Origin of the sequence: Paenibacillus turpanensis (assembly GCF_011421635.1) — a bacterium.
Lineage (GTDB): Bacteria > Bacillota > Bacilli > Paenibacillales > YIM-B00363 > Paenibacillus_AK > Paenibacillus_AK turpanensis.
This window is the reverse complement of record NZ_WTLI01000005.1, coordinates 1-115343: the sequence shown is the minus strand read 5'-3', so window position 1 is coordinate 115343 and position 115343 is coordinate 1. Positions and strand designations below refer to the sequence as shown.

96 protein-coding genes, 1 pseudogene and 1 riboswitch (1 of these 98 running past the window's edge) are annotated in these 115343 nt (G+C 47.2%); of the genes and pseudogenes, 44 read left to right on the top strand and 53 right to left on the bottom strand.

The annotated features are described in order from the left end of the window. Window positions 1-187 carry the 3' portion of an MATE family efflux transporter gene (locus tag GQS10_RS06270; protein ID WP_207952165.1) on the top strand. The gene continues 1214 nt to the left of window position 1, outside the view, so only the last 187 of its 1401 coding nucleotides appear in the window; its start codon lies beyond the left edge, outside the window; the stop codon is at window positions 185-187. Between the two features lie 64 nt (window positions 188-251). Here the strand turns inward: GQS10_RS06270 and GQS10_RS06265 are convergent, their stop codons facing one another. Together GQS10_RS06265 and GQS10_RS06260 are read right to left on the bottom strand one after the other, a co-directional pair. Continuing rightward, window positions 252-539 (bottom strand): hypothetical protein, encoded by a 288-nt coding sequence (locus GQS10_RS06265; RefSeq protein ID WP_166240176.1) that lies wholly within the window; start codon window positions 537-539, stop codon window positions 252-254. A 48-nt stretch (window positions 540-587) separates the two neighbouring features. After that, window positions 588-673, bottom strand: a riboswitch (cyclic di-GMP riboswitch). A 140-nt stretch (window positions 674-813) separates the two neighbouring features. Next, on the bottom strand, window positions 814-1515 hold the full coding sequence (locus GQS10_RS06260) for a hypothetical protein (RefSeq protein WP_166240174.1): 702 nt from the start codon (window positions 1513-1515) through the stop codon (window positions 814-816). Window positions 1516-1722: 207 nt separating this feature from the next. On the opposite strand from GQS10_RS06260, the gene GQS10_RS06255 reads away from it, so the two are divergent. From GQS10_RS06255 to cysI, 5 genes are all read left to right on the top strand, one after another. Further along, complete coding sequence (locus GQS10_RS06255; protein ID WP_166240172.1) at window positions 1723-2304, top strand: TetR/AcrR family transcriptional regulator; 582 nt, start codon at window positions 1723-1725, stop codon at window positions 2302-2304. Window positions 2305-2317: 13 nt separating this feature from the next. Then, window positions 2318-2662: a DMT family transporter gene (locus GQS10_RS06250; protein WP_166240170.1), complete on the top strand. Its 345-nt coding sequence runs from the start codon at window positions 2318-2320 to the stop codon at window positions 2660-2662. Next, window positions 2662-2976 (top strand): DMT family transporter, encoded by a 315-nt coding sequence (locus GQS10_RS06245; RefSeq protein ID WP_166240168.1) that lies wholly within the window; start codon window positions 2662-2664, stop codon window positions 2974-2976. The genes GQS10_RS06250 and GQS10_RS06245 overlap by 1 nt, the downstream gene beginning before the upstream one ends. Before the next feature lie 277 nt (window positions 2977-3253). Beyond that, entirely contained in the window at window positions 3254-5071 is a 1818-nt protein-coding gene (locus GQS10_RS06240; protein ID WP_166240166.1) for an assimilatory sulfite reductase (NADPH) flavoprotein subunit, read from the top strand. Between the two features lie 28 nt (window positions 5072-5099). Then, entirely contained in the window at window positions 5100-6818 is a 1719-nt protein-coding gene (cysI, locus tag GQS10_RS06235) for an assimilatory sulfite reductase (NADPH) hemoprotein subunit (RefSeq protein WP_166240164.1), read from the top strand. Between the two features lie 128 nt (window positions 6819-6946). On the opposite strand, the gene GQS10_RS06230 is transcribed toward cysI, so the two are convergent. Beyond that, complete coding sequence (locus GQS10_RS06230) at window positions 6947-7705, bottom strand: ZIP family metal transporter (RefSeq protein WP_166240158.1); 759 nt, start codon at window positions 7703-7705, stop codon at window positions 6947-6949. A 187-nt stretch (window positions 7706-7892) separates the two neighbouring features. On the opposite strand from GQS10_RS06230, the gene GQS10_RS06225 reads away from it, so the two are divergent. The 10 genes from GQS10_RS06225 to GQS10_RS06180 all read left to right on the top strand — a co-directional run bounded on the left by GQS10_RS06225 (window position 7893) and on the right by GQS10_RS06180 (window position 18906). Further along, window positions 7893-9041: a TraB/GumN family protein gene (locus GQS10_RS06225; RefSeq protein WP_243734995.1), complete on the top strand. Its 1149-nt coding sequence runs from the start codon at window positions 7893-7895 to the stop codon at window positions 9039-9041. A gap of 186 nt (window positions 9042-9227) precedes the next feature. Continuing rightward, window positions 9228-9797 carry a cupin domain-containing protein gene (locus GQS10_RS06220; protein ID WP_166240154.1) on the top strand — a complete coding sequence of 190 codons (570 nt, stop codon included), beginning with the start codon at window positions 9228-9230 and terminating at the stop codon, window positions 9795-9797. A gap of 186 nt (window positions 9798-9983) precedes the next feature. Further along, complete coding sequence (nikA, locus tag GQS10_RS06215) at window positions 9984-11618, top strand: nickel ABC transporter substrate-binding protein (protein WP_166240152.1); 1635 nt, start codon at window positions 9984-9986, stop codon at window positions 11616-11618. A gap of 21 nt (window positions 11619-11639) precedes the next feature. After that, window positions 11640-12584 (top strand): nickel ABC transporter permease subunit NikB, encoded by a 945-nt coding sequence (nikB, locus tag GQS10_RS06210; protein ID WP_166240150.1) that lies wholly within the window; start codon window positions 11640-11642, stop codon window positions 12582-12584. Next, window positions 12581-13414, top strand: coding sequence for a nickel ABC transporter permease subunit NikC (nikC, locus tag GQS10_RS06205; protein WP_166240148.1), 834 nt, complete (start codon window positions 12581-12583; stop codon window positions 13412-13414). Before nikB ends, nikC begins: the two co-directional genes overlap by 4 nt. A 16-nt stretch (window positions 13415-13430) precedes the next feature. Continuing rightward, window positions 13431-14264 carry a nickel import ATP-binding protein NikD gene (gene nikD / locus GQS10_RS06200; RefSeq protein WP_166240146.1) on the top strand — a complete coding sequence of 278 codons (834 nt, stop codon included), beginning with the start codon at window positions 13431-13433 and terminating at the stop codon, window positions 14262-14264. Window positions 14265-14286: 22 nt separating this feature from the next. Further along, the gene (gene nikE, locus GQS10_RS06195; RefSeq protein ID WP_166240144.1) at window positions 14287-15108 is read left to right on the top strand and encodes a nickel import ATP-binding protein NikE; all 822 of its coding nucleotides are present in this window, start codon (window positions 14287-14289) and stop codon (window positions 15106-15108) included. A 213-nt stretch (window positions 15109-15321) separates the two neighbouring features. Beyond that, on the top strand, window positions 15322-17025 hold the full coding sequence (locus tag GQS10_RS06190) for a methyl-accepting chemotaxis protein (protein WP_166240369.1): 1704 nt from the start codon (window positions 15322-15324) through the stop codon (window positions 17023-17025). 200 nt (window positions 17026-17225) lie between these two features. Next, window positions 17226-17591: a YidH family protein gene (locus tag GQS10_RS06185; protein ID WP_166240142.1), complete on the top strand. Its 366-nt coding sequence runs from the start codon at window positions 17226-17228 to the stop codon at window positions 17589-17591. A 109-nt stretch (window positions 17592-17700) separates the two neighbouring features. Continuing rightward, window positions 17701-18906, top strand: a complete 1206-nt coding sequence (locus tag GQS10_RS06180; protein ID WP_166240140.1) for a cell wall-binding repeat-containing protein — start codon at window positions 17701-17703, stop codon at window positions 18904-18906. A gap of 109 nt (window positions 18907-19015) precedes the next feature. On the opposite strand, the gene GQS10_RS06175 is transcribed toward GQS10_RS06180, so the two are convergent. Then, complete coding sequence (locus GQS10_RS06175) at window positions 19016-19699, bottom strand: NPP1 family protein (protein WP_424991769.1); 684 nt, start codon at window positions 19697-19699, stop codon at window positions 19016-19018. A 452-nt stretch (window positions 19700-20151) separates the two neighbouring features. On the opposite strand from GQS10_RS06175, the gene GQS10_RS06170 reads away from it, so the two are divergent. From GQS10_RS06170 to GQS10_RS06095, 16 genes are all read left to right on the top strand, one after another. Next, window positions 20152-20898 carry a cytochrome c biogenesis CcdA family protein gene (locus GQS10_RS06170; protein WP_166240139.1) on the top strand — a complete coding sequence of 249 codons (747 nt, stop codon included), beginning with the start codon at window positions 20152-20154 and terminating at the stop codon, window positions 20896-20898. A gap of 18 nt (window positions 20899-20916) precedes the next feature. Further along, window positions 20917-22779: a copper resistance protein CopC gene (locus GQS10_RS06165; RefSeq protein ID WP_166240137.1), complete on the top strand. Its 1863-nt coding sequence runs from the start codon at window positions 20917-20919 to the stop codon at window positions 22777-22779. A gap of 15 nt (window positions 22780-22794) precedes the next feature. After that, a complete protein-coding gene (locus tag GQS10_RS06160; RefSeq protein WP_166240135.1) occupies window positions 22795-23496 on the top strand; it encodes a response regulator transcription factor in 702 nt (233 codons plus the stop codon). Window positions 23497-23583: 87 nt separating this feature from the next. Continuing rightward, on the top strand, window positions 23584-24909 hold the full coding sequence (locus GQS10_RS06155) for a sensor histidine kinase (RefSeq protein ID WP_207952163.1): 1326 nt from the start codon (window positions 23584-23586) through the stop codon (window positions 24907-24909). Next, window positions 24906-25109, top strand: coding sequence for a hypothetical protein (locus GQS10_RS06150; RefSeq protein WP_166240132.1), 204 nt, complete (start codon window positions 24906-24908; stop codon window positions 25107-25109). Before GQS10_RS06155 ends, GQS10_RS06150 begins: the two co-directional genes overlap by 4 nt. Then, window positions 25106-26299, top strand: a complete 1194-nt coding sequence (locus tag GQS10_RS06145) for a F510_1955 family glycosylhydrolase (RefSeq protein WP_166240130.1) — start codon at window positions 25106-25108, stop codon at window positions 26297-26299. Before GQS10_RS06150 ends, GQS10_RS06145 begins: the two co-directional genes overlap by 4 nt. 90 nt (window positions 26300-26389) lie before the next feature. Next, complete coding sequence (locus GQS10_RS06140; protein WP_166240128.1) at window positions 26390-26641, top strand: hypothetical protein; 252 nt, start codon at window positions 26390-26392, stop codon at window positions 26639-26641. Between the two features lie 32 nt (window positions 26642-26673). Next, window positions 26674-26928 (top strand): DUF2933 domain-containing protein, encoded by a 255-nt coding sequence (locus GQS10_RS06135; RefSeq protein WP_166240126.1) that lies wholly within the window; start codon window positions 26674-26676, stop codon window positions 26926-26928. 157 nt (window positions 26929-27085) lie between these two features. Next, complete coding sequence (locus GQS10_RS06130; RefSeq protein ID WP_166240124.1) at window positions 27086-27955, top strand: cupredoxin domain-containing protein; 870 nt, start codon at window positions 27086-27088, stop codon at window positions 27953-27955. Window positions 27956-27974: 19 nt separating this feature from the next. Beyond that, on the top strand, window positions 27975-30377 hold the full coding sequence (locus GQS10_RS06125; protein WP_166240122.1) for a heavy metal translocating P-type ATPase: 2403 nt from the start codon (window positions 27975-27977) through the stop codon (window positions 30375-30377). Between the two features lie 311 nt (window positions 30378-30688). Next, complete coding sequence (dcuS, locus tag GQS10_RS06120) at window positions 30689-32275, top strand: DcuS/MalK family sensor histidine kinase (protein ID WP_207952162.1); 1587 nt, start codon at window positions 30689-30691, stop codon at window positions 32273-32275. After that, window positions 32272-32985: a response regulator gene (locus GQS10_RS06115; protein ID WP_166240118.1), complete on the top strand. Its 714-nt coding sequence runs from the start codon at window positions 32272-32274 to the stop codon at window positions 32983-32985. Before dcuS ends, GQS10_RS06115 begins: the two co-directional genes overlap by 4 nt. 138 nt (window positions 32986-33123) lie before the next feature. Then, window positions 33124-33588: a tripartite tricarboxylate transporter TctB family protein gene (locus tag GQS10_RS06110; RefSeq protein WP_166240116.1), complete on the top strand. Its 465-nt coding sequence runs from the start codon at window positions 33124-33126 to the stop codon at window positions 33586-33588. Window positions 33589-33603: 15 nt separating this feature from the next. After that, window positions 33604-35118, top strand: a complete 1515-nt coding sequence (locus GQS10_RS06105) for a tripartite tricarboxylate transporter permease (protein WP_166240114.1) — start codon at window positions 33604-33606, stop codon at window positions 35116-35118. Window positions 35119-35193: 75 nt separating this feature from the next. Beyond that, window positions 35194-36246: a tripartite tricarboxylate transporter substrate binding protein gene (locus tag GQS10_RS06100; RefSeq protein WP_166240112.1), complete on the top strand. Its 1053-nt coding sequence runs from the start codon at window positions 35194-35196 to the stop codon at window positions 36244-36246. Window positions 36247-36329: 83 nt separating this feature from the next. Next, window positions 36330-37397 (top strand): tartrate dehydrogenase, encoded by a 1068-nt coding sequence (locus tag GQS10_RS06095; protein ID WP_166240110.1) that lies wholly within the window; start codon window positions 36330-36332, stop codon window positions 37395-37397. 326 nt (window positions 37398-37723) lie between these two features. Here GQS10_RS06095 and GQS10_RS06090 read toward each other — a convergent pair whose 3' ends face one another. After that, complete coding sequence (locus GQS10_RS06090; RefSeq protein WP_166240108.1) at window positions 37724-38044, bottom strand: hypothetical protein; 321 nt, start codon at window positions 38042-38044, stop codon at window positions 37724-37726. A gap of 147 nt (window positions 38045-38191) precedes the next feature. On the opposite strand from GQS10_RS06090, the pseudogene GQS10_RS23055 reads away from it, so the two are divergent. Then, window positions 38192-38290, top strand: a pseudogene (locus GQS10_RS23055) (iron chaperone); the annotation flags it as partial. Window positions 38291-38313: 23 nt separating this feature from the next. After that, window positions 38314-38664 (top strand): DUF2200 domain-containing protein, encoded by a 351-nt coding sequence (locus GQS10_RS06085; RefSeq protein ID WP_166240365.1) that lies wholly within the window; start codon window positions 38314-38316, stop codon window positions 38662-38664. 121 nt (window positions 38665-38785) lie between these two features. Here the strand turns inward: GQS10_RS06085 and GQS10_RS06080 are convergent, their stop codons facing one another. Then, complete coding sequence (locus tag GQS10_RS06080) at window positions 38786-38977, bottom strand: hypothetical protein (protein WP_166240106.1); 192 nt, start codon at window positions 38975-38977, stop codon at window positions 38786-38788. Window positions 38978-39270: 293 nt separating this feature from the next. On the opposite strand from GQS10_RS06080, the gene GQS10_RS06075 reads away from it, so the two are divergent. The 5 genes from GQS10_RS06075 (at window position 39271) to GQS10_RS06055 (ending at window position 42979) form a co-directional block, all read left to right on the top strand. Next, window positions 39271-40755, top strand: coding sequence for a potassium/proton antiporter (locus GQS10_RS06075; protein ID WP_166240104.1), 1485 nt, complete (start codon window positions 39271-39273; stop codon window positions 40753-40755). A 252-nt stretch (window positions 40756-41007) separates the two neighbouring features. Further along, complete coding sequence (locus GQS10_RS06070) at window positions 41008-41244, top strand: DUF2249 domain-containing protein (protein WP_166240102.1); 237 nt, start codon at window positions 41008-41010, stop codon at window positions 41242-41244. A gap of 13 nt (window positions 41245-41257) precedes the next feature. Then, window positions 41258-41581 (top strand): hypothetical protein, encoded by a 324-nt coding sequence (locus GQS10_RS06065; RefSeq protein WP_166240101.1) that lies wholly within the window; start codon window positions 41258-41260, stop codon window positions 41579-41581. 93 nt (window positions 41582-41674) lie between these two features. Then, window positions 41675-42016: a cupin domain-containing protein gene (locus GQS10_RS06060; protein WP_166240099.1), complete on the top strand. Its 342-nt coding sequence runs from the start codon at window positions 41675-41677 to the stop codon at window positions 42014-42016. A gap of 519 nt (window positions 42017-42535) precedes the next feature. Further along, window positions 42536-42979, top strand: a complete 444-nt coding sequence (locus GQS10_RS06055; RefSeq protein WP_166240097.1) for a GreA/GreB family elongation factor — start codon at window positions 42536-42538, stop codon at window positions 42977-42979. A 325-nt stretch (window positions 42980-43304) separates the two neighbouring features. Here GQS10_RS06055 and GQS10_RS06050 read toward each other — a convergent pair whose 3' ends face one another. Next, entirely contained in the window at window positions 43305-44603 is a 1299-nt protein-coding gene (locus tag GQS10_RS06050; RefSeq protein WP_166240095.1) for a copper amine oxidase N-terminal domain-containing protein, read from the bottom strand. A gap of 589 nt (window positions 44604-45192) precedes the next feature. Between GQS10_RS06050 and GQS10_RS06045 the strand changes: the two genes are divergently transcribed. Continuing rightward, complete coding sequence (locus tag GQS10_RS06045; protein WP_166240093.1) at window positions 45193-46692, top strand: alpha/beta hydrolase; 1500 nt, start codon at window positions 45193-45195, stop codon at window positions 46690-46692. A gap of 307 nt (window positions 46693-46999) precedes the next feature. After that, complete coding sequence (locus GQS10_RS06040) at window positions 47000-47446, top strand: GNAT family N-acetyltransferase (protein ID WP_166240091.1); 447 nt, start codon at window positions 47000-47002, stop codon at window positions 47444-47446. Window positions 47447-47838: 392 nt separating this feature from the next. Here GQS10_RS06040 and GQS10_RS06035 read toward each other — a convergent pair whose 3' ends face one another. Then, window positions 47839-48429, bottom strand: coding sequence for a TetR/AcrR family transcriptional regulator (locus GQS10_RS06035; protein ID WP_166240089.1), 591 nt, complete (start codon window positions 48427-48429; stop codon window positions 47839-47841). Between the two features lie 168 nt (window positions 48430-48597). Between GQS10_RS06035 and GQS10_RS06030 the strand changes: the two genes are divergently transcribed. Continuing rightward, window positions 48598-50079 carry a DHA2 family efflux MFS transporter permease subunit gene (locus GQS10_RS06030; RefSeq protein WP_166240087.1) on the top strand — a complete coding sequence of 494 codons (1482 nt, stop codon included), beginning with the start codon at window positions 48598-48600 and terminating at the stop codon, window positions 50077-50079. A gap of 291 nt (window positions 50080-50370) precedes the next feature. Here the strand turns inward: GQS10_RS06030 and GQS10_RS06025 are convergent, their stop codons facing one another. The 16 genes from GQS10_RS06025 to GQS10_RS23625 all read right to left on the bottom strand — a co-directional run bounded on the left by GQS10_RS06025 (window position 50371) and on the right by GQS10_RS23625 (window position 71252). Further along, window positions 50371-51762, bottom strand: a complete 1392-nt coding sequence (locus GQS10_RS06025) for an MFS transporter (protein ID WP_341805013.1) — start codon at window positions 51760-51762, stop codon at window positions 50371-50373. A gap of 60 nt (window positions 51763-51822) precedes the next feature. Continuing rightward, the gene (locus GQS10_RS06020) at window positions 51823-52437 is read right to left on the bottom strand and encodes a TetR/AcrR family transcriptional regulator (RefSeq protein ID WP_341805012.1); all 615 of its coding nucleotides are present in this window, start codon (window positions 52435-52437) and stop codon (window positions 51823-51825) included. Window positions 52438-52502: 65 nt separating this feature from the next. Further along, on the bottom strand, window positions 52503-53216 hold the full coding sequence (locus GQS10_RS06015; RefSeq protein WP_166240085.1) for an ATP-binding cassette domain-containing protein: 714 nt from the start codon (window positions 53214-53216) through the stop codon (window positions 52503-52505). Then, window positions 53209-54027: an ABC transporter permease gene (locus GQS10_RS06010; RefSeq protein ID WP_166240083.1), complete on the bottom strand. Its 819-nt coding sequence runs from the start codon at window positions 54025-54027 to the stop codon at window positions 53209-53211. Before GQS10_RS06010 ends, GQS10_RS06015 begins: the two co-directional genes overlap by 8 nt. Further along, complete coding sequence (locus tag GQS10_RS06005) at window positions 54027-54602, bottom strand: nitrous oxide reductase accessory protein NosL (protein WP_243734994.1); 576 nt, start codon at window positions 54600-54602, stop codon at window positions 54027-54029. The genes GQS10_RS06010 and GQS10_RS06005 overlap by 1 nt, the downstream gene beginning before the upstream one ends. Next, on the bottom strand, window positions 54599-55885 hold the full coding sequence (locus GQS10_RS06000; RefSeq protein ID WP_166240081.1) for a right-handed parallel beta-helix repeat-containing protein: 1287 nt from the start codon (window positions 55883-55885) through the stop codon (window positions 54599-54601). Before GQS10_RS06000 ends, GQS10_RS06005 begins: the two co-directional genes overlap by 4 nt. A gap of 59 nt (window positions 55886-55944) precedes the next feature. Next, complete coding sequence (locus GQS10_RS05995) at window positions 55945-56328, bottom strand: hypothetical protein (RefSeq protein ID WP_166240079.1); 384 nt, start codon at window positions 56326-56328, stop codon at window positions 55945-55947. A 219-nt stretch (window positions 56329-56547) separates the two neighbouring features. Further along, the gene (locus tag GQS10_RS05990; RefSeq protein WP_166240077.1) at window positions 56548-58248 is read right to left on the bottom strand and encodes a hypothetical protein; all 1701 of its coding nucleotides are present in this window, start codon (window positions 58246-58248) and stop codon (window positions 56548-56550) included. Between the two features lie 51 nt (window positions 58249-58299). Further along, window positions 58300-59508: an efflux RND transporter periplasmic adaptor subunit gene (locus GQS10_RS05985; protein WP_243734993.1), complete on the bottom strand. Its 1209-nt coding sequence runs from the start codon at window positions 59506-59508 to the stop codon at window positions 58300-58302. Window positions 59509-59617: 109 nt separating this feature from the next. After that, window positions 59618-62719, bottom strand: a complete 3102-nt coding sequence (locus GQS10_RS05980; protein ID WP_166240073.1) for an efflux RND transporter permease subunit — start codon at window positions 62717-62719, stop codon at window positions 59618-59620. Between the two features lie 125 nt (window positions 62720-62844). Beyond that, window positions 62845-63507, bottom strand: coding sequence for a response regulator (locus GQS10_RS05975; RefSeq protein ID WP_166240071.1), 663 nt, complete (start codon window positions 63505-63507; stop codon window positions 62845-62847). Next, window positions 63504-64712: a sensor histidine kinase gene (locus GQS10_RS05970; protein ID WP_166240070.1), complete on the bottom strand. Its 1209-nt coding sequence runs from the start codon at window positions 64710-64712 to the stop codon at window positions 63504-63506. The genes GQS10_RS05975 and GQS10_RS05970 overlap by 4 nt, the downstream gene beginning before the upstream one ends. A 135-nt stretch (window positions 64713-64847) precedes the next feature. After that, complete coding sequence (locus tag GQS10_RS05965; protein ID WP_166240068.1) at window positions 64848-66617, bottom strand: hypothetical protein; 1770 nt, start codon at window positions 66615-66617, stop codon at window positions 64848-64850. Window positions 66618-66751: 134 nt separating this feature from the next. Continuing rightward, window positions 66752-67492 carry a GTP pyrophosphokinase gene (locus GQS10_RS05960; protein WP_166240066.1) on the bottom strand — a complete coding sequence of 247 codons (741 nt, stop codon included), beginning with the start codon at window positions 67490-67492 and terminating at the stop codon, window positions 66752-66754. A gap of 245 nt (window positions 67493-67737) precedes the next feature. After that, entirely contained in the window at window positions 67738-68469 is a 732-nt protein-coding gene (locus tag GQS10_RS05955) for an eCIS core domain-containing protein (protein WP_166240064.1), read from the bottom strand. A gap of 32 nt (window positions 68470-68501) precedes the next feature. Further along, entirely contained in the window at window positions 68502-71252 is a 2751-nt protein-coding gene (locus GQS10_RS23625; protein WP_166240062.1) for an adenylate/guanylate cyclase domain-containing protein, read from the bottom strand. Between the two features lie 254 nt (window positions 71253-71506). Between GQS10_RS23625 and GQS10_RS05945 the strand changes: the two genes are divergently transcribed. Both GQS10_RS05945 and GQS10_RS05940 read left to right on the top strand, forming a co-directional pair. Beyond that, a complete protein-coding gene (locus tag GQS10_RS05945) occupies window positions 71507-71893 on the top strand; it encodes a DUF4280 domain-containing protein (protein WP_166240060.1) in 387 nt (128 codons plus the stop codon). A 29-nt stretch (window positions 71894-71922) separates the two neighbouring features. Further along, window positions 71923-73647: an MORN repeat-containing protein gene (locus tag GQS10_RS05940; protein ID WP_166240058.1), complete on the top strand. Its 1725-nt coding sequence runs from the start codon at window positions 71923-71925 to the stop codon at window positions 73645-73647. A gap of 40 nt (window positions 73648-73687) precedes the next feature. Here the strand turns inward: GQS10_RS05940 and GQS10_RS05935 are convergent, their stop codons facing one another. From GQS10_RS05935 to GQS10_RS05795, 29 genes are all read right to left on the bottom strand, one after another. Further along, window positions 73688-75352 carry a hypothetical protein gene (locus GQS10_RS05935; RefSeq protein WP_166240055.1) on the bottom strand — a complete coding sequence of 555 codons (1665 nt, stop codon included), beginning with the start codon at window positions 75350-75352 and terminating at the stop codon, window positions 73688-73690. Window positions 75353-75382: 30 nt separating this feature from the next. Next, entirely contained in the window at window positions 75383-77491 is a 2109-nt protein-coding gene (locus tag GQS10_RS05930; RefSeq protein ID WP_166240053.1) for a phage tail protein, read from the bottom strand. 32 nt (window positions 77492-77523) lie between these two features. Beyond that, window positions 77524-79770, bottom strand: coding sequence for a putative baseplate assembly protein (locus GQS10_RS23620; RefSeq protein ID WP_166240051.1), 2247 nt, complete (start codon window positions 79768-79770; stop codon window positions 77524-77526). A gap of 15 nt (window positions 79771-79785) precedes the next feature. Further along, complete coding sequence (locus tag GQS10_RS05920) at window positions 79786-82875, bottom strand: baseplate J/gp47 family protein (protein ID WP_166240049.1); 3090 nt, start codon at window positions 82873-82875, stop codon at window positions 79786-79788. A 59-nt stretch (window positions 82876-82934) separates the two neighbouring features. Then, entirely contained in the window at window positions 82935-83333 is a 399-nt protein-coding gene (locus tag GQS10_RS05915) for a GPW/gp25 family protein (protein ID WP_166240047.1), read from the bottom strand. 36 nt (window positions 83334-83369) lie between these two features. Then, complete coding sequence (locus GQS10_RS05910) at window positions 83370-84092, bottom strand: phage baseplate assembly protein V (RefSeq protein WP_166240045.1); 723 nt, start codon at window positions 84090-84092, stop codon at window positions 83370-83372. After that, window positions 84089-85183, bottom strand: coding sequence for a phage late control D family protein (locus tag GQS10_RS05905; RefSeq protein WP_166240043.1), 1095 nt, complete (start codon window positions 85181-85183; stop codon window positions 84089-84091). Before GQS10_RS05905 ends, GQS10_RS05910 begins: the two co-directional genes overlap by 4 nt. Window positions 85184-85185: 2 nt before the next feature. Further along, window positions 85186-85824 carry a CIS tube protein gene (locus GQS10_RS05900; RefSeq protein ID WP_166240041.1) on the bottom strand — a complete coding sequence of 213 codons (639 nt, stop codon included), beginning with the start codon at window positions 85822-85824 and terminating at the stop codon, window positions 85186-85188. Window positions 85825-85887: 63 nt separating this feature from the next. Further along, complete coding sequence (locus tag GQS10_RS05895; RefSeq protein WP_166240039.1) at window positions 85888-89283, bottom strand: hypothetical protein; 3396 nt, start codon at window positions 89281-89283, stop codon at window positions 85888-85890. Window positions 89284-89308: 25 nt separating this feature from the next. Continuing rightward, window positions 89309-89752 carry a phage tail protein gene (locus GQS10_RS05890; protein ID WP_166240037.1) on the bottom strand — a complete coding sequence of 148 codons (444 nt, stop codon included), beginning with the start codon at window positions 89750-89752 and terminating at the stop codon, window positions 89309-89311. A 5-nt stretch (window positions 89753-89757) separates the two neighbouring features. After that, on the bottom strand, window positions 89758-89937 hold the full coding sequence (locus GQS10_RS23445; RefSeq protein ID WP_341805016.1) for a DUF6760 family protein: 180 nt from the start codon (window positions 89935-89937) through the stop codon (window positions 89758-89760). A 20-nt stretch (window positions 89938-89957) separates the two neighbouring features. Beyond that, entirely contained in the window at window positions 89958-90335 is a 378-nt protein-coding gene (locus GQS10_RS05880; protein WP_166240035.1) for a phage tail assembly protein, read from the bottom strand. Between the two features lie 87 nt (window positions 90336-90422). Then, entirely contained in the window at window positions 90423-90857 is a 435-nt protein-coding gene (locus GQS10_RS05875; protein WP_166240033.1) for a phage tail protein, read from the bottom strand. A gap of 76 nt (window positions 90858-90933) precedes the next feature. Continuing rightward, window positions 90934-92670: a phage tail sheath family protein gene (locus GQS10_RS05870; protein WP_166240031.1), complete on the bottom strand. Its 1737-nt coding sequence runs from the start codon at window positions 92668-92670 to the stop codon at window positions 90934-90936. A 175-nt stretch (window positions 92671-92845) separates the two neighbouring features. After that, entirely contained in the window at window positions 92846-93664 is an 819-nt protein-coding gene (locus GQS10_RS05865; protein WP_166240029.1) for a beta-sandwich domain-containing protein, read from the bottom strand. 11 nt (window positions 93665-93675) lie between these two features. Then, window positions 93676-94245: a Pvc16 family protein gene (locus GQS10_RS05860; RefSeq protein WP_166240027.1), complete on the bottom strand. Its 570-nt coding sequence runs from the start codon at window positions 94243-94245 to the stop codon at window positions 93676-93678. A gap of 178 nt (window positions 94246-94423) precedes the next feature. Further along, on the bottom strand, window positions 94424-96712 hold the full coding sequence (locus GQS10_RS05855; RefSeq protein ID WP_166240025.1) for an AAA family ATPase: 2289 nt from the start codon (window positions 96710-96712) through the stop codon (window positions 94424-94426). 16 nt (window positions 96713-96728) lie between these two features. Further along, window positions 96729-99353: a DNA/RNA non-specific endonuclease gene (locus GQS10_RS05850; RefSeq protein WP_166240023.1), complete on the bottom strand. Its 2625-nt coding sequence runs from the start codon at window positions 99351-99353 to the stop codon at window positions 96729-96731. 107 nt (window positions 99354-99460) lie between these two features. Next, window positions 99461-100255: a 4'-phosphopantetheinyl transferase family protein gene (locus tag GQS10_RS05845; RefSeq protein WP_166240021.1), complete on the bottom strand. Its 795-nt coding sequence runs from the start codon at window positions 100253-100255 to the stop codon at window positions 99461-99463. A gap of 50 nt (window positions 100256-100305) precedes the next feature. Continuing rightward, window positions 100306-101031: a thioesterase II family protein gene (locus tag GQS10_RS05840; RefSeq protein ID WP_166240019.1), complete on the bottom strand. Its 726-nt coding sequence runs from the start codon at window positions 101029-101031 to the stop codon at window positions 100306-100308. 10 nt (window positions 101032-101041) lie between these two features. Next, window positions 101042-102652 (bottom strand): serine hydrolase domain-containing protein, encoded by a 1611-nt coding sequence (locus GQS10_RS05835; protein ID WP_166240017.1) that lies wholly within the window; start codon window positions 102650-102652, stop codon window positions 101042-101044. Continuing rightward, on the bottom strand, window positions 102595-103524 hold the full coding sequence (locus tag GQS10_RS05830; RefSeq protein ID WP_166240015.1) for an S-layer homology domain-containing protein: 930 nt from the start codon (window positions 103522-103524) through the stop codon (window positions 102595-102597). The genes GQS10_RS05835 and GQS10_RS05830 overlap by 58 nt, the downstream gene beginning before the upstream one ends. A gap of 16 nt (window positions 103525-103540) precedes the next feature. Continuing rightward, window positions 103541-104527: a coiled-coil domain-containing protein gene (locus tag GQS10_RS05825; protein ID WP_166240013.1), complete on the bottom strand. Its 987-nt coding sequence runs from the start codon at window positions 104525-104527 to the stop codon at window positions 103541-103543. Then, window positions 104520-105392, bottom strand: a complete 873-nt coding sequence (locus tag GQS10_RS05820) for a cell division protein FtsX (RefSeq protein ID WP_166240011.1) — start codon at window positions 105390-105392, stop codon at window positions 104520-104522. The genes GQS10_RS05825 and GQS10_RS05820 overlap by 8 nt, the downstream gene beginning before the upstream one ends. Next, entirely contained in the window at window positions 105379-106017 is a 639-nt protein-coding gene (locus GQS10_RS05815; protein ID WP_207952160.1) for an ATP-binding cassette domain-containing protein, read from the bottom strand. Before GQS10_RS05815 ends, GQS10_RS05820 begins: the two co-directional genes overlap by 14 nt. 14 nt (window positions 106018-106031) lie before the next feature. Further along, window positions 106032-106430 carry a hypothetical protein gene (locus GQS10_RS05810; RefSeq protein ID WP_166240007.1) on the bottom strand — a complete coding sequence of 133 codons (399 nt, stop codon included), beginning with the start codon at window positions 106428-106430 and terminating at the stop codon, window positions 106032-106034. Window positions 106431-106464: 34 nt separating this feature from the next. Continuing rightward, the gene (cysE, locus tag GQS10_RS05805; RefSeq protein WP_279537923.1) at window positions 106465-107142 is read right to left on the bottom strand and encodes a serine O-acetyltransferase; all 678 of its coding nucleotides are present in this window, start codon (window positions 107140-107142) and stop codon (window positions 106465-106467) included. A gap of 22 nt (window positions 107143-107164) precedes the next feature. Further along, window positions 107165-108430 (bottom strand): MFS transporter, encoded by a 1266-nt coding sequence (locus GQS10_RS05800; protein WP_166240005.1) that lies wholly within the window; start codon window positions 108428-108430, stop codon window positions 107165-107167. A 54-nt stretch (window positions 108431-108484) separates the two neighbouring features. After that, window positions 108485-115330, bottom strand: a complete 6846-nt coding sequence (locus GQS10_RS05795; RefSeq protein WP_243734992.1) for a non-ribosomal peptide synthetase — start codon at window positions 115328-115330, stop codon at window positions 108485-108487. Window positions 115331-115343 lie beyond the last annotated feature (13 nt).

Here is a 115343-nt window from a genome sequence, read left to right as displayed (position 1 = left end):
GCTTGTGCTCTATGTACCGGTTATGCTCATTGTGCCAGCAATAACGGGGGTATCGGGTATTTATTACGGCTCACTCGCCATAGATGCGTTGATGGGGCTATGGACATTGATTATGGTTAGAAAAGCATTCGCTGAGCTTCGATCCGGAATGAAGCCTCCAGCCAACCACGCGGCAGGCGTCATTTAAAAGGACTCTGGTTGTACAACAACAAAGATCCCCGCAGGTCATTCACCCGCGGGGATCGTCATTTTTAAGTATAAATACTGCTTTTTCGAATTTGCCGCATCGCGTGACTGGTGTCCTTTAACGCTCGAATCACTCTTAAAGAGATAAGCTCCGGCTTATCATTTGGTGAAACGGGTTTGAAGATCATGCTTCCAAAATCTTTAATATCGACCTTGTATCCTGCATCTCCTAATACCCTCACGTAGTCTCCGATGCTAGGACTCTTCCCATAATCCGTGTACAGCTCAAATTCCTTCATGAGTTTACGGTACTTCTCCTGAACTTCAACGGTAATAAAAAATTTGTCTTGCATGTCAGCCCCTCCTTTTTTTAAGAGGAGTAAAAAACATGTTTTTACCCCTTCGGTAGCACAGCCGCCATAGTGAAAAACACTTTAGGCCTGTAACTTTGCGTCCTTCTCTTTCGGGAAGTTTGCCTTTGTCTAAGAGATATATTCTTAAGATTAATTTTATCTAGAAAAACGCAGCGTGTATACAGGTGCTTCATTCCAAAAATGCTAAATCCAATACTCCTTTTTATATCAAATGTAAAATGCCAAATATAAGGGGCAGAGCGGTAATGTAAGCTTAAAGCGACTCATTGTCATTTTTCTCAACCATGGTATAACGCCACATGCTAGCAGCCATCCATATACACCCAATGGTAATCAAAAGTCCGTGCGCAATCCGTACGGGCTGTGCTGCGGCATACTGGGGAAGGTACAACAGAAATCCTAAAGCAATAGGAATCCCGCTCCATTTGGATAGAATTCGAGAATTCCAAACTGCCATGGCGGCAATAATGGTACCGATCGCTAGCAATACAAGCCCTCCAACAATCATGCTGAATCCGGGTCCAAAACGGATATCATGTGCCAAGCGGACCAGGCTAGGATTTTGCTCGCCGATTGCTTCTAATCCGATGGCGTACAAGCCGAAAACCTCCGCACCGTAGTAAGGCAATAGCAGTCCAGTGCCGATCCAGGATAGCAAAAGCCCGCGAAAGGAAAGTCGTTCAGCTCTAGTTCCTTGAAGAGAGATGTTGAGACCCATTAATCCGATGGTCATAAAAACGAAGGCAAATATCGCCATCACGTGAGATACGACCCACTCTGGGGAAGCAAACGCCTGAGCCCCTTGTAAGGATGCCTCATCCGAGAAAGGGCGAAATGCAGGGTAGAGCAGGAACAGAACACCTGCGACAGCTAAAGCCACAGCTCCAAGCTTAACGCGAACCGGTACGAACAACAGATGCTCAGTGGAAAACTTAATTTTCTTTTCAACGATCATGGTTTCGCTCCCTTCAACATTCCCAAATATGAACATCAACCTCATCAAAACTAACGTCATTAGTTTAACTGATGGCGTTAGTTTTTGCAAATATTTTTTTATGCATGGTCGGATAAAAATGAAGTTCGCCCGCCAGTATCCACCTTGCATTGAAATGCACCTTGTGATAAACTGACGATCGTTCGTAAGTTTTGGTGGGGGGATTGGATGACAGCTGAACACATTAGAGAACATGCCCTAAGACATTTCGCGCAAAAGGGTTACGAGGGTGCGTCCCTTGCTGATATATCTGCAGAAGTAGGGATTAAAAAGCAGTCGATTTATAATTACTTTAAAGGAAAAGATGAATTGTTCCTTGCCGTATTTCAAGACGCAGCCGCGAGGGAGATGCTTTTTGTTCAGGACTATCTAAAGCGCAGCAGCATGCTGTCGCTGGAACATATCCTGTACGGCTTTATAGACGAATACCGTAAGCGATATGAGGGAGAGCATGATACCAAGTTTTTTCTGCGAGTGGCCTTTTTTCCGCCCGGGCATTTAGAGAAGGATATTATGGATTATTGCAATCATCACCTTGATCGTATGGGAGAGCTGCTCGTGCCCGTCTTTGAGTCCGCCGTAAGGAAGGGGGAGCTGCATTCCGCTGTTTCCGTTGAGCAGGCCTCAATCGCCTTTACTGCAGTGTTGGATAGCATATTTGTTGAGCTGCTGTACGGCGGTTTAGAGCGTTCCCTAAAGAGGCTCGACGCAGCTTGGTACGTTTATTGGCGGGGCGTAAGGAACAACTAGAGGAGGCACTCGGATGAACCGCAGTTGGTTATTTATATTTATTGGTGCGTTGTTTGAAGTGGTTTGGGTAATCGGGTTTAAACATGCGCATGATTGGGTTACGTGGTCGGCAACGATTGCTTCGCTTGTGATCTCGTTTTATCTCATAATTACAGCGTCATCCCATTTACCTGTGGGTACGGTTTATGCCGTATTTACCGGCCTTGGCACAGCTGGAACAGTGGCGGCCGAAATGGTTTTGTTTGATGAACCTGTGAAGCTGATCAAGCTTTTGTTAATCGCAGTACTTTTAATCGGTGTGCTAGGTTTAAAATTATTAGGCGGCAGCACCTCGGATTCAAAGGCGGTGGAGCACTAATGGCATGGCTAACGTTATTGATTGCCGGTGTGTTTGAGGTCGTTGGAGTGCTCGGAATGAACCGGATCAAGCGGGATCATGACCGGAAGGCTTATCTTCTTTTTTTCACCGGTATTATTGTAAGCTTCGGATGTTTGAGTCTTGCGATGAGAACTCTGCCTATGGGGACAGCCTATGCCATATGGACCGGAATCGGCACGGTTGGCGGAGCGGTGGTGGGCATGCTGTTCTTCGGTGAATCGAGGGAGTGGCGCCGCATCCTGTTCATAGGCATGGTGCTGGCAGCTGCCATTGGCTTAAAGCTTACCTCCTGATTAACAGGGCGAATCGTTATCAGTTAGAGCTGCAACGCTCCGACGGATCATGGAATGAGTCGAATATTGCGATGAAGCCGCTCAGGCATGGGGCGGCTTTTGTTTTATTTTGTTGGAATCATAAGGATCATCCATAGGACTTATCAGAAATCGTTATTTCTATGAAACCGAAGATATATGTTATAGTTTTCTTTAGGGCAATTAATCTTATAAGAATGATCTGATTTCGACAATCAACAATTTTTTTGTAAATCGAACCATAGTGGGGTGTAGAGAATTGCAATTACAAGTGAATAACAGTCCGTTTAATCAGGAGCAGGTTGACCTTCTCAATCAACTTCTTCCGAAATTGGACGGTACGCAAAAGATTTGGTTAAGCGGATATCTCGCATCAGCATCGATTCAGGCAGCTTCGGGAACTCTCGGAGCCGCACAGACGGCGCCAAGCGCAGTACCGGCGGCAACGAAAGAAGTGACCGTCTTGTATGGCTCGCAGTCCGGCAATGCGGCAGGACTCGCAAAGAAAACGGCGAAAGCTTTGGAGTCGAACGGGTTTCAAGTAAACCTTTCGTCGATGAGCGATTTTAAAACGAATCAGCTCAAAAAGGTGCAGCAGCTGCTCATCGTTGTCAGTACACATGGAGAAGGCGAACCGCCGGATAATGCGATTGCATTCCATGAATTTTTGTACAGCAAGCGGGCACCGCAGCTGAATGGCCTAAGCTTCTCGGTGTTATCAATTGGCGACAGCTCGTACGAGTTATTTTGCAAGACAGGAAAAGATTTCGATTCCCGTCTCGAAGAGCTCGGTGCAGCCCGCTTGTATCCGCGAGTCGATTGCGACGTTGACTTTGAAGAGCCGGCAGCGGAATGGCTGCAGAGCGTTATTAACCGCTTAAAAGAAGGTCAGGCGGGAGCGGCAGCACCCACCGTATCGGAAGGGACAGCTGTAGCTGCAGTAGAATCGTCCTATTCCAGAAAAAATCCTTTTCAGGCGGAAGTGTTGGCAAATCTCAATTTGAACGGCCGCGGGTCCAATAAAGAAACGCGTCATCTCGAGCTGTCGCTTGATGGTTCGGGTCTCACATATCAACCCGGAGACAGCCTCGGCATGTTCCCGCAAAACGATCCGGCGCTTGTGGATCTTCTGCTGGAGCAGACGAAATGGAATCCGGATGAGCAGGTGACGATCAATAAAGAAGGAGATCGCCTGCCGCTGCGCCAAGCACTGATCGAGTATTTTGAATTTACGGTTTTAAGCAAACCGCTTTTCGAAAAATTAGCCGCTTTGGCAGCAAACAAGGAAGCGTTGGAGCTGCTGGAAGCAGGCAATAGAGAGCAGTTCAAGGCCTACATTCACGGACGCGATCTTGTCGACTTCATCCGTGACTATGGTCCATTAGAGGCAAGCGCCCAAGATGTGGTGTCCCTGCTTCGGAAGATGCCTGCACGCTTGTATTCGATTGCCAGCTCTCAGGCTGCGAATCCTGAGGAAGTGCATCTAACGATCGGTGCGGTTCGTTACGACGCGCATGGACGTCAGCGTAAGGGCGTATGCTCCATCTTCTGCGCAGAACGTCTTCAGCCTGGAGATACCGTTTCTGTATTCATCCAGCCGAATTCGAACTTTAAGCTTCCGGAAGACCCGAGTACGCCGGTTATCTTAGTAGGGCCGGGCACAGGCATTGCTCCATTCCGGGCATTCATGCAGGAGCGCGAAGAAATTGGCGCTTCCGGTCCAGCTTGGCTGTTCTTTGGCGATCAGCATTTCGTTACGGACTTCCTGTACCAAACGGAATGGCAGCGGTGGATCAAGGATGGCGTGCTTACCCGTATGGATGTGGCATTTTCGCGTGATACAGAAGAAAAGGTCTATGTGCAGCACCGTATGCTGCAGCAAAGCAAAGAGTTGTTTGCATGGCTGGAGCAAGGCGCAGCTTTCTATATTTGTGGTGACGGCAAGGTCATGGCTAAGGATGTTCATCAAACATTGGTGGATATCATTGAGAAAGAAGGCGGCATGAGCCGAGAGAAAGCGGAAGAATACCTCGCTGAAATGCAGAAGAACAAGCGGTACCAGAGGGACGTATACTGATTTTGTTTTGAGAGGAGATCTACTGAGAATGGCAAACACGAAATTAAGCAGGCCCGAGGGCGCTCCAAGCGATGTAGAACGAATTAAACACGAAAGTAATTACTTGCGCGGCAGCCTTAAGGCATCAATGCTGGAGCCACTTAGCGCCGGAATCCCGGACGACGATAACCGATTAATGAAGTTCCATGGCAGCTACCTGCAGGACGACCGCGATCTGCGCAACGAGCGGCAGAAGCAAAAGCTTGAGCCTGCTTATCAGTTCATGCTGCGCGTGCGTATGCCTGCCGGCGTAGCTCAGCCAGGGCAATGGCTCGTCATGGATGAGTTGGCTCAAAAATACGGAAATGGCACCTTGAAGCTGACGACACGGCAGACGTTCCAGATGCACGGGATTTTGAAGTGGAACATGAAGAAAACGATTCAAACCATCCATCAATCGCTGCTTGATACGATTGCTGCGTGCGGAGACGTAAACCGTAACGTAATGTGTAACCCGAATCCGTACCAATCGGAGATTCATGCCGAGGTGTATGAATGGGCAAAGCGGTTAAGCGACGATTTGCTGCCAAGAACGAGAGCTTATCATGAGCTTTGGTTAGACGAGGAGCTCGTGGCTTCAACTCCGGAGCAGGATGAAGTTGAGCCGATGTACGGACCGCTTTATTTGCCGCGTAAATTTAAAATCGGCATTGCGGTGCCGCCTTCCAACGATATCGACGTCTATTCACAGGATTTAGGCTTTATTGCGATTATCGAGGATGATCGCCTTGTAGGCTTTAACGTTGCCATCGGCGGTGGAATGGGGATGTCGCATGGCGACAAGGAAACCTACCCGCAGCTTGCTAAGGTTATCGGCTTCTGTAAGCCGGAGCAGATTTACGACGTAGCCGAGAAAATCATTATGATTCAGCGCGACTACGGCAATCGCTCCCAGCGCAAGAACGCCCGCTTCAAATATACCGTCGATCGCCTCGGACTTGAGAACGTGAAAGCGGAACTGGAGCAGCGCCTGGGCTGGACCTTAAGCGAAGCCAAGCCATATCATTTTAACGATAATGGCGACCGGTACGGCTGGGTTCAAGGCGTCGGTGACAAATGGCACTTCACGATGTTCGTCCAAGGCGGACGCATCACGGATTACGAGGGCTACCCGCTGATGACGGGCTTGCGTGAAATCGCAAAGGTGCATACCGGTGATTTCCGTTTAACGGCGAACCAAAACTTGATTATCGCGAATGTTACTTCGCAAAAGAAGGCAGAGATAAGCGAGCTGATCGAACGTTATGGTCTGAACGACGGCAAGCAGTATTCCGGTCTTCGCCGCAGCTCTATGGCATGCGTAGCGCTCCCAACGTGCGGACTGGCTATGGCCGAAGCCGAACGTTATCTGCCTGTACTCATCGACAAAATTGATGGAATTTTGGATGAGAATGGATTGCGGGACGAAGAAATTACGATTCGTATGACTGGCTGCCCGAACGGCTGTGCACGCCATGCACTCGGTGAAATCGGGTTTATCGGAAAAGCGCCGGGCAAATACAATATGTATTTAGGCGCTGCATTTGACGGCAGCCGCTTAAGTAAGATGTATCGTGAAAATATCGGCGAGGAAGAAATCCTCCGCGAGCTTGGAGTATTACTACCTCGCTATGCGAAGGAAAGAGAGAGCGGGGAGCACTTCGGCGACTTTGTGGTTCGCGCCGGTGTGATCGCTGCGACAACGGACGGTACTAACTTCCACGAGTAATAATCATCCTTAGTAAACCCGTAGATGGGCACAGGTTACGTGTCCTTTTACGGGTTTTTCACATGTACGGTAAGCACATGTAGTTGATCACTACGATGTGGGAAGGGTCCTGTTGTCCATTTTTCACTCTAGTGGAGAAAGTGGATTCCGAAATAACTTAGAAGGCCCCCAAGCCCAAAGAATAACAATCCTTTACGAATACCTAGACTTTTAAGGGCCGGGCGTGTGATTTCGTAACAAACGAGATGCATAATGACTCCAATGGCTATACTCAACATAAATGAATACACATGACTGTATTTTAACAGCAGAGCAGCACCGGAAAGGACACCCAGACCTGTAGCGGATCCGATAAACAAGAATGGAAACAGAAGAGCGGTCCCATATTTTCGGGACGCAATTAAGGGTACGGCGACTAATAATCCCTCTGGAATCGAGTGAAGGATCATCACACTAATTATGGGGATTGCTTCATGAACAGATTGATTCAATGCGAGACCTATGGCTGCGCCCGCCGGAATATTGTGAAGCGCAATAGCAATACATAATAATAGTGAAGTTTGAAATGCACGATCAGCTAATAACGGTGGGGAAATGATAACGACGTTGTCGTATAGGTTATGGACAAGCAGGGCAAGGGTAAGTCCCGAAGCGATGCCAATCATCGCTAGAATAGGGTTTCCGTTTTCCAAAGCATGTGGAATCAACTCTAGAGCAATGAGGACTGAAAGTAATCCCGAGCACATCATGAACATTTTGGCTTGAAAATGATTTTGGAGCCTCTTTGTCAGCAAGGCAATCACGCAACCGATTTGGATTCCGATTCCACCAATTATACTTCCGATGAAAGCAATCGTTAATAATCTCATACTTTCACTGCTTATCATTGTTCCACCCTCTCTAGGGATTACGATATGAGTGCCCTGTACTATATATAGATATCAGTCTAAAAACAATGTATGCCCAAGCATGGTGGAAAGAACCGGAAAAATATTTCTTATTATGGTATAATTAATAGGTTACTAGATTCTTGAGAGGAGCTTTTGAATTTTGAAGAACCATTTGTTTCGAAAAATGAGCGTAACGCTCTTATCTGCGACGATGCTTGCAGCAGCAGTCCCGGCCTATGCGGCTGCAGATCAGGTCGAGGTGCTGGTTAACGGCAAGATCGTTGATTATGGAGCGGTTGCTCCGTTTATTGAGGAAGGAACAACGCTGGTGCCCATGGAACCGACATTGAAGGCGTTGAACATTTCGGCGGATACGGTCAAGCTGCCGACGGCGCCGAGGGAAATCAACGGCGAATCGTACGTTCCGCTTCGCGCAATTGGAGAAGCGGCCGGTTTTGAGGTAAAATGGGACGCGGCTTCATACTCTGTTCTGCTTGTATCCACGATTCCGACCGAAGATGGTGCACGCGGATTTTTATGGGAAGTAGTAAGCCATGACGGTGATAAGGTATATTTGGTAGGCTCCATGCATATCGCCGACGACAGCTTCTACCCATTGCACGAATCTTTCGAGCAGGCGTTCGCGGAATCAGAGTATCTCGGCGTGGAGATCGATGTAAGCAAGGCGGCGGACCCGGAAGTTCAAAAGCTAGTAAGCAGCTTGGGGATGTATCAAAACGGAACAACGTTAAAAGATCATATCTCCGAAGAAACATATACGGCACTCGGTGAAATTTTGAAGAAGAACGGAATGGCGACGAACGCACTCGATAGCTTCAAGCCATGGGTTGCCGAAACGACGATCGCCACGCTGCAGTCCATGCAAGCAGGATATGAAGCGCAAATCGGCATCGATCTGTATTTTACCCAAAAGGCGGCGGAACGTGACATTCCTTTAATCGAATTGGAATCGTACGAGTCTCAGCTCAATATGTTTAACGGATTTTCAAAGGAGCTTCAGGAATTTACGCTGAAGTCCACCATAGAAAACTACGATTCGCTTGGAGAAACGGTAGATCAAATGGCTAAGGTATGGAAAAAGGGTGACGAGGCCGGGCTGCTGGAGCTTATCGGCGAGATGGCCGAGAATGAAGAGTATAACCAAGCCATGCTGGTGGATCGGAATATTCAGATGGCGGACAAAATCGAAGGCTTTCTCAACGATCCGGAAGAAGCGGACTACTTCGTCGTCGTCGGCGCTGCCCATTTCCCAGGGGAAGACGGTATCGTGAAGCTGCTTGAGGAGAAAGGCTACGACGTCGTTAGGAAATAATTGCATGTATTTTCAGAAGCCCAAGCTCTTGCGTACGTCTTCGTCAAGAGCTTGGGCTTTATTGTCTTACATGGATTCCTTTGTTTCAAGTCCAGCTGGAATATACGACGGGAAACCCTCTAGGAACACATCCGAAAAATGGGCATATGTTGGAGTAATTTCGACTGGAGGGAATGAAAAATTCTGATGTATGTTTATCCTCAAGGCCCTGTAGCCCCAACGTATCCATACTCTTGGCAACCGTATCCGTCGTACCCTTATTACACATACCCCCAATATGTAATGAGTTACCCCCCTGTGTATCCGACTCCGTATAACCGAGAATACTTTCGTGAGCAGTCTAGGAAGGAAATTAAAGACTATGGAAAACAGTCGTTTGTAGTTAACATCGAACAAATTACCAAACAAAACACTACGTACCGTACTGCGATATGGACGGGAGAGCATTTCCAAGTAACCGTGATGAGCATTCCGGTTGGCGGGGATATCGGTTTAGAGGTACATCCTACGACGGATCAATTTATTCGTATCGAAGAAGGCCAGGGCCTTGTTGAGATGGGAGATTCGAAGGATCGTTTAGATTTTACAATGAACGCTTATGACGATTTCGCAATTATGGTTCCTGCTGGAAAATGGCACAATTTAACGAATACCGGAGATAAGCCTTTAAAGGTGTATGTCATTTACGCGCCTCCGGAGCATCCGTTTGGTACCGTTCATCCAACGAAAGCGGATGCGATGGCATCCCATACTTAATCTCATCGACAGCACGTTTAGAACGTAGTGCTATGAACCAATGAGCCGCCCGGACTCATTGGTTTTTTCGATATCAATATTACCAATGGAAGATTAATACATTGACATTTCGGTACAAGCTAACGTATGATGTCCTAGACATTGATAATCATTATCAATGAGAGAGAGAAAGGGGTCATTTATTATATGTTAGCAACAAAGAGAAAAAACCTGCTTCTCAGCATGTCTTTAGTTGTGGCTTTATCCGCCTCAATCATCGGCTGCTCTACACAAAACCCGGAAGCCACACCTAGCGAAGCAGCAGAAAATGCAAAAGCGGGTAGTCAGGAAAAAACGATTACGATGTCCTGGCCAAGGGATGTTGGGCCGATGAATCCTCACCTATATAATCCTTCTCAGTTATTTGCGCAATCTATGATCTACGAACCGCTTGTTACATATAAGGATGGAAAAATTGAGCCTCATTTGGCAGAGGACTGGACGATCTCGCCTGATGGTAAGGAATATACGTTCAAGATCCGCAGCAATGTCAAATTTTCCGATGGATCTGCTTTTACTGCAGCGTCTGCGAAAAAGAACCTAGATGCGGTTATGAAAAATATGAAGCTGCATACGTGGCTGGGTGTTATTAATGTGCTTGAAAAAACGGAGGTAGTCGACGACTCCACGTTTAAAATGACGCTGAAAGAGCCGTATTATTCCACTTTGTACGATCTTGCCGTTGTTCGTCCTGTACGTTTTCTTGCGGAAGCGGGCTTTCCTGACGACGGGGACACTTCCAAGGGCGTGAAATCTCCAATTGGCACCGGTCCGTGGGTATTAAGCGAGTATAAGAAGGATGAGTATGCAGCATTTACTCCAAATCCGAATTATTGGGGAGACAAGCCTAAAATCGACAAAGTCATCGTAAAAGTTGTTCCGGATGCGGAAACCCGAGTGCTTGCTTTTGAAAAAGGGGATCTGGACCTAATCTTTGGTGAAGGTGTAATCAGCTTTGATGCATACAAGCAGCTTGAGCAATCAGGCAAATATGTAACTAAGCTGTCCGAGCCAGTCGGAACAAGAAACCTGGTGCTTAATACGATGAATGAAAGGCTGACTGATCTTCGAGTGCGTCAGGCTCTTCACCTAAGCTTTAATAAGAAAGCAATGGTCGAAGGGGTAACGATGGGGCTGGAGGAAAAGGCCGACAACATTTTACCGAAAAACCTGCCTTACTCCAATATTGACGTAAATTCAGTTGAGTACAATGTCGAAAAGGCAAAAGCATTACTGGAAGAAGCGGGCTGGAAGCTGCCAGCGGGAAAAACGGTTCGTGAGAAGGATGGAAAAACGCTAGAGCTAGAATTGATTTACGACAAGGCGGATTTGACTCAGAAGGCAATGGCCGAAACGCTGCAAGCCGAATGGTCCGCAATTGGAGTTCAATTGAAAATTACGGGCGTTGAATTAACGGTATACATCCAGCGCAGAAAAGCCAATGAATTCGATATGAATTTCTACTCCAATTTCGGTGCGCCGTACGACCCGCATTCCTTTATGACGGCGGTTGTACAGAAGGGGTATGGGGTTTCAGATACGCTAGTAGCTCTTCCTATGAAGGCTGAGATTGACCAGAAAGTCAATGAGGGAATGAAAACGACGGATGAGAAAAAGCGTACAGAGTTATTTAAGTCCGTTCTGACTACGCTTCAAGAACAATCCTCCATCATCCCGATCTCGTACATTAAGAAGATTGCCGTATATCAAAAGGACGTAAGTACCTTCCATTTCCCGTCCAACCGTGATGAGCATCCGTTTTACGGGATCGAAACGAAGTAGTAAAAACGCAGGAGGCAATACATGGGCATTTATATCGGGAAACGAATTCTTTCCATAATACCAATTGTGCTGTTTGCCTCGTTTCTCATGTTTGTAATGATCAAAATGGGACCTGTGGACCCGGCCGAAGCTTATTTGGCCGCGGCCCACATTCATCCCGACGATGAAGTGTTAGCGGCCAAGCGGCATGAGTTCGGCTTAGACAAGCCCTTAGTTGTACAATATATTGATTCTGTGATAAAGATGTGCCGACTCGACTTCGGCATGTCTTATATTACGAATGAGCCCGTTTGGAAAGAAGTTGCAATGAAATTGCCTGCAACGTTACAGCTCGCCTTCAGCAGTATTATTCTTGCATTCCTCGTCAGTGTGCCTCTCGGCTTCTTATCAGCGATCTATAAGAATAGTATGATCGATTATGTAGGCAGGGCGCTTGCCTATGTGGGAGCCTGTATTCCGATATTTTGGCTGGGGTACTTATTAGTTTATTTCTTTTCCGTTAAACTGGATTGGCTTCCCGTCGAAGGCAGAGGGAGCTGGCAGCATCTTGTGCTGCCGTCCGTAACCTTGGCACTGTGGTTAATCGCCATCTACACGCGCTTGCTTCGAACAACGGTGTTAGAGGAACTACAGGAATCGTATGTTCGCTACGCCAGAACCCGAGGGATTCAAGAGAGAGTGATTATGTTTAAGTATGTGTTGAAGGTTGCCATTCAACCGATGATTACCGGGCTGGGTATGCATATGGGGAAACTGATAACCGGAGCAGTCATCGTAGAGCAAGTCTTCTCATGGCCGGGTTTTGGGCGATATTTTCTTCAATCCATTGTGAACCGCGATATACCGGTTATCCAATGCTATGTGCTGCTTACTGTTTGTATCGTTGTTGGATGTAACCTCCTTGTCGATCTGCTTCAATTGTACATGGATCCCCGAATTTCTCGGAAAGGAAGGGCGGACCAGTGATTGAAGGATTGCGAAAAGGGTTGAAAAGCAGAAAGATGATCGTCATATGTACGATCATTATCGTTTTTTTCTTTCTCATTAGTGTACTGGCTCCTTGGATCTCACCTCATGATCCAATCAAGGTAAACTTGGCGATTAAACTGCAAGCCCCTACATTGGAGTATCCGCTTGGGACGGACCACTTAGGCCGCTGTAATCTATCCAGACTTCTCTACGGTGCGCGCGTTTCCCTAGGTTATGCTACTCTCATTTTCATCTCCTCTCTGGGGATCGGGTTATTTGTCGGAACCATTTCCGGTTACCGAGGCGGATGGCTCGATGCAATGCTGATGCGGTTTTGCGAGGGGGTCATGGCGTTCCCAAGTCTAATCCTGGTACTTGGTCTAGTCGGTATTTTCGGTCCGGGCATGCTTCAATTAATATTTGCTTTAATGATGGTACAATGGGTGTATTTTGCGCGTATGTTTCGGAATTTGGTTGTCAGCTTGAAGGAACGAAACTTTATAACGGCGGCGCGGATAAGCGGCTCAAGTCAATGGCAAATCATTCGAAGGCACATGATTCCAAACATTTTGCCTCCGGTCCTTGTCGTCGGTACGCTCGAAATGGGTTGGGCAATCATGGACATTTCAGCAATGTCATTTTTGGGATTGGGCATTCAGCCGCCTACACCAGAGTGGGGCGCTATGATCAATGAAGGGAAATCCTATATTCGAAATCATCCGCAGCTGATGATCTATCCGGGAATCCTGATCGTCGTCGTTGTAGCTACTTTTAACCTATTGGGTGAAGCTTTGTCAGAACGTTTTGGTGTCAAACGAGGTTTCTAGAGAAGGAATGAGGGCAATGGTCGAACAAACAAGCCATGTATTGCAGGTGAAAGGCCTGAAGGTATCCGTCAAATCGGAACAGGGAAATGTGCCGCTTATCCATGCTGTTGATTTTGAACTGAATTCGGGTCGCGTACTTGGTCTTGTGGGGGAAAGCGGAAGCGGCAAGACGGTCACCTCGTTATCCATAATGCAGATGCTGGATCGAAAAACGACCTCCATTGAAGGCAGTATTCGTTTGAATTCACGAGAACTAAATGGGATGAAAGACGATGAAATGCGCCGGGTCAGAGGGAAAGAGATTGCTTTTATTATGCAAAATCCGATGAATGCGTTCTCCCCTGTGAATACCATAGGTTCACAATTTATCGATACGATACGAACACATACGAACGCAAGCAAAAAGCAAGCAGCGGAATTGGCCATCAGCGCGATGCTGGATGTAAATTTACCTCATCCTTCGGAGTTATTGCGACTGTACCCCTTTGAATTGAGCGGAGGCATGCTCCAGAGAGTCATGATCGCTTTATGCGTGTGCTTGAAACCGTCCGTTATTATTGCAGATGAGCCTACGACTGCACTGGATGTGACGAATCAGCTGCAGGTGCTGCGGCAATTAGACCGAGTTCGCCAAGAACACGGCACGTCGATCCTTTTAATTTCGCATGATCTAGGCGTGATCGCTGAACTGGCTGATGATGTTGCCGTGATGCAGCATGGCCGAATTGTGGAGCAAGCGGATGTTTTTGAGCTGTTCGACAGCCCGAAGCATACATACACGAAAACTTTGCTCGCTGCAAGACCTATGCTTCAATTAACCCCACAGATGGCCAACTGTATATGGACATGACCCTAGGAAAGAGGTGAGTAAAATGACATTGCTTCAAGTGAACGAGGTAACGCATGCTTACTCCTCTTCGAACCTTTTTAGACGCCGCAAAGGTACTGCAAATGTACTGCAGAACGTATCGCTCCGTATTGAGGAAGGAACTTGTTTGGGACTTCTGGGAGCGAGCGGGGCGGGTAAAAGCACCTTGGGGAAAGTTGTTCTAGGCTTGGAACGACCAAAGCAGGGGCAAGTCCTATTTCAAGGACACGACCTCTATGAGATGGATCTGAAAACCCGCAGGAAGCTGCGAAGAAACCTCCAAGTTGTCTTCCAAGATTGTTATTCTGCAGTCAATCCAAGGATGACAGCCGAAAAAATCATTGGGGAGCCCTTGAGCAATTACGAGAAATTATCAGTTCAAGAGCAGAAGAGTGTTGTTGGAGAGCTGATGGAGCGAGTCGGATTAAGCTCAGCAGATATGGGGAAATATCCCCATCAATTCAGCGGCGGCCAACTACAGCGGATCAACATCGCACGAGCGATTGCTTTAAAACCGAAGCTGATCGTACTGGACGAAGCGGTAAGCAGCCTTGATATGGTAAATCAAACCAAAATATTGCATTTACTGAATGAGTTGAGGTCAACGTTTGGCTTGTCCTATTTGTTTATTACCCATGATATCAAAGCGGCGTACACGATTTCTGATTCCTTAGCTGTCATGGAGAAGGGACAAGTGGCCGAGTACTGTGAGAACAAAGAGCAGTTTCTGCTGTCGTCTCACCCTGCGGTGAAAGGGTTACTGGGGTCCGTGCTCTCAGAACACCCGCGTTACCGCTCGAAAGAACGATTATATACAAGTAAATGATACTTTTATGCTACGAACCCATAAAACATAGAGGAATATCGTAACCAAACCCGCGTAAACCGCGGGTCTTTTTGTTTTGGGACTTTGCGGAGAATTTTCCAGTGAAATGAAAGCGCTTTTCTACCGATAAATGAAGTAAAATGTCAAAATAGAGAAGGGTTGGTTGGTTTGAAAAAGAAGAGCTCTTTATTCCACAGTATTTTTGCACAATTGATGATTTTCATCACCGTTATCGTTGTTATTACGGGTGCAGTAATCGGGACGACCAGTTACGTGATTGCCAAGCAGCAGCTTGTCGAAGCAGGGAAGCTTGATCTTGAACACATTGTAGAGGGTGCCTTATCGACGCTGGAGGTTCTTGAGGCTCAAGTAAAAGCAGGTAACCTGACGTTGGAGGAAGCAAAAGAGCAGGCACGGATTCAGCTTAGTGGTCCAAAGCTCACCGATGGAAACGGTTACAATTTTAAAGAGTCCAAGTTCCTCTATAAAAAAGGCGGATATATACTAGCTTATGATTCAAAATATTCTTCTCAGGTCCATCCTTCCAATAAAATTGGCAGTGTACCGGAAAACACGACAAATCGAAAAAAAATGGTCGATGGTGCAAAGCAGCCCGACCATGCAAATAAATATGTCACCTATGAGGATAAAAACGATAAGACCGGAGAGATTCGAAACAAGATTGCCTATATGAATACGTTTGAGCCATGGGGCTGGTATGTTGGGATTGCTGTTTATGAAGATGAGTTTTACGCAGGAATGGCAAAAGTTAAAACTATGATCGTCGTCAGTATGCTTGGAATTATTATTTTTAGCTTGTTGTTATTCTATCTCGGAATCAAGAAGAAAATAAAGCTGTTGAAACAGGTAACGTCTACTTCGCTTGAGATTGCCAACGGGACTATTATTCAAACCGAGCTGCCGGAATCAAAAGACGAAATAGGCCAGTTGTCCAGCGCATTTAATCAAATGACGAAGCAATTGCGAGAGCTACTGCAAAAGGTACAAAATACGAGCAATCATTTGTTGGATTCCTCAACCGAGCTCTCTGCCGTTTCTGAGCAGACCTCGGCGAGCGGAGAAGAAGTAGGCAGAGCAATTGCTGAAATTGCATCCGGAACACAGGACCAAGCTTTGGACTTGGAAGGTATCAACGTTCAAGTGGAACAGCTCACGAATTCGCTTCAGTCTATGAATAACCAAAATTTAATTATGAAGGACATCACCACAAAAACGGAGGTTACTTCAGCGGAAGGGCTCTCCATCGTAAAGCAATTAAAAGCATCGAATGAAGGCTCGCTAAAGGCTTCTGAGAGCATTTCATCCGGGGTTAAGGATTTGTACGCAAAGTCACAGCAAATTTACAGCATTATGGACACGATCAGCAATATTTCTGCGGAAACCAATTTGTTGGCATTGAATGCAAGTATTGAGGCTGCTAGAGCAGGTGAACACGGTAGAGGATTCGCGGTCGTCGCCCAAGAAATACGGAAGCTCGCCGAGGAGTCCAAAGTAGCTGCTGAACAGGTTCAACAAGTGGTTAGAACGATTGGAGAAGAAACTGAAAAAACGGTAGTAACGGTTGAAGAAACGATGAAATCTGCAAAAATGGTGAACTCCGACGTACTCGAAACGGAAGAAAAGTTCAACCAATTGTTTATGTCAGTAAAGGAAACGGTGGAGGCCCTTGCGGTATTCAGTACAGATATTGCAAAGATTACTGCCTATACTTCGAAAATCAATGGCGGTATTCAAAGTTCATCCAGCGTTTCGCAGCAAATCGCAGCATCCGTAGAAGAAATCAACGCCTCCGTCAACGAGCAAATCGAAGCCATTTCCAATGTGGCTCGTTCTGCGGAACAGCTCAGCATGCTGAATGGCGAACTCAACAACTTATTGAAGGAATATAAGCTGTAGCTTAAAGTAGGAGCAGAAAATGTGCGGGAGAAGAGCTGGTCGCGAGACCAGCTTTTTTTCTTATATACATAAGGGAGTACATGAAAAAGTCCCCCCCCTCATTCCAACCGCTGAAAGACAATATAAAGATCCGAAATCGGCAATACTTCAAATGTTTCCTCAAAAGAGGATGGACTGATACCTTTGGAGGTTAATACATAATGGAAAACGGAAAAAGCGTTGATTCGCAGTTTATCCAGCAGCATCTAGCGAACGAAAGGACATTTTTGGCCTGGGCCAGGACGGCCGTCGCGGTTGTTGGATTAGGTTTTTTAGCTGCTGGGGTCGTATTCCGCTCTAGTGAATATGCGTCGATAGGGCATTCACTCGCAGTAATTATAGGGGTTAGCTCAGTGATCCTTGGAGGGCTGATCATTTCCTGTGCCACAAGGGATTACTTTGTGAAGCGGAAGACAATCAATGACAGCACGTTTCATGCACCAGGCCTATCCATATGGATTACCTTCGCCAGCTTAGGCGTAATTGATGTGTTTTTATTGCTTTTGGTCATTTTACTGTTGATGTAAATTGACTTCGTTTACATGAATAAACTCTGCCTATTCACCATACTTTCCACATAATTCTTGGATACACTAATGAATATAAAGTGAAAACATGTTACATAGGAGGGAAAATATGAACAATCTTTTCAGGGTAACAGCCGTTTCGTTTCTTGCCATCGCTGTGTTGGCGGGATGTACTACAGGGAAACGGGATGAGCAACAGCCTGCCGTATCCAATGATGAAAGCAACGGCTCGCAAACGGCAGTAAGCATGCCATGGGTAGCTACGAAAAACACGACTCGCATTACGACATCGGATCCTGCCGATGCAGCTGTTTTGGTTTCGCGCACCCTCTGGACCGCTGTAACAGAGCAAAATAGACCTGCAAGTATCATTCTCACGGATGTAGAGAACTGGCAGATCGCAGCGGCAAGTACTGATCTTATTCATCATCCAAGTAATGGTCCTTTACTGTACGTGACCAAAGATGGAATCCCGAATTCGACATTGGATGAAATCAAGCGTTTAAAACCAATGGGGGCCAAGGAAAACAATGGGGTACAGGTTGTTTTGGTCGGTTCGATTGCACCCAGTATTGTCGACCAGTTGAAAGAACTTAATTTCAAGATAGACCATATTGAAGGAGACGTGCCTGCGGCGATCGCTCAAGTGATTGACGATTATTATGCGAAGGTCGCTGGCAAGATGCCGATGTCCATCGTGGTGGGATCTATGGAACAGCCGGAGTTCACGCTGCCGGCCGTCAACTGGATTGCTCACATGTCAGAACCATTACTGTACGTGACGAAAGATGGGATCCCCGAACCAACAGCAAAGGCACTACAAAAACGAGGCGGTAAAGCGAACATTTACCTACTTGGCCCCGATTCGGTCATTTCCAGCAAGGTCGAGGAGGAGCTTAAGGCTTACGGAACCGTGACCCGAATTGCGGGGAAAGATGCCTTTGAAAATGCAGTCGCGTTTGCGAAGTTCAAAGATGCTGCAACCCAATTCGGTTGGGGGATTACAACCCCGGGACATAACCTATCTTTGGTCTCCAAAGAATCAACGATGCTCGCGATTGCTGCCGCACCTTTCGCTCATTTGGGAAAACACGCGCCACTCATCATTACGGAAAGAGACCGTATACCTGATTCTGTGATGAAGTACGTAATGGGTCTGCAGCCTAAATTTCAACAATCACCTGCAGAAGGACCTTATAATCATGCATGGCTGACCGGCGATTTGAATACGTTGAGCGAAAAAATACAAAGCCAAATTGACGATATGCTTGAAATTTCTCCAGCGTCTGGCAGCAATCCACATGCTGGGCATTAATATTCATGTAAAGTGACAATATGGAGATGCACGGCGTCTCTTACGTGCTGATATTTCGGACAAGGAAAGCGGCCTGCTTAATAGATAAGCAAGCCGCTTGTCGAAATGTTTATTGGTACCAAGCTTTCGCTAGGTTATTTTGGAAATTCGCATCATTAAACGGAACGTTTGCATCTTCAAAATCCGTGGTGTTTAATGCATTTCTTGCAGCAGAAGTTAAGTCCTCCCAACCGATCAATGGTTGAGTGCCGCCTGCTGTACTTGTATGATAGAGGGCATTGTTAAGCGGAAAAATACTCTTATATTCAATCTTAGGATGAGTGCCATTCGTATTGGATGTAGTTGGTGCTTTGTTCACAAATTTGCCGTGCTGAGAAGCTGCAATAGATAAAATCTTTGGATTTGCAGCTGCTGGATTATCAATCCAGACGACAACCGCTTCCCAATCATGCCGGTGTCCTGCTTGCGTAATTGGACCGTCTTTAGGGAAATACCAAGAATACATAATTGCCCATACCCCGTTGTACCATGTTGAACGTGCATATACTTGTCCGGTGCTGGAGCTGCATTCTCCGCTAGGGGATCCGGAAGGTGCCAAGCCTCCACTTGTATTGCCATTTGCATCTACTGCCGGGAAAGGCACACACGCGTTTGAAACCTTCAAAGTGGGTTGAAATAGTTTTGCCGCTTTTTGTGTAGTTGTAGTAGGTGTTACTTCTTTGAAGCCTACCACCTGTTGATGACCGATGACAGCTGCACTAGCTATCGAAGCAATGCTCATAGAAATTAACATAGTTAATAGAAGTGCATATTTAAGTGTACTAATCTTTTTGAACATTTTCTTAATTAACCTCCAAATAATTAGGATGAACAAGATACGGTGCCGGCCGCCGCTCACCATTACCGTAATTCAGGACGATACTAGCTTCAATGCAAATAATTCGTGATTGTACCAAAATCTATCTAAAGTTTATGTAAGGACATTTTTGTGCCAAGGGTGTTATGCGGCTTGCTTGCATGAACCTGATGTGCGAGCAAGAACGATCATGCTACATGGTTGCTGTTTAAATTAACTCGCTAGAAACGGAAATCGACGGTGGATCCTATCCATCGCCGATTTTTTTCATGTAGTCAATCGTCATTACTTCCATGCGGTCATCAAACTTTGCACACAATTTTCATTTATAATTCGCAACTGAGGAGTTTTATTTGATTACGTCATGGATCGTTGAGGGAACAATTTAGATGTATGAGTTTTTTAGCAAAATCAGCTACTTTTTTAGCGGCCCCTTATTTCTAGCAGCACAAACGGATATCGCGCTTTTGTCTGCTCTGTTTCTTGGGTTTGTTGGTGCGGTTGCGCCATGTCAAATTTCAGCGAATGCCGCAGCGACAATGTATTTTGCAAATCGTCACATGCAGAACAAGCATGTTTGGCAAGAGGCAGGTCTGTATCTTGTGGGGAAAGTTGTTGTGTTTACTGGTCTAGAAATCCTATTTTCATGGTTAGGAAGGGAGCTTGCTAACGAATTGATCCCGATATTTTCATGGAGCAGAAAATTACTGGGCCCACTCTTGATTATCATCGGTGCTTTTTTCCTAGGATTTATTCGGATTCCAATAGTGGTTGGGTTGAATTTATCTCATTTCCTACAAAAACATTCAAGAAAGCTCGGCGGAAAGAGTGGCGCATTCTTCCTTGGCGCTTCCTTTTCCCTCGGCTTCTGTCCTACGATGTTCGTCTTATTTTATGGAACGTTAATACCATTAAATATCGGTTCGTCTTGGGGTTATGTATTGCCTTCGATTTTTGCTGTGGGTACCGCGATGCCTTTTTTACTGTTTACCGGACTAGCTGTAGTCTTTGGACTCGATCAGAAGATGGTACGCTGGAGTAAACGATGGGGAAGCGTTTTGCAAAGAGGACTCGGCTTTCTTTTACTCGGGCTTGGGATCGCGGACACAATGACCTACTGGTTGATATCGCTTTAGCTTTTATGGAGGTTATAGATGAACACTGGAAAACCATTCATTTTGTTTTATATTTTATTGTTTCTCATTCCTCCTTCAACAATAAACGCTCATTCTCCCATTGCTCAGCGTAGTCCGGGGGTTCAGGAAATCATCTCGGAGGCGCCAGCGAGAATTGAGCTTTGGTTTGAGGACCCGGTTGAGATTCATCTAAATTCAATAAAAGTGAAGAACGAGAAGGGAGTGGCTGTCAGCCTGAAACCAGCTCAAGCTGACGTCAACGATGCGAAGCATGTATGGGCGGAAATCATCGGAGAAATGAAGCCAGGCATCTATACGGTAAACATTGAAGTGGTCGCATTGGACGGTCATCCGTTAACTGAGAGCTACAGCTTCATGGTTAAGGCTCCGGAACGTACCGAGGAAGAACGATTTCAAAGCCTGCGGCTTGACAACGTGAGTCCGGGAAACGGCACTATTCTCTCTGCGTCTCCAGAAACCATTGAGCTTTGGTACACCGAGGAGGTTGAATTGGTCGTATTTTCAATCCTGAATGATCGGCAGCAAGCCGTTCCGGTTCAAAAAGCTATGCAGCAGGAAACTAACCGTCTCCACTGGATTGCGAAGCTGGCTCAACCGCTAGCTGAAGGGACGTATTCCATTCATTCGCAGGTGCGAATTGGCGATTATCAAAAATACGATGTGAGGTACTTTGCCGTGGGGAAAGTAACCTCGATCACAGGGACAGCTGCTTTCGAACAAGCTTCTTTATGGAGTAAGCTGACGTTGTCCACGTTCACTCATTGGTTTACCTACCTTGGATTATTAGCGGTAGCCGGCATCATATGGTTTCAACGAGCGATCACTGCAATCTCAACATTTCGCTGGAAACACACGATCCCGCTGCTATATGGATGGACAGGATCTATGATCCTTCTGGAGCTGCTGGCCGCTCGTTTCACGTATTCCGATGTTGCATGGAACGAATTTTTTAGTTTTTCATTTGTCATTGTCCTCTTCCTACAGCTTTTATTCCTGATATTAAGTGGTTTCTTGTACCGAATGGTTATCATTCGAAACCTTCTAATCACCGCTGCAATATTATGCTGGGTTGCTGCGGGACATTCGGCTGTACCCGACAATGGAGGGCTTTGGACATTCGTATTGGACGGCATTCATGTGTTTTCCGCATCGGTTTGGTTTGGCGGACTTGCAGCATTCCTGCTGCTTCGGATCCCCACAGAGGAGGAAATGCTTCAGAGCGCAAAGAGATTTTCTGCCTGGGCGTTGGGGAGTGTTCTGGCGTTAGCTTTATCGGGAATTGGCTTGACCATGAAGTATGTTCCCGTTTTTACGCTATACAGCTTATGGACAAGTGATTGGGGAAAAATGTTTCTGCTTAAACTAGTCTTGTTCCTTGCAACCGTGTCCATTGGCGTTTGGCAAAGAAAACGGATAGCCTCGTGGATTTCGGTCGTTTCCTCCCGCCTGTTTCGTCGGAATATCGGGATCGAAATCACGCTCTTGGCTGTACTGCTTTTGGTTACCTCCGTACTCGTGGATGTGTCACCGGATGAAGCGCGGCAGGGTGTAATACTGCAGACACAAGAAAGCGAATTTATCGAAAAGCTAACGGTAACACCACTGCAAGCGGGAGCCAATGATGTTATCGTTCACATTCGGGAGGGAGTTCATTTAGATCATGTGCAGGTAACGATTTCCTCCTCCTCGGGATGGACGGACGAATACGAGGCATTTCGGATCCATGACACGACCTTTAAGGTGACCGGCAATTTATTTCACAGTCCGGGTACGATGACTCTGAAAGTATGGAAAAATTCAGCGGAGGGGAAGACGGAAAGTGCATCCTACCTCGTATATGTTCCAGGTCCGATGACATAGAAAGGAAGTGATTTCATGTCGAAAATACAAATCCTGATCGTCGATGACGAATGGAATTTGCGAAATTTGCTTCGTCTATATTTAATGAAAAATGGGTTCGAGGTTACTGAAGCAGCGAACGGACATGAAGCGCTTCATCTGCTGAATCAACATGGGTATGATCTGATCATATTGGATGTCATGATGCCGGGTATGGACGGTTGGGAGGTTTGCAAACGAATTCGTCAAACCATGCAAATTCCTGTTATTATGCTGACGGCTCGGACAGACACCAAAGACAAAGTGCAGGGGCTTACTATTGGGGCCGATGACTATATCGTAAAGCCGTTTGAACCGGATGAATTGATCGCGCGCGTTTTCGCTTTGCTGCGTAGAGCTCAGTCCAATGAGGAAATGTCCGCATCGGTGAAGCAAATTGAGTATCTCGATTTGGAGATTTTGCCAGAGGCAAGGCTCGTCAAGGTTCAAGGCCAGGCCGTCGATTTTACTCCGAAGGAGTTTGACTTACTGCATTTCTTTGCAGAGCATCCGAACCGGGCTTATACACGGGAAGTATGTTTAGAGCAAGTGTGGGGAATCGACTTCCTCGGAGATACACGCACGGTGGATACCCATGTTAAAAATCTGCGGGAAAAACTTCGTTCAAACGGCTTACCCTATTCCCCGATCCAAACGGTTTGGGGAGTGGGGTACAAATTCGAACCCGTTGAGGTATAAAAGATGCCTACCCATTCGATCATATGGAAGCTTGGCGGAGCCATCATCCTTTTGGTGCTGATTATTTTGTTGCCTCTAGGTTTTGTTATGAACCAAATTTTTTCCAACTTCTATACCAATCAAGTTCAGCAGGAAATCGGAAGTCTTGCCAAGCGATATGCTCAAGCCGTTGTCACCAGTCCCCATTCCACGACAATCGAAATGCTTGAAAAAATGTCAACATTCTCTGACGTGAAGATGATTATGGTCGACACCAAACAACAAATTGTCGGCAGCTCTAACATGGACTGGACGGGGGACACCTTTCCGCTTTCCGTGAGGAAACAAATCCGGTTTGCTGCCGGGGGGACGGAACAGATCATTCTCACGAATCCAGCTTCGGGCGAGCGGTTTTTAGGGGCCGGGGAACCGATTTTGGCTGAAGGCCGCCTGCTGGGAGTCGTTTATGTATTCTCATCGGTAAGCGGGCTTGATCTATCGATTCAAAAGGTTCGACATCTCATGATATTATCGAGTGTTGGTGCTTTTCTTATGGCTTTAGGACTAACCTTTATCGTTTCCAAGAAGCTTTCCGGCCCATTAATCCAGATGGAACAGGCTACTCGCAAAATTGCGCAGGGGAAGCTTGAAACGCGGGTAGAGATCCCATCCAGTGACGAGGTGGGCTCTTTAGCTGCTGCAATTAATGATTTGGCCATAGATTTACAGCATTACCGGGATTCCCGCAGCGAATTTTTAGCCAACGTATCCCATGAGCTTCGGACGCCGATCACCTATCTGGAGGGGTATGCAAAAGTACTTCGGGACGATGTGGTCGATAACGAAGCAGAGAAGAAGCAATATTTGGATATCATTTATCACGAATCCATTCGAATGTCCCGGCTGATTGACGACCTCTTTCAGCTTTCTAAAATGGAAGAAGGAAAAATTAGCTTGTATCCGGAATGGCTGGAGATCCCGGAGCTCATTCGAACGATTGTGCAAAAGCACGAGCTGAAGGCGAGAGCGAAGGGTCTTGATATCGAGACGGTGCTTCCGGACCACATGCCTTATGCATATGCCGATGGCTTGCGATTGGAACAAATCGTGATAAACCTGCTCGATAATGCGATTCGATATTCTCAAAACGGACAGATCCGAGCAGAGGTTCGATATGAACCTAAGACACCTTACTACACAATCGTGGTCGAAGATACTGGCGTTGGAATGGCTGAAGAAGAGGTAAGCCGAATATTTGAACGCTTTTATCGTGTTGAAAAATCGAGGTCCAGAAATTACGGGGGAACCGGCTTAGGCCTTGCCATCGTAAAACAGTTAGTCGAGATACTCGAGGGTACGATTACAGTTAAAAGCAAGGTAAACGTAGGAACGCGATTTGACATTCGTTTGCCGATTGGGAGTGAGAAGCCTTGAAATGGATAGAATGGACGATTGCGATTGGGCTTGTTCTGCTCGGATTGTCATGCTTGACGATGTCAGCCACGATGATGGCTCCATCAGGCGGCCAATATTGGAGTAATTTTGTCCAAATTTGTACGCTGATTGTTATGCCGCTAGTCATCATCGGATTGATACTAATCATCTTGAAACGAAAAAAAGGAGATCCGAAATGAATACGATTCGAAAAATATCACCTCTCATCCTTATTGCGGTTGGGTCCCTTCCAGCACAAGTATTTGCACACGGCACGGAAGACGAGCATCAAAAGGAAGTGCTCTGGGCAAATGTGTTTTTTTATGGAATGCTGGGAATTTCCATCCTTCTTCTTATTGCATTTCTGGTTTCACGCAGCAAAGCAGCACGTTTGAAACATGTACGAGCCCAAGAGGAACGAGTCCGACGCAATCAACTCACCCGGCTAAGCAATATCTTGAAATGGGCGACACTGCTCTCTTTGTCAGCATTGGTCGTCAGTGGTGTTGTGGTCTTTAATGCGAACAAAACCGGTGAAGTTTCGGAGCCCAGATTGCTCGACCGGATCTCGATCGATCACGCTCATGGGATGAGCTATTCAGCGGACGGCAGCAAGCTGTTCTTTGCCGTTCATGACGGTCTTCGAGTTTATGAAAATGGGCAATGGAGCTTACCGGCCGGAGAGAAGCACGACTATATGGGGTTCTCGATGGTAGATGACGGCTTCTACAGCAGCGGACATCCGGCTCCCGGTTCCAACAAGAAAAATCCTTTCGGCATCGTGAAGAGCACGAACGAAGGAGAAAGCTTTGAACCGTTAGCGTTATACGGTGAGATTGACTTCCATGGCATGAGTGTCGGATATCAATCGCACGCCATCTATGTTTTCAATCCATTGCCGAATCAAGCCATGAGCGAGCTTGGCCTTCATTATTCCACCGATGAAGCGAAAAGCTGGACGAAGAGCAAGGTAGAGGGACTTGTCGGTCAACCCGCAACGTTAGCTGTTCATCCAACAGATTCTGGAACGATGGCGGTCGGAACAGATCAAGGCATCTTTGTCTCAACGAATTACGGGGATTCTTTTACAAGGATTAGCTCCATCGGGGAAGGAACCTCCGTGTTTTTTAATCTGAAAGGGACATTATACGCTGCCGGTATTCAGCTGGAGCCGTCTCTGGTTGCTATTGATCTAGCAAGAGGGAGCATACAAAACCTAAACATCCCACCGATGACAAACGATGCCATCGCGTTTATCGGACAACATCCGGCACGTCCGAATGAGATGGCTATTATGACCTTTCAGAATGACGCTTATGTTACCCAAGATGGAGCCGCAACATGGACAAGTATCATTGCCAAAGGAAGAGGCACGTCGAAGCCTCAGTAAAACACACTTATTCAACACAAGCTCATCACGGTTTCATCACAAAGCTTCGATATAATTATCTCTGTAAGCAATAACAAGGAGGGAAACCCCATGAAAAACAAGAAAACCATGTTGATGGCAACCTTCACCCTTGCGGCCGTACTCATTGCAGGTCAATCCGTCTTGGCAGCTGAATCAAATGCGATCGAAAGTCAACCAAAAGAAATGGAAACGTCAGGGATAATGAATCCGATGGACAATCCCGGCATGCAGAAAATGATGAACGCGATGAATACGCCGGAAGGTCAAGAAATGATGAAATCCTGTAGTACATTCATGGATAAATACGCACAGGAAGAGTAGACTTCAACAATACGTATTAGGGAGGACATCTAATGGATTGGTCATTTTTAGCGCTGCTTGCTTGTCCGCTAATGATGCTATTGTGCATGAGAGGCCTGTTCAGCGGAAACAAGAATCCGAAAGATGCTGCACAAACGGATGCCGGCCATCATGAAATACAGCAATTACAAATTCGAATGGCCGAACTAATGGAGCAAAATCAAAAATTAATGCTGGAGATGGAAGCCCTAAAAAGACCCGATGCTACGGTTGTTGAACTGGATCAGCAAAAGCGTGCTTTTTCTTAAAATAGTAGTGAAATGTTCAAAAGCGGAAAGGCTCTGCCTTTTCGCTTTTTTACTATTACAGTTGGAGACTTCAATTTTAACTCATCACACTTTCATCATATTTTTTCGGTATACTCTTTTCGAAAATTGAAAATACGTAGAGGAGTAACTGAAGTCGATGATTACCGTGATAAGTATTGGAATCGTTTTGTTTTTCACCATTCATTCTGTGTTTCATACCTACAAGCAAAGGGAACGATTAACTTGTATGGCCGGAATGATGATATCGATGACCATTGCCATGATGTCGAGTATTGCCTTGGGCGTCATCCTTGGGGTTGTAGCTCAACCTGATTTAACGATTCCGACAATTACGGCCATTTTAGCCGGAATGCTCGCAGGGTATGCGTCGGGTAAACCGATCAGCCTCATGGCTGCGATGGATGGAATGCTGGCCGCAATTATGGGCGGTATGATGGGGGCCATGCTCGGGGCGATGCTCACTGTATCCTCGGAGATTATGTTGCTGTTTGTAGACATCCTGTTCATTTTCATCATGTCTGTTCTTAACCAGTTGATCGATGAAGAATCGGGAAGGAAGAGCAGTCAAAGCGCAAAAATGTCAAAACCGTTTTTGGGCAGTGTCATTGGTCTTTTGGCGGGAATTGTTTTAATCGCTGCCTTATTATTTGTAGAGAAGGGGAGAGCTGCTCTTTCTTCTCCGGAAGAGGTAACGACCGGCGCTACAGAGGTACAGCACATATTGAACGGAAACGAAGGCGTACAAATTGCCAGCATCCCCGTCACCCCTTCCGGATACGGCAAACAAGACGTAGCACTAAAGGCAGGAACGTCAACGCCGGTTATGATTGATTTTGTAACGGAAAGCAGGACAGGCTGTTTACGGCAAATCATTTCGAAAGAATTAGGGATTAATGCGCTTCTTGAGGAAGGCCACAACTATATCACGCTAAAAGATCCGAAGCCCGGCACCTACACTTTTACATGTGGAATGGGGATGTATACAGGTACGATTATAATCCGATAACTGAGGGGAAGGTGGAATCATGATAGAAAACAGCAAGATTGAACAGATTACTCTTCCGGTAGAAGGGATGACATGCTCCTCCTGCGTTCAGCGTATTGAGAAAGCCGTTTCAAAAATGGATGGGGTTCAGGAAACCGCCGTAAATATGGCCAGCGAAAAAGCCAATATTTCGTTTGGTCCGAGTCAAACAGATGCCGCTCATATCGTTCAAAAAATTGAATCCTTAGGATATAAGGTTCCGACTTCCAAGGCGGAATTTTCAATTGAAGGCATGACCTGCTCTGCTTGCGTGAATCGGATTGAGAAGACACTGAAGAAATTGAACGGAGTGCAAGAAGCCAATGTCAACTTAGCGACGAAGAAAGTAACGGTCCACTATCATTTGCCTATGGAATCCTCTGAAGTCGTGGAGAGTATTGAACGTCTCGGCTATAAAGCCAGAGAAATTAAAGAAAGCTCAAGCACACTGGTTCAAGAGGAAAGAAGAGACCTCGTTGTCCAGAAAAAAATGAGGCTGTTAACTTTTTCGATTGTTTTGACATCACCGTTTATGATTTACATGTTTGGTATGATGGGCGTGATTCCTCCGTACCCTGCGATCTTGTATAATCCATGGTTTCAAATGGCGCTGGCGACCCCAGTTCAATTTATTGCTGGCTGGAACTTTTACGTAGGCGCCTATAAAAATCTGAAGAGCAGATCCGCGAATATGGATGTTCTTGTTGTACTAGGAACGACGGCGGCCTACTTATATAGTGTAGTGCTTACCTTTATGGGGCAGCATCATGTTTATTTTGAAGCAAGTGCAATCATTATTACATTGGTCCTACTCGGAAAAACGATGGAATACATTGCAAGAGGTAAAACCTCGGAAGCAATAAAAAAGCTGTTAGGTATGCAGGCCAAAACAGCCAGAGTGATCCGAAACGGAGTAGAACAGGACATCGCGATTGAGGAGGTCAGTGTAGGAGATCTTATCATCGTTCGGCCAGGTGAAAAGATACCCGTTGACGGGATTTTAGTCGAAGGACATTCCACAATTGATGAGTCTATGTTGACCGGAGAGAGTGTCCCCGTTGAAAAGAAGATCGAAGATCATGTGATCGGTGCAACGATTAACAAGCATGGGACCTTTACCTTTAAGGCAACACGGGTAGGCAAGGATACTGCTTTGGCGCAAATCGTGAAGGTCGTAGAGGAAGCGCAGGGCTCGAAGGCTCCCATACAACGCTTGGCCGATTTAATTTCTGGATATTTTGCGTTTATTATTATTGGAATATCCATTCTTACTTTTTTGGTCTGGTATTTCTTCATCACACCTTACCAAATCACACCGGGCTTAATTAGCTTTGTTTCGATCTTAGTAATTGCCTGTCCTTGTGCACTTGGCTTAGCCACACCAACCTCCCTAATGGTTGGAACGGGGAAGGGGGCGGAAAACGGAATCTTATTCAAATCAGCTGAAGCGCTCGAAAAAGCTCATAAAATAACGGCAGTCGTCTTAGATAAAACCGGTACGATCACCCACGGAAAGCCTGTATTAACTGAACTGATTCCTTTTCAAGATGAATATAATGACGAACTCCTGCTAATTGCCTCCATCGCAGAAAAGCGTTCTGAACATCCTCTAGCGGAGGCCATTGTTTCCGCCGGGAAGGCGCTGTTTGATGTTATCCCGGATCCGGAACAATTTTTAGCGATTCCAGGACATGGCGTGGAGGCCACGGTCCAAGGGCAGCAGGTGTTGCTAGGTACTCGCAAATTAATGAAGAACCATGGTATTGATATCTCTCCTTCGCAGCAGCGAGTAGAGGAGCTTGAGATGCAAGGGAAAACCGCGATGTTTATGGCTGTAGATGGTGCCTTGTCAGCTGTGATCGCCGTTGCGGATACTGTGAAGGAGCATTCAAAGATAGCGATCGAGGAATTGAAAGCTCTCGGACTCCATGTTGTGATGTTAACCGGTGATAATCAGCGAACAGCAGAAACAATCGGCAAAGAAGTAGGTGTTTCTCGCGTAATTGCGGAGGTATTGCCGGAAGGGAAAGCGGAAGAGATTAAAAAATTGCAGGAGCAAGGGTATGTTGTCGCTATGGTAGGGGATGGAATCAACGATGCGCCTGCATTAGCGACAGCGAATATCGGTATGTCCATGGGTACAGGCTCTGATATTGCCATCGAAACCGGGGATATCACCCTCATACGTGGGGATTTAAGAAGCATAAATACGGCGATTCGATTATCTAAATCCACCATGAAAAATATTAAACAAAACCTCTTTTGGGCTTTTATTTATAATATTATAGGTGTGCAGATTGCGGCGGCCGGTCTGTTAACACCATGGATAGCAGGGGCGGCTATGGCGTTCAGCTCCTTGTCTGTGGTAAGCAATGCACTGCGTTTGAAGCGAGTTAAGTTATAACTTGAAACAGTAACCTTGAAAAGGTGCAAGCATTTCACTTTGCGCCTTTTTTTATTGGGATTTAGTTTTCGTTGGAAGTTAGAGATATGTTCAAAAGCCTATTGCAGAAGGGTCATCATTAAAAGCATTTATCACAATATATTTCAGAACAGGTTATTTAAGTCTTATCTCAACCAACTCTCCCGACATACGAATATCTCCTTAACGTATTACCGCATGTCTAGTATGCTCGTTTTGGTTCTGCTTTATGTGTTTGATATTTGTAATACTATGAGGGAAAAATAAGGGATGGAGGGGAGGTGCATACATTTTTGCGGTTACAAACAACAATCATTTTGCTGATCTCCAGCGTCTTTATCCTGGCATTATTTGTTACAGACATGTTGATCAGCAACATTATGGCTGACATTATTAGCACAAATAAACAGGAGAAAGTATCGTACGTAGCCAAAATGATGGCAAACTCGACCTTGGTTATTGAGAGTTTATCCGGGGAGCGGGGCGAGGGCGAGATCCAGGAATTCGCGAACCGGATTCGCAAGGCTACAGATGTAGATTATATTGTTGTAATGAATATGAACGGGATCCGAAAATCGCATCCTAACCCGTTGCGTGTGGGACAACTCTTCGTCGGCGGGGATGAGAAGAGAGCGCTGCAGGGTGAGGAGTATGTATCCACAGCTGAAGGGACGCTTGGTTTGTCTCTTCGGGCCTTCACACCTATTTTTCGTTCAGACGGGGAGCAATTAGGAGTCGTAGCCGTCGGCATTTTACTTGTGAACGTAAAAGACGAGATTACCGATAACCGACTTACCATTATGGGTGGTATAGCGACTGGAGGTATGATCGGAGTTGTCGGGGCGTTTTTCCTTGCTTGGCGTATCCGCAAAATCCTGTTCGGCTTGGAACCAAGAGAGATATCAAGGCTGCTTAAAGAACGCAGCGCGATGCTGGAGTCAACCAGGGAAGGAATTATCGCAGTAAATAGAGATGCAAAAATCACGGTAGCAAATATGGAGGCACAGCGGTTGTTCCGGGAAGCAGGACTTGATCCGAATTATCTTGGTAAAAATATCGATAAATATTTGCCAAACTCACGTCTGTCCATTGTGTTGCAGACGGGTGAAGCAGAGTACGACCAAGAGCAGATGATTAACGGCAACATCTGGGTTGTCAATCGTACCCCTATTATTTTGGATGGATCAATCGTGGGAGCAATCTCTACCTTCCGTGACAAGTCAGAAGTGAATCAACTCGCCGAAAAGCTAACAGGCGTTCAGATGTACGTCGAAGCACTTCGTACACAAACGCATGAGTTTATGAATAAGCTTCACGTAATTTTAGGAATGATGGAGCTTGGTGCTTATGAACGGTTGATTGAATACATCAAGCAGATTACGAAAAAACATCAGCAGGAGGTCGGAACGGTCGTTCGTTCCATTCGCGATCCCGTTCTTGCGGGGTTTATCCTTGGGAAGCTCAGCTACGCACGAGAGATGGGCACAGAATTAACCCTAATTATAGATTCGGTATTGCCTGAACCCAGGGATCCACATATCACACACGAGTTGATTACGATAATGGGAAATCTTGTTGACAATGCACTACAGGCGGTTCAAGAATTCGGTGCAGGAACCGTAGTCATTCACTTGAATTGGGATGGTGACCGTAATTTGCTGGTTCGTATCACAGATACAGGACCTGGCTTAACGGAAACCAATAGGGAACAGATCTTTATGAGCGGATATTCTACAAAGGGAGATCATAGGGGGATTGGCCTTTCCTTGGTAAAACACAGTGTTGAGCTTCTTGGAGGCCGCTTGCAGGTAAGCTCGCAAGAAGGAAAAGGTTCAACCTTCGAAGTTCAGATTCCATATGAAGGGATCGATCAGGAATGATACAAGTGTTAATTATTGAGGATGACCCCATGGTAGCTGAATTAAATAAGCGATACCTTGAACGTATCCAAGGATATACCATTGTTGCGATGGCCTCAAACGTTAAGGATGCCCTTGAGGCGATCCAAAAACACAGTATTGATCTGATTTTGCTCGATATCTTTATGCCTGGAAAGAATGGGCTCGAGCTGCTCATGCAGATACTAAATTCAGGTAAAGCCATCGATGTCATTGTTATCAGCGCTGCCAGCGATATGCAGAGTATTAGAAGGGCACTTCGATACGGCGCTGTTGATTATTTAATCAAGCCTTTCGAATATGAACGATTCCAGAACGCACTGGAAGGATACAAGGAAGACCGAAGGTTTATGGAGAATAAGGATCGCTTGTCACAAGAAGAGCTTGATAAACACCTTTTTTATAGAGATATGGGTTCACCTTCGGCTCCTACTTCCGAACTCCCCAAGGGGTTGACCCGAAACACAATGGCTCGTATATGGGACGATCTCCAAGCCAGAGGCAAACCGTTCACAGCTGAAGAGGTGGCGATTAGCTGCGGGATATCTAGGGTATCAATCCAAAAATATCTATATTTTTTCTCCTATCTCGAAATTCTCACTTCTGAGACCAATTATGGCTCGGTTGGCCGACCGGTGACCAGGTATCGTGTGAATGAAGAGAAAATTCATAAAATCCAAGGATATCTGTAAGCGGCCAATGAGGTCGCTTATTTACTTTAGTTACATAATGCTAAAGAAACTTTAAGAAACTTTCCTTTCTCGCCATCCCATCATATGATTATCATCATAAGAAAATGAAAGCGATTACAATTATTTGGGGGTGGGCGTATGGCCAAGCGGTTGTTACATCAAGATACAGTTGGAGGGTTCATCACCGCCGGGTTTGGAGTCTTCTCGATCTTTGAAGCTGTGAAACAATATCCGAACCGGATGAACATCTTCGTTGGAGATCATACATTTCCCGCATTGATCGGTGTTGCCATGATCGTGCTAGGGTTAGTGCTCGTTGCGCTGAAGGACAGGGGTGAGAAGTTTACAGTAGATTTTCCTAGCGGAAAAGCAATGAGAAATCTATGTATTGTAATTGGATTATTGTTCTTGTATTACGTTTTGCTCCCTGTGCTAGGTTATGTTTTGAGCACCTTTCTGTTACTTGTTACTTTGTTTAAAATAATCGGGGACTACGGGGTATTAAAATCCGCATTATTTGGAAGCGTTTCCATTATCGCTTTATATCTATTGTTTATTTATTGGTTACAAATGCCTTTCCCTGACGGGATCTTCGGCTGGTAGAGGAGGAAATAATTAATGGAAACAATTTCAATGCTCATGAATGGTTTCGTGGAGGCTCTTACGCCGATGAACCTTCTGATGGCGGTACTTGGTGCCATGGTAGGGACGCTTGTTGGGATGCTCCCAGGTCTTGGACCAACTTCTGCCATTGCGATTCTCCTACCGTTAACAACGATCCTAGAGCCGACTCAGGGAATTATTATGCTGGCAGGAATCTATTACGGTGCAATGTATGGAGGCTCTACAACAGCCATTCTGCTTAATATCCCTGGGGAAGTCTCCTCTGTTCCAACTTGTCTTGACGGGTATCCGCTTGCGAAGCAAGGGAAGGGAGGACCGGCATTAGGAATCGCAGCGATCGCATCCTTTGTTGCAGGCACGTTAGGTGTAGTTGGGCTTGTATTCTTTGCACCTCTGCTTGCTGATCAGGCTTTAAAATTTGGTCCTGCGGAATATTTTGCTCTCATGATACTGGCTCTAACCGTAATTGTGAATCTTGCAGGCAACTCGTTGCTTAAAGGATTAATTATGGGGTTGTTTGGCTATATGCTGTCGATGGTCGGGATGGGTCCTTCCGGTAGTCCACGCTTCGACTTCGGAAACCAGACAATGACCGGGGGATTGGAGATGATCAGCATTATTATCGGGTTGTTCGCCATAGCTGAGGTATTGAAGGGGCTCGATGAGAAAAAAGTAGCTATCTCTCCGGACAGTATCGGAAGTGTGTATCCGAGTGTATCTGATCTGAAGCAAAGTACTCCGGCAGCCTTGCGTGGCAGTGTACTTGGGTTTTTGCTCGGTTTGTTGCCCGGTTGCTCTACTGCTGTGACGACCTTTCTTGCTTATGATGTCGAAAAGAAGGTTTCGAAAACGCCCGAGCGCTTTGGAAAGGGTGCAATCGAAGGTGTTGCGGCCCCCGAAGCAGCGAATAACTCAACAAGCTCCTCCGGTTTCATACCGTTATTGGCGCTAGGCATTCCAAGTTCTCCTCCGCTTGCGATCCTGTTAGCTGGTCTAATGATTTACGGCTTACAGCCGGGACCGGTACTGTTTGAACAAAACGGAAGCTTCGTATGGACGATCATCGCGAGTATGTTTGTTGGAAATCTAATGCTGCTTTTGCTGAACCTTCCGTTAGTTGGAATGTGGGCGAAGTTGACAAAAATCCCTTTCGGCGTCATGGCACCAATCATCTTAACTCTTAGTATTATCGGTTCCTACACCGTGCGAAATAGCTTGTTTGACGTGTTCATTGCACTGATCTTTGGCGTAATCGGTTATGTGCTTCATAAGTTCCGTTGGCCTGTCGTTCCGCTCATCCTTTGTTTCATATTAGGTCCAATCCTGGAATCATCCTTCCAACAATCGATGGCGATGTCGAACGGTAACTGGCTCATATTTGTTCAGAAACCGATTGCGTTAGGTATTCTTATTGCAGCTGCTATGCTGTTGGTTGTATCCATCTCGCTCATTCGCAGAACAAAGGCGAGAGTAAAGGAAGTCGCGGGCCAAGAGTTGGATTTGGCGTAAGAAAGTTACGCGACTGCTAACTATAGGTTTTACAGCTTCACCACATATATTTATATTTCAAGGGGGACATTTTTCATGAAGAAGATTTCTCTACTCAAGGCATCTACAAGTCTCGTTCTCATTGCATCTTTTCTAGTAGGTTGCGGCGGCGCTGGTTCTCAATCCACTTCACCAAGTGATAAGTCCTCGGGCACAACAACGAATCAAGTAAAACAGGGGATTAAGTATCCTACGAAGCCGATTGAAATCGTTGTTCCGTTTGCGGCGGGCGGAGGAACCGACCTATCTGCACGTGCCGTTGCCGATTACCTGAGCCAGCAATGGGGACAATCGATTACGGTTGTGAACAAACCAGGTGCTTCAGGCGCTTTAGCTACGGATGCCGTATTGAAACAAGCAAAAAATGATGGGTACACAGCTCTTATTCATAACGTGTCGAGTACCACGGCACTTATGGGCGGAAAGTCCGACTTGACGTTCACTTCAGATGATTTCGAGTTTGCGGCTCAAGTGGTTGAGGATCCACTCGCATTCGTTGTAAAAAACGATGCACCATGGAAGGATCTCAATGAATTTGCGGAATGGGTAAAGGCAAACCCGGGCGAGCTAACATTCACGAGTTCCGGTCCTACGGCAATTGCAACGTTCAGCTTAGTGGAGTTCTTAGACAGTGTCGGAGGGGATTACAGCAAGGCGAGAATGATCACGACAAAGGGTGCAGCAGACGCAATGCCTAAGATTGCCGGCGGACATGCAATCCTTGCAATTCAGGGAGTAAGTGAAGTATCAACGATGGTAAAGTCCGGAAAGGTGAAGATGCTTGCTGTGTCATCAGACGAGAGAAGCCCATACTTCCCTGATGTACCAACTGTATCGGAGCAAGGCTTAACTGCATTGAAAGCTAAATGGTGGTCAGGGGTATCCTTCCCGAAGGGAACTCCTCCTCAGATCGTGGCGATGTGGGAAGAAGCATTGGCAGCTGCGGCGAATGACGCAGCATTCCAAGAGAAGCTGAAAGCCATCAGTGCAGAAGGCGCTTACCTCAATGCTGCGGATTTCGGTCAACTCGTGAAGGATGAGACAGCGTTGTACACTAAGATTGCTACAGATAAGGGATTACGTAAATAAAAAGCAAAAGTAAAGTAAAAACACATACACAGGCCGTAGTTGCCTGTGTATGTGTTTATTAAGAAGGAAGGGAGAGTATTCAAATGACCAATATATTTGAGATTGCCGTGATCCCGGGCGACGGAATCGGCAAGGAAGTAGTACCTGCTGCACTCCGTGTGCTGGACGCGGCTGCTGAGATTCACGGTGGACTCTCACTTCGTTGGACAGAGTTTCCTTGGAGCTGTGACTATTACTTGAAACATGGGGAAATGATGCCTGCTGATGGATTGAACACGCTAAGCGGATTCAATCAAGTGTTTCTCGGAGCCGTGGGTATGCCGCATCTTGTTCCTGATCACATCTCGCTTTGGGAACTCCTTATTAAGATCCGCCGAGGATTCCGACAGACGATTAACGTCCGCCCAGCGAAGCTATTGCGAGGACTGGAATCTCCGCTTAAGAATCCAAGCGACTTCGACCTTGTCGTTGTACGTGAAAATTCGGAAGGCGAATACTCCGAAGTCGGCGGAAGAATTCATCAAGGCTTGGATCAAATTGCAATCCAAAGTGCTGTGTTCACACACAAGGCCACCGAACGGTCAATGAAATACGCTTTCGAGCTAGCCCAACAGCGCCGAGGACACGTAACAAGCGCGACGAAATCGAATGGCATCACGCACAGTATGCCGTTCTGGGACGATGTATTTAAGGAAGTGATGGCTAGATATCCAGATGTGGGTACGACGGTTACTCACATTGACGCCCTAGCCGCCTTTTTCGTAATGAAGCCGCAAGTTTTCGATGTAATCGTTGCCTCCAATCTTTTCGGCGACATCTTGACCGATCTGGGCGGCGCTATCATGGGAAGTATTGGAATTGCCCCAGCCGCTAATCTCAATATTGAGCGACAGTATCCATCGATGTTCGAGCCAGTGCATGGATCTGCACCTGATATTGCAGGCAAGGGTATAGCGAATCCGGTCGGACAGATCTGGACAGGGAAGATGATGCTTGACTTTATGGGATATACAGAACTAGGCGATCTAATCCTGACAGCGATTGAAAATTCATTGGAAGACGGCGTGAAGACACCTGATTTACGTGGGCGCGCTACGACGAAGGAAGTCACGGATGCAGTGATTGAACAATTAAGAAGGCTGGCGAAATAGCAAGATGTTTCTTTTACATTTTGGATATTTTTTGGGAAGGGAAAAGCAAAAGACTTATGGTTTGAAAATCAGTTATGCAGCTCCGCTACAAGGAATTCGCAAAAATGGCCCCGCCTACGGTCTTAGCTAGATGATCAGCGGAAACTACGCTAACAAAACAAAACCACTTCACTACTGCTGAAGTGGTTTTGTTTGCCTGTCGTAAGACGCTCATTATCGCCAAATGGAACAAAGTTCCCCTTATGAGATTTTCGGTAACCCATACTTCTGAAAAAAACAAAGTAAATTACTCCAGTGAGGAGGATAGGCGTTGCTGCCGCTACGCTTTACGGAAGTTCCATTATCAAATGTAACTTCAAGCAACCAATGGGTACCGTCCAATACATTTTTATCTTCGTAACGGCTCTGCCAATCCATAACGTTACAACATTGGAAATCATGATTGACTCAAACCACATTTCATCTAGTGGAATCTGAAGAATATCGACGAGACCATTTAAATCGCTTTTAATATCTACATCAAATTCTTCAGAGGAAGCATATTTTAATATCGGTACGGATTTTTTTGTATTCAAATACACCTGGTGAGAGGTTCCGAAATACCCCCCAATGAAAAAGTACATTTCCTTCAATAAAATCTTCGCCATACTCTAACCTCCATAATTCAAAAACACTGTTTACCTACACCCTGATGTAAACCTTCTGGTAATAATTCGGGCTAAGGCCATGAACATACGTACTATAGTGATAATGGTATATCATTATTTGTATTAGTCAATCAGGGATTGCAGCGGAGTGTTTCTAAAAAGCATGTAGCGGTTGCTCCTGAAAGTGTAACGATAACTCATTTTGAGAATGATATTATCAAGGCTGGTTATGGTTACATAAAAGAATGTGCAGAAAGCGAGGAAGTATCCTGACCAAACATAAAATCTATAAAACGAGTGTCGCAAGTGTATACCCTCATTATGTTACGAAAGCGGAGAAAAAGGGGCGTACGAAAGCAGAAGTTGATGAGATTATTCGTTGGTTGACAGGTTATAGCCTGGAAGAGATAGAAACGCAACTGAAAAAACAGACGGACTTTGAGACATTTTTTGCAGAATCCCCACAACCGAATCCTTTGCGATCTTTGATAAAAGGTGTCGTCTGCGGTGTCAGAGTGGAAGATATTGAAGAACGAACTATGCAGGAAATTCGTTATTTGGACAAGTTAATCGATGAATTAGCAAAGGGGAAATCGATGGAGATGATTTTACGGAAATAAGCTAACTTGGGAAAGCACATTTCCTTCACAAAATTTGGTTACGCAAAGTAACTCCCGACAAATGTCTAGTGTACAGGTATAGCATTGATGAGTTGGACTTCACAGGCATCCGGTAGAAAGGTTATCTATAGTGACCATCGATTTCAAAATGATCAGCTCTAATGTTACCTTGGGCGTCAATTGAACAATCCTTTTTTGAAATTATAATTCTTGTACCTTCACCATCTGGAGCGTATTTAACCAATTCGTAACGATCTTTATTCTCATATTCAATTTGGAAGTCCTGACCGTCAAAAATTACTGTTCTTTTCATATATGCCCTCCGCATTATTCGTCAAATTCAACCTCATTGTTGGCCATGGTTTATTTTTACTCAACTTATTTTATCCATCGTTGTAATTCCTAAACATAAACCCACAACTACTTAGGACATACCAAGACCGTTATGAACTTGACCCTTTCTATGACCTAGTCACGAGGAGGCCAAACCCACCTATACTTTTGCAACACTTCTATTCACTTGTTATGTATAATTAGTTATAAACATAAAATGGCCCTCTTGAACCATTGGCCTGGATATATGGATGGGTGAAGGGAGTCGTGTCTTTGGAGGCATTTACAGTAGATAGTACAATTCTTATATTTTCCACATTACTTGTCATTGGGGTCATCACCACCAAATTCTCTGCTCGTTTGGGAGTCCCCTCGCTTGTTTTCTTTATTGTTGTAGGGATGATCTTGAGTAAATTCATTTATTATGATAATGCTTACTTGACCCAATTGTTTGGTACTCTAGCACTTATCGTTATTCTTTTTGAAGGCGGTTTACAGACGAAATGGGCCAATGTTAAAAAAGTTGCTGTTCCTTCGGTTACACTTGCGACAGGCGGTGTTTTCGTCACCACAGCGATCATAGGGGTTCTTGCAAAATACATTCTAAATGTAAGCTGGGTAGAAGGGCTATTGTTTGGGGCAATCGTGGGTTCGACGGATGCCGCCGCAGTTTTTGCTGTTTTGGGCAATAAGAACATCCGGGCTAGGCTTACATCAACGCTAGAAGCAGAATCGGGAACTAATGACCCGATGGCTATCTTTTTAACGGTAGCATTGATTGAACTAATGGTCCATCCAGAAACTAGCGTTATTTCCCTCCTGTTTGGTTTCTTTTGGCAGATGGGTCTTGGTCTAGGTCTCGGCCTATTCTTCGGAAAACTCTCCGTATGGGTCATCAATAAAATTAATTTAGATTCCTCAGGATTATATCCTGTATTGTCGATGGCACTCGCCATATTAACGTACAGTTCAACGGCAATGCTCGAAGGTAGCGGATTGTTAGCTGTTTACGTTATGGCTGTAAAGGTCGGAAACTCGGATTTGACATACAGGCATTCCATTTTTCGCTTTAACGAAGGATTCGCATGGATGATGCAAATTCTTATGTTCATCCTTCTCGGGTTATTGGTTTTCCCTGAACAACTCATTCATGTCATCTGGCAAGGTTTGGCTTTGTCCGCTCTCCTTATGTTTGTGGCCCGCCCTGTCGGAGTCTTCCTAAGCTTGATGTTCATGAAGTTTACTATCAAGGAAATGACTTTCATTTCATGGGCAGGCTTGCGGGGGGCGGTACCCATTGTATTGGCTACTTATCCGATGCTTGCCGGACTGGAAAATAGCCACTTGATTTTTAATGTCGTCTTCTTCGTAGTGCTTACTTCTGCACTGATTCAAGGGTCTACCATTTCACCGCTAGCCAACAAATTTGGATTATCAGGCGGAAAGAAGGTAACCCTTCCGCATAGCTTGGAGCTGGTTTCGATTGGGAAAACCAATAAAGAAATGATCGAAATTGAAGTTGAAGCAGATTCAAGGATTTCAGGAACCGAAATACGTCATGCAAAATTGCCCGAAGACTCTCTTATTTCTGCTGTCATTCGGGAAGGGAAAATTGTAACCCCAAAAGGGAATACACGAATTCAAACCGGCGATATTTTATATATTCTCGTAGAGAAGGACAATCGTGAAGAAATTAAGTGCTTCTTCAAGACAAAAGCCCTTGATAAAGAAGGCCTGGAACAAAATGGGGATTCGTAAAGGTGAGCATTTCTTTTGGTGCTATTTCCTTTATTGCAATATAATAAATGATTTTTGAGAAATTTGTGTAGGGAACATTAATCCAACAACCTAACGAGGCTGCCGAGAAATCGATCGGTAGCCTTTCTTCGTTTAGTGTAGAGATATGATGAGATGATGAACAGGATTTCACGTGTGACGCTGCTCACAAAGCTTCATATCGCAGGGCGATATACTTACATTGCAAGCAAAAGTCACACTGGAGGGATTCACATGAACGAATTTGCTAAAGTAATTAGAGCACCCGAGTATCCGCCTCAGCTGAAACATAAAGTCATCTTTGAAACGTTCGATTCTTTGTCGGTAGGGGAGGCCATGCTGCTCATTAACGATCACGACCCTCGTCCACTGTTTTTCCAATTCCAAGCGACAAGAAGCGGTTTATTCACTTGGGAATATCTCGAACAGGGGCCGGAAGAGTTCCGGGTCCGCATCGGAAAACAAGAATAAAGGAGGCGCGGACATGGCTTCCATTGAAATTGTCGATCCGAGGACGATTCGTATCCACGCAGGAATAGAAGACGCACTCACAATGGTGCGTAAGGCTGCAGAAAATATTCTGAAGTATGCTGAAGAAATCGTGAAAATATTTGATATGATGCCGGAATTCGAATACACATACTTCTGCTTTTACGCCTACGATACAGCCGTTTTGTTCGAAGAAATGCTCGGCGTTGATCCAAAGCAATATTTTTCGTTTTCGATGAATGCGCCCGACGCCTTTTTCTACACCCTGTACGGAGGGATGGGCGGATTGTACGAGCAAGCCAAGCGGTTTCTTAGCTGAGAAGCTAGTTCGATACGGTTTAACCATTTCTTGATATGGATACTTTGCGCAACTGGAGTAGAGGTATTATGTAGAAAATGGAGGAATAAAGCTATGGAAATGAAATCTGTCATTACTGAAATGGAATACAACCAAGAAAGATTTACGAAGAGAATTCTCTTTAAGAAGGGCGAAAGCGTAATGTTCGTGTTGAACTTCATGCCAGGTCAAGCCCTACCGACGCATACACATCCGGGGTCCGATGTTTATGTGTTTGTTCTTGAAGGTACCGGTACATTAATGGTTGATGATCGACACCAAATCATTACGAAGGGTACCGCCGTCCATTGTTCGGGCGAGGAACGCTTCTCTTTTGTAAACGATGGGATAGAAAACGCAAGCTTGCTCGTACATTTGTCTAAACTGCCAAGCGAGGTATATGCGAAGGAAGTTTAATTATTTTGTAAGAATTTTGTAGCAGTAAGGGATTTTTCTTTTCTAAAAGAGTTCTGGATAAGGGTCTTACAAATTTGGTCAGAGATCGTGCAATGTTGAAAGGGGAGAGGTGCTCCAGTATCCGCTGCCAAACACCCGTTTCCCGGATGAAGCAGGTGTAAACATGGCGAGGAAGATCCTGATTGTAAAATCAACAGAAAGTGTAGCAGGATTAATTGGAAAAGGTTGACACCTTTTTCAAGTACTGATAAGGTGGAAAGATGAAGGCATTCCGCACGGTTCATGCGGGATGTCTTTCTTCATATCATTCATTTTTTTACATTAAATGGTTAAAGGGGTGGAGGACCTATACATAACACGAGGAGGTATGAAAGTTGTGTGTAAACAGATTCAACAATTTCTGAAACATCGATAGTCTCTTATTGCGGAGATTTCTATAATGAGGTGGAATTAACATGGAGTTTTATAGCTTTAAGGCAATGATTAGAGAACATTTCCGAATTGGGGGAGAGATCTACTATGAACCGTAGTTTCATGCTAGAGGGTTCCAGAAAACAACTCATTAATCAACTCGTTTATTTCGATGAAGAAAAGATTGCATTTTTAAATACTTATTTTCCTGCGCAAGACTTGAAACGAAGCATAGTAGAAGGGATGATAACTACATATATTACTGCCGTGGAAGCTATTCTTGAGAATTTTAATTATGATATTCTCCATTCAAGGGCATTAATTGGAAGCAAATTGAGTGTTCGTTATATGGAGGATCAATCAACTGAGACCTTTACGATTGTATTTCCTCATTTAGCCGACCCGGATCAGAATAAGATCTCCTTCATATCGCCAATGGGATATCAGTTGTTACTATCACAAGCTAACGAAATATGTAAGCTTGAATACCCTTCAAGCGTAGAAAGGGTAGAAGTGTTAAAAATTCAGTTTATAAATTGTGGTGAGTATTAAAATTAATGAAGATTGGAATGTTTACAATGAGAAAAAATGTAATTTCGTACGTGGCTTATCCTACAACTGGAGTAGGTATCTATCATACCTTTTTCGGGAATTCCAAACTTTTGGGGTCTATAATTTTAATCGTTGGCTTAATCGGTATTATATACGACATATTTACAAATATATCAAACAACAAATAATTATCCTTGCTTGAATTTTTTCATAAATGCCTCAAAGAGTGCAGCATGAATGTCTTGCCTACAACAATAACCCTAATTGAAACCCGCAGAAAAAGCGGGTTCAATTAGGATATCATAAGAACTAAGCGGGGGAAGGGTTACTCCACACCTAACAACGTAATTGCTTCATTCCACGCTAATCTTAATTCCCGATTTTCATAGGGAATTTCTGCGTTTACCTTTTTAGAGAATGGAGTTCCTATTTGTTCTTTCGTTGATTTGTCTCTAATCGTTTTTTTGTATTCGAGCTCGCCTTTGGCCATTCCATTTTCTACTTTACCCCGGAAGGTAATGACATAATGAATATTGGTATCAGAATTACTCACGATTCTGGTCCACTGACCTCTTGATTCGTACCCTCTTATTGGAAGAGTGTAGTTTGAAGCATTAAATAATACATCTACATAATTTGAGTTTTCTTCCAAGGTGATTTTATCTGTATCTGATACCTTATTGCCGTTTACGTCTGCTGTATACGAAACCGAAGGGATTTGGTCATAAGAAAAAAATACTTGGTTATAATATTGTTCGCCGCCGTTCATGATGTAAGTAACACCGCTGTATTTTTTATTACTTCCTTCCATTAGTAGACCAAGGTCTCTATTTGAAATCATAAACACACCGTTAATTTTTCTCAAACCAGGGCCACGCGTTTTTACTTCCTCGCCATCAACGCTAGGTTTGGATAGAAATGTAAATGTAGCTTTTCCATCCGTAAGAATACCCTTACCATACATGTAGTCAAAAATGACTGTACCTTCATCATGGTTTTCAACTAAATTTGTACCGAAAAGATCAGCCAGCTCCGTGACAGGGTAAAACGCAAATCTATCTTCTATTACGGGTGTGGTCATAAATTCAATTTGTTTGTTATCAAGATAAAACCTCGGTGTAAAGTCGCCAGGTTCGCGATGAATTACGGGTAAGTCTGCATCAGGATGCCTCTTGCTTGGATCTGTAGTAGTCATTGGATCAATAATTTCTACCGTAAAAGTATTTGGATTCCACTTAATGTGTCCACCTAATAGCTCACTAACAAATCGTAATGGAACCATCGTATATCCATTTACCATTCGAGGGGGAGTGTCGGTCAAAGTGTTCTTCCCGTTGACAACAACATCTCTTTTGTCATTGTAAAGTACGATCACCGTATTCCCTCTAGTTGCTGTTATTTTTCTGCTTTTTTCATCCCACTCCACTTTAGCTCCAAAAGCTTCAAAAATCGGCCGCATAGGAACATAGGTAGACTCATATAAAATGACAGCAGGTTGTTCATACTTTTGCAGTTGATCATTGAAGTAAACATCAACTACAGGTAGTTCTTCAGCGAAAGCAGAATTTGCTACACTGAAGAACATTGTGCAGGTAAGTACTAAGGACATCAAATGCTTTTTCATGGATGCCTCCTCAAGAAGTTTAAGATTGCTTTTACTTTGCGAAATGGTCCTTAGGTTCAGTATAACTGAAATCCATTCACAAAAGCATTTTTTAGAAATATATCACGAAGATTTCTCAAGCCAGTGCCACTCTAAAAATGAAACTAAAAAATACATACGTGTAATAGGGGAAGAATGGATATTTGAAAAGTGAAATTGTCGTCCACATATCCTTGAAGACATGTCGTACGACAAGAACATACGTCTAATCAAACCCGTATAAAGACAACAACATAACCCGATTGAAACCCGCCTGAAACGCGGGTTTTTGTATTAAATTGGACTTGTCGCTCGCCAACGACAAGAACTTGTCCCGTTTGTAGCTGCGCAACAAGAACTTGACCCCATTGTAGACTAGAGGAAGGGGATGGATTAAAAAACTCCTGGCCGGCGTATCAGCTAACGGGCTGCTTACAAAAACGTAACTGATACATTTTGGATTCCGAAACCGTCTTAATGTTGAAGTAGCGAAAGGAGGGAGGGGCTAGGTTAGTCTGTCAGGTCTGTTGTAACGCACGAGAATGGAAACTTTTTAAAAGGAGACTTGAAGGTGAGATTGTTTGAACTGTTGCTTTTATTGTCGAACATCGGCTTGTTTGCATTAACAGTTCTATTAAAAAAAGGACGGCGCAGAATTCCAGTATTTGTTACCAGCGGGATTACCACACTTTTGCTGGTCATTCATTGGACGGTGGAAGGATACAGAGTTCAGCTATTTTCTACATATTGCATAACCATTATTTTCCTAGCCATTTCAGGTTATAGCTATTTCAAGAAACCCGACCTCCAAAAAATGCCGAGATTCATGTTGGGATCGGCTTATACGGCTATAGCGATAATGCTGATCGTAACAGCGGGTCTCATGTATGCTTTTCCAGTATTTAAATTACCTGAACCGACAGGCGAATATAAGGTTGGTACGCACACTTTTCACTTCGTGGATACAAACAGGAAAGAGATTTTTGCGGAAGCTAGAAATGGTATGAGAGAATTAATGGTTCAGGTATGGTATCCGGCTCAATCTGGTATCGGTAAGAATGTTCCCTTAGTGCCCGATCCCCAAATTTTACGTTATATGGCCGCTGGCTATGGCCTTCCCGAATTTACTTTTGAACACCTGAAGTACATATCCAGTCATAGTTATTCGGGGGCCGAAGTGTCTTCGGCACAAAATACATATCTGCTGATCATTGCGAGTCCAGGCAACGGCTCCTCCAAGTTCCTCCACACGTCGCAAGCCGAGAATCTCGCGAGTCACGGCTATATCGTGGCCGTAATCGACCACACCTATAATACATTTGCAACCGAGTTTCCAGACCGCCGAATCACGACCAATACAACGAACGACTTATTCTCGCCCGACCAGGATTACCGGACGAGTAGAGAAAATCGTGACAAGTTGGGAAAAGTACTAACCGAAGATGTGGCGTTCGTGCTGGACCAATTTGAGTTCATCCAATCGGGGCAAATTCCAAGTCAACTCAATGGGAGGATGGATCTCCGTCATGTCGGGATGTTCGGTCATTCCATCGGCGGGGCGACGGCGTATGACGCTGCTTACGATCCCCGAATCGCGGTTGGAGTCGACCTTGATGGAGGGCTTTATCGTCTGCGTGACCGAGAGGGTCTTCGAAAGCCGTTTTTGTTCATCCACTCGGAAAACTATTTAAAACAATTAAAAAGGGTGATTGATAATCGGGTCTACACGGATGCGGAGCTTAACCGTTTGGGCTCAACAAGAGAGTGGGAGGATCAAGTAACAGAAGATAAAAAGTTGGAGCTTGAACGGATGCGGAAAGCGGTCGACGAAGGGGGACAAGTCCTCTATGTCGAAAATTCGGAGCATTTGAATTTTGCCGACGTACAGTTCATTTCTCCGATGTTCAACATGCTCGGCATTACAGGAAAGATTGTGCCCCAAAGAGCGAACGCCGTTATCAATGCCTATATGCTGGATTTTTTCGATAAGTACTTGAAAAATCAAGGCGGAAACTTATTGAAAGGACCGGATAACCGCTTTCCGGAGATGAAGTTCGTAACCTCGCTTTAGATGTGCGAATAAGGTTGAACCGGAGAGCTCCAATCGGCTTCAACGTTTGGGTTCCTTTACCATCATGAACGAAGAGACAGCCGTCTTCTGCAGTTACCTGCGTCCTTAAGCTATGATTTCATTTCATCGTCCTTTAGGATTTTACAGAAAAAATGAAGGCAACGGCTAGAGGAAGGGCATCTGTGGCTTTTACGCAGTGAAATAGAAAAGGAAATTCTTGTCTTCCGACACTTCAAACATACAAATTCTCTTGTGTATTGATACAAAATAATGTATATTTATACAAATCATAAGGAGGGGTTGTATTATGTCACTTGTCATAAGATATGCAGAAATTGATGATTTGAACGGTTTGACTGAGTTAATGTATGAGTACATTGATGGTTTTTATAAGAAACCCCAACCTGCCACTGAAAAACTTCATCAGTTGATTCAAACACTCTTAGAGAAAAAAGAAGGTGTGCAGTTTGTGGCATTACAAGATGAGAAGTTAGTTGGTTTTGCCACATTATACTTTACATTCAGCACTATGAAAGCAGATAAATACACTGTAATGAACGACCTTTTTGTAATAGAGCAGTACAGAGATACAGAAGTGGAATCGCAACTGTTTTTAGAATGTCATAGGTACACAAAGGAACATCAGTTTACTCACATGTCTTGGATAACGGCTGCCGAAAATAAAAGAGCTCAACGCTTTTTTGATAAGATGGGAGGCATTCAAGGTAGTTGGGTCAACTATTCGATTCTCTAAGAATCTGGACCCTCTAAGATTGAGGGTCTTTATTTGGCTGGTTGCATTTTATCTAAACAATGTCCGATAATATACATTATGTTAACTTATAAATCTGAAATAACCGCCAGACATCCGGGTAGTGTTTTTGGTCAGTTATATGTAATTGAACCAAACAATTTGATTGCATGATGCTTACAATTAGGCTCACGCGTTCTCACGTAAGCCTATAATGAGTTTTTTCGTTCACCACGATCCCAATATATAGATGTTTTATCATTTATGCCAAAAACAAACTGAAATCGTTCTCTGCAATAATAATTTGCGGGCTTAGTAAGTTCCACTATTCCACTCTATTGAATAATAAATCCCCGCCTAAAACCTCGATATACAGTTGAAACGTCAAATACAACCTATTTTCGCACCGCGTCCCTTCTGTCCCGTATCTCCGAATCACCGCGTTTTCTATACAACATCGAAATTTGATCGGCGATATATTCGGAGCTAAACTGAAGCCCGTCTCGGATCCACCATGTGATAATCCCAAATATCGATGACGTGAGAATGTCAATTGACACGTAGTCTTGGGAGAGCTTCGCCAGTTGCTTCGCCCTTCGCGATTCAATTAGATGCTTCAACAATCCAAATAACCGAGGTTCGAAACGCTTCTGCTCGAATAGTATCGAAAGTAGTTTACGATTTACATAAATGTGGTCCAGAAAGACGACGAGTTGTTCTCTATCGTTCATCAGGTCAGCCTGCTCAAGTGGGCGCAATTTTATAGACAGTTCGTCGAACATTTCATTCGTAATTTGTTCCAGCAAATCATTAATATCTTGATAATGCAAATAAAATGTAGCTCGGTTCAATTCTGCTCGATTGGCAATCTTCTGAACGGTTAACTGGGAAAGGTTTGAGTCTTCTAACAGTAGAGAAAGCACCGCCGATTTAAATACCTTCTTCGTACGTGTCGCACGAGGATCTTCTCTCTTCATATTCGACATTCCTGATCTCCTTATCGATTAACTTCAACTTCCTAGTCAAAGGGAAAGAAAACTGTCGATTAGTCGACGTTTTCACCTGATTTGCAAATGTGCAATGACAAATGGATATGCTACTATCTATTTTATTGACATTATGTCGATAAAACAATAACCGGAAGGAGATTTTTAATGGAGTTAGAGAGAAACAAGATAAACAAGGGAATCGTCATGTTCGTAATGATTCTGGGTTGTTTCTTGTCAACATTGAATCAAACGCTGCTCAACGTTGCGTTAAACGAATTAATGGACGTTTTCCAAGTTTCAGCAACCACCGTTCAATGGCTTGCGACCGGATTTTTGCTTATAAACGGCGTATTAGTTCCCGTAACTGCATACTTAATGAAGCGGTTTACGACTAGGCAGTTATTTATTAGTTCGATGCTTTTTCTATTGACCGGTACGGTCGTTTGCTCGATATCATCAAATTTTGGGGTGTTGCTCACGGGAAGGATGATTCAAGCGGCAGGAACGGGAATCATTACGCCTCTTATGATGAGCGTCGTTCTCGCGCTCTACCCGGCGGAACGGAGGGGCAGCGCAATGGGCCTAATTGGATTCGCGGTCATCTTCGCACCCGCCATTGCGCCTACGTTGGCAGGCTTCATTATCGACTATGTCTCATGGCGTTGGTTATTTATCGGCTTTGCGCCGTTCGTAGTCGTCGTGATCTTACTTTCAATGAAATATTTAGTAAACGTATCTGAGACGTCAAGAGCCAGTTTGGATTTTATCGGTATCCTCTACTCCACTGTCGGGTTCGGAGGAATCCTATACGGATTCAGCAGCGCAGGCAGTAAAGGATGGGGCGATCCCTTCATTCTCCTCACACTTATCGGGGGACTCTTGTTCACCGCCTTATTCTGTATCCGACAAGTCCGTTCGAAGGAGCCGTTACTGAACTTGGATGTGTTCAAGAATAAAGTGTTTACGCTGACATCCGTTATCAACGTACTGGTCACCATGCTGTTATACGCCGACATGATCTTATTGCCGATATACCTTCAAGACGGACGAGGATTTACAGCATTCGAAGCAGGTTTATTGTTATTGCCAGGCGCCGTCATCAATGCGCTGCTGTCACCGGTTACCGGCAAATTATACGATCGATTCGGTCCGAAGCCGCTATTTCTTACAGGTCTTTTCTTTATCATTCCGTCCATGTGGGCGGTGACGGAATTAACGACTTCGACCTCGTATATGTACTTAATGATTCGTACCATCTGCCTACGTATCGGTCTGAGTTTTATTACGATGCCTCTGAATACGGCGGGGTTAAACGCGCTTCCCAGAACTTTGGGCACACATGGCTCCGCCGTTAATAACACGGTTCGTCAAATCGCCGGTGCAGTCGGGACCGCTTTAGTCATTTCCGTCTATTCGGTGCAATCCGCACGACATGAGGCCAATCTGTCCCAAGGGAACGTTGGCGCATCGAACGTGGAAGAAATCGCAACGCTCTCCTCGGTACTGGGCACGAGCGATTCCTATAGGTTCATGACGACTTTGGCTGTCATCGCCGTCTTCTTGACATTCTTTATGCCAAAAAAGAGTGTTCCGAAGGAGGCTGCGCTTGCATTTGCGTCTAATAAATATACAAACAACAGTAAATAGACGGAGCACGCTCACTTTAGAATGGCACGCAGAAAAAGGAATCGGTATTTAACCGGTTCCTTTTTACACATTCTACTACACAGTTTTTACTGAACACTCTTCAAAAACCGTTTTGCTGTTTGTTGTCCGTCGTTTCGATAACTCCTTGCAAGTTAACGACGAATGGATAACTGAAATGATCCGTTGATTATACTGTTGGCTTCAACAACTGCTTACCGCTGAACAGCTTCTTCGGACCGGTCAACGATCCATCCTACGTATCGACGATTCGACCTGGGTATCCATTACTTGTCACTTTTTTCGTTTAAAGCTCAAATTATTTCTTATAGAATGGCCCCTCCAAAAATAACGTAAAGATATCCATAAGATCGCGGCAATCGCAATCGCTAGGACAAGAAAGATGTTACCGTGAACGGCACCTACCGAATGTAGGGCTGCAGGGTTCCATGTTCTTGCTTGGCCTATATCGGTCAGTTTTCCGTAGATTCCTGTCGCCACGGCTCCGCCAATAAAGTTCATCATGCTAAGCAGTCCCATGCCAACCCCACTTTGTTCACTCGCTAACGTTCTAGATACTGAATTGGACATCGCGATCATCCCGAAGGTCAAACCAACATGACCAAGTATTAAAAACAAAGCGATAAAACCTGCTGAAACACCTACAAACGTAGACAAAAGGCTAAAACAACTGATTAACAATCCAGAGGCAATACAGAACAGGTAGGTATTACCCTTGCTATCTGCAATTCCGCCCCCTCTTCTGCCCAAAACGGCTGAAGCTACGGCGCCGGGTACCAGCGCAAAGCCGATCCAGCTTGCGGGAAGTTCGTAGACCTGAGCCAGCAGCAATGGACTTAGGAAATGTAGGGAGAATCCGATTCCGCTTAACAAAAAGGTGATCGTCACGCCTATGGTGTAGCTGCGATTACGAAACAGATCCGGTGCAAGGAAGGGGGACGCGCAGGAACGGATTCTAACGATGAATAGCGTTAAGGCAACAATCCCCCCTATACCAAACCATAACGATGCGGAGGTTACCGTGAGCAGAAGCAATGTTACCGCGGAAGCGAGCAACGCTCCTCCCAGCCAATCCATTTTTCCCTGAGGTTGTCGTTCTTCATCCTGCAGATAGCGCCGATAGAATGGTAGCGTCATCAGGAGGAAGAAGGGAAAGCAAAATAACCATTTCCAATGGAGAAAACTAAGGATAAATGCGGATAGAACGGGTCCAAGCGCGCTACCGATCGAAAGCCCCATAAATGCGGTTCCCATAGCTATCCCCCTACGCTCAGGCGGAAAATAACGCAATGGGATCAGCATCGCGCTTGCTGGGATGCTCGCAGCACCGACTGCTTGAATACATCTTCCTGCAAGAACCATCCAGAAGCTTTGTGCAAAAAAGCCGACGAACGAGCCTGCTGCAAAAAGCAACAAACCGAAAGTTAGTAAATTCTTTAGTCGAAAACGGTCGGCCAACTTGCCGTAAACGACTGTACCAATCCCGTAAATAAGCGTGTAGGCGGAGGTTATCCAGCTTACCTGAGCATTGGTGACGGAGAATTTTTCGCGAATTTGCGGAAGTACCAAGTTAAACATCAATACACTCATCGCCGATAAAGCCAGCGTAGCCATCATGACGTACATTAGCTTCTCGCCTGCTTGTTTTTGCAGTCCGATTTCCACATTCGATCATCCTTCCGTGATATGACTGTCACCACTGACTGACACCAAATAGAAAAAAACTTAGGGCAACAAAGCCCTAACGAAAAGCCACACTTCATCCTCTATCAATTTGTCGAACGTAACTTCCCGAAGCATGGGATCATCGTTCATGCGTCCCATAGCCGCGCCGTAATTCATATAAATAAACGCCAGTGCTTTCGTCTCCGGATCGGTTACGATCATCTTGCCTTTCTGAATCATGGTCGTAAAATAGTCAACCAATAATGCTTTTAATTGCTGCGGATGTTGGTGTGTACGTTCCCTGAATCCCGGAAGATTACCGCCGTCTTTAGTAGCGATCATGATCAGTTTGCGGTTCCGATACATGCTGTCGTGATAGCTTCGTGAGATCATTAATAGATCGGCCTGAAGGTCCCACTGAATTTTCGTCTCAAAAAGTTCCTTCATCTCGTCTGCATAGTGATATCGCTGAAAAGCCATCTCGAGTAAATTTTGTTTGCTTTGAAAATGTCGGAACAACGTTTTCTCACTGAAGCCGGCATGCTCAGCAATTTCCTGCGTCGTGACCCCGTTATAGCCCTTAGCCGCCATGAGATCAATTGCCGCAAGTATAAATTTGTCTGTCGTGTCACGCTTCTGGGACATTGCCATCGCTCCTACCTCAATCATCATCATATGTCAGTGGTAACTGACATCAATATACGACGTTACGATTTCATTGTCAAGGGCGTTCATTTCACTTAACCAAACCACCCCGACAAAGCGGCCTCCAGCCGTTCCGCACCTAGCCGGCTTCGAATATCTGCCGCTGAGCCGTCCAGCTCAATCCGCCCATCCTTTAAAAACAAGATCCGGTCGGCAAGCTTCTCCGCGATATGCAGCTGGTGCGTGGAAAACAGTACCGTCTGACCGTTCGAAGCCGTCTCCTTCACGATGCGCACGAAGGTGTCCATCCAATATGGATCGAGTCCGTTTGTCGGTTCATCCATGAGCACCAGCTGCGGACTCGCCAATAGGGCCTGCGCAAGCGCAAGACGCTGTCGCATCCCTTTTGAAAACGATGTCACCGGCTTTTTCCCCGTATTTTCAAGCCCGACTTGCCGCAGCGCTTCTCTAACGGAAGATTTCGGCACACCACGCAGCGCCCCCCAAAAAGACAGCGATTCATAAGCCGTCTGTCCTTGCCCGAACCGCAAATCATCCGGCATATACCCTAGTAAGCTGGCATACCGTTCGCGATCCTCTTTCCATTGTACACCTCCGACCGTAATGACACCGGAATCCGGATGCGAGATGCCCGCGATCATTTTTAAAATGGTGCTCTTCCCTGCTCCGTTACCGCCGCATAATGCTACGACTCGTCCTCTTTCAACCGTAAGCTGCAAACCGTCGATGATGATCTGTCCTTTATACTGCTTCCGGATATTCTCCATATGTACAATAGCCTCACCCACGGGAACGCCCCCTTTCCCATAACATCTCAGCAAGAAGAACTACGCTTCCAATCCATAAAACGCCAATGGCTAAAAAACCAAATGTGCCGGAAGGCCGACGAATCCAGGTAATCCATTCGTAATATTCGGGGCCGAGGATCGCACCGCCGCCCAGCTTTACCACGGTAAACAAACGCGACAGCTCCGCCGGATTTAAGAATGTTAGAATCGTAATCGAAGGTTTGATGAAGGAGTAAGGCAGAAAGCCCAGGGATGCTACCAGCAGCGGCGGCCAGCCGATAATGAGAAAAAACCATACTGCAACGCCGATGGTTAACGCCTGCCAGCGATTTTTCGCGAGAGTTCCGATCAGCATGGCTATAGATAGAAAAAACAAAGCAATACAAGCCGAAAATGCGAGCAGCAGCATAAACGCTTCCGCATCAAAACCGCTCCCGGCCGCCGCTCCTGCCGAACCGGCCACCCCAAAGCCTGCCGCTACGATAATGAGCAGCACGACAGCTAGCCCCATAAATTTGCCTACAATAAATGCTCTCGTAGACAAAGGATAGGTGGACAGCAGCTCCCAGCCCCCATCCTCCTTTTCTGATGTTAACGAAAACGAGCCAAGAAGCAGGGACATTAAGGGCAGCAAATACAATATTAAATTAAGCGTAGTTCCTGTAATTCCCGAATAACCCTGTACATACCCTTGAGAGTTGATCAGGAGCAAACTAACCATAAATAATGAAAAAAGGGCCATAAAGGAATAGGCCCACGGATTTCGAAACCCTAACTTCATTTCTCTTGATGCGATCTGGAACGTTGACATCACGATGTCTTCCCTTCTGCTCCATGACCCGGCTTCATTTCTTTGCTGCCTTCCCCAGAATGTTTGCTCTCGTCATGATGCTCCATGCCGCCCATATTCATCATCTCCCGGTTAACCTCCCAGGTATGGCTGGCCAAATCGGCAGCGCTAAGGAGTTTCCCTTTACCCTGCTTTTCAATGAATTGTTTCGCGGACGCTTCCGATTTGAAGGCCACAACACCATACGCCATCGGCGTCTTAAACATCGGATCGTATGCATAGAACGCATCTTCATACCGAATCCAATTTCCGCTGTTGTGGTCTCTAACAAATTCGGCCCCGACTGTTTCAGTTCCGTTTTGCTTTTTCCATTTGTTCATGCAGCCGATATCGTCAAACTTTAGCGACTGCCCGTCCAAAGTAATCAGCTGCGTCGCATACGGATCGTCCTTCACCGACATGTTACAGATTGAGCACTTATCCACCGCTTCATTAATGGCCTGCGCCTCATACTTCTTGGCTTCACAAGCACTTAGCATCAACAGTACTAAACATGCCAGCACCCAGACTTGCAGCATTCTTTTATAACGAATCATCCTTCTCTTCTCCTCGCGATTAAAATAGTAGCAGCAGCCAAAATAAGCAGCAATCCCCCTACGATCCCGGGTACGGCGGACGTTTTCCCCTCCATGATGACGTTACTCGAAGGTGCAGGATTCATAAGCGGTGAAGCATCGGATGTCCATGTATTGCGTTCCGATTGGTACAAGCCTTCCAAAAACACCATCCCGGGCGACTGGAAAAGAAGCTGGAACCCGGGGCGAGCCTTCGACAAGCTAAGAAAAAAAGGATTCATCGCAAAAGCAATATTGCTTTTTCCATCGCCATCGGCGTCAATTCCCTGAAACGAATCCCAGTAGTTACCGTTGACGGCATTTCCGACGCTGTTCTTCGCTTCCGCCGGAACCACATTTCCGATAAAATTGTTTTCTGTAAAATGGTTCTGTTTGGCATCAAGCAGCTGCAGCCCGATAAAATTTCCAATGACATCGTTGCCTTTAATCACGTTATCGGCGGATTGTTCAACATACAGACCAACCCGGTTGCCTTCGACCCGATTGTTTTGAACAACGCTGCGATGTGCATCAAACAGTAAAATTCCTTGGGAGTTAACGTTTTCACTCTGCTTCTCAAACGTATTGCCAATCAGCTCGACATTCTGAACAGCCATTACCATTGCGCCAGTAATATTTAAAACCCCGATGTTTTGACGAATGCTCGTCCCTTTCGTATACATGCAATGTACGCCGTAGCGTAATCCCTCGAAATAATTGCTTTCAATCCGATTTTCGTCGCTGTTCTCCAAGTAAATCCCGTCATGCATCCCGGAAATTCGATTTCCTGCAAGGCGGTTGCCATGGGATTCGTATAGATCGATTCCATTCCCTTTGTCGGACAGCTTCACGGAGTCCCCGGTGCCGCCCGCCCATACGACGGTTGAATGTAGAATTTCGCTGCGATCGGCCTCGATCATCTTGATCCCGTAGGCCCCCGTTTGAATCTGCAGCCGTTCCAGACGTACGCCGTCCGCTTGAACCAGCACTGTCGGTTCTTTTTTCAAGGCTTCGTCGCGAATGTTCAGCCCTTCGATCGAAACGCCATTAGCGCTGATATGAACGGCCGGAGCTTCGCTGGAGTTTACAAGAACAACCTCTGTCCCTTCCGCGACCTTCAAATGCAGTGTTTTGCTAATGGCAATCGGCCCTTCATAATGACCGGCCTCTAGCAGCAGCGTATCATTCTCTTTCGCTGCGTCAATCCGCGCTTGCAGGGACATCGACATCGGTTTAGCGCTGTCAGCGGTAACTGGCAATGGCATAAACGCCAACCCTAGCACAGTCGTCAAGAGAATCAGAGCATTCCATGCAGATGAGCCCTTCATTGTACTTCTACTTTCTTCATCTTGGTAATGTGGTTGACATCATCATAGAGGTGAAGAAACACCTCGTACGTACCCGGCGCTTCAAATTGGAAGGATCCCGTAAAAGCACTTCCTTCCGTCCGCTTTGCGTAAAATTGCTTCGAAGTATCGGCGGAGCGTATTTCGAAGGTCAAGCTAGCGGAATCCGGCATCTTACTTCCTGAGAAGGTCGCCAAAAACTCGGTTTCAGCGCCTGCTGTCGGCGGTGTCGGCTTCGTCGTCAACGTCACTTCTAGATTCGAAGGGTCGATGGTCGCCGGCGAATCACCTCCGGAACATGCGGATAACCCCAAAACGAAGATGGAAAGCACAAGTATTGATATTCCTTTTTTCATATTCAACACGTTTTCACCTACTTTACACTTCCTGTTACGTCCATTGTAGCAAGCGCAGCCCTATCGTCCATGACTCGAAAGAGCTATTCAATATGAAGAAAGAATGGACATTTCTTGAACTTGAAAAATGACCATTCGTTAAGATAGCAGGTGAACGAAAACATAAAAAAACCACCTCTAACGTATAGGTTAAAGGCGGTTTTATCCTCAGTTTTATCCTCGTTTTTACTGGTCGCTCATCAAAAACCGTTTTGCTGTTCCCGTTTCCGTTTCGATAACTTCGTATAAATGAACGGTGAATGGATAACTGAAATGATCCGTTGTTATGTTATTGGCTTCCAAAACCTGCTTGCCGCTGATCAGCTTTTTCGGACCGGTCAACGTTGCATCCTGCGTGCCGACGATTCGACCTGCGTTATCAACGACTTCAAAGCGAAGCTTGGAGAAATTGCTGTCCACGACGACGTTTTCAAGCTGCTTTACATCCATATCCACGCCGAATTTATATTGATACATTCCATTATTATATAGATAAGACACTTGTACCCCATTCACCTTGATTTCAAACGGATACAAGGAAAAGCTTTGTCTCTCCTGCTCTTCCTCTTGCTTCACCGATACCGCGGCAACAGTTGTTGTATACGGTGCAGCGGACAACTGGTCAAGCAGCTTCATCGTATAATGGTCCTCTTCCTCAGTTTGAGGCAGCGTGTAGGAGTAACTCACCACATAGCTTAATCCTGGATTCATTGTCGCCACTGTATTCATTTGGCGCGAGCCTCGGTATGCTACACCTTGGTCGTTTGAAATTTCCGTTCCAAAAATAGGCATAGCAACCGGCGAATCGCTGTTGTTTTTCAGCTTAAACTTTGCTACTGCTGTTTTATGTCCCTCTTCTGGATTCTCATGAAGATGGAATTCCATGAGAGAAACCTCGGTTTGTACATCAATCACTTTAGACAGTGCATCAATGGCAATCGGTTCCCCATAGGAATAATTCGTTACATGCGATGATGTTGGCTTTGTAGTCGGTAGAGCTAAGGTTAGTTTACCTGTAGATAAGACAGCAGTGCCCTCTTTACCCGCAAATGTATCTGTAGATACAAGGAGAAGTTCAGATAAGGATACCCCCTGCTCCAAAGGAATGACAAAATGTAGGTAGCTTTTTTCGCCCGCTTCCAACGCCGTCACATCGGTTTCCGATGATTGTCCCGCATACATTTTTTCTCCTGCCACCCCATCGATGCGGAAGGTTGGAACCGACTCGCGGCCCGTGCCCGGATTTTCCGCCAACAGCTTAACGACGGCCGCTTTTCCACTGCTCGTATTTTGAATCGTAGCTTCCAACGGTGTATACATTAGCCCGGAATTGATACCAGGGATCGTAAACGATTGCCCCCAAACGAGCTGCTGCGGTTTCGATGGCGCCGTTTCCCCTACCCCATACCACACGTCGCCAGCGGGAAGCGTCAGTAGGTTTCTTTCCGTTTTCGGATAGGTGTACAAGTCTACGTTAACGAAGCTAATTTGCGCAAGCTCGCCAATGTTTTTTACTTCAACCGAAACGGCGTACACCAATTCGGCGACTTCCTGCGGCTCCAGAGCCGCTTTATTAACAGCGCTCGGCTTTAAGGTATAAGTGAGGCCGCCTTTTGTCAGGACGCGAAGCTCATGCTCGGGAACTCTTACCGTAGCATTTCCGCCGTTATATAGGCGAACAGTAACCGATAGCTGAGTACCCGTCTTTGTTGGTACGACCGATGCATTCTTAACTGCAACGCGTATCTGATCACTCAAACCATAGTTTATGACCTGGGGGATGGTATTCGTCTCCGGGAGAGCTGCTGAAGCCGACATGGCACCGGGCAAAATAAGTGCACTGATAAGTAGAGCAGCCGCTCCGGTTTTCAAGGTTGGATATTTCATCGGTTTTACCTCCATTGATGATTGTAGTTATCATCTCTATATTCCGGATAATTAGTTGCCAGCAGGAGCTGGAGCGGACTCAGACGTCACTGTATCTTCGACCGGCTGTCCATCCTTAAGTGAATTTTGCCCCACCACAACTAGGTTTTCGCCTTCCTGCAAGCCTTCGATAACCTCTTGATACTCGCCGTTTTGTCGTCCAAGGGCTATGAAGCGTTTTCGATATTGGCTTCCTTCCTGAACGAAGACAAACGTATCGGACTCCTCCCGAATGATGCTTAAGATCGGTATGGCTACAACGTTCTCCTCGTTTTCCGTTGTCAGCTGTACCATATACCTTTTCCCTGGCTGAATCCGCAGGTCCGTGTTGGAAACTTCTAATTCCAAGGTATACGTCTTTGAATTGGCACTCATAATCGGCGCCAAATAACTGACCTTGGCGGTCTCTTTCCGTTCCGGCAAATCCGGGTCGTAATAAACAAGCTCCTGTTTGCTTTGGACCAGCTTGTACTGCGATTCGCTAAGAGCGGTTTTGATTTTGATTGGATCGATCAGCTGCACCTTGCCAACAGAACCCGCAGATGCAGAGACGTTCTGTCCAGGTACGATTTCATAATCGGTCAATATTCCGTCACCCGGAGCTTTTACATGGAAATAGTTTAGGTTTCGTTTCGCATCCTCTAAGGACAATGTCGCCGACTCTACTTGAATTTGTGCTGCTGCAACGGAGTCCGTTTTTTCGAAGGCAGACCATTGCTGTTTTGCAGAGTCCAGACTCATGATCGCATCATCCAACGCTTGCTTTTGTTGATCCACTTGATGCTGGGTCGCAAGTCCGCTGTCAAACTCGTTACGAATCTTGTTATACGCCTCAAGAGCGTTGTTGTACGCCGTTTCTGCACGTTTCACGCTATTTTCCAGGTTTAAACGTGAGCTCACCGCATTATCCCGCGTCTGCTGAAGCGTTTGCTGCGCATTCCGCAGCGCCAGCTCACTCTTTCGCAGTGCGGATTCCGCATCGGTGCTGTCTATGATAAAGAGAACCTCATCTTTCTTGACGAACTCCCCTTTTTGCTTCAACACCTGCTGCACTTCTCCGTTGACTTTCACTGCAATATCCAGCTTCGTACCTGCAACGACTTCTGCAACCTGTTCGATCGGAGCGCTAATGGTATGCCTCTGTACCGGCTCCGTTTGGATTTCCCTTGGTTTAAGTTGAACAGAGGCTGTATTGCTTCCGCTAAGAGAACAGCCTGACATCAAACATATGACAAGCAAAGCCAATGCTATGCGAGGGGCCCATCGTCTCCCTTTTTTTACGTGTGTACGGTAATCCATCTCCATTTTCTAGCCTCCTATATGCCCTTCGTTATACATCGAGGACGTTTGCCGTCTTCGCAGTTGCCGCACGTTTCTTGTTCTTCAGCTTAAGCTTGGCGTTTTCAATCAGCTCATAAACAATAGGAACGACGAGTAACGTCAAGATCGTTGAGGACAAAAGTCCGCCAATGACAACAATTCCTAAGCCTTTCCCAATCAATAAACCTTCGCCCGCCATCCCTAGTGCCAATGGAATTAACGCCATAATCGTCGCACCGGCCGTCATGATGATCGGACGCAGACGCACTTTGCCTGCTTCAACCAAGGATTCGCGTATTGCACAGCCTTCTTCGCGAAGCTGCTGCACCCGATCGATAAGAACGATCGCATTCGTAACCACGATGCCGATCAGCATCAAAAATCCGACCATCGAGGTTGCCGTCAGCACTTCGCCTGTCAAAAACAAACCAAGCAGCCCGCCGATCACGGCTAACGGAAGTGAAAAGAGAATCGCAAAAGGCGCCGATGCATTTCCGAACGAAAGAACCATAATCAGATATACAAGGAATACGGCTACCCCCATCGCCACGAATAACGAGGAGAAGCTTTCGTTAATATCCTCGGAAACGCCGCCTGCTTCTGGAGCGACTCCTTCTGGCAGCTTGAGGTCCTTCAGTGCTGCAGCAACATACATACTGACGCCATTTTTGTCTTTTGCGTTAATCTTTGCGGTGACATTCACCAACTGTTCCTGATTCTCACGCTGTAAGGAAGCGGCACCTTTTACCTCTTGAATTTTGGCGAGCTCTTTTAGCAAAATGATGGAGCCGTCGGCGCTTTGCAATGGGATATTGCCAAGCTTCTCCAGCGTATTTTTATCTGTTTTATCCATCGATACCGTTGTTGTGTACAAGATGCCGTCCAGCTTCAAATCACCCAGCTTTTGCTCCTGCAGCCAGACTGCCGCCGTATTCCGCACGGTTGAAGGATTCAGACCGTATGCTCTTGCCTTGGCCTGATCGACAACGATTTCGATTTCCGTCTTCGCGTCACTTAGACTGTCCTCGATTTCCGACAGCTCTGGGAATTCGCGAAGCTTTTCCTTAACCATAGCGGCAGCCTTTTCAAGCTGAATCTGGTTCTCACCCTTGAGTGCATAGGAGAAATCCGCTGTTGTTCCAAAGCTAGCCTCCATGGACCTCGCCTCTACCTCTGAGCCTGGGGGCAGCTCTGAAAGGATAAAGGTTTGCATTTGTTCCTTTACTTGAAGCGGGTTGACATTATCGTTAACTTCCACAAATAGTTGCGATGCATATGGCGCTCGTTCCTCATCGTCTCCGTTAAACCCTACTAAAGCTTCTACAAATGAAAACACTGGTGCGCCTTTTGAATCCTTTTCATTCATTAAAATGGTTTCGATTTCCTTTGTTTTCGCGTCTGTTGCTTCGAATGAGGTTTCATAAGGCATTTTAAGTTGAAAATACATCGTCCTCGAATCTTTAGGGCTCGGCACCAACGAGACAGACATGGACGGGACCGTTACAATGATGGTTCCTACGAATAACACCAAGGACATACCCAGCGTTAACATCCGATGGTGCAGACTCCATCCCAGAATCTTCTCATAGGCGGAAGTCCACTTATTCGGCTTTGTCTCATCGTGATGTCCTTTTCCAGGCTTGGCTCGAAGAACCATGATTTTTGCCAGCATTGGAATAACCGTAATGGCGACAAGAAGCGAAGCCATAAGAGAAATCGCAATGGTAATAGCAAATGGGCGCATAAAGGCTCCGATAAAGCCGCTTACCATAGCTAACGGTACGAACACGCCTGCCGTTGCCAAGGTAGATGAGGTGATCGCCGATGAAACCTGCTTAGTAGCCAAAGCAATGACAGATTCGTCACGCTTATGAGCTTTCTCCAATTCCGAATAAATGTTTTCTATTACAACGATCGAATCGTCTACGACGCGCCCGACCGCCATAAATATGCCGCCGAGCGACATCACGTTTAGTGTAATACCTAGCTGAGACATCAGAAGCAAGGTGATCAAGATCGAAAGTGGAAGCGACACTAGAACGATCAGTGTCATCCTCACATTCCGGAGAAATAACAAGATCATAACGGCTGCGAGCAGAACGCCAACCAATCCTTCACGTACCAACCCATGAATGGAATGCTTGATCTCCACAGAGCTGTCATATGTATTTTTAAATGCGACGCCAGGCAATGTCGTTTCCCATTCATGCAGCTTCTTTTCAATTGCGGCTGAAAATTCGACTGCATTACCGCTAGGTGCTTTATAAAGAATCAAACCGATGGCCGGCTTCCCATCGAGTCGCCCGATAAAATCGGATTCTGCATTCGACTTGATGTTTGCAACTTGACCTATTGTCACGATATTTCCTGTAGACGTCGGGATTTCAACCTGCTCCAATTCATACAGGCTTCCGATGCTGCCGGTGACTCGGGTCATCTTATTGTTCCCGCTAATTTCCACGCTGCCGATCGGGCTTTTGGTTGCAGCCGCACTGATGGCACTGCTCACTTGTGAAGGCGAAAGGCCGTAAAATTCTAGGGCGCTTGCATCCAATTCAATGTCGAGCGTCGTCTCGCGGGCCCCGATGATATCCATGTGGTCAATACCTTTAATACCTTCTATCCCCGGCTTAATCGTATCCTCGAAATGCTTGTCAAGCTCGGTCTGACTCATGCCCTCCTTGGCGTAAACCACCAAGTAATTGGTTGGAGTCGAGGAGGCGCCAAACGTCGAGGCCTTCGGAGTTCCAGCCGTCTGCGGCAGTGTAACCTCACCCAACAGATCTTGAACGTCCTGTTTTTTCTTATCCACATCTACGTTCTCTTTAAACATCAGGATAATCATTGAGAAATTATCACTGGAAGTCGATGACATGGAGTCCAAATCTTCAATATTGGCCAGCTTCTCCTCCAGTGGCTTCGTTACCTGATCGAGCACATCTTGCGGCGCCCCCGTATAAGTCGTTGTCACGGCAACAACCGGGAACGACACTTCCGGCATGTTCTCGACTTTGAGCTGCGTCGTGGCATAGAACCCGCCGATAAATAACATAATCATGATAATAAACAGCGCTGACACGTTTTTCATAGAAAACTTAGTGATTTTCTCCATCCCCGCACTCCCCTCAACCCTTCTATCTTTAGTGATGAATTCATCATAAAGGGAAAATAAAACAAAAAAATCGTACAAAGGGGAAGCTCCCTTATGTACGATTGGGCAAACGTTGCTGTAATTTTTTAATTGTCTCTAAGGTGGACAAGCCCGCGTTCTACTGCGATCGCTACGGCCTGGGACCGGGAATCAACGCCGAGCTTGTTATAGATATGGGTTAAGTGGGCCTTTACGGTCCGCTCCGATATGCCCATGTCAAAAGCAATTTCCTTGCTCCGAAAGCCATGTGCGATGGCTTGCAGAACAACTTGTTCCTTTTCAGACAATACCGTGTTGTAGGGGTGTTTCGGTTGGTCTTCCGTAACGCGTTCATGCTTTTCGCGGAACACCTTCTCCATGATCTCCGGTTGAAGTAATGTGTCGCCTCGGACAGCTGAATCGAGCGTTTGAAAGAGATGTTCCCGTCCTGTATCTTTCAGCAGATATCCCTTCGCTCCTAATTGCAGGCCGCGAATCATGAGGTCGTCTTCATTATACGTAGTCAGGATCACAATGGGGATGCTGATCGCCTTCTCTTTTAACTCCCTGATCGTTTCCAGCCCACCTTTTCGAGGCATGTTAAGATCCATGAGAATGACATCAGGTGCAAGCTCCACTGCAAGTCGCAGCGCTTCCTCACCGTCTTTCGCTTCCCCGACGACAGCATATTGATCGCTCGTTTCGATAATTAACTTTAAGCCTTCCCTTACGACAAAGTGATCGTCGACAATAAGAACTTTATGCTTCATACCAAATCCTCTTTCCGTATAGGCAGTTCAACTCGTACAGTGGTACCGTTCCGCCCGCTTTCCAGCATCAGCTTGCCGCCGAGGATTCGGCAGCGTTCTTTAATGCCAATGATCCCATAGTGACCCGTTAACGATTCGACTGAATGGATATCAAATCCTTTTCCGTCATCGATAATTTCAATGATTAATTCACTCTCTCTCTTCTTAACAACGATCCTTACTTGCTCCGCTTCCGCATGTTTAGCGATATTGGTCAAACACTCGCGGATGATATGCCGTCCGTGCTCGATAAATAATTTGGGTACATCTCCTACTATAGAAAAATCCGTATTGATGCTGATGCCCGTTGCTTGCCTAAATCGATTAATTTCATTGTTTAATGCATCAGCCAAGTCGATGGATGCTGAGGATAAGGAGCGCAAATCATCAATCGCTTCTCTAGCCTCCGCCAAAGTTTGTCTTACTCGAATACCGGATTGTTTTACGATTTCCTGTGCCCGTTTCTCGTTTCCCTTGGTTAAATGAGCATCGATGGCTTCTAACTGCATGACCAAGCCTGCCAAACCTTGAGCTAATGTATCATGTAAATCCCTGGCCATTCGTTGTCGTTCATTCGCCACCGTTAATTCCTCAACCTTCCGATGCGCTTGCTCCAGTTCGTTTAGAAAAACCTGCATGCGCAGTCTTGCATCAAATTGTCGAAGGGTCAGGTTAGCAGCCATTACCGTGATTAACGTCATTAAAATAAATGTAGGTAATATGTACAGCGTTGACTTCAGCCCGCCGGTTATACTCGTGTATGTGCAAAACATCATTACATAATAGCTAACAACCACTCCAAACTTCCAGCTTCTGCGGTACATACTGAATCCCTGCGCAATTAGAATAGGATATAACGTAATGAGAATAATCGAATGTGCTACGGGTGCGAAGTACGCAGACAAGTAGATGACAATACCTTGAAACCCAAAGTAGAGTGGCGGACTCCTAGAGGTGATTGCTCCGACGTGCCAATGAAGTATATAGTGAAGCAAATACATTACGATAAAAAGTATGCTTTGGACCAGCTCTCCGCCAACTGTGTATTCCACCATTAAGGTTCCAATAAATGCCAAGGACATCCACAGCGCAATGAGTTTTCTAGCCTCAACGAGAACATGGGCTGAATCGATATGCGATAGAGTAATCTCATCCCTTTTATCCATGCTGCTTCTCCTTACGTTTATGTCATTCTATCATTATAGCAGGCATTTCTCTCTCAAACCTCACATAATTCAAACAGCCTTAGTCCTTAGGATACAGGACTAAAGCTGTTTGAACACTTGCTTACTGGCAAACTGCTATTGCTGATTTCCCATCATAGATCGCAATCCGGAAATGTAACTGGACAGTGCCTCGTCAACTTCTGATTGAGATAAGCTTCCATTCGCCGAAAAGCGGACCAGCTCACGATTCACTGCACTGGTCAACCTAAAGATCAGGTCACCCTTATCCAGCCCGACAGCTTCGGGGAGCGATTGGCCTTGTGCCAAGCTTTGAAGCAATTCTTTCTTGGACTGATCTGCAAGCACCGCGCTATCTGCGAGGACTTGATCCAGACGCTCTTGTACGTAAGCTTTTGCATCCACTACAGGAATATAGCCTGAAGTTGAAATCGCATTCGCAATCAAACCATGTGCCATCGCCTTCGTCGGCTCCAAAGCTTGCGGAGACAGATTGCCATATTTGATTTGACTCTCAATATATTGATCGGCATTTGATTGCAGTGCACCTAACAGCACCTCTTTGTCTTCGCCTGTCGCCTGAAGAAGTGTCTCTCCCGATTCAAACGCACTCCTTACTTCATCTACTGATAAATCACTATCGCCAAATAATAGACTTTGTTCAATCACCCCTCGGATGCTTGCTTGAGCAATAGAGGTATTCGCGGGCGCCGTACCCGAAGCTTCATGTTCGGTCGAAACCACACTCGATCGAAGAGCACCAGCCAACTGCTCGACCGCTTCCTTCTTTAACTCCTCGGCTAAGGACGTACTAATATACCCGCCGGACCAAGCCTCTTCAAGATCTTGTTCAGCCTTGTCTACAAGTCTCTTTACGATTTCTCCCTCGGACATTCCAGCAACGGATACTGGGCTATCGCCACGAACAAGAGCATCATATGCGTCATCGAAATCGTCGTCTGACATGATGGCTACATCATGATTAATTAAATTCACTCGATTGTCCACGATTTGTTTACCATATCGTTTCATCCAGTCCGTTGCTTCAGGCTCATATCCAGGGGTTCTTAAAATGTTTGAAATTTCTTCAGTGCCTGTATGCTTAAACTGTTCGGCTTCTTCCCGCGTGATTTTCCCTGCCGCAGCATTTTCTTTAAGGTCTCTCTGAAGGAGTTCGGAAAGGTAATCGGAAAGTGTAATATCTTCGTACAGTGGGGTACGATCACCGTCATCATCGTTGTCGTATTGCGCGTTTTCACCGGTATTCGGCGTAGCCGCATCCATTAACGTTTGACCTTCTCTAAGCGCGCGGCGGACCTCTATGGAGGCCTTCTCACCCCATACAGCTGCATCGTACACAATGTTCGCAATCCGCCGATTTACGATTTCCTGTCCGTCTGTCTTCACGGTAACAGCGTCAACTGCAGCATTCCACGAGGTGGAAATCCCTTTATCGAGTATAGAAGTAGCGATTTGAAGAGCCTCGTTAGCTTGCTTACGAGTAATGTTTCCATGGATTGCTTCTAATTCCAGCCCTAATCTTAATTCTTTGTGCAGCTTCTCTCGCAACGTTCCGGCATTAACCCCGGTAGCCCCTGCGAGTGAATGACCGGCTTCTACCAGTTCAAGAACATCTTCAATTTCCTTATCCGATTCAGCAGCCGCGCTATAAACCAATGGCAGAATATGCTTCTGCGCAAGTAAGGAAGTATAATCAAGTTCCGCAGCAGCAGCCGGCTCCAGCCCTTGATCTGATGTAGAGACAACGACGTCAGATGCCGCAGAGACAGGTAAAGCGAACCCGCTCGACGATGCAATGATCATCGCACCAGTAAGTACGACAAACCCTTTTCGAAATGGTATGGCTTCTAATTTTTTCTTCTTCATACGAATCTCCAACCTCCACATGATTTACAAATTACATCCCTCGTTTCATATCGTAATCCGATTTTGCATAAAAAAAATCGTACAAAAGGGCAGCCCCCTTATGTACGATTGGGAATTGATGGTTAACTCACAGCTTACTTCTCTTCCTCTGAAAGCAGCGACAACAACTGATTTGGAATCGGCAGCTTCACATTTCCGCCAAACAAAGCTGAATCCAGTCCTTGATTAGAGGATTGATCGGTTTTAATCTGGCTGATTTCAGAATGAAGCCGCTCCATCTTCTCATCCAGCTCATTGGCCGAATCCGCAGCTTCCTTTAACTCATTTAAAAATCGTTGCGGTACCGTTCCGTTAAATTTGTAAAATATCTTGTGTTCAAGGCTCGCCCAAAAATCCATTGCGATCGTACGGATTTGCACCTCTACATATACGGATTCCTGACGGTCGGACATAAATACGGGAACCTTGACAAGCAGGTGCAAACTTTTATATCCATTCGGTTTTGGATTTTTTATATAGTCCTTTATGGATACAACCTGAAGATCGTTCTGGTTTTGCAGCATGCGGCTGATGTAGTAAATATCCGAGACGAAAGAGCACGTGATTCGAATGCCGGCAATGTCCTTAATGTGTTCCCGAATTTCCTCTAGGGAGCCAACGCCCCCTTTACGATAAAGCTTTTTCATAATGCTTTCCGGAGTTTTAATGCGGGACTTCGTATGTTCAATTGGATTATAATCGTGCAGAAACTGAAACTCTTCTTGCAAAATGTCGATTTTGGTTTCCACTTCTTGCAGCGCGAATTTATACATCATCATAAAACGCGTAAGCGAGTTGCGGATCCGCTTCAATTGTTCGAGTTGGTTCATGCTCATCGGTTCATCCTTACAAGTTTTTGAGACTTATCTTACCACATACGATGCTTGAAAAAAATAATTGTTTACGTAAATGAAATTCCCCATGATTGGTTTGCAAAAAAACCTTATTTGTCCTTCTCTGTCTGTTTACTTTGACTAACTGTCGCTTGCTTACACATTATTCTACGAATGATGCTGACAAATAACCTTGTAATGAGCTATTTGATACCGGTAATTGAACCGCAGTTGTACCAGCATAGAAGTTACCGCCGGATTCCCCCCTGCTGAATAACATGTGTCAGCTCATGCCCCAAAAGCTCCTGTCCCTCACGACTGCCCGGATTATATTCGCCGTCTCCGAAAAAAATATCACTGCCCGTTGTAAAAGCTTTTGCCCCAATCGATTGACTTAACTGGTCCGCCCGTTCACCCGTATGAATATTCACAGAGCTAAAGTCTGTTTGGAAAGCGTCCTCCATTTTTTGCTGAATCTCAGTGTCCAGTTTACTTCCAGCACCCTTTAAAGTCTGGATTTCCTGTTCAATTGCAGAACCGGCCTCGAAGCCGTCTCCCATCCCTTTCATTTGGACTTCTTCGTCTTCCAATCCATCCATACGTTGAATGCTTTCGATCGCCGGCTTCATCTGCAGCTCCTCTTCCTCGGGCTCCTCCATTCGTTGTACCGGATGTTCGCTGGTGCTTGGTTGGGGCGTAGATAAATGCTCCACAACGGCTTTCCCCATTTGGTCGGCCTCCTGCTCAAACGCATCTCCAGCTGGTCGAACCACCATCTTGGCTTGAAGTGTAATAGAAGGATGGCCGTTGCTTCCGGCAAACGCTTGCGATAACCAATTTCCAACCGCATGGTTGCCAAGGGTACGCTGCAGCTGCAAGGGATCGTTTTCAAGTGCGCTTGGATTCTTTGCTTTACTGACTTGGGGTTGTTGTAAAACGGGAGTTTGCCTTTTTCGCTGGTAAGATTCAAACATGGCCATCGAAATCTCTCCTTTTTCGTGAATGCTTATGTTTAGGAAACAAACAACGTACCGTTCCATTCCGTGGACGTACCCGACTGGAAGTATTGATCACACACATAAAAATAGAGCTGTGCCGCTTTGTCCTGTCGATTTTGCTTAATAACCGACAAAAATGCTTCTCTTGCGTCAAAAAATCGACCCCGCTGATACAGCATGACGGCCTTCTCAAATTGCATTTTTGTAGCTTCCTTTAAACTCCGGATGGTTTCCGGGTCTCCCTGATACACATCGTAGAGCTGGAGCGGCTCAAGCAGGCCTTCTGACCAAATCATGCCAAGGCTGCGATATTGAAAAGCAGCTGGATGGGTTAACGATTGGATCACACTTTCCGTGATAAGAATGCAGGCTCCAAGCGGTGCAGATAACCTTTCAAGCGTAGCGGACAGGTTCACGTGTTCGGAAATAATATTATTTTCAAGCCGTTGTTCTTCACCAATGATTCCAAGACGCAGTGGCCCTTTATGCAGCCCAATTCCTAAATCAACCGGCTCATATCCTGAGTTACCACGATGCTGATTGTAGCTGCTTAACTCCCTTCGGATCTCAATGCAAGCTGTAAGGGCGCCATCCCCCTGTTCGGGAAATAAAGCCAAAAAACCGGGACCGAGGTAGTTGTTTACGATTCCTTGATGCTCGCGAACATAAGGTCCGAATCGTTTTAAGAAGGAGTTAACAAAATTAAAATTTTGCTCCGGCGATAATTGTTTGGATAAAAGGTAAAAATTACGAATATTGCAAACCATCGTACACATCGTGTCCTCGACCTGATCACCCAGCTGTACATCGAGAATCGTTTTCTTGCCCAGCAGCTGTAATACCTGTTGCGGGACGAAACGATAATAAGCTTGGCTCAGCTTTTCCAATTTGTTGATATTATCTCGAATTTCTCCCGCCATAAAATTAATGCTGTCGCCGAGCTCCGAAACCTCATCCCTCGTACGAATGGTTACGATGGCGTCCCAATTCCCTTTAGCAATTTCAGCTACGCTATTCCGCAGCTTGGTGATAGAGGAGAGCAATATGTAGGTCATAATGATAAATAAAACCGTAATACCAATCGAAAAAACGATGATCGTAATTGTAAATTGGTTAAGCACATCACGGCGGTGGTCTACAATTTCTTCCATGTTCCGGCTAGCCTCGAAGATCCCGACAATCTTTCCGGAGCTGCTCATAATTGGAGCAATGGCATACTTCCATTCGCCCGTTCCGTCATTCCAATTTCCTGATTCAACGACACCCTTCGCAATGACATTCAAATTTTCAGGAGTTAAGGGAAACGGATAAAACATATGCGCCTCGTCATTGTCTTCTAGAATTCGATAGAGGCTCCCATTCTCCACTTTATAAATCGCCTTGTAAAAGCCCTCACTTTCCGTGCTGCCCGGTAAATGAAAGATTGAGTCGATCCGATTTCTAATCAACCTGTACGTCTCTTTTTCATAATCTGCCGGGGATTGAATGCGATTCAGCAGTTCACCGTCAATAAGATTAGCTCCATTACTCGCCAGCAGCTTCAGCTCATGAACGGCTTCTTCTTCCATTTTCAATACGAAATTATTATAGATAAAGGCGGATAGTAAAATCATGGAACCGGCAATAATCGGCACGCTGACGGTAATTTGCTTCACCATAAGAGGAATCCGGCGATTCATGATGTTAATATATAGCAGCTTTAAGGCATAAAGGTAAAGTAAGACCCCCAAAGCAGCAGCAGCCCAAACGAGCCAAATGTGCCGCTTCTCATCGGAAGAATAATTCACATGAACAATGGCCGGTTCAAGCTGCCCGTTCGGCAGTCTTTGTACAAGCTGACTGCTCTCTGCGATCCATAGTTCACCGGCTGGGGCGGCACTTAACTCGATTTGATCAAAAAGCAGGCTCACACCGGACTGCTTCGCCTTCTCTAAGTTGACGAGCTCTTCGATTACATAGGGCTGCTTTGGATCAAGCCTGTTAATCGAATGCAAATGATAATCGACAAATATCGGTCGACCATGCGGGTCGACGTACAAGCTCTCCGGAAAATTCCGCAATGTCCTCCCCGTTCCGGTCATAGGGTACACAAGTGTGGAATTTCCATCCGATTCAGCACGGTACATCTCCCCGCTGCGCGTCGTATAATAAATGTGACCCGGTGTTACTCCGCTTACGTCCGCCAATACCTGATTCGCTGGCAGCGTGATACTGTAAACCGGAACAGGCTCGGTGGAATTTGCTGAAATACGATAAAGTGAGAACTGATGCTGCTCTTCTAGAAAAAAGTGAATGGTTCCCCCCGCTGCCGTCGGAGCCTTCAACCCTCCGACCCGGTATCGTTTCTTCATCGGATCGTCGTAGCTTTGATGGAATAACACTTTATCGAAGCTGCCATCTGAATGATATTTTACCAGCTGCTCCCCTCGAACCTCGATATCGTACATATCCAATAACGTTCTGACCACATAAAGACTGCCATCGTCGTCAACCGCCAATTCATTGAACTGATACCTCTCTTCCTCTTCCATCTCTATGGTGTATAAAAGAGTCCCGTCGGAGCTTATTTTGCTGATCGTTTTCCTGCTATTTTCGATAATGTAAAGGTTTTGCTGCTCATCGGCCGCTGCTTTCGTTACATTTTGAAAAGTTCGCTCCTGCTTGAACGGATGTTTACCAAGCAATTCTTTATGCTGTACCGCATAATAACCGGCAGCGGAGGCTAATAACAAGACAAATACTAAAAGAACCGCCGATCTTTTCACGTTTCGAACCGCCTCCTGAGAAGCATGATTTCAAGCATATGGATATTAAAATGATAAGACTCTGTTCTTGTGTTTTGATTACCAAATCTTCCTATTTTATAGTACATGAATGTACGAAAAGACGCACTGTATTTTATATAAAAATATCATTATTAACCATAGAAGGAAGGTATTGTCGCTACCTTTGTTTTTTAGTACTATGATAATGATTGAGGACATCAAAGAAACAATACATTCTTGGAAATGAGGTACCTATGGCAAATCTCGTATGTGGTGGAGCGATGCTTCAATGCTCCTTCGGAGCAGCTCCAAGCTCATTGATGGTTCTGCCCGTCAATCGTGTCACGACATCCATGCCGATCGCCACAATCATGGATCATAAACCAATGATGAATATTTTACCGTTCGGAATGTGCAACTCGATTTCAAATCCTACGGTAGCCGCTGCCACAGCCGCCAAATTGGGAGTCATGACGCCGATGCCTTGCATACCGGTAACCGCAGCGCCATGGGCACCAGGCTCCCCTACCGTCCTCATTGCCAATATGCCGGCGTTGAATCATACTTCAAAATGCTTATGCAGCTGGGGCGGTGTCATTCAAATCGTTCAGCCAGGGCAGCTAACCATTCAGGTACCATAGATTCATTAGCGAGGATGTGACGTAATACCATGCGTAATGAACCTGCCAAAATGCTGGAAAGCGTAGTAAAGCCGATGCTGAGTCCGCTGATCGCCAAAGTTTCAAAAGCGATTCAAGACATCAAGAAGCTCCCTTCTATCCTTCTGAAAAACGCTCAAGCAGCGATTCAAGCCCTTATCCAAACCAAAGAGACCTCGCTTAACAGCTATGTATCGATCGGTTCCTATTTCGTTTCCAAACGTCTCCTGATCGGGTTACTCCTTCTGCTCGCACTTCTTCTTTTCTTCATTTTGTGGCCTCCGGCTCCAGTCATGCGTTATTTTGGAATATTGCCCACCTTACGCTTCGAAACGCTGCAAGCTTCGTCGTTTACCGGAAAAGCCAAGGTAATCGATAGCAGCGAACAACTTCGATATGTCGGAGAGCTAGACGCCGGCAGCTATTCCGGCAGCGGTAAGCTGTACAGCCCGAAGGGATTTTTGCTTTATGAAGGTGAGTTTGAAAAAGGTCTTAAGCAAGGTAAAGGCGTATTATACGACGATAATGGAGTTCTCCTCTATAAAGGCCATTTTTCAGACGATCTGTACAACGGTGCTGGGACCGTGTATACGCAGGGAAAACAGATCCGTTATACTGGCGAGTTTGCACTGGATGAGTTTAGCGGCCCAGGTAAGCTGTATCATGACAACGGGTCGTTAATGTATGATGGTTTATTTCAAAATAGCCACTATCAGGGCGCTGGCACCTTATTCTCCTCATCCGGAAATGTCATCTATGAAGGCAACTGGTCCGCCGGTAAATACCACGGAGCCGGGAAGCTTTATGATATATCCGGCAAATTGCTCTATGAAGGTGAATTTATTCAAGGTCTATACTCTGGTGAAGGGTTAGAGTATGATTCTAATGGCCTCGTTACATACAAAGGGAATTTTTTCGAAGGCACTTATCATGGCGAAGGTGTCTTGAATCGGCATAATGCTGGAATGCACCTCAAGGGCTCATTCCAATACGGGACCTTGAACGGACAAGGTACAGCCTATGGCGATAATGGCACTCTCCTTTATGAAGGAAGCTTTGCTAACAGCATGTATGACGGTTTCGGTACTTTGTACGATACGGACGGAATACCGTTATTGAAATCGTATTTCTCCGCAGGAAAGCCGCGACTGGAAGCCTGGATCGGCCTCTCCAAGCCAAAAGCGGAATCGCTTCTGGGAAAACCGAGTGAACAAATCGAATACGGTTTTCCCAATGACGCACCTTCGACACCGACTTCCATAAACATCAGCACCGAATCAGCCAATGAAGCTAATCGAAGTCATGATGGCCTTGTGGCCGAAGCCGCTGCAGTCCCCAGCACCGTATTGGATGTCGGTCTCAAGCCGGAAGGAGAAAACCCCGTCCATTCCGGTGAAAAAGCACTGGCAAAACAGCAATTAACGTACCCGGAGTTACAAATGTCCCTTATTGTAGAACCTTCGGCTACCCATCCTAAGGAAGCTGTAATTACATCAATCCGCATCTGGGGCAGCAAGCCTCTAGCGTATCTTCTGCAGGAGCTGGAACCTTTAGCGGAGGGTGCCAAAGACCTGGATAGCGGTTATATAGTTATAGAAGATCGGCTTCCTACTGGCAATGGAATCTTTCACAGCACCTATGTTAAAGACTTAGAATACCTCTACCATTTGACATTCGCATCCGACAATCGCACTTTACAATTATTGGAGGTTAATTCAACCAACGCAGCAGATTAAATAATACCTACGAGCTCTGCCCAAACGGGCAGAGCTTTGTTTAAATCTCATCCGACCCGCTTGCTGCCTCCGAAAGCATCGCTAGAGCCTCCTCTAGAGCTTCCTTCGTGGCCTGTCCCTGATCGGTTCGGCACGCCCACCAGCGAATACGTACCTTCGTCGCTTCCGTTGCCTGCAGCAAGCGGATCCCGATGCGGAAGGTTCCTTTCAACGGGTAGACGATACTCCCGATCTTAAGTTCCGGTAGATCTGTTTCGTATTCCGTTCCTTTAAACACATCGGCTTCTCCAAAATACATCCTTTCACGAGTATCCAGCATATCAGAAAGGGCATCTTCCCCCGATTCCTCCAACGCCGTAAAAACCCATACACTGCCTTCCCCTAAGCCGTGCTCGATCTCCGTGGAGATAAAACTGCGTGTGGTCTTGCCAAATGGCACAGGAAAGCTGGGGAATGGTGTAATCGGAATCTCTATAGAACCAGATTTCATCATTTCCGGGATATTCTTAATTTCTACCGGGAGCGCTCGAGTCGCGGGCCTCAACTCTGTATCATCCGTTGGTTTATGTCTTAAACTAATTTCAGAAAACCCGGTAACCGATTCTTCTTGGGGTGCCTGCAGCTTCGATTGCTTCATAATATTCCGATGAGCCGCAGCACGCTCCAGCTGATACAAAACGGATGCATTGTACACATACTCTCCGAACGGAACCTGCTCTACTTTGTCGATAATATAAGTCGGGCCCATTTGCAGGAGGCTGATCTTGGCCAAGTTAATATAGGGGTCAGACGTCGAATCTAAAGAGGAGTCGAGTGACCGGCTCAAGTAATCTTTCATCCACCGCTCTTCGACGGAGCCTTCCATAATCTCAATAGCGCCCGTCTCCGCAGGTCCGAGAGTCACATTTCTATCGCCGATCGACATTGAGAAGGTGCCCTCCCGAACCCGAATCGTCGCTTTGGCGGCTTCAACTTTTATTGCCCGGGCCTGAATGATTAGCTCATACTCCGTTTCCTGTCCTTCCCGCGGCTCATCGAATGTTGCTGCCGGGCCATTCAGCAATTCCACGCCCTCCACTGCCGGCTCAAATTGAAACCTGATTTTTCCAGCCCGCAGCGTCTTTTCTATACGGATCACGATCTCAAATACTTGACCCGGATTTACATATTTCGGGGTTACTTGCAGCACTCGCACCCCGTTCTCTTGGTACAGAACGACGGTTTGTTCCATTAAAGATGCCATAGGAAGGGATTCAGTCACAGGCGCTTCTTCACGAATGAATAACCGGTACGATTCCAGCGTGCGATTGTACTCGCTGATCTCATCGACACGTACCGTGGCATTGGCGACGGAATGCACCGGCTCCTTACCTTTTTCATCGTAAGCGAGGCAAAGATATACATTTTTTGCATACTCATTATTCGTAAACCCTTCCATCATGGAAAGCTTGTACATCACTGGCGAAGGCACGATAATTTCTCGGCCTAACGCATCCATAGCGGCCCCCATCTCGACCGATATATTTTTATCGTCAACGGCAATGACCTGAAGTCCAGTAATGACGCCAACGCCGTGAAGAAGCCGGTTCATCATTCGACGCTTATTATTAAAATAATTTTGCTCCGATTCGAAATCGCGGACAGTCAACAACTTGCCATAAAAATACCGATTACGTTCAAACGGATAATAACGTGTTTTTTTCATGAGGAGCCCCTTCCTTTCGCGTCCTATCCCTTATTCCAGTTCCGAATCGAGGCCCAATCGGGTGTGCCGATCGATTCGCTTGTCCATATCTACATCAATCAAAACGGTGTTGTATGGGATTGAAGAGTGGTCGTCCAGCGTTAGCAGCGTTGGCTCCGACAAATACGTGTTGATGCCGAGATACGTATGCATGTCAGCGTACATCCAGGGCTGAAGTTCAATGAATCTGCCTTCTGTATAAGCAGGCTTCTGATCGTCAATGATGCGCTCGATCATCAGTCTTTGTTGGCTGTTTTGGATGGTTGCCGGAGGAAGCAGCACGCAGAAGGTATAGGGATTATCGCCATACAGCTCACGAAACAATCGGCTGTATGCGCCAGATTCCTGAAAACGTTGAATCTGAAAAAATTCAATAATAAGGGGCTCTACACCCGTATATAACTGCAGCATTTGCTGTAACCCGGAGCGTGTTCCCCGCTGTTTATACAGCATTGGAGCTTGCTTGATCAATTGGCGCAGCTTTCTTTCTTCCCAGGCGTAGTCCTTCGGTACCGCGAGCCAGCTGCCAAGCCAACGTAAATATTCACCGGATACGATATCCGGATCAAAATAACTGCTGATCTTGTCGATTTGCTCCTCCATCTCGTCAAAGTAGGTACTGAAAATTGCTAGAAACCGCTCTAAAAACGAGTTCTCATTTTCCTGGTAAAGAGAAGGCAAGTAAGAGATAAGCGATGACTTGGGGAAATAGAGACGTAGCTTGCGGATTACGGGCGACCCAGACCCTTGTTCTGTGCCGATCATATGAATTTTGAACCATAAATAACGTCCTTTCATATGGCTTAGGAGGGCGTCCTTGGCGTTTACGATGGGCATCGACCACAAGGACTCGGTTGCCTGAAGCTTCTCGGTCATTGAAAGGTCCGGCGACTTCAAAAATGAGGTGTATTCAGTCAACTGTCCGTGGATCCAGCCGATTCTCTCATCTGAAGCAAAAAAGGAAATCTGAATTTGTGTTTCTTCCGGTATATCCGCTTCCAGCCACACTTTATGCCACTCCATCTCCGCTTGAACGGAGTCCAGCTCCTCTGAAAAATAAACAGCTTCCGGTGAACCCGATTCGCTCCAAAGACCCGTTCGTGACTGAAGCTCCAGCATACGGATGATTCCCTCATCCCGGTTAAGTACAATCATGCGATCCCGGACATCATGAATCAGTTTATCAGCGCGGCCGCATGAACCGAGTAGTCTGCGAAGAAACTCTCCATTCCCATCGTATTGCATAATATACTGATCTTCCGCCCCTGCAGCCCCTCCCCCTCCCCCTTCTCCTACAAACAGATGATCGTTTGAATCCAGGGTAAGACCGGCACAACCGCGGGCAGAGAACACGGAAAACATGATGCGCAGTGTACCATCCGCGAGAAACCGAAGAATCAGTCCCCGGGTTGCGTCCAGTACGGAAACCCCTCCGTCTGAAGCTGCTGCAATATAATAACGCCAGCTCAGCTTGTAGATCGGTGTGACTGTATCGACACTCAAAAGTTCATGCTCGAAAACTTGCGTCACTTCTCCTGCGCTCCACTTCAGCACCGCTAATCTTCCGCCTTCCGGCACCGCGGTGCGAGCCGTTGGGGAAGCCATAATAGCCAAAGGCACAACGGCATATAGACATTGTTTCTTGTCGACGGTAATGGCTAAAGGGAACAGTGCCGTCTGATTCCATTCGGACGCCGACCACAAAAGCTGGCCGTTGGCTGTTGATACGGCGGCTACCCGACGTTCTTCTTCCGTCCAATCCGCAATATATAAAGCGTTTGATCCGGCGGCAATCATTGCTTCCGAAGAAAACAGCTGATGACCCGAACGAAATAAGGCTTCTTTATGTTGGCTGTTTGGATCGAAGCTCCATAGATTCCCCCCTTCGTCTAGTAAATAAAGTCTTCCGTCAACCCCCGCCGTCATATCAACAACCATTCCAATACCGTCCAGGTCCTCTAATAGAATCGTCTGGTACACTGCATATCTCTTTGTTTCGCGGATGGAAAGACCGTCATTTCTAAGCTGCATATTTGCTGCAAATCCCTGCTCCCAATCCGACTGCTTGTTGAGCGAAAAAAACTTCACACGATCAGCCAAACCACCTTCGCCTCCCTTAACGGTACCGCCGCTTACAAATCGTCCACACCAATGACTTCAATCTGGTGATCACCGGAATAAACCAAGCTGTACGGAGGGATATGGAGGTCTCCGCTGCTATCCTTGAAGGTTTCCTTTCCTTCATCATCCATCCATAGATCCTGTACATAAACGACCCCTTGTATTGCGCTAATTAATCCAAACAAATCTCCTTTATGAACCGAACGACCGAAAGGCCAGCCCCCTCGTAGACTCGTCGTGCCCATAGGGCGAAGGAGCCGCCGTATTGCTTGGACGATACCGGTCTGTATATGCTTAAACGCCGGTTCTACCACTACGACAGCGTGGACCGTAACTTTCACATATTCGGCCGGTATTACATGAACCTGTGTTGTGAGAAGTCGAAACCTTTCCAGATGCCTCCTAACCGTCTCCAGAAAGCCTTCCCCCGCCTTCGGATGCTCTTGTTCACTGTAAGGTACGACTACAACCGTCATATGAGCAGGAGATTTGACTCTGGGATCATCCACTTGCCCAGGCTTGTACAGGGGTAATGCCTTAACACGCGCAACCCTCATCCCGGGAGTTGACCTGGCAATGGCCTCGTAATCGGAGGCCGTTACGGCTCGATGTGGAAAATCCAGCTGTCTGCGAGCTCTTCGCTTCGCTTCCTGAAGCGATTCCGCATGCTTTCCACCTTCAGCCGGCGCCGTTTGGCAAACGGAGACGTCCTTTAGCAGCGGGTTGGAAGAATCCGCAAAACCTGTGATTGCTCCCTGCGTCACATTGCCTTCACCTCCGTCCGATCGGCGGAGTGATATCCATCGAATATTAAAACCGTCGTAGGCTTTGGGAGGAATCCAGCCCTTTTCATTGTTGCCGAAGCAAATGACACCCTCTTCAGCGCGGTAAACAAAGTGCCGGTCCGCCGACTCCGAGGTGTCCAGATCCGGAACGGGGATCCAGTCCTCCCACAATTCCGGTTGTCTGGCTGAAGATACCTGCAGCACCATGCTTTCGCGCTGAAAGCTGCGCTTCCCCGGAACTGCAAATACCTGTTCCGGCAGGCCGCTGCTTCTTCCGATCCACCGATCCCTTTCAAACTCCGTTTTATAAGTAATGATTCGAATCCGCGCCTTGCCTTCAGGGGGAATCCAGCCGTTTATACCATCGCCAAAGCAGACTGTGAGCATTCCTTTTGAATCGTCCCGGTACAGCTCGTAACAGGTCGAATCTGCATGACACACTGAAAGTGGATGTGTCATGCACCAGTCTTTCCAGCGACGTTGATCGTCTTGAACTTGTACGATGATCTCTCCGAATAAGGCCAAATAGGTATCTACATTTATCACGAGTCCGGGTTTTCCCGTGCTGTTAAAAGTATGTATCTCGCAAAACGTATCCTGCTGAGCGGCCATGACGGTGTTCAAGGCAAGCTTTTCCACCTTCGGAGGCAGTTCGTATCCCTCCTTCACAAGTTGGCAGCTAAGCCAATACCGTTTTTTATCGTCAGCTGGATAAAACGATAGAGCCTTCATCGGGGAGCACAGTCTAAACGTCAGTTCCCCGCTTTGAGATAAATGAACCTGTGTATCCTTTACAATATCAACCGGTTTCCAAATCTGTTCTGCTTCCTCCCCCGCCGCTGCAAATGTCCAAGCGGTTTTTGCCGTTGGAATCAGCTGTGCCGTTAGTTCTGAATCGTTAGAAACGGGAACAGGGTAGCGGTCAAACAACTGAACAGCAAGCGTAATCTCTGTCTGCGGCGGAAGAGGGCGACTTAGGCCAATGAACAGCCGGCTCCCCTTCTTAGCCTCGGCGCCAAACGCATAATATGCAAGATTGCTCTGGATTAACGCGCTGCTTTCTCCCACTGTACTTTCGGAACGAACGATCACTTTCTCCACAACTGCCGGGAGGACATGCACCGTTTCCAGCGTCTCGAACAGAAGACCATTCGCCGTTAATGGCGTTCCTTTCGGAATAATACGCTGCTGTTCACTCGTGAAGCTGATTTGTGCACGTGAAGATACAGCCTCTCTCGGCTCGACACCGAGCAGCTTCAAAAATTTCCGTTCATTCTTTTCCGTGACCTGGTTCAAATAGTATTGCTGCAGCTCGGTCATCCAGGACAGAAGCTCAAGCATCGTAATCCCAGGATCATGAGCATTCCCGTCCGTCCATTCCGGCTGCAGCTTGGGAATGTGCTTTTTAGCCTCCTGCAGGATCGATTCAAAGCTTCGGTCATCTAAATTTGGGATAGGCAGTATAACGATCACCTCCTAGCTTTTTTGTCATTCCGCTGGAACGGTTTGTGCTGAAATATTGTGTACTCCGCTTATGACAATCCCGTGCGGCACAGAAGACAAGCGGTTGCCATCCAGCTCTTGCCGCCGACCTTTTTCCCATTTGTAAACGGTCATGTAAACCTGTTCTATATATTGGATCGAAGGTATGGATTTTAATAAGCCGTAGAAAATGGAGGCGTGAATATGCTGGCCGATGCTCCAGCCGTTTCCATCGAAATAACCTGTCGTGGGATGCAAAAACCGGGACAACCTTTCAACAGCCATCTGCTCCGTTGGCAGGACGGATTCCAAATCCTGCACCACGATAAGAGCTGTCACACTGATCTCAAGGAGGACCGGTTCTACTACCCGGATATACTCAGTAGAGGCAACTAATCCGGATGCCCGTTCGATCACAAATTCCTCCAAACGCTTCATAAAAGCAGCCGTTCCCGGCTGTCCATTCTTTGGTAGAACGACAAGCGTAAGACAGCCAATTTCCCGCTCCATTCGAGCATTGACATTCGGCAAGCATTTCACTTTGGCAACGCTCGGATCAGCTTCCCGGGCAAGCCACTCGAAATCCTCAGCAGTTACCGCCCGGTTGCTATGTTTCAAGCGGTGCGGTCCTCGCTGAATGGCGGATTCGAACGTTTCATGGTTGCTGCCGCCAGAGGCGGCTTCCCCGTTAATCACGGATCCAACAAAAGCAATCGAGTTTTGCAGTCGGGTGATTTTCCCTGCTCCAACATTGCCCTTATCGCCCATGGTAACCTTATAACTCACTCTAACCTGCTCCGAGCCTTGCTTCGGCAGAGACATACCATTTCTCCCATCGCCAAACCGAAGCTGCCCAGCAGTACGGTCTATGACGTAGTGCCGGTCTCCCGATTCCGAATCAGCCAGGTTACGCACAGGACTCCACCGTACCCAAGCTCGTAACCTATTCCCCTCGCTGTCCCGTGTAATTTGCACAGGTGGAAAACCCTCATGCTCCATTCGGGCTGCTTCCTCCTCGGAAAGCTCAGTCTCGTTTACCCAAACCTCCTCGCTTACGATATGGTTCCGTGCAAGCTGATAGGAATACGGTGACCGATTTCCTCGAAGCTCCGGATTTTCGTTCTCGATCGATTCTTGTTGAACCACTTGTACGGTATTAAGATAGAAACCATTAACGAGAGGAGCTTTCGATTGAACGTTATCGTAGGTTTTATCCCGATTAACAGCCCTGATCCAGTATCCTTCCACACCAAAATGCTGTGCTTTTCTGAAGTCCGCCGGTCCGGCAAATGTCAGCAGGCCGCTTTGATGAAGACCCGCTGTCCCGTCGTAAAGCTTCAGCTTGGACCATTCGGGACGGCCCCCTTGAGACAAGTCGCTGCGCATATATTCCCACTCTACGAAAGCGGGATGGAGAGCTTCCTCTTGATATCGGGGAGCTGATACATAAATGGAAATGGGGCCTTTCAACGGCGGCTGGTCAAAGGCGAGATACAAAGCCGGCTGCGGGCAATCAAGAGGCACAAATGGAACAAACGGCTTTCCTTTCCGAATGTTCATCGAACAATCAGACATATGAAGGTTATTGATCGTCACACATGACTCGGCGGGAAAGGCGCGCTGTCCGTATTGATAAGACACCGATACCCCGGATATCCAGGGTGACAGGTACATCGAGTTTGGCGCATAAGCGTTATCGAGCTTAATGATTCGCGAGCGAATCCACAAGCTGCGGATCCCATTTACAAAAACGGGCTCCATGTCCTGCGGACAGTGAAAAGTGAGCACCCGATTTCCCGGAGAGCCCTCCAGCATCTCTGTAAACAGCAGCTCGGCACCCGGCTCCGTATGTAAACGAATCCAAGCGGAACCATTCCAATATTCCCAGATCACTTGAGTGATCGTCACGAGGGGCGGTTCCGCCTTCTGGAATTGGGACTTCTTCATAATCAGCTTCCATTCCACGGCCTGCTCAGCTTCGGGCTGAAACCGATTGCCAACCGCGGACAGTGTAAATTCGAGCTGGATGCGTGCATCCTTCTTACTAAACGCTTCTTGACAGCTAATATAGAACATCCCATACAATGCAAAATAATCGCCGAAAGGATAAAAGCCCTCTGCATCTACGTGCAAATCGTTATGAAACATCAAATCCGGCCTTAGTCCGCCCCGGCTGAAAGGATCGTTATAATCGGTTTTCATTTCAACAAAATCAATCGCAAACCCTCGCTCCCATAAGGGCAAGGATATTCCCTGCGTTATGAAGTACTCTGGTTGGCGCCGCTTTATTTTGCATTGAATCCAACGATTAACGATCCCGTTTATCATGCTCTCTATAATTTCTCCTGCATGATGTTTATACAGAATAACGCGGCGGCCATTACTTTCCACGCGGTCAAAAGAGTGCCAGCCCAGAGGGGCGGAGTAACACCACTCCGTGATCTGCGGATTCGCAAGCTGCTTGGCCAGCTCCTCGGCTTCCTGCGGATCGGCCGAATGCCCGAGCTCCACTTCTATCCTCGCGGTATCAGATAGTGTCAACAAGTAAGAATGACCAAGAAGAAGCGTATGCTCTTGAAGATTTTCCTCTTCGTTATAATGAAAAACAGGGGTAGCCGCCCGTTGATCATGCCCTCTGTTTTTGAATAATGCGCTGTTTAGCTGAATAATGGAGTCCCTGGATTTACTCGTAACAAAACCTGTTGTCAACGATGCTGGAGTCAGCAGTACGGTATGGACCGTTTCAAAAGGAACCGGGCCTTCGTCTTCCGCAGCGATGACTTGAGTTCCCGCAGGGACGAGCACGGGTTCAGGGGTGCCCTCATTAAGTCTGAAGGTCACGTAAGCTGAAGCCGGTTGAGCCGGCAGCAAGGTAAGGTCTAATAGGTTCAAAAAAGCAATTTGGTTTTTGGCCGGGACGCGGTTGAGACGAGCAATGTTTTCCTGGAACATGTCGGCAAACAATAGAAATAAAGCCGATCCGGGGTCCGGAGTATCTGGTGTGAATCGCCACTCCGGAGTGTAGTATGGCGCTAATTCCTTCATTTGCTTGATTAAGTCGGTAAGATCACGCGAATCGATGTTCGGAGGGTTCATCTACGGGCCCGCCCCCTTTCTCTGCATCTTAACGATACCTTTTACGAGATCTTTTTATCTTAGGAGCCATCCTGCAAGAAATACGGATACACCAGATTATGTATACCATTGGTGGACCGAATGCTGTAACGGATGTGGATATCCACAAGGCCCGATTCCATGGAACGAGGGACGACCTTTACTTCAACTGCTTCCACCCGTTGCTCCCATTTACGAATGACGCCCTGTACACTCGTTTCCAATAGGCGGGTCGACCCGGCATCCACTTTTCCAAACACAAATTCCCTAAGGCCGCTGCCGAAGCTGGGCCGCATAACACGCTCCCCCTTGTTGGTACCCAGAATGATTCGGATGGACTCCGCGATATCATTCTCGTATTCCGACATGCGGATTTTACCGGTCGCTGGATCTACCTGTACAGGGAATTTCCAGCCTCTTCCTAATAATTCATCCGCCATGGAAAGCTCTCCCTTCTAACCACGTTCTGGCCGTACTCAGTTCATTTTCACCATACTTCCTTGGATCGTAATGATCCCGTCTGACTTTAAATCCAGTGACGCCCCCGCCTTTAAAGACAACGCCGCCGTTGCTTCGATTTGAACGCGGCTCGATTTGATCGTTACCTCTTGCTGGCTCTCCATGGTGATTTCACCCGCCGTATTTAACGTAATCTTCGTTGAACTACTTTGAATGGAAACACAATTGACGGAAGCCCCTTCGATCGTAATCACATTATTGCCGCTATGATCGGAGATGCGGATCTTACTGTTTTGATCTGTAAATTCAATCTGTTGACCTTTTTTGGTTTTAACCTTGAAGCTTTCCTCACCGGCTTTATCATTGAAAACCAGCTCATTCCCTGAACGCGAAATGATTTTGCGCTCATCGTTTTTCTCTGCAGGAAGAGGCGGCTTATTTTTTTCATTCCAAAGCATACCAATTACAAAGGGCTGCCGAAGGTCTCCCAAATGAAAGGCGACTAGAACTTCATCGCCAACCTCGGGAATAAAGAGACAGCCGATCCCATTTCCGGACATTAATGTCGCAATCCGCACCCAATCCGTTTCTGTCGTCGTCTCCTGGAGCGGGAGCTTCAGCTTTACACGCCCCAGCTTATCCGGATCATTATTGTCGGATACGACACCAACGAGTACCCCATGAATGGATTGAGTAAAAGGATCTGCTGCAGCGAAGGAGATTTCAGGACGAATCATCATATTGCATTTCCTCCGATCTGAAAGCGGGTGATATAACCGTCGTCAGACCATTGATGGGTCGCACCGGTCACATAATAGGGCTGGTCAAAAGTTTGTCCTAGTCCGCTTAATTCGATATAACGTCCCGCCCTGATCTCTGGCAGGCCAACGGACTCACCCACTCCGTGTAAAAGCTTCATCGCACGCCTGTTTAAGTATGCGTCTGCCATACTTTGAGCCTCTTCCATCGTTGCTGTGTTCGTATAAATATACTCGGTGTATGTTCCACTCTCTGCACTAAGCAGGTCTTTTCCCGTTTTCGAGTTCGTGCCCAGCTTCTTGATCACTCCCGACTTGCCCTCGATCAGCTCCTGCTTCTTGTCATCCCAGCTCCGAACGCTAACGTCGGTAATTTGTTCCGCTAAATTGGCATCCATATACAAACTCTTAAGCGTCTGGCCATATTCTAACGTTATTACCGGCGACATTTGTGTGAATGGCTTACGAAAGTATAAGTGCTTACCAACGATAAAAAAATCGTAGTTTACCGTCTTGGCCAAATACTGGAGGTACATGAAGTCGTTAATCCGATTTTGCGAAACGGTTGGATAGTTCGTCGTTGTTGCGTCCACATGAGGGGTAGCACCGTGGCTTCTCGCAATTTCCTCAACAATCTCGCTGTATTTTTTGTTATTCCATGTACGTGATTTGCTGCCCTTAAGCATTAAATAGGTTAAATCCATTCCCCTTACCGTCAGGGCCGGTGTCTCACTCTCCGCAAATTCAGTAACGACCGAAGTTATGTAACCCGAAAATATCGGCGTAAGTTTACTGCCGTAGCCAAATTGAAGCTCAATCGATGCTCCCAGTGTGAATACGTTAAGCCAACGAAACTGCTTCGTTTGCAGATCGAATGCATTGGCAACACGAAAAGTGAACGTATCGGCGACCGGTTCAATCGTCGTCTCCACTTCAATATGCGAGATACCGATACCTTGAGGCAGGGCGGTCCCCGCAATCTTCACTTCCAAAGCGGGAGCCATAAAATCAGCGTATTTTTGTTTTAATTGGTCCAAGGTGTATTGAGACGTGTCAAGCTCCAGCTTCGCCATCGCTAATCCGCTCCCGGCACAGTGATTTTCCGCCCCGTTTCCATTCTTCGCGGGTTATTAATGTTATTGGCGTCGGCAATCTCTCTCCAGCGCCCCGGATCTCCATATTCTTGATCGGCAATCATCCACAGCTCTTCCTGCTGCTTTCGAATGCGCTGTTTTACCTGAGCCATCCTCGCTGGAGGAAGTTCCTTCATTAATTCCTCCGGATCCTTCCAAGACCTGAAGCTCACCTTCAGCTTGGCGCGAACCGGAATGCCCGAATCAAGGAACATTATAAAATTTTGTGTCACTTTCTCGATAACGCCCTGGAAGTCTAGGGAGCCCCATACAAAACGGCAAACCGGAGGACGTCGTAAGGTTGAATCCTTGTCCATTAAAGCGACGATTTGATTCGTGTAGTCACGCACATCGCTCTGTTCTTCGTACGTGTCGAAAAACAGCTCCACCGAAAGCGTCGTTCCATTGCCATATGCATATTGTCCGATGGGCATCGATAAGCTTTGGATTTTCATCCAATTGTAGGTATTTCCGGAATCCAACGTATATTCGCTTGGATTGAACAATACTTCGATCGAATCATTGGAATCATTTGAATTTTTACCTCGATCGACTATAATCATCGCTTTCTGAAGTGGCATCGGAAAACCTGATCACTCCTTTCCGTCAGTGGGGTCAAATCCAAATTATCCTCGCCGCGCTGCCTACAGTCCTCTTCGCTGTCGTTCAAACGTTAGCTTTTTTTCAATTTCCTGATACACTTTCTCAGCAATTTTTCGGTAATTGATCTGGGGCATGCTCTTAACGGCATCTTCGAGCCAGCTTACCTTCAGCTGCAGGGCTGACGTCTCGTCAAACTCCGCTGGAGTGCTGTGCTCCGACGCTTCCGCTTGCTTCAGCCAGCGGAAGTCAACCGGTGAAGCGGTCCAAGCATCTGACTTCTGAGGTGCTGAAGCATCTCTATACCTGATGTTCGTCATGGGCAATCCCGTATGTTTGAAAATAGAACCATCTCTGAGCATATCCGATAGGATAACATTTCCTGATATGTTCGAAGATTGACGCTGCAGGACGCTTATTCGGTCAAGGCCCGCTTGACGGGGAGCCGCCCGAAGGACGGACTGCAGCTGCGGTAGTCCCATCCTATGCGATTGAGCTCGCGCTTGGTAAAAGCCACTCCCGTGTCCCATCCATTCATAATCTGCTGCTTTCTTTAAGAAAGAAGCTACCTTACGATCAACTACTGCCATGGAGCGCTTTCCTTGGAGTGGCAGATGGGTTTTCCAAAGTTGGATAGCTTGCAGACCCCTTTGATCAGGAAAGCGATGAATTGTCGTTTTCTTTTGCTTTTGGCTTTCCATGGGTTGATGTTTGTGCTTCTGAGAAAACTGAGAAATCTTCTCTTCCATTGTCAACGGACCTGCGTGTCTTTCCGACTCGTAGATTCGGCGAAAAACTGGATTCAGCAATCGATCGGTCGCCGAAAGCATACCTTTCATCAGTGAAGTTTGCCCGGAGGTAAGTAAGCGATTCAAGAAGTGGGCAGCTGATCGTTCATGAAGGCCGTATCCAACACGCTGCTGATCCTGCCGTGAATCCACCTCATGTCGGGAAGACAAAGCCGCCGGACGTAAAGCAGTTGAATCGTAAGGAAAAGCATGAATTAATAACGGCTTAAAGAAACCTGGGTAAGCGGAGTTGTAGCTGTTTGCTCCCAGGGAACGGAAAACGCCAATATCGGTGTTTGCGTTGCCTACATCGATCCACGGGGAAAGAAAACGTACTGCTTGTTGTTGTCCCTGTAGTTGAAACGATAATAAGAGGGTTTTCATATTCTCTAGGGTGTGGAAATCGGCCGTTCGATGGAAAGGCGCAAGCTGCCAATCCGTCTTCTCCAGTCGCATAAAACGCTGCATCATCAACCATGTTCCCGCTTTTGCTTGCTGCAGGGTATCCATCGGAAGCCCATAGATTGGTGTAAAGAAGGAGCCAACCGCCGGAGCCGCCTCTGTATTCCGACTTTTTTGCTGCCGCATAATCGCCTGACGCTGATGTTGGATATACCGCAACCTCGTTTCCCATTCCGGCCGAGGGTGCTCACGTACCCATGGAACGAACACAACGGAATTAAAGGAATGGGCAGACAAGCTTGCTCCCTGACTCTGGGTCTCGGTTCCCCTAAATGCAGTAAGTCCCTTTCGTTTAGACAGAAATGCAAAAGCCATGACGAGTCCCTGGCCCCTACCCACCGCAGGATAGGAAGGAAAGACGGAGGTCAGGTGACGAACCGGTAGTGTGAGCCCCTCTTTTTTATGCCAAGGAACCAACGCTTGTTCGCGGTGAATACCAACCTCCGCTTGATAAGCGCGCAACCATTCCATTGCTTCAGTTTGGCCCGGTTGATCAGGAGCATGAGCGTGATTCCTGTATGGCCCATGAACAGTGGTATTCCAAAATAGTCCATGAACGGTATTTCGATGAAATATAGATTGTGGTTTAAGTACAGACCAAGCGGACACCTTTGTCCATTGTTCAGACGGCCTGTACGTAAACCCAGTTTTCACTACCGGAAAACCCAGCTCAGCATTTCGAACATTTGCAACAACATTTATGAACCGAGAACTGTCTTCTCGGAGTAATAAATGGTTGACCACGTCCTTCCAGTACGCAAGTCGTGGCCGCTGTTTCTGTTTTGTCCGAATAGGAAAAATTTGATCGCCATGCAAGACATTCATCCGGTAGTACGTGCTGTCCTTCTGTCCTCCAATTAATCTGGAACTCCTCTCGTGCGATAACAGGTAAGGAAAAAATCGGAGCTGGACAACGTTAAACTGCGGTTCCATCCTTTGATCGGGCTTCTGATGTAGTTGAAGAACCTGAACATCAACCAGATCATCAACCAGCATCATAAGTGAGTTTAGCGTAGGCTTTAGAACAAGCGTTGTGGTGGCGACCAGCTTGTTTTTTGAAACAAAATTACTAGTTGAGACAAGCTCTTGCTCAGTGAGCGAATTCTTGATCGTATGCTCTCTTACCTTTCGCCGCATCATCATAGTAGTGAACGAGTCCAACTGCCCATATTGGACCTTCAACGGCTGCCATGTAGAATTGATGTGGGTCACAGCATTCGCACTACCCTTAGTCAATCGCTGCCGACGAAATGTTGCATAACCGTGAAGGTTGGTAGACTTTTGGTGTACCAGGCTCCTACGACCGATCCAAAAATCGCTATTTCTCTTAAGCCAAAGATAATTTTTATTAGAAATCAGGTTAACCTCTTCATCAGAGTTAATCGGCTTATTAGGCTTATCTTGATGCGTTTGTATCCGATTCTTGTGCTTCTCGTAGTACATGGAAGGATGGAGTACAAAACGGGAAATGGTTGGAAGCGGAAAAGAATCCCTGTCCCTCCTCACACCCTGCCAACTCTGCAGGTTCACATTCGAAAGAAGGAACTGCTCATTCGCAGCATAGGTATTGATCCTATTAATCCACTCGCTATTACGCCAGAAGTCGCTAACACGGAGATGATCCAAGTTCGTCCTCGGTCCTAACACCGCATCTGGCCAGTGGATATGCTTTACCGCTTGCTGCTGCAGATGTGAAAAAACTGAAGCCGTGTCCGTGTGAACCGTGCTTTCCCATAATGATCTTGTGTGGACGAACCTGTTCCTTGATGCTGTCATCATTGCTGACCGAGAGTCATGCAACAACTGTTTTGTGATGGAACTATCCACCATTCTCATGAACCCGCTATGCTCTAGGGAAGGTCGAACGTTTAGCAGGTACATATTGTGCTTCGAGATCAACAGGAACTGTAGTTGCAATTGGAGCTGCAGTTTCAGATAGAGAGAAGTGATCATCGCAGCTCCGTTGGTGACTCCGTTCCCTCTTTGATTAGGAACAGAGCTGCGAAAAATCAGCTCCGGCTGACGGAATGGGTCGCTTTGTGCCAAGCCATATTTGTCCGCTATGTGCTGTCCAAACCTACGAGACTGTGCAGCAGACCTTCCGAAGAGGTCGGCATTTCCAGCTATTCCTCGAACGTTTACTGATCTTATGGAAACGTTGGGGATTTGATGATATTTCTTTGCAATCATATTGCTACCATCCCCCTGTCACACACTATTTGCGGAATATCGTCTTCAATCCGTGATGTACAATCTCAATGGACTCGATTGCGATGCTGCCGCTGGTTGCTTGTAAATGAGGACCGACCCATTTAACAGGATACGCGTCAAAGAAGTTCCACCGGCAAACCTCTTCCCCAGCTTCACTGAACAAGATAATGGAACCGTTCGTCCTTTTGGATTTTCCAATAATGGAGCTCTCGTACCATTCCCATAGCTCTGGAGATTGACTTAAACCACGCTTCAATACAATTCGCGAAAACTTGGTTTGTTTTTGAAAGTAATGAAGATGGGTATTAACTCCACCCTCCCGGTACTCCATAACTTCCGTTTCCGCCTGCATTCCTGTAACTTCAGAGAATCCTCCGACAATAAGTCCCTTGATTTCGACTTGGAAGCGAAATGCACCAATGACGTTTCCCGTTTTAGTTCCGGTCACCGTTTTCACCTCTTGCTGAACACATCAAACGGATTTTCATTCGTTTCTTCTTCACTGCTGTTCAAATTTTTGTTAATCCGTGAAATTTCCTCGCACCATCTGCGCCGTTCTCTATGTTCCATTGACATGATTTCTTCATGAGGCCAATGAAAATAATACGCGATAAAGCCGGCTTCTTCGTAAATCTTGTCAACGGGATATCCGGTTATGCCTCCACCGGATCGTTCAAAAAAGACACGTTCACATCGAACTCATGGTCGCATTTGGGACATACAGTATGTACCTTAGGAACATCCACTTCGTTAATCGTCCGGTACAAATTTTGCAAATATGCAAGATCTGCTGTAAATAAACGCTCAATCACCCTTGTATCGATCGCGCGAACCTCTCCGAGCTTGGTGACGACTCTGGCCAATAAAATAATGCTCAAGTAGCCGGGATTTTGCTGCACGCGCTGATCGCGCATCGGCAAAATTTCATCCGCAGCAGTTGCAAGACGCATTACTCCTCTTTTATGCAGATTGCCGTTTTCGTCTACATATCCTCGCGGCAGCTCAAATTCATACTCCGTATTAAATGCCATGCTGTTAGCCTCCCTATGATCGGAAAGGAACATGAGCACGTCCTATCCATCAATATTGCGTTCCCTGTTCCGATCCGTATTTATGCGTTATTTTGTACGTACCATACCTTCATGTGCGAGCTCCATCAATTCGATCGCCACTTCGTTTCCCGTTCCATTAAAATTAGGTGCAGTGTATTTAACCGGCCAGGCTTCGATAACCTGCCAGGTCGCCTTATCATTGCCTTCCTCATCCATAGCGACAATTGTTACGGTTTTCCGGATAAACTTGCCTTTTAAAGAATCGTTCATCCAGTTATACATATCCATGGAGTCTGTTACGCCCCATTTCAAGGTTATATTGCTGTACTTAGATAAGCCGGGGAGTTTACGGGCCGTCGTCACTTGATTTCCTTCCCGGTATTCAATAACTGATACCGAAGCATCGTAACCGGACACCTCACTAAACCCAGCCTGCTGAATCCCTTCCACCTCAATCCGGAAGCGAAAATTACGGTATGGATCCTTTCGTTGACCAGACATACTAAGCCCCTCTCCCATTCGTCAAAATCGTTTCGGCGGACATCATTTCTACCTACGCAGCTTGTAACGATCCTGCCTATTCTTCTCTCGTCTTCTGCGTAATCCGGAAGATTACAAATTCGGCTGGTTTTACAGGAGCCACCCCAATTACGCAAATCAACCGTCCGTTATCAATATCATCCTGTGTCATCGTACTTCGCCCAATATTAATGTAGAATGCTTCGCCTGCGCTCGAACCGAAAAGCGCCCCGTCTCTCCATACCCGGGTAAGGAATGCATCGATCGTACGTTGAACGCGTGCCCAAAGCTGCTCATCGTTCGGTTCGAATACAACCCAGTTGGTTCCGTTTTTGATGGATTCCTCCAGGAAGATAAAGAGTCGTCGAACATTGACATATTTCCAAAGCGAGTTGGAAGAGGTTGTCCGGGCGCCCCACACTCGGATGCCTTGTCCGGCAAAGGAACGAATTAAATTCACACCCTTCGGGTTCAAAATATCCTGCTCGCCCTTGTTATACTGGCAGTCCAAGCCTACCGCTCCGCGAACTACCTCGTTCGCCGGCGCCTTCTGTACACCGCGGCTGTTGTCCGAGCGGGCATAAATACCGGCTACAGATCCAGATGGAGGAATATATATATTCCGTTTATCGAGTGGATCAAACACCTGCAGCCAAGGGTTGTACATCGCCGCATAACTGCTATCGAAAATATTGCGGTGCGTCAACACATCCGACACTTTGGTTTTGTCTCGCGGAATGTCTAGAATTGCAAACCGGCTGCCCAAATTTTCGCAATGTGCGACCAAGGACAGCTGTACGTTCGGGTCCGTTACGCCAGGGATCGCCATAATACTGACGACATCATTGTCGATGAAAGACTGAATTCCGGTTCTGCGTCCAGGCCCGCGATCCTGCCCCATATAGTCTGCAGCGGATAAATTCGCTAAAGACCCGTCACTGCCGCCCGACAGAGCGATTTGATACTGACCTTCCTCTTCTTTAGTGCCGGAAATGACCTCAAACGGCGGTATCGCTCCGGATACAGCGGCAGAGAGATCCTGGATGTTAACGATGTTGGAACGGGAAATTATTTTAGCAATATGATTGGACGCTGAGACGTTCAACGATACTTTTTCGTAGGTCTCCGCCTCATCTCCATAGATCACATACAAGGATACCTCGCAGGTGCGCAGCACCTTGGCTGGCAGCAAGCTGCTGTCGATAATCTCCTCTTCTCCCTCTAACTCTTCCGATAATTCAATGATATTGTCCTGTGAAGAAACGATCTTGCTGTACTGCTTTGTCCCGTTCAAATCAAAAGCAACGACATCTCCTACATGAAAGCCCGCGTTATTTTTTACGCGATATTTTTTATCTCCCACAATCTCGTAAATTTGCGTTCTCGCTTTACTCGAAGGAATGATTGTAACCCGGATTTGGTTCCCCCAGGCACCCGGATTTTTTGCTTGGATCGAGAGAACAGATGATCCATGAATTCCGTTCACCTCGATAGCGGCCGGCTTTGCGTCCGAAGGTGCAACACGCATAATGAAGCAGCGAGAGCCCCCGTTAAGGAAGAAATGCTCCACCCCATATGCTAAATAACGATATTCGCCGAATAAATTTTCCGACAAGTAACCGCCATAAAGTCGATTAAAATCGGCTACACTCGTAACCAGCTGTGGTATCCCTTCAATTTCACCTCTTTGCGCCAAACCAATGAATCCGGCTGTGCTAGTGCCTGCCCCCTCTAACGGCTGTGCACCGCTGTCAAATTCCTCGACATACACTCCAGGCGATAAATACTCGGCCATTGTTTCCCGGTCATGATGGGCTGATCCCTAGTTGGGTACATACTCCCCGCATCCTGATTCCGGTTCTCTCCTTTCCAATTGGGAGTTTTGTAATTTGGATGAACATATGGCGCCCGATGCTGGTCTTTACATGCAGCTAGATTGAACGGCCATGATTTCGCGTATTGTCGTGTTGTCAAAGTATTATGGTTAACGAAACGGTCTTACCTTCCTCCAGGACCACCTCCTTCAAAATTCTCTCATCCTGCTGATCTAGTTTTGTTGAATTTTCCACGAAGAGTTGCGTCCGGAACTGCTTTACACCAAGATTTGAAAAAGCAGCGACCGCTTCCCCGTTAGCATCCGTAATCGTCTTTACAACCGGGAGTAAGTATGAGCCTCTAGGATAAGCATGCTGTAATGGGTGACCAAGCTCGGCTCTTCTGCCCAGCTCGGATACCTTTTCAATCTGAATCTGTTCCTCGATTTTATTGGCAGAACGGCTGCGGAGCAGATAGCGGTCTGTCGGCCAAACGGTACCCGTAACAGCACCGAGAGTAAGCACGGTTGAACCGCTCTCCTGTATTTCTTGCGTGATACGTCCGCGTGCGCCATCTTCCTGAATGACCGTCAATTCTATGAAAGCATCAGCTACGGGTTGATTTCGTTGAGTCCTTACAGAAATTCGAAGGATGGAAAGCCCCATGGAAAATGGATACGATGGGAGTGGGAGGAGACCGATTTGAATCATCGAGGTAGAAGAAGATGTAGAATTGACTTGAATCTCTCTCTTTTCCGCGAAGTAATACGTAGAGGCAATATGAAGTGTGTAGAATCCTTCCGGTACATTGTCAAAAATAAAACAGCCATCAGACTTAACTGCCGGCTTAGCAGCAACACCCTCTAACCAAACCGTAATATCCTGAATGTAAACCTCTTCTCTTGTGATCGCTGAATACAAACAAACAATCAAGGATACGCGGGACTTTAGATGTGTAATCCGAAAAGAATCCAACTCGAATCCCCCTAACCTTGAATGCGAAAATCTCGTTCCAAGACTCTCTGTGTCGATTTCTTTCGGGTAGATTCGATAAAAATAGGCCCGACTGTGTAGCTCAGAGAAAGCCTATAGGGGGTATCTGCAAAATTCCACATTTGAATCAGCCGTTCGCCTGGTAGGTTGTCGAGCACGATTCGAACTTCCTCGTCTCTTTCCGCAAGCGTACCCGTGTTCATCGCACCCCTCAGAATGGAATGATCATAAAGCACCTGCATCGCACGCCCAAGGATTCGGTGCTCGTCAAGAGAGCGTGACTGCAGCTCGGCAGGCGATTGAACCGTGAGCAGATAGCTTAATTCCATCGCCATGGGCGGAAACTGCAGCTCCCCCGTTCCACGGGTGACCATTTGAGTTCGTCTGCTGTCACCGCTTTCACGGACCCCGTATAAGAACAACGATAGGTAAAGATCTCCTCTTTCGACAAGAGATGCTAACCCGATCTGCTCAGGCTGCGGAATAGGATGAGGTGTCATATGTTCCCGCAAGAGTTTGACCAGGGATGCCCCGACATCCGCAATAACCGTATAATCACCCATATTTCGACCTTCCGTTTATAGTGTTTCTATCCTGTTTTAGATTATTTTTCCTTGTCATCTATTATAAATCTTGTAAGTTCATATGACTATAACAATTTTTCATTATACCTTACATACAAGGACATATTTTCCATGCCTATTTCAAAAAAATAGAGGCACCATATAACGCACACCGCCCTTAAAATTCATCCCAGTCGCTGTTTTCGATAATTTTCCCCGTTTTTTGCAGTTCTTGTTTCACCGCTTGAATGATATGCCTCATGCCAATCGTCTCATTTTTAGAGGCTGCGAGAAAGGCGGCCGTAAGCGCTGCGTTCTTAATATTTCCACCTGCAATCTCGAATTTGCGCCCAAGATAGTGAAAGTCGACATCTTCAGAAACCGGCGCTTCAGTTGGGAACTGATTCCGCCATAAGCTTTCACGGAACACGGCATCTGGAAACGGATATTTAATAATGTAATTAATTCTGCGCAGAAACGCCTCATCTATATTTTGCAAAAGGTTGGTCGCCAGTATGGAAACCCCCTCGTATTCTTCCATTTTTTGAAGCAAGTAGGCCGTCTCAATGTTTGCATATTTATCTCTTGAATCTTTCACCTCAGATCGTTTTCCAAATAGGGCATCCGTTTCATCAAAAAATAATACGGCCTGACTTGATTCCGCCCCCAAAAAAATTTCATGCAGATTTTTTTCGGTTTCCCCTATATATTTGCTGATGACCTGAGAAAGATCGATTTTGTATAGCTCCAACTCCAATTCCTTGGCGACGACCTGCGCGGACATCGTTTTACCTGTGCCTGGAGGGCCTGCGAAAAGCATGCTAAGTCCCTTCCCGTAGGCCAGCTTACGGTCAAACCCCCAGCTCCCATAAACTTTTGCCCTGTACTTCATCTGGTTACAAGCGGTAAGAAGTTGATCCCGCTGTTCACGCGGCAGCACGAGATCGTCCCAGCTGTATCGGGGGGAAATCCGTGCTGCTTTCCGTTCCAGCTTGTGCTGGGTTTGGCTGTAGCACGCCTCTATCAACGCCTCACGGGTGATCCATCGTTCTTGACCTAAGGCTGGAACCTCACATTTCGTTGATTCCGATGCATGCTTCCATAACGTACGCTCTAACGCCATAAGCAGCGAACGACGGATTTGGCCCGGTGTAAAACGAAATTTCCCTCCCAGTACCATCCAGTCTATATCGGTTTGTACCATTAATTCCTCTGCAAATTTGTGCCATACATCCTCACGCTGACGATCATGGGGCACCGGAAGCTCGGCATCAAGCCAGATTCGCCCAGTCGCTTCGCCTTGAAGCCGAATTGCTCGATCCCCCATTAATACCAGAATCCCACTGAACTGATCCATAGCCTGAAAAAACAGCGAACGATACCTTGCCGATATACCGGTGTCTGTTTCTTCAGGACAAAGACATTCTAAACCGGTAAAGCCCAGCACTGCTTGATGCAGCATCGCCTCCCGAATTAATTCCTGCAGCAGCCGTATAAAGTCGGCGTCGGATGGAGCGAAGATGAGGAGAGATAAGTCCGCGATTAGCAGAGGCTTATTCAATGCCCTGCTGGCATGCCTGGCCTGCAGCTTTTTGCCTGCGCCCGCTTTTCCCCATAAATAAATGCCTGTTTGGCTGCAGGGTAAGAATTCTCCTTGCTCCGGCATGAATCGAGAGTCAGTCATCTTTCGAAGGTAAACCTGCAGCTTCTCCTGAACCTCTTGATGGACGAAGAGCGGCTGAAGCACTTCGTCAGGAGCATAGAGACGAGCTGCAGGCATTAGTCCATCATTGAAAGCACCGGGATTCACCAGAAACATAACGATACGTCGGTCCAGCTTTAAGGGCTGCGACAGCATCGAACGGCCGGCGGTCTCCTGTTCACACTGCGGCCAAAAAAAGCGCGCAAGCATCCCGGTAGGAGCAAAGGCCATGGCCGCCGACATACGCTCTTCCGCAGTACGGCATACAAGCTGAAGCACAAGACTTATCGTCGGCAGCTTCAAAGTCAAATCATCTTGAAGAAATCCGAAGATACGCTCGTATTTGCGATCAAGCTCCACCGCTGCCGTCACCATGACCATACGCTGCTCAATCGGACAAAGTCCGAAAATATCAGCTGCATGAAGCAGCGGTAAATAAACATGTCCCTTGCTGGCTGCAAGGCGCCCCTCTATTTTCGCATCGCTAAGCTTCAGGCGCTGAACGGTCGCTTCGAGCTGCTTCGAGTTTTCCGCTGCCGGCGCCATACCGCCAGAAAGCCGCCAAAACTCTTCCTCTGAAACGAACATGCCTCGATAGGAGTCGGTCTGCGGGTCCGGTGTCAATTCTTGACGCCGCAAATAAATAAGCTGCAGCTGAAGATCGAGTCGTTCCAGCTCGTCGGCATAATGCTCCCAGATATGGGAATAAGGACGACCCTCTTTGCTCTTAGCTGCAGCTAGTTCTATTTGATTTAACTCCCTCATGCGGTATGATCTCCTTTCAAGACTTCATCGCGTCGTCATCCTGGATATTTATGAGATTGAATTTTTTACGATATCTCTTCTTCTTCAGGATGTTCGTCTTGGTTAGCTCGGTTTCTACCCAATGTAAATACTTTAAAAATAATCTTGTATTTTCTTTATACAGCTCTTCAAGATCGTCCGTCCCTTTGTTTTGTAAATGGGTTTCAAATTTTGCATACCTCTTCTTTTTCGTTTCAGGCCAATGCTCTGAATATTTTATCCATAAAAATTTGAGACGCTGGTGGCCATAAACCCTTGTTTTCTTCGCGATTAACTTTTTCTTGTATATCTCTCTCATCTTCTTAGGCTTATCGCGCTTCCCTACGATTGCTTCTGTAACCTTTCTTTGATTATCAGCGAAGCTTTTGCCAGCTGATCCTGTGACCTCCTCGGTGAAGTTCTGGTATTGGCCGGGACTCATCGGCGGATCATTCATCTCTTCTGGTCCCAGCAGTTCAATGGCCATATTCATGGCTTCCTCAAAGTTGGATTCATCATGTTTTTTAAGCGCCTTTTTGTGACGCTTTTCCGCTTCCGCCGCAGATACCGTCCGGTCACTTGGTGTTCCGGATAACTGCTCTGTCACGTTGAATAAGCCTTCTTTATATTGACGCAATTCTAATGCTCTCTGAATCAATGTTTTAGATAAATTCAGCAACACATCAAATTCTCGGTCTTCTTCTACTTTAGAAGTATTAAAGGCATGAACTAATTCCCGGGCATGGACTGGATTTTTTGTACCATACTGATAATGGGTAACCTCTTGGAGAGCCGAATCTCGCCTGATTTTCATTTCGCTTTGGATAGTATCAGTCGCGTTTAGCAGTTGAACAGCCACATCGGAAGTAAGTTCATCCGTTTGATCCTCGATGTTTTTGCGAATCTCCTCAATCTGCTGCCAAGCCTGCATTTCGGGAGAGTTAGGCTTCGGTAAATATCGGGACAGTATTTGTTCAACGGTTTGATGTAAATGGGTACTAATGACGCCGTTACTGCCGATTTGATTTAAGAAACGGATAAACGGCATAATGATTTTGCGTTGATTGCGCAGCGTATCGTTATCGTCCAATATGAGTTCGAACAAGTTCGTTTTTGTTCGTGCGGTTGTATTCTGAATGTTCGAAAGACCTCTTATTTCACCTGCAGTATCCCATGCGCTGTGGTCTGTGCCAGCAGCATAGGAGGAAGGTGCGGAGATATTATACTTACGGGTCTCACGCGTGTTCGCCACTTCGATCCCTTTCTTATCAATCTGGTACCACAGAAAATCCAATTGACTTGGATATTCCAGACCGGATACGTCCTTGCTGTGAGTCACGTTAACCCGATAATAGATCCACCCCTTTGCGTCATTAACTAACCCTTTAATAGGCCGTTCTACTTCCGTTTGCATGTTGGCGTTCACTTCGTTTGGGATTGGCGTTAGGTTGCGGGAGTCGTTGCCCGGTCCGCCTACATGATGGTTTAACAGGTGTCCGGCAATGTATTTTTCCTTGTTTTGGGCAGCTTTTTGTAACTCTGCTGTACGCCGATGCCAAACGTAATTGCCGCCGTTGTTTTTACTTTTTGGCTCCTCGCCCATTTTGTGATCAGGACCTAACGGGTTCGCTTCCATAAACACCCCGTCCCCAACTGCATTCGTTGAACTAAAGACGACCCTTGTTTGGAACCGGGTTGCAGCTGAGTCGTCCCTGTCGTCAAGTTCACCATATTTGTTGTTGACTCGACTTGTTATTACTTTTCGTTTTTTCTTACTCGCCTTGTAATCGGACGGTGGAATCGGTTGTAAGGTGATCCCCCTACGATTCATTTTTTTGCCGTTTGGCCTATATTCCCAGTAATTAATCGTAATCTGTTTTGCATACGTAAGATTAGAACTGGAGGAGTCCTGCTCATATTCAACGGTACTATCGAATTGAATCCATGCCTTTCCTATATTAACTAAACGCATTAGCTTCTCATGGATATCCAATACTTGTGCCGCTTCCTTCCCTGGAAGAGCCACCAGGTGTTCCGCTTGCTTGCCGTCTCCCCCTAAGCTTACTGGCAGCAAAGTATTCAACTGATAGGGTTTACCGCCGGCTGCCTGCTTCAGCTTACGCTTATATTTTAATGATGCTTTTGCTGAGGGCTCCGTTCCTTCCGGACGATCCGGTCCAATCCGCCCCTCAACACCGAGACTTGCTGGGGCTGAAGCATGCGCTCCTTTACTCTGAATTGATGTTCTCCAGTGATCCGGTGCGGTATGGGATAGACCCTCGATGGAAGCTCCAAGCCCGAGAATCGTTTCTTGCGGCTGTAATTGATCATGATCATCGGGCTGTGCGCGATGAGGGGCCCATATAATTCCAGCCCCATTGGTTTGGAGATCATCCCAACGGGTTAGCGTGCGTTGAATGCTGGGGAGCCCGCCCGGTGCAGCGTTTTGACGCATCATCTGGCTAATTGCTCGATTTCCAAGCGTTCGCTGCAGGTCGAAAGCATGTCCAGAATCGAAAGGGTCGACGTATAAGGAAGCTGTAGTTCCCTTCGTTTCCGTTATTGGGGTTTGGATCTTTGAGCTTTCTTTACCCCGAGAGTGTTTTTTATTTACATATTCCATGGCATCCCCCAATGAAAGGAAGTGATTATTACTCATATTCTTCTAATTAAGGAATTTACCTCCCTATTTATAAAAAAAGCGACCCACATCATGTGAGCCGCCTGATCCTATGAGAAATAGGTCGGAATCGCCGTACTACTCTTATCTGGTATCTTAGATCCTTCCGCCAATTCAATAAAATGCTCCGCAACTTCCTCCGCAGCAAACCTTGTGATTTCTCTTGGCAGAAATGAAGTCGTACAGCACAATGACAGTATAAAGTCCGTGCCGTTCGTGCTAAAAGGATACCGCCTGAACCTGCGGTTGTTTTGCACCTCTCCATTGAAATGGCAGCAGATCTCCTCCCGAGAGAGCTGAAACTCAATTAGCTGAATCGGCAGTGACAACCCTCTCCCGTCCGCTTTGATAAAACTTTCTTTGAGCGTCCATAAGTCATACAGATACGAAAGCTGCTCCTTAGAACTAGTCAGCGTTTGCAAACAGGCCATTTCCTGCGGGGAACAAAAGCTTTCAGCAATCGAGAGGTCCAGCGGCTTTACTGCTTCAATATCAACCCCGGCGGCCCCCGAGCCCAATCCGACTACACAGGCTACCCATTCTCCGGAATGCGAAATGTTAAATTGAAACCGCTCGTCATTGACCAGCATCGGTTTTCCGTATTCATTTGCTCGAAACTTCAGCTTGTCATTGGCAATCTTCAAGCTCAGGATCGCATAGACTCTAACTGCAACTTCCCCTACCAACGATTGATAATAGCTTTGTTTGACTCTGTACCTGCGCAGCTTTTGCTGCTTTGACGGCGGCAAATAGGCAAACGCTTGATCCAAAATCGAGGCTTCCCCCGGCGTGTTTCGAAGTTGTATCAAGGATAAAACAGATTCCTGTTGCGACAGCGCCTTCATTGCCAAGCCCCCTAACTGCTGCGTTCCAAGCCAAGCATTCCTCCTTACCGTCACCCCAGTAAAGGGATGATTTGCGCTTCGATCCGCTTTGTGACCGCTTCATTAATCGCACCCGCTACTTGCTGCATTTGTTCATGAATGAAAAAATGCCCCCCGGGAAACTCCCGATATTCAACAGCGGAAGCAAAAAGCTGCTGCCAGCCCTGCACTGCCCCTTCAGGGAGCTCATCTTTTAACCCAAACAACACCGTTGCGTCACAAGGGAGCTTCTCACGGCTCTCTTTCCAGCGATAATGGTGCAATATGCGGTAATCCCCCCGAAGCACCGGCAAAAACAGCTCTACCAGCTCGGGATGCGCAAAAAAATCGTCAGGCGTACCTTTATTCTCTCGAATATAGGATAGGAACTGTTCATCCGGCAGCGTATGGACCGGTTCGCTATAAGCCGCGACACAGGGCGCGGACTTGGCCGCCAGGAAAACATGCTCGGGTATTCGATATCCTTTTTGCACGATTGTGTGTGTTAGCTCATACGCAAGCAGGCTTCCCATGCTGTAACCGAATAACGCGTAGGGACTTTCGTCAAAGTTGATACTCCGAGAGAGATCAATAACTGCTGCCTCAACGCTTGCATACAAAGGCTCGCCAAATCTTCTGCCTCTGCCCGACAATTCGATCGGACAAAGCTCGATGCTTTCATGGAGATAAGGCTTCAGCCTCGAATACAGCATGGCCGTCCCGCCGGCATAGGGTAAACAATACAGCTTCATTTTCATTGAACTTCGCTCATTTCCTTTCTATACGCAGACGGTCGATGTTGAAAGCCGCTGCTTTCGTTTTCCCGTCCCTCTGTAAAAAATCAGTCGTTTTACGATAACTCGCAGCTAGATGCAGCACTGCAGCCAGCACCGTAATGAGTGCAATCGCTGACATGACATAGCCAATATCAGGCTGGTACAGCATAATGACGGCAAACGGTGCCCCGGCCATTTCGGGCAGCAGCATAAAAATGGCAAGAAGAAGCAGCACCTTCGGAATGATGGGCCCGAGGATGCGGTAAAACCGGCGCTTTTGTTTACGGCGTGACACCGAATCGAACCAAAACTGGGAAAGGGAAGCAAGCAGGAAAAAGGCAAGCACAACGTTCATCACCTGCTGCGTGCCCTTCAGATCCTCGGCAGCCCTTTCAATGGGACGGCCTTTGATCATGTCGGCGATATTGCTGCTCAGCTTATACAGCATCGGCGTCAGGCTCAGAGAGCTGTTCGCATTCGCCATCAGCACAACGCCCCAAGGCTGCTCCTCATTAACAATAATCATTGCGCTGTGAAAATGAGCCAGATCCCCGTGATGCCACTTCGATCCGCTGGACATATTGATATACCAGCCCATGCCATACCCTACCTCCGGCGATTGCCGTAGTCCCGGCTCAAACAGCGCGGCGAAGCCTTTTTCCGATAATAGAGCTGCTGTTCCCCCCGCCTGGATATGGGCCGAAACATACTTCGTCATATCCTCCGCCGTTGAGATAACGTATCCGGTTGCTACATCGTTGGACAAATACGGCTGCTCGGTGGGGATCGGCCTGCCGAACCACGTGCGGTACCCCGTTGCGATCCCCCGCTCCTTCGCCTCTTCATACGATGTAAAACTGCTGGACATGTTAAGCGGGGCGAAAATATGTTCGTATATGTACTGGTTCAGCGATTTCCCAGTCACCGATTCGACAAGCAGACCCAGCAAGGTATAGTTAATGTTCGAATACTCGAACGCCTCGCCCGGAGCGGAATGAAGAATCAGCCCGCCGTATTTATCCACGCGTTCCCTCATCGTTAGGTCTTCTGTAAGGGCTAGATCCGAACGCCCCTGTGCTTCTGTCAGCCCGCTCGTCTGATGAAGCAGATGGCGCACGGTGATGTTCTTTCCCCATTCGGGATGGTCGAACACCAGTTCGGGAACGTATTTTGTAATCGGGGTCTCAAGTTCAAGCTGCCCCTTTTCCACCAGCTGCATCACTGCGACTGCTGTGAACGATTTACTCGTCGATCCAAGTATCATCGGCGTTTGCGCCGTCATCGGCCGGCCGCCGGGATCAGCCACTCCATAGCCCTTCAAGAATAGGGTCTTCTCTCCCTTCACTAGGCCAAGAGAGAGACCCGGTAAGCCGGAGGCCGCAAGCTCCTCCCTAAGATATGCGTCAATGCGCTGAATCAGCGCTTCGTCTTCGGTCGCATTTTGTGCGAGAAGGGAGTTCGGCGCCCATCCTAGGCTGAACAAAATGACAAGTAAAAACCGGATGAGCAGCGAGCGCTTAGCCGTCAAGAAGGGCTTGGCGAAGGTCATTGCTTGATTCCCTTTGGCGCAGCCCGATTCGTTCTCCGTCCGAAGAACAGCCAAATGACTGCTGCGGCCAATACGATCAGAGCGCCGCCTATTGCATACAACACACTGTTACTCGATTGATTGTCCGGTGCCGGCATGTGATGCTGATGGTGATGGTGGCCCGAGGCCGATGCCAATTCAGCCTCGACAAATTGTCCGCCCTTAAGCTTAAGAAAGGCCAGCGCATTTCCATTGCCGTGATTTTCGGAGATCCAGCTCTCCTCCAATTGTTTTCCGGTCCACATGCTAAGATCGGTCGGTCCGTTCAGCACCTTTGGATGATCGGTAAGCGAATACGATTTCCCGCCAATGACAACCGTATACTTAGCATAGGCGGATTCCTTTTCGCCGATCATTTCCGACTCTACCTTTTCGATCGTACCGGTCGGCCCCTGACTCATACCAGCTGTCGCAAACAATGTCGTACCGCCCGCCGAAGCGTCAAGCTTCGTCAGCATCCACTGGACAAATTGCTCCCGCGTCATTTCCTGATCTACGTTATCCGTAATCTGAAGCTTTCCGTTCCAGTAGACGGAAATGACATCCTTCAGCGTGGCGTTCCCCTCCAGACTCGGAAGTAAGCCCTTATCGACAACGGCTTGTCCCAGAGCTTTCCGATCCTTCTGACTCCCCGGCTCCAGCATGCTGCCGCCCCAAAAAGCCAGATCGGCGCGTGTTAATTTATCCGCAGGCTTAAACAAGCTCGTTCCTTCATCGTACGTAATTACGTTCAAAGCGCGAAGCTTCACTACAGCCTCTAAGGCGGGGGAATCCTGCAAATCCTCAAACAAATTTTTATCGTTTGTCACATGGGCAAATACGCTGCTCGGCATCAGCACTGCTGCCAAGATCATGAAGAGCAGTACCGTTTGGATTTTCGATTTCATTAGGCCGCAGTCTCCTTTATTCCTTCATGTTTTCAAGCGGTTGAATAATGACAGCCCCTGTCGTGGACTCGACAAAAAAGTCGGAAGAAGCTTGATTCGATATGCTGCGATAAGGAATTTCAAAGCCTTTGAGTATCCCCAACAGCTCTTCCGGAATTTGAAAGCCGTTCACAAAGCCAGCCTCAAATTCCAGGGCAACCAAATCACCGTCTTTACGCTGAATCATACCGACCAATATAACCTCGGCATCATTTCGTGCAAAATACGCGTAAATGTGATCGTAGCGGAAATAGTAGCGCATCTTACTTTTTTCGTTGATTAAGTCCTGCTCCAACCGATACGGCGAAGCAGACGAACGCTGGCGGATAAATGCAGTTGGATCGGCTTCAATCAGATCCTTGTCCGCCTTTAGCTCCAACAGGTAGCCGATGTTTTCGGTCCACAGCCGGGAAATCGCTTTTTCGATTTCTTCCTCCGATGCCCCCTTCAGCTCCTGCTGAAGTCGCTGACGCTTTTGCATACTCGACTGGATAAGTCCAAGCAGCGCTTCATAATCCTGCTTCGTGCGGACCGCGTTTCGCAGCGGGACATATTCTTTATGCAGCTGCTCCAGCTTTGCCAAATCTTGGTCCAGCTTCTGCCGATACCACTGCTGAAAGGCCAGCACATCGATCATTTCCTCGCCCTGCATCATAAGCTCAAGATATGCATCCGCTGCGGCTGTCCGATAAAACTTCAAAATCGGCTCGAATTCCTCCGATTGCTCGCGGTACTTCTGCCGCTTCTCTTCCGCCTCTTCGCTCATCGTCTCCAGCTCGGCCGCAGTCCGTTTTAACTCTTCTTGCAGAGCGAGCACCGACTCCTCGGAATCAAAGGATTGCATAAAGCTCCCGAAGGTTCCCGTTAAATGGGCGAATACACTTTGAAACGGAGTGACCGTGAACAGGATCAGGAACAGGAAAGAAGCCCCAACGAATACGGTCCTATTCCTATGTTTACGCATGCTTGATCATCCTTCGAGTTGACGTGTAGCTCCCCATTGCGCCCAGCAATGTGCCGCCGGCAATGGTAATAACCATCGTTGCGATCACGAGCGAATCCGGCAGCCGGATGAACGTCAGCCAGTTGGGATTCATTTCATTGATCACGAGTGAATATCCCATATAGATCGTAAGCGCGGCAGGAATACTTCCCAGCATCCCCAGCAAACCGGCTTGAATCATGTACTGACCGCGAACATAGAGCGGTCTGGCTCCAAGCAGCAGCTTGATGCGAATCGCCTTTTGATTTTGATACAGCATAAGATTGACGGTCATAATCACAGAGAACAGACTGACGAAAAACAGTAATCCGGTCGCCGCGGCACCATAAGTACCCGCTTTTTCCGACCAGGCAATCACCTGCGTAACATAGCCTTGCGAATAAATCACCTCGGAAATGCCCGGCATCGTTTGCAGCTGCTGCGCAATGTAGGGAATCTGCGCCGGGTCATGGACCTCGATCGTAATCATATCCGGGTACCCGCTCTCCAGAAAAACGTCCAGCAAATGGTCGCGCTCCTGAAACAGCTCCTTCATTTTGGCTACGGTTTCTTCCTTCGTTTCGATATCCAGCCGCTTCACAAAGCTTTTCTCCTGCAGAACGTGTGCCAAGGCTGCTGTCTCCGCCATTTGTTCATCGACAAACAGCTTAATCTTGGATTGCGAAACCAAATAATCGGACAAATGCTGCACCCCGGATTGCAGCAGGAACAAGCTTCCGCAGAGGGTAAGGAACAAATAAATTAAACCGATCGTCGCCAACGCCGGCCCTTTATTTCGGAGAATGTCCTCCCTTGCTTCATCTAGTATAAATTTAAGCTCCGACAACCTCCGTGACACCCCCTTCCTGCAGCCGGATTTTTTGAAAAGGAAACCGGGTGACGAGCTCCTGCGAATGGGTCGCCATGATGATCGTGATCCCCTCGGCTTCGTGCAGCTGAACGAGCAGCTTCATGACATTCACGGCATGCTCCATGTCCAAATTTCCGGTTGGCTCATCAGCCAGCAAAATGTGCGGCTCGCTTAGAAGCGCTCTTGCGATCGCAACCCGCTGCTGCTCGCCCCCCGAGATTTGATGAGGAAACCGGTCTTCCTTGCCTTCCAGCCCAACCTTATGAATCAAATCGATCGTTTTTCGATGAATTTCATCTGCTTTCATGCCCAGGATTTGTGCGGCTAACGCGACATTTTCATAGACCGTCTTACGATCCAGCAGCTCAAACGATTGAAACACCGTTGCCACCTTGCGGCGCAGCTTCCAGCGAGGATCCTTTTTCAAATCCTCACCCATGATGCTGATGCTGCCCTGGTAATGCTCAATCTCGCGATAGAGAAGCTTCAGCAGCGTACTCTTCCCCGACCCGGATGGGCCGAGGAGGTACGTAAAGCTGCCGGTGGCAAACTCCAGATTCACATTGCGCAGAACCGCATGCTGCTCGTACTGTACGGACACATTGTCAAAAACAATCATCCCTCAACACGGATCCTTCTTTGCTTGAAGCCCCCTGTAATGCTTGCCGCAATCAGAAGTAATAAGGTGGCGTAAAATCCAAGCTGCATTGTCACATGAGGCGGCGCGTCTTCCGGCAGCTCGATGCCGCGTACATGATAGCCGAAGTTGTCCCATGCGGTACCAACGAGCAGGACAACCGTAGCAAGGATAAGTAATAGGCTGAGCGGCTTGCTCTGCGGACGATCCGACTTGAAATATTTATACGAAAAGGCAACGAGCAGAAATGGCGCGATAACCATCGGCCAATGCGGAACTGGAATATACTCCACGTCAACTATGCGCGTTTGATGGTAAATTTCATCCCAAACCAAACCGATAAAATGCAGCAGAACAGATAGCCATAACCATTTCATTTCTTCCATCACCCTTCATGATTGGATTTTTAAGTTAAGCATGAACAGGCTCGCGCGCCTGCATTTCTTCTTGCTTCGATTTGAGCTCGTCCAGCTCTGCTTTGAGCTCGCGGATCATCGCGGCCATTTCCGCCAGCTGTTCGCCTACCGGGTCTGGCAGCTTCGTTTGCTCCAAATCGTCCTCGGCGCGGTCCGACCGACCGTTCCGCTTCACGATTTTGCCGGGAATACCGACGACCGTGCAGTGAGGCGGGACTTCCTTCAAAACAACCGCTCCGGCCCCGACCTTTGAGTAATCCCCTACCTTAAAAGGTCCGAGTACTTTGGCCCCGGCACTAATGACCACATGATTTCCAATGGTCGGGTGTCGTTTCCCCGAAATCTTCCCTGTGCCTCCCAACGTCACTCCTTGATATATCGTTACATCATCCCCGATCTCTACCGTTTCCCCAATGACTACGCCAACGCCGTGATCGATAAACAAACCTTTGCCGATTACTGCAGCGGGGTGAATATCCACTCCCGTCAAGAAACGATTAAAGGCAGCGACCATACGCGCCAGCATTTTACGATTGCGCGCGTGCAAACCATGCGCCACTCGATGCAGCAGAACCGCATGGAAGCCCGGATAACACAGCATGACCTCCCACTTGCTTCTTGCCGCCGGATCTCGTGCCATGATGGAACGAATATCATAAGAGACAGAATTCAACGGTTTTCACCTCCCTTCTCAGCTATACCGACACTTCTTTGGCTTGAACGGGCTCATCGACCGTATAGCTGCGAATCTGTTCCTTGAACAATAGGAACAACCCGCTGGACACAATAAGCGCAGAGCTAATGATCATAATCCAATCTACACTGAGCCAAAAGGAGAGCAGGCCGCCGAGCAAACCGCCAAGCGGAAGCGAGATGCTGGCCAGCGTTGATACGGCGGACATGACTCGTCCTAGCAAATGCTCCTTTGTCATGAGCTGGACAAACGACGTTAACAGCACCGTGTTCAGACCGGAGCAGATGCCAAACAAAATGACTGCGACCAGCTTCCATACGAATTGATGCGGCAGCAGCACAAACAGAATGAGAGCGATGCCCTCTCCGATCCAAAATGCGCTCATGACCAGCCCGTTCTTCGGGAGGGCATTACTCAGCAGAGCGCCAATGATCATGCCGACGAACGATGCGACGTACAGCAGGCTGAAGTAAAATGCCGAGCCGAACGATTCGCCGACCGATGGGATGACGATAATGACAATCGCCATGCCAAGATTGGAAATAGCGGAAAGAGGCAGAACGAGCCGCAGAAAATCATTGTTCAGCACGAACTGCATGCCTTCTTTTAACTCGGATAAGTAGGTCTTGAAGTTGGCCGGCAGCCGTTCCCCCTGCTCCAGGTCCGCTTCTTCAAGACCGGGAGCGGGAGTGGCGGCAAGCCGTTTCGTTAAAATAAAGTAAGCGGCGCAGGCCGCAAGCAGCATGGCAGCGGATAAAAATAACGTTTGGTTGACGCCGAAGGCCACGATAATACTGCCGCCGGCCAGGAAGCCGGCCAAGTTAATGATCTCGTCGGTGGAACCAATAATGGAATTCCCTGCGAACAGATCCTCCTTGCCTCGTAATATCCGAGGCAGCAGTGTGTTAATCGCCGGATAATACAAGGCGGAGAACAATGCCGCTATGAATAGAAGTGCCAATAGCAGCGGCACCTGATTTCCGGCCACCCCAAGGAATGGGATGGCCGCGATAATCACGGACTGGACCAGCAGCGCGATCCCGGCCAGCAGCGCCGGCGAGTATCGGTCGATGATCGGTCCGAAGGCAAAGCTGAACAGCAGCGCCACCGACATCGCGCTGTAGGCGAGACCGGTGAAGGCGACCGAGCCCGAGGCGGTTTGCACAAGCCAAAGGATCGCCATGAAGTAGACGCTGTCAGCAATGTTTGCGATGGTTCGGGAGCCGACGAACAGTGAAAAGCTGGTGTTTTTGAAAATCCGAAGCATGAAGACACTCCTCGCATGATTGAAGTACGTTTATACCGTCTCGTTCGGGCTTTGTTATGTTGTCACTACCGGCTCATCGGTTCGGTTCCAGATCGCATCCAAGATGCCTCGCAGCATCAAAGCCGTCGCCTGCCGGTGCATCGGATTGGTCATCATGCTTTCATGGCTTCCGAGCGCTTGATACTCCCTGCATTCCCCTTCGGTTACCTCGTTCCAGGACAACGGATGATCCGCAAATTCCTCCGAACGAATGAGATGCACTTCCGCAGATACAGCACCCTCATTTTGCAGCGCATTGTAGTACTTCTTATATCCCAGCATCGTGTTCTCGACCTGGTTACGGATCGCCGGATTGGCAAGCACATCCTGGTACATTCCTCCATCGTCAAGCACGTCTCGGACTTCGGCCAAGGCTTCTTCCTCCGATTGCGACAAGCTTTCTGTTTTGCGGTAGGCATCAATCAATACTAAATGGCTGACCCGATGTCCCCGCTGCTCCAGTGCCTTGGCGACCTCGAACGCAAGGTTGCCGCCGACGGAATATCCCGCGAGAATGAGCGGATCAGACTCGTTATGCTTCGCTTCGATCATCTCCACGTACCGCTGCAGGCGATCCTCTTCCGGAATAAAGTCAAACCCGTACACATTGCAATCCGGCAGCTGCTCTGCCAGCGGCTCATAAACGACGCCATAGCCGGCGAGCGGCGGGAAGAAGAAGATCGACTCCGCTTTCTCTTTGCTTTGCAGGACGGTGACAGGCTGGTCGAGCAAATAACCGGCTCGAATCCGATCGATCATAGCCGCCTGCTCACGGACGGTCTCCTGCTGGAATACGAAGCGCAGCGGAAGCTCGACACTGCACTGCTTCATAATTTCACCGACGAGCGCAACCGCCTTCAGCGAATGCCCGCCGAGTTCGAAGAATCGATCGAGCACTCCTACCCGCGGAACACCTAGCAGCTTCTCCCAGATATGGCAGAGCGTGTTCTCCGTATCCGTTTCTGGGGCTACATAATTGCTTTCCCGATGCGAAGCGGTATCCGGATCAGGCAGTGCCTTGCGGTCCACCTTGTTATTTGGAGTCAGCGGCAGCTTATCAAGATACATAACGTAATTCGGGATCATGTACTCCGGCAGGCGCTCACTCAAAATCAACTTCCACTGTGCGTAGCTGTGCTCGATATCGGAAACGACGTAAGCGCACAGGTAGCTTTGGCCTTGACTATCTTTTTTCGCGGTAACGACGGCTTCCTTCACCCCAGGCGTCGATCGGATGAGCTCCTCGATTTCTCCCAATTCAATCCGGTAGCCGCGAATTTTCACCTGAAAATCCATCCGGCCATAATACTCAAGGCTTCCGTCCGGGAGCCACCTTGCCAAGTCCCCGGATTTGTACATCATCTTGCCGGGCAGGAACGGAATCGATACGAATTTTTCCGCCGTCAATTCGTCGCGGTTCCAATACCCCTTGGACATGCCGTCGCCGGCAATGCACAGCTCGCCGGGGACACCAAGCGGCTGCAGCTCGTGGTTTGCATCCACGATCAGAATGGCCGTGTTCTGCAGCGGCCTGCCGATCGTGACACGTGCCGCATCGGTGACGTTGCCGATCGTGCACCACACTGTAAATTCGGTCGGCCCGTATACGTTAAAAATTTCAGCCGACGTGACGGTGCTGCGAAGCTTGTTCAGCAGGGTGAGCGGCAGCTCCTCGCCCCCAACCATGATTTCTCGAATCGAACCGAGCTTAGCGGTCGCTTCCGGATGAGAAAGAATAAATTCAACCGTGGACGGCGTTGCCTGCAGCATCGAAACCCGCTGTTTTTCGATCAAATCAAGCAGACGCGTCACTTCCCTGCGCTCCAGCTCGTCGCACATGACCACTTCCATGCCGCTGCAAAGCGGAAGCAGCGTTTCCGTGACGAAAATGTCAAATGATACGGTCGTTAGGCACAATATCGATCGGCCAGCCTCGAATGGGATATGCTCCCTCATGCCGCACATAAAGTTATGGACCGCTTGATGAGAAATCATGACCCCTTTCGGACGGCCCGTGGAGCCCGAGGTGTAAATGACATAAGCCAAATCCTTCGCATCTATCGGCACAGCGAGATTGGCTGGACTCTCTTCGGCGTACAACGCCGGATTCGAGACATTCATCGTTTGACCGATGTAGTTCAAGCCTTCAACCTGGTCATGATCGGCTAGAAGAACGGTAACCGCTGCATCTTCCAGCATGAATTGGATGCGCTCCAACGGGAACGACGGGTCAATCGGCACATATGCAGCTCCAGCTTTCAGCACCGCGAGCAGTCCGACCATCAAATTCGTGGATCGTTCCAGATGAAGCCCGATGATCGCGCCTTTTTCCGCTCCATTGCGGCGAAGTACGTTGGCCAGACGGTTTGCAGCTTCATTCAGCTGCCGATACGTCAATGCATTGGTGCCGCAGCGAATGGCGACCGCGTCCGGTGTTTGCCGCGCCTGCTCCTCAAACAGCTGATCTATCGACCGCTCCCGCTCATAAGCAGTCTCATTTTCTTTCAGGGTACGAAGCAGCCATTCCCGCTCGCGCTCCGGCACCATATTCAGTCGGCCAATCTCGGCCTGCGGCTGGTCCGTCAAGGATTGAAGCAAGGTGTGGAAATGCTCCGATAGGATTCGTATCGTCTCCGCCTTGAACAATTGCGTGTTGTATTCGAACTCGGCGATCCATCCGTCAGCGGTTTCCGTCACATCAAGCGTAAGATCAAATTTGGATACATTGGTTTCAAATTCCATCGCTTGCACCGTGAGGTCATCCATGCGGAGCTGCTGCTCTTCCAATTCATGATAAGAGAACATCACGTCAAACAACGGGTTACGGCTTAAATCCCGGCGCAGCTGCAGCCGGTCCACCAGCTCCTCAAACGGATAATCCTGATGTGCGAAAGCCTCCAGAGCATGTCTCTTCACTTCTTGGATATAATCAGCAGCCGTTTTTCCGGCCTCCGGATAAGTCCGTAAAGCAAGCGTATTGACAAACAATCCAATCAGATGCTCCAGCCCTGCATAGCGCCGACCGGAAACCGGTGTGCCGATGATGATATCGGTTTGACCCGAATACTTGGCAAGAAGCATCGAAAATGCCCCCAGCAGCGTCATAAACGGCGTCGCTTCCATTTGCTTCGAGAACGATTTGATTTTCTCGGCAAGCGGCTTGGATATAACAAATCGCTCTCTGCTGCCGTCAAACGTTTGCGTAACCGGACGACGATAATCTGTCGGCAGGTTCAGTACCGGGAGCTCCCCAGCGAAAACATCCAGCCAATACTGCTCGAGGCTTTGACTACCACCCTCCGCTAACAAACGGTTTTGCCATACGGCGTAGTCTTTGTAGTCGAGCTCCAGCCCCGGGAGTGCTTCTCTCCGGTAAAAGGCGGCGAAATCGGACATCAGCACATCCATAGCCATTCCGTCGGCTGCAATATGATGCATGTCAAACACGAAGAGATGCTTCTCGGCGTGAATTGGAATCACCGATAAGCGGATTAATGGAGGCTGACTCAGGTCAAAAGGACGAATCAGCGACGAAACCAAGAGCTTAACATCCTGCCCCTCGCCACGAATCCATTGCACCTCCGTCTTCATATTTTGGTGGATTCTCTGGACAATTTCCCCCTCGATCATGGCAAATTCCGTCCGCAGCGTTTCATGCCGCTGCAGCAGCTGGTCCAGCGCGTCCTGAACTCGCACCGGATCCAGAGCACCAACCACCGTAAACAGAGCCGGCATATTGTAGCTGGTTCCTGCTTCCTCTAATTGTTGAAGGAAGTACATTCGCCTCTGTACCGGCGATACGGGATACCACTCTCTTTCCTCGGCCTTTTCAATTGCGGAAAATACGGTGCTGTCTCGCGTTTCCAAGCAATTCGCCAAATCATGCAGGATCGGGTGCTGGAACACATCGTTTAGGGTCATTTTGATGTTCAGCTGCTGCGTCACCCGCCCGGACAGCATCATCGCCCGCAACGAATTGCCGCCAAGCTCAAAAAAGTGATCCTTCGCGCTTACTTGCTCCACCTGCAGGATGTCCGCCCAAAGAAGGGCAAGCTTCCGCTCCATCCCTGTCGCAGGAGCAACAAATGCCTTGGACGAGACTTCGTGAAGCGGATATCCCTCCAGCATTCTGCGGTTAATCTTGCCGTTGGCCGTTAACGGCAGCTGCTCCAGGAAAACAAATGCGGATGGAAGCATGTACTCCGGCAGTCGTCCGTAAAGGTGCCGGCGAATGGAGTCGGCCGAAGGCTGGCTTTGTCCCCTTGTTTCCAGGACGAGGAAGGCAGCTATAGCCATCGTACCGTTCAGCAGCCGGGTAATGACTGCAGCTTCCCGTACCTCAGGAAGATTGCGGATCGCACTTTCGATTTCACCCAGCTCGATGCGGAAGCCTCTCAGCTTCACCTGCCCATCCAGCCGCTCCCCATATTCGATATGGCCATCCGGCAGCAGGCGAACCCGATCCCCGGTACGATAGGTCACGCTGTTTAAGCCGGGCAGACGGACAAATTTCTCGCGGGTCAGCTCCTCACGGTTCAAGTATCCCAACGAGACGCCGTCGCCGCCGATATACAACTCGCCCCACACGCCAATCGGCTGAGGTTGCAAGTGTGAATTGAGAATGTAGAGTGACGTTTGGTTAATCGGCTTCCCGATCGGAATGGTATAAGACTTATCGTCAACCGCGCCGATCGGATAATAGGTTGCAAAAACCGTCGTTTCCGTCGGTCCGTAAACATGAAGCATTTTGCCGGAACCGAGGACGGACATCGCTTTTCGCACATGCTGAATCGAAACCTTTTCGCCGCCAAACAGCACTTTTCTTACCCCGCAAAAGCAGTACGGCTCCAAATCGATTAACGTATTGAATAATGCAGTTGTCAGGAACATCACGCTAATTTGTTCTTCACGGATCAATTGAGTCAGTCTTGCGACATCCTGCATCGCCTGCCGGGAGACCAGTACAAGCTTGGCCCCGTTCAGGAGCGAACCGAAAATATCGAATACGGATCCGTCAAAAGCGTAATTTGAAAGCTGCAGCAGCGCATCTTCCTCGGTGATCTCAATATAGTTCGTGTTGTTTACGACTCGAATTACATTGCGGTGTGTGGTTAGAATACCTTTCGGTTTACCGGTCGTTCCGGAGGTATACATGATGTAAGCAATGTCGTCCAAGGCCGTGACTTCCGGTAAATCGTCAGTCGCTGCCGCATAAAGCTCAGGGTCAGCAATATCGATTACATCGACCAATTGAAACCCAGCGTCCCGGTCCATCGCTGACGTTAACAGGACGGCTGCTTCACTATCCTGAAGGATGGACGAAACGCGTTCATCCGGGTACGACGGATCCAAAGGAATGTATGCCGCCCCTGCCTTGAGGGTCGCCAAAATGCTTACGATCATCTCTGGTGAACGGTCTACACGCAGCGCTACTCGCGGCTGCTTCGCATGCTGCAGCCGAGCCTTGAGCACATGGGCCATACGGTTCGCCATCGCATTCAGCTCGGAATAGCTCCAGCTCTCGTCCTCAAAGACGAGTGCTGTCCGGTTCGGATGGAGCTTGACCTGCTCCTCGAATATCCAGGAAATAGATCCCCTATTTACGGGAACAGCCTCTACTTCCTCTTCCGTGTCGGCCGCTTGAACGAGCCGCTTTGCAGCAGCGATATCCTCTGCCGTGCGGATCTCGATCTCGGAAAACAGGCGTGACGGTTCGGAAATCACCGATTCGATCGCTTGTTCGAAGTGACGAAGCATGCGAGCAACCGTCTGTTCCGTAAACAACGCGGTGCTGTATTCGATATCCAAATGAATCCGGTCATTTCCGCTGAACACCTCGAATGTCAGATCAAATTTAGCCGTATCGCTTTCAACCGTGTATGGACGGAACGAGAGCCGCTCCGTTTGCATTTCCGGCATCTCCATGTTTTGTACAGCGAACATCGTATCAAATAAAGGAGTCCTGCTCGTATCGCGGGATACGCCGAGCTTCTCCACCAGATCATCAAACGGGTAATCCTGATGCTCAAATGCGTCCAACACATGCCGCTTCACCTGCTCCAGCAACTTTGTGAACGTCATACTTGGACTTACCTGCGTACGAATGGCAAGGGTGTTAACAAACATGCCGACAACCCTCTCCATATCGGGATGGTTTCGCCCGGCAACAGGAGTTCCAACGATTAAATCTTCGTTCCCGCTGTATTTAGCAAGGAGCAGATTGTAAATCGAAAACAGAGTCATAAACAGGGTTGCGCCATGCTCTTGGTTAAATTGTTGGATCCGGCTCGTTAACTCAGGGCTGAGTGTGTATCGATACCTCGAGCCCTCGAACTGCTTAACAGCCGGCCGCAGGTAATCCGTAGGCAGCTCCAGCACCGGCAGCTCGCCGGACAGCCGCTCCAGCCAATACATCTCGTGCTTGCGGAACGTCTCCGATCCGTTGTACGTTTGCTGCCAAACCGCATAGTCCCGGTACTGCACACGCAGCGGTTCCAGCCGCTCCCCTGCGTACAGCCTCGTCACTTCATCGACGAGAACACCCATCGAAACACCATCGGAAATGATATGGTGCATGTCGATGAACAGCACATACCGTTCCTCGTCTATGCGTATCACGGCCGCCCGGAACAGCGGCGCCTTGGCCAACTCGAACGGCTGCACGAGCTCCTCCATCATTCGAGGCAGCTCCTCCTCGGTGCATTCCAGCAGGGACACGTTCAGCTCCGCCGTGTCCCGTACGATCTGTACCGGCTCCCCATCCCGCAGCTCGAAGCCTGTCCGCAGCGTCTCATGCCTATCGCACAACTGCTGCAGCGCCGACTTCAGCCGCTCGAATTCCAGCGGTCCCTCAACCGCCATAAATTCCGGGATG

What these genes read in the sequence shown, in the direction of transcription:
- GQS10_RS05880 (WP_166240035.1), bottom strand. Translation starts at nt 90,335, where the DNA reads ATGGCATTTAATACGGAGTATGAATTTGAGCTGCCGCGAGGATATGTA.
- nikB (WP_166240150.1), top strand. Translation starts at nt 11,640, where the DNA reads ATGGGCATTTATATCGGGAAACGAATTCTTTCCATAATACCAATTGTG.
- GQS10_RS05920 (WP_166240049.1), bottom strand. Translation starts at nt 82,875, where the DNA reads ATGAACCCTCCGAACATCGATTCGCGTGATCTTACCGACTTAATCAAG.
- GQS10_RS06060 (WP_166240099.1), top strand. Translation starts at nt 41,675, where the DNA reads ATGGAAATGAAATCTGTCATTACTGAAATGGAATACAACCAAGAAAGA.
- GQS10_RS05845 (WP_166240021.1), bottom strand. Translation starts at nt 100,255, where the DNA reads ATGAAGGCGCTGTCGCAACAGGAATCTGTTTTATCCTTGATACAACTT.
- nikA (WP_166240152.1), top strand. Translation starts at nt 9,984, where the DNA reads ATGTTAGCAACAAAGAGAAAAAACCTGCTTCTCAGCATGTCTTTAGTT.
- GQS10_RS05960 (WP_166240066.1), bottom strand. Translation starts at nt 67,492, where the DNA reads ATGAGCATGAACCAACTCGAACAATTGAAGCGGATCCGCAACTCGCTT.
- GQS10_RS06055 (WP_166240097.1), top strand. Translation starts at nt 42,536, where the DNA reads ATGAACCGTAGTTTCATGCTAGAGGGTTCCAGAAAACAACTCATTAAT.
- GQS10_RS06160 (WP_166240135.1), top strand. Translation starts at nt 22,795, where the DNA reads ATGTCGAAAATACAAATCCTGATCGTCGATGACGAATGGAATTTGCGA.
- GQS10_RS05955 (WP_166240064.1), bottom strand. Translation starts at nt 68,469, where the DNA reads ATGGCCATGTTTGAATCTTACCAGCGAAAAAGGCAAACTCCCGTTTTA.
- GQS10_RS06140 (WP_166240128.1), top strand. Translation starts at nt 26,390, where the DNA reads ATGAAAAACAAGAAAACCATGTTGATGGCAACCTTCACCCTTGCGGCC.
- GQS10_RS06105 (WP_166240114.1), top strand. Translation starts at nt 33,604, where the DNA reads ATGGAAACAATTTCAATGCTCATGAATGGTTTCGTGGAGGCTCTTACG.
- GQS10_RS05910 (WP_166240045.1), bottom strand. Translation starts at nt 84,092, where the DNA reads ATGATGATTCGTCCTGAAATCTCCTTCGCTGCAGCAGATCCTTTTACT.
- GQS10_RS06135 (WP_166240126.1), top strand. Translation starts at nt 26,674, where the DNA reads ATGGATTGGTCATTTTTAGCGCTGCTTGCTTGTCCGCTAATGATGCTA.
- GQS10_RS05825 (WP_166240013.1), bottom strand. Translation starts at nt 104,527, where the DNA reads ATGCGTAAACATAGGAATAGGACCGTATTCGTTGGGGCTTCTTTCCTG.
- GQS10_RS05875 (WP_166240033.1), bottom strand. Translation starts at nt 90,857, where the DNA reads ATGTCTGGTCAACGAAAGGATCCATACCGTAATTTTCGCTTCCGGATT.
- GQS10_RS06220 (WP_166240154.1), top strand. Translation starts at nt 9,228, where the DNA reads ATGTATGTTTATCCTCAAGGCCCTGTAGCCCCAACGTATCCATACTCT.
- GQS10_RS05810 (WP_166240007.1), bottom strand. Translation starts at nt 106,430, where the DNA reads ATGAAATGGTTATGGCTATCTGTTCTGCTGCATTTTATCGGTTTGGTT.
- GQS10_RS05935 (WP_166240055.1), bottom strand. Translation starts at nt 75,352, where the DNA reads ATGAAAAAAACACGTTATTATCCGTTTGAACGTAATCGGTATTTTTAT.
- GQS10_RS05850 (WP_166240023.1), bottom strand. Translation starts at nt 99,353, where the DNA reads ATGGAATATGTAAATAAAAAACACTCTCGGGGTAAAGAAAGCTCAAAG.
- GQS10_RS05855 (WP_166240025.1), bottom strand. Translation starts at nt 96,712, where the DNA reads ATGAGGGAGTTAAATCAAATAGAACTAGCTGCAGCTAAGAGCAAAGAG.
- GQS10_RS05895 (WP_166240039.1), bottom strand. Translation starts at nt 89,283, where the DNA reads ATGATTGCAAAGAAATATCATCAAATCCCCAACGTTTCCATAAGATCA.
- cysI (WP_166240164.1), top strand. Translation starts at nt 5,100, where the DNA reads ATGGCAAACACGAAATTAAGCAGGCCCGAGGGCGCTCCAAGCGATGTA.
- GQS10_RS05800 (WP_166240005.1), bottom strand. Translation starts at nt 108,430, where the DNA reads ATGCTTCGGATTTTCAAAAACACCAGCTTTTCACTGTTCGTCGGCTCC.
- GQS10_RS05900 (WP_166240041.1), bottom strand. Translation starts at nt 85,824, where the DNA reads ATGCCACTTCAGAAAGCGATGATTATAGTCGATCGAGGTAAAAATTCA.
- GQS10_RS06050 (WP_166240095.1), bottom strand. Translation starts at nt 44,603, where the DNA reads ATGAAAAAGCATTTGATGTCCTTAGTACTTACCTGCACAATGTTCTTC.
- GQS10_RS05980 (WP_166240073.1), bottom strand. Translation starts at nt 62,719, where the DNA reads ATGGAGAAAATCACTAAGTTTTCTATGAAAAACGTGTCAGCGCTGTTT.
- GQS10_RS05860 (WP_166240027.1), bottom strand. Translation starts at nt 94,245, where the DNA reads ATGGGTGATTATACGGTTATTGCGGATGTCGGGGCATCCCTGGTCAAA.
- GQS10_RS06110 (WP_166240116.1), top strand. Translation starts at nt 33,124, where the DNA reads ATGGCCAAGCGGTTGTTACATCAAGATACAGTTGGAGGGTTCATCACC.
- GQS10_RS06245 (WP_166240168.1), top strand. Translation starts at nt 2,662, where the DNA reads ATGGCATGGCTAACGTTATTGATTGCCGGTGTGTTTGAGGTCGTTGGA.
- GQS10_RS06040 (WP_166240091.1), top strand. Translation starts at nt 47,000, where the DNA reads ATGTCACTTGTCATAAGATATGCAGAAATTGATGATTTGAACGGTTTG.
- GQS10_RS06070 (WP_166240102.1), top strand. Translation starts at nt 41,008, where the DNA reads ATGAACGAATTTGCTAAAGTAATTAGAGCACCCGAGTATCCGCCTCAG.
- GQS10_RS06020 (WP_341805012.1), bottom strand. Translation starts at nt 52,437, where the DNA reads ATGATGATGATTGAGGTAGGAGCGATGGCAATGTCCCAGAAGCGTGAC.
- GQS10_RS06095 (WP_166240110.1), top strand. Translation starts at nt 36,330, where the DNA reads ATGACCAATATATTTGAGATTGCCGTGATCCCGGGCGACGGAATCGGC.
- GQS10_RS06175 (WP_424991769.1), bottom strand. Translation starts at nt 19,699, where the DNA reads ATGTTAATTTCTATGAGCATTGCTTCGATAGCTAGTGCAGCTGTCATC.
- GQS10_RS05795 (WP_243734992.1), bottom strand. Translation starts at nt 115,330, where the DNA reads ATGGCGGTTGAGGGACCGCTGGAATTCGAGCGGCTGAAGTCGGCGCTG.
- GQS10_RS06130 (WP_166240124.1), top strand. Translation starts at nt 27,086, where the DNA reads ATGATTACCGTGATAAGTATTGGAATCGTTTTGTTTTTCACCATTCAT.
- GQS10_RS06100 (WP_166240112.1), top strand. Translation starts at nt 35,194, where the DNA reads ATGAAGAAGATTTCTCTACTCAAGGCATCTACAAGTCTCGTTCTCATT.
- GQS10_RS06115 (WP_166240118.1), top strand. Translation starts at nt 32,272, where the DNA reads ATGATACAAGTGTTAATTATTGAGGATGACCCCATGGTAGCTGAATTA.
- GQS10_RS05945 (WP_166240060.1), top strand. Translation starts at nt 71,507, where the DNA reads ATGGCAAATCTCGTATGTGGTGGAGCGATGCTTCAATGCTCCTTCGGA.
- GQS10_RS05905 (WP_166240043.1), bottom strand. Translation starts at nt 85,183, where the DNA reads ATGGCGAAGCTGGAGCTTGACACGTCTCAATACACCTTGGACCAATTA.
- GQS10_RS06010 (WP_166240083.1), bottom strand. Translation starts at nt 54,027, where the DNA reads ATGTCAACGTTCCAGATCGCATCAAGAGAAATGAAGTTAGGGTTTCGA.
- GQS10_RS06260 (WP_166240174.1), bottom strand. Translation starts at nt 1,515, where the DNA reads ATGATCGTTGAAAAGAAAATTAAGTTTTCCACTGAGCATCTGTTGTTC.
- GQS10_RS05870 (WP_166240031.1), bottom strand. Translation starts at nt 92,670, where the DNA reads ATGGCCGAGTATTTATCGCCTGGAGTGTATGTCGAGGAATTTGACAGC.
- GQS10_RS05985 (WP_243734993.1), bottom strand. Translation starts at nt 59,508, where the DNA reads ATGTCAGGCTGTTCTCTTAGCGGAAGCAATACAGCCTCTGTTCAACTT.
- GQS10_RS05940 (WP_166240058.1), top strand. Translation starts at nt 71,923, where the DNA reads ATGCGTAATGAACCTGCCAAAATGCTGGAAAGCGTAGTAAAGCCGATG.
- GQS10_RS06190 (WP_166240369.1), top strand. Translation starts at nt 15,322, where the DNA reads ATGATTTTCATCACCGTTATCGTTGTTATTACGGGTGCAGTAATCGGG.
- nikE (WP_166240144.1), top strand. Translation starts at nt 14,287, where the DNA reads ATGACATTGCTTCAAGTGAACGAGGTAACGCATGCTTACTCCTCTTCG.
- GQS10_RS06065 (WP_166240101.1), top strand. Translation starts at nt 41,258, where the DNA reads ATGGCTTCCATTGAAATTGTCGATCCGAGGACGATTCGTATCCACGCA.
- GQS10_RS06035 (WP_166240089.1), bottom strand. Translation starts at nt 48,429, where the DNA reads ATGTCGAATATGAAGAGAGAAGATCCTCGTGCGACACGTACGAAGAAG.
- GQS10_RS06165 (WP_166240137.1), top strand. Translation starts at nt 20,917, where the DNA reads ATGAACACTGGAAAACCATTCATTTTGTTTTATATTTTATTGTTTCTC.
- GQS10_RS05840 (WP_166240019.1), bottom strand. Translation starts at nt 101,031, where the DNA reads ATGAAAATGAAGCTGTATTGTTTACCCTATGCCGGCGGGACGGCCATG.
- GQS10_RS05830 (WP_166240015.1), bottom strand. Translation starts at nt 103,524, where the DNA reads ATGAAATCGAAAATCCAAACGGTACTGCTCTTCATGATCTTGGCAGCA.
- GQS10_RS06030 (WP_166240087.1), top strand. Translation starts at nt 48,598, where the DNA reads ATGGAGTTAGAGAGAAACAAGATAAACAAGGGAATCGTCATGTTCGTA.
- GQS10_RS06090 (WP_166240108.1), bottom strand. Translation starts at nt 38,044, where the DNA reads ATGGCGAAGATTTTATTGAAGGAAATGTACTTTTTCATTGGGGGGTAT.
- nikD (WP_166240146.1), top strand. Translation starts at nt 13,431, where the DNA reads ATGGTCGAACAAACAAGCCATGTATTGCAGGTGAAAGGCCTGAAGGTA.
- GQS10_RS06230 (WP_166240158.1), bottom strand. Translation starts at nt 7,705, where the DNA reads ATGATAAGCAGTGAAAGTATGAGATTATTAACGATTGCTTTCATCGGA.
- GQS10_RS05965 (WP_166240068.1), bottom strand. Translation starts at nt 66,617, where the DNA reads ATGAAGAAGAAAAAATTAGAAGCCATACCATTTCGAAAAGGGTTTGTC.
- GQS10_RS05975 (WP_166240071.1), bottom strand. Translation starts at nt 63,507, where the DNA reads ATGAAGCATAAAGTTCTTATTGTCGACGATCACTTTGTCGTAAGGGAA.
- GQS10_RS06155 (WP_207952163.1), top strand. Translation starts at nt 23,584, where the DNA reads ATGAACCAAATTTTTTCCAACTTCTATACCAATCAAGTTCAGCAGGAA.
- GQS10_RS06170 (WP_166240139.1), top strand. Translation starts at nt 20,152, where the DNA reads ATGTATGAGTTTTTTAGCAAAATCAGCTACTTTTTTAGCGGCCCCTTA.
- GQS10_RS06125 (WP_166240122.1), top strand. Translation starts at nt 27,975, where the DNA reads ATGATAGAAAACAGCAAGATTGAACAGATTACTCTTCCGGTAGAAGGG.
- GQS10_RS06265 (WP_166240176.1), bottom strand. Translation starts at nt 539, where the DNA reads ATGCAAGACAAATTTTTTATTACCGTTGAAGTTCAGGAGAAGTACCGT.
- GQS10_RS06255 (WP_166240172.1), top strand. Translation starts at nt 1,723, where the DNA reads ATGACAGCTGAACACATTAGAGAACATGCCCTAAGACATTTCGCGCAA.
- GQS10_RS06185 (WP_166240142.1), top strand. Translation starts at nt 17,226, where the DNA reads ATGGAAAACGGAAAAAGCGTTGATTCGCAGTTTATCCAGCAGCATCTA.
- GQS10_RS05915 (WP_166240047.1), bottom strand. Translation starts at nt 83,333, where the DNA reads ATGGCGGATGAATTATTAGGAAGAGGCTGGAAATTCCCTGTACAGGTA.
- GQS10_RS06000 (WP_166240081.1), bottom strand. Translation starts at nt 55,885, where the DNA reads ATGCCATTGCCAGTTACCGCTGACAGCGCTAAACCGATGTCGATGTCC.
- GQS10_RS06180 (WP_166240140.1), top strand. Translation starts at nt 17,701, where the DNA reads ATGAACAATCTTTTCAGGGTAACAGCCGTTTCGTTTCTTGCCATCGCT.
- GQS10_RS06225 (WP_243734995.1), top strand. Translation starts at nt 7,893, where the DNA reads ATGAGCGTAACGCTCTTATCTGCGACGATGCTTGCAGCAGCAGTCCCG.
- GQS10_RS06005 (WP_243734994.1), bottom strand. Translation starts at nt 54,602, where the DNA reads ATGATTCGTTATAAAAGAATGCTGCAAGTCTGGGTGCTGGCATGTTTA.
- GQS10_RS06250 (WP_166240170.1), top strand. Translation starts at nt 2,318, where the DNA reads ATGAACCGCAGTTGGTTATTTATATTTATTGGTGCGTTGTTTGAAGTG.
- GQS10_RS06145 (WP_166240130.1), top strand. Translation starts at nt 25,106, where the DNA reads ATGAATACGATTCGAAAAATATCACCTCTCATCCTTATTGCGGTTGGG.
- GQS10_RS05970 (WP_166240070.1), bottom strand. Translation starts at nt 64,712, where the DNA reads ATGGATAAAAGGGATGAGATTACTCTATCGCATATCGATTCAGCCCAT.
- GQS10_RS06080 (WP_166240106.1), bottom strand. Translation starts at nt 38,977, where the DNA reads ATGAAAAGAACAGTAATTTTTGACGGTCAGGACTTCCAAATTGAATAT.
- GQS10_RS05990 (WP_166240077.1), bottom strand. Translation starts at nt 58,248, where the DNA reads ATGAAATATCCAACCTTGAAAACCGGAGCGGCTGCTCTACTTATCAGT.